This window comes from Neobacillus sp. SAB-20_R2A (assembly GCF_049568635.1).
GTDB lineage: Bacteria > Bacillota > Bacilli > Bacillales > Cytobacillaceae > Neobacillus > Neobacillus citreus.
Genome location: NZ_CP145895.1, coordinates 3,536,373 through 3,651,715, shown reverse-complemented (window position 1 = coordinate 3,651,715; position 115,343 = coordinate 3,536,373). Strand labels below are relative to the sequence as shown.

Below are 115,343 nucleotides of genomic sequence, written 5' to 3'. Positions count from 1 at the left end.
AATTATGTTTTTTCAGCAAGTAATACCCATAACGAACAGAATGTTCGGCAGACCACCGAACAGTCATTGGAAAACTTCAAGTATTTATCGCAATTTGCATCAGATAACGAGATCAACTTTAACGTTACAGTTGCTACCTCATTTGGCTGTCCCTTTGAAGGTCCAGTTCCGCGACAACGCATCATGAATCTGATTGAACAACTTCTCTTACATAACATCAAAAGAATTACACTCGCAGATACAACAGGAATGGCCAATCCGAAGCAGGTCTATCAATTGACGAAGGAAGTCGTGAATGAATGGAACAATGTTGAATTTGGCTGCCACTTCCATAATACAAGGGGTATGGGTCTTTCCAATATCCTTGCCGGTTTAGAGGCAGGAATCACCGTTTTCGACGCATCCTTAGGCGGGATTGGCGGCTGTCCATTTGCTCCTGGTGCAACAGGGAATGTTTGCACCGAGGATGTGGTCCACATGTTGGAAGAAATGGGCGTCCGCACTTCTATCAATCTTGATGGTTTAATCGAAGCTTCCCATCGGCTGGGGGAATTACTGGAACATGACTTGCCAGGACAAGTCGCAAAAGCAGGGAAAAGCTCCCGCTTGTATCCTGTACCAAATAAAACTACAAGTTCTTTATGTTAAGGGGATGAGCATATATGCTAGTCAAAACCTATGAAACTATCAAATTAGAACGGGCGGAGAGCCATCAAGGAATCGCCGTGTTAACCCTGAACCGTCCGGAATCCATGAACGCGATGAATACAAAAATGGCGTTGGAATTAATCGAAGCTTTTGAGGAACTTAAATACGATGAATCGGTCCGCGTTTTGGTGCTTACTGGTTCAGGTACTAAGAGCTTTTGTGTGGGGGCCGACCTAAAAGAGCGGAATGGGATGTCCCAGAAGGACTGGAAGAAACAGCATGACTATTTTGAAAAAGTAACCGAGTGTATCCGCGAATTCCCGTATCCGGTGATTGTTGCCATTAATGGTTATGCACTTGGAGGCGGCCTTGAAATGTCGCTAAGCTGTGACCTCCGAACTGCAGCAGAGGGTGTTGGACTTGGACTGCCGGAGGCGAAACTGGGATTAATTCCTGGCATCGGCGGCTCTCAATTGCTTCCTCGCATTCTACCAATTGGGTTAGCGAAGGAAATGTTGTATACCGGGAAACGGATTACAGCAGAAGAGGGTAAGCAGTGGGGACTAATTAATCATGTCTTTGAGAGCGAATCCCTATTGGCGGAAACTATTAAATTAGCTGAAACCATTGCTATGAACGCACCTCTTTCCTTAAAAGCTTTAAAGAAAGCGGTTAATAAAGGGACTGAAACAGATTTGGCCACGGGTATTGTCATAGAATTAGAAGCTTACTATAGATGTGCGAACTCAGAAGACCGGCTGGAAGGCATTTATGCCTTTAATGAAAAGCGGGCTCCGGAGTGGAAAGGGCGTTAATGGATGGCTCTAGGCTCTGGGTTGGGGTTACTCTCGGATAAGGCGGAAATACTCTCGGATGAGGGTGCGTTACTCTCGGATAAGGCGGAAATACTCTCGGATAAGCGTACCTTACTCTCGATTGGACCCGATACTCTCGGATAAGCCAGAAATACTCTCGGAAAAATCGATATAACTGTCGGCGGGCAGTTTTTGTTAGAAAAAGGAAAATAACTTGGAGGTATATAAAAATGTCAAATACAAAACTAGTAGAAAACACAGAACATGAAATGATTCGGAAAAGCGTTCAAGCTTTATGTGAGCGCTTTCCAGAAGATTACTGGCGGGAAACTGATGAAAAAGATGCCTATCCTACCGCCTTTGTCCAAGCCCTGACTGAAGAGGGATGGTTATCTGTATTAATTCCTGAAGAATACGGCGGTGCTGGACTAGGAATGACGGAAGCTTGCATCATTTTAGAAGAGATCAATCGCTCAGGCGGCAACTCCGGTGCCTGCCACGCCCAAATGTATACCATGGGCGCTCTTCTTCGCCATGGGAATGAGGACCAGAAACGAAGATATCTTCCTAAAATTGCGAGCGGCGAACTTCGCCTGCAAGCATTCGGCATCACTGAACCTACCGCTGGAAGCGATACAACCAGCATCCAAACCTATGCTGAAAGAGTCGGAGACAAATACGTGGTTCATGGTCAAAAAATCTGGACATCAAGAGCGGCACATTCCGACTTAATGTTGTTATTGGCTAGAACGACACCAAAAGACCAAGTAGCGAAAAAGACAGACGGGTTGAGCCTGTTTATTTTAGACATGAAGGAACAAGCGGATAAAATCGATATCCGCCCGATTGATACGATGATCAATCACGCAACGACAGAAGTATTTTTTGAAGGAGCGGAAATCCCGGTTGAGAATCGAATTGGGGAAGAAGGAAAAGGCTTCCGCTATGTGTTAGGCGGAATGAATGCAGAGAGAATTCTCATTGCATCTGAATCCATTGGTGATGGCATGTACTTTGTTGATAAAGCCGTCCAATATGCCAATGAGCGCGAAGTATTTGGCCGTCCAATTGGGAAAAACCAAGGGGTTCAATTCCCAATTTCTAAAGGCTATATGGATATCCAAGCTGCTAAATTGATGAGAGATAAGGCTGCAGAAATGTTTGATGCTGGAATGGATTGCGGGGCTGAGGCGAACATGTCAAAATATCTTGCATCCGAAGCTACATGGCGCGCAGCGAATGCCGCAATGGACACATTTGGCGGCTATGGTTTTGCAAAAGAATATCATATCGAACGAAAATTTAGGGAAGCCCGTCTGTTTATTGTAGCACCGATAACCAACAACCTGGTTGTAAGTTATGTTGGACAGCATGTCCTTGGATTACCACGTTCATTTTAAGACAACATCAGGAGGACCTTTTTTAAAAAAAGGGTCCTCTCTTTGAAAAGGGGGAGCCAAGATGCCAGGACCATTAAGCGGCATTCGAGTAGTGGATGTAACAACAAATGTTTCAGGGCCAAGTTTAACGATGATTCTTGCGGATTTAGGGGCAGAAATTATTAAAATTGAACGGCCTGATATTGGTGACGATTCGAGAGGAATGGGACCATTTTGGGAAGGAGAAGGCGTTTATTTCCTTCACATCAACCGTAATAAACAATCGGTCGTCATTGATTTAAAAAAGGAAAGCGGCCGAGAAATCGTCTATGACCTTGTCAAGACGGCAGACGTTTTTGTTGAAAACTTCCGCTTTCAAAAAGCGGAAAAAATGGGCCTTGGTTATGAGAGACTAAAAGAATTGAATCCTTCGTTGGTATATTGTTCTTTATCAGCCTACGGTCAAGATGGTCCACTTTGTGACCGGCCGGGTTATGATGCGATTGCCCAAGCAGATTCCGGGATTATTGGGATTAACGGTGCAGAAGGAGCGGAAATTGCCCGTGTTCCAGTTTCGGTCCTCGATCAAGGGAGTGCGATGTGGGGAGCCATCGGGGTCATTTCGGCACTTTTTCATAAACAAAAGACGGGAGAAGGACAGTTAGTCACTACATCCCTTTATGAAACGGGAGTATTCTGGGTCGGCTATCACATGCTGTCATGGCTTGCGACGGGAAATGAGCCAAAGAAAAACGGTGCCGGACACACAGCCTTTGCACCGTATGGAGCCTTCCACGCAAGTGATGCTCCTGTGATCATCGGAATCTCCAATAATTCCTTATTCAAACGTTTATGCAAGGTGCTTGGGAAGGAAGAATGGGTCGAGGATCCACGCTACAAAAATAACCCTGAGCGAGTGGAGCATCGTGAAAATTTAAGAGTGGCGATTGAAAACATTCTCCAAGGTAAAACGGCGGATGAGTGGGTACAGCTATTAGTAGATGCAGGAGTACCAAGCTCAAAGGTGAAGAAAATATCAGAAGTAGTCCAGGATCAGCAGACAAAAGCAATCCAGATGTGGACTGATGTTGAACACTCAACTATTAAAGACTTCAAACTGCCAAGACTTCCTTTTGAGCTTAGCAGTTCACCTGTGTCCATTCAAAAGGCTCCACCTAAACTGGGCGGGAATACAGAGGAGATATTAAACAAGCTTGGTTACAACAAAGAACAAATAGAACAGCTTTTAAATGACGGGACCATCCAAATAGAGGCTAAAAAGCTAGAATCGCATAAATAGTTTACAAGGAACCCACTGCCAAATTGTAGGCAGTGGGCGTTCGTTTTCTTGTTGACAACACTAATTGGCAGGAAATACAGTAAATGTAAAAGGGACCAGAGAGGGGAAACCGTAATGAAAGCAATTGTCGTCACCGGCTTTGGCGGTACAGAAAACCTAAAATACAAAGATGTTGAAATGCCAGTTATAGCTGAAAACGAAGTACTAATTAGAGTTGTGAAAACGAGTGTGAATTTTGCCGATATTAAATCAAGATACGGGCAAAAAGGAGCAACACTTCCGTTTATCCCTGGTTTAGATGCCACAGGATTTATTAAAAAAATAGGAAGCAAGGTATCGGGGCTCGTAGAAGGACAAAGAGTCATCGCCTTCCCGAAAAATGGTTCGTATGCAGAATATGTGGTGGCATCGGACCAATTAGTCTTTCCTATTCCAGATGAATTGGATTTTAGGACTGCGGCCGCTTGTCCGATTGTGTCCTTTTTGTCCTATCGGTTATTGAAAAATATCGCTGCCATGGAAAAGGGAGAAACAGTATTAGTTCATTCTGCGGCTGGCGGGGTAGGGACAACTGCCATACAAGTTGCCAAGATATTGGGAGCAGCAACGGTCATTGGGACAGTCGGCAGCAGGGATAAAATGAAGGTGGCTGAAGAAAGTGGAGCTGACTTCGTTATTTGCTATGAGGAGGAAGATTTCACCCCAATTGTAAATGAGATTACCAATGGGCAGGGTGTGGACATTGTCCTCGACTCCCTTTCCGGCGCCGTCACGGAAAATAGCTTCAATTGTTTAGCACCGTATGGCAGGCTGGTCCACTTCGGTAATTCCAGCGGACATGTAGGAACCATTAAAACGGTTGATTTACATGCTAGCTGCAGAAATGTATTAGGGTTTAGTCTAGGGACCACAAGAAAGTTAAGGCCGTATTTATTAAAAGAAACGGCTGAGGAGGTGTTTCCGCTTATCGTGAATAACCAGCTGAAAATTAAGGTGGGGCATGAATACAGTCTGGAAGAGGCTGCAGATGCACATAACTTAATGGAAAATAGGCTGAATAAAGGGAAAATATTATTGAATGTTGATCCAAATTTTTAAATTAAAACTTTGGTTAAAAAATGGAACAAAAAGCCATATTAAATATAGATAAAATATGTTAGGGAGAATCCCCCATGATCTATATTTATAATGACTATGGCGGCACACATACTACTTCCTTGGCTGCCGCCTATCATTTAAAACAATTACCTCAATCGGAAAGAAAATTAACGACCGAAGAAATATTAAAAGTGAAGTATTTTAACAAACTGACAAAAAAGGATTTTGGAAAGCTCATTTTTCATGGTACGGATGAGGATGGGAACAAAGTTTATACGATTGGCAGGAAAAGGAACAAATACGTTGTACCAGCGATGAAGGAGATGATTTTACTACTTCAAGAGAAATTTCAGTTTGATGAAAAAATCGTTTTTTCCAATACCTCACCAACCGTTCCACTTTCTATGTCTTTTGGGGGATTTTTTTCGAGAGGCTTAAAGATAGACTTTATTGGCGTACCGTTACTAGTGAGAGGTGCCAAGCAATGCTGCGATAATATTTATCGGTTAGTGGAAAATACGAAACAAGTCGGGAAAACCCCATTTAATGAAAATGTGATTATTCTTGAAAATGAAATGTATAAGTAACTGTAAAGCCGTCCTTATGGGCGGCTTTGTTGTTTAGCTTAAACCATTTTACATTTAATATTTAGCAAACTGGTAATAGCTGTGACTGAACTGAAAAAAGGATTATAGTAAAATAGGATATAAAAGCTAAAGTAAAAGCTGGTGAAAATATGAAACTAAAAACGAACGATTCTGTTCAACAGGCGATGTTTCTCTTCACCTCTACTGGTGAGGAAATGTTGGAAGTTGTAAATTCTTCAGGAGAAACGGCTGGAGTCTTTACGTTAAATGATTTAAATGAAGCTATCCAAAAAGGAAAAGTGCATGAATCTATTGAAAACCTGATGGGCACAGCTTCCGAAAGCCTCTTTACACCTGAACACAGTAAAGAGAAGGAATCCGAATACGACAAGCTGATTTCAAGCGCGGTTTTTACCGAAATCATCGATTCCTCCTATGATGGTATTTATATTACGGACGGAAACGGGATTACCATTAAAATCAACAAGGCTTATGAGCGGATTACCGGATTCAAGGCGAGCCAAATTATCGGATTACATATGGACGAGCTCGTGAACGCTGGGTATATATCTAGGTCTGTTTCAACACAGATCATCAAAGAAAAGCGTCCCATTACTATGATGCAGACACTTCAAAATAAAAGGAAAGTGATTGTTTCAGGAACGCCTATTTTTGGTGAAAACAAAGAAGTCGTCTATGTCATCAACAATGTCCGCGATATTACGGAATTGATTCAGCTAAAGCTTGAAATCGAAGACCTCCAGGAAATTAGGGAGCTGCGGAAGTCGACCGAGGACATGAACCAGAATGGGCATAACCTAGAATCCATCGTGATCACCGAGGAAACAGCCAAGGTATATAATCTTGCGATGCATGTCGCTAAGGCAGATGTGAAGGTATTGCTCTTGGGGGAAACGGGTGTCGGGAAAACGCTTGTCGCCAAGTATATCCATAAAAACAGCCAGCGCGCAGGCCGCAGCTTTATCGAACTAAATTGTGGTGCCTTCCCGCCAAATTTGATTGAAGCAGAGCTGTTTGGCTATGAAGCAGGTGCTTTTACAGGCGCAAGCACCAAGGGGAAAAAGGGACTCCTGGAAATAGCTGATCAGGGAACTCTTTTCCTAGATGAAATTGGGGACTTGCCGCTTGAGCTGCAAGTAAAGCTGCTTAAGGTGATGGATGAACAAAAATTTATTCCTGTCGGCTCAACGAAAACAAAGGAAGTGGATGTCAGGATTATTGCCGCTACCCATAAAAACTTAAAGAAAATGGTGGAGGACGGGAAATTCCGTGAGGATTTATATTACCGGTTAAGTGTGGTTCCAATAACCATACCACCGCTCAGGGAGCGAAAAAAGGAGCTAATTCCATTAATCGACCATTACTTGCAGGTATTTAACTCCAAATATAAATTGGACAAGGTTCTCACCATAGAGTCCTTGGACCGGCTCTGCGACTATCACTGGCCGGGAAACATCCGGCAGCTGATGAATGTAATGGAAAGAATTGTTGTAACAACCATACACGATGAGATTGGCTTACGTGATTTACCTGAGGAGTTCCATGAAAGGGAAAATCACTCATTTGGCAATCCAAAAGAAGACTTGCCGCTAAGAGCAGCAGTTGAACAGCTGGAAAGAGAGTTAATTAAAAAAGCATTAAAAACACACAAGACTACGAGGAAGGCAGCTGAAGCATTAGAAGTCAGCCAGGCAACCATCGTCCAAAAAATGAAAAAGTGGAATTTATCTGATTAAAAAACTAATCAAATTGCACTTTTTGATTAGTTTTTTAATCATTTGTGACTTATCTGTGACAAACTGAAAAAATAGAAACCGTTTACCTGTCAGTCTTTTTGCTGAATTTTAAATTTTGGCACGCTTCTTGCATCATTATTAGCGAAGAACGAAAGGGGAAGATTGTACGATGAATCTTATTTCAACTTTTAAAATTGCTAATAAACTGATTACCGGTAACGGTGCCACTGAAAAACTGTTAGAAGAAACGACACGGTTAAATATGAAGAACCCGCTGATTGTCACAGATGAAATTTTAGAAAAAATCGGTGTGGTTGATAAAATCATTACGCTTTTGAAAGGGCTTCCGCATGGCGTGTATACAGGAGTTAAGCCAGAACCGGAGATAGCTCTCGTTGAAGAATGTAAAGAGGCCTTTACCTCCGGCGGACATGACGGCTTAATCGCTCTAGGCGGCGGAAGCGCTATTGATATTGCCAAAGCGGTTTCCGGCTTCGCTGGTTTTGACGGTCCGATTGAACAACTTTTCGGAACAGACCTTGTTCCAAAAAAAGGAGCTCCCATTATTGCGATCCCGACAACAGCCGGCACGGGTTCGGAAGTAACCAATATTGCCATCCTGTCGGATACAGAAGCACAATTGAAAAAAGGGATTGTTAGTGATTATCTGCTTCCGGACGTTGCGATTGTTTCACCAGAAATGACCTTGACAATGCCGAAATCAGTTACATCGGCAAGCGGGATTGATGCCCTTGTCCATGCAATTGAAGCGTATATTTCAGTCAATGCTTCTCCGATTACCGATGCACTTGCCATTGGGGCTATGAAGATGATTGCGAAGTACCTTCCGAAAGCGTACGCCAATCCAAACCATATTGAAGCAAGAGAAAATATGGCGACGGCAAGCTTAATGGCCGGCATGGCATTCGGAAATGCCGGGGTTGGTGCTGTCCATGCACTTGCTTACCCGCTTGGCGGACGTTACCATATCGCCCATGGTGTCAGCAACGCGTTGCTGCTTCCTTATGTAATGGAGTGGAATAAAATTGCTTGTGCCGAGCGCTTCCGTGATATTGCCGAAGCCCTTGGACAGAACACCTCAGGGCTTTCAGATAACGAGGCTGCTGACCTTGCAGTGGAAACCATGAGAACGTTAAGTGCGATGGTTAATATTCCAACAGGCTTGCGCAGCTTTGATATTCCTGAAGAAGACCTCCGTTCAATGGCAGAGGATGCTTCACAAATTACAAGACTATTAAAGAATAATCCTAGAGTCCTAAGTACCGACGAAATTGAAAAAATCTATCAGTCTGCTTATTAGAACAGGAGGAAAAATGACGTGTGGAAAAATCGTAAAGATGGCAAGGAGTCGCCTTTTATTCCGGCAGGTCCCTTCAAGCTGAGGCTGCCGTTTATCCATTATAAATTTGAGTGGCCTGATTATGTGCAAGGCTTGCTGATGTGTGCTGTTGACTTATCAGCTATCCCTTTAATGACTGAACTATTGGGGATGCCATTTGAGGTAGCCCTTGCTGTTGTTATGCTGAACGGATTGCTTTATCTAACCCATCATCTTTTGGGCGATCCTGTTGTTCCTGGATGGATAACCCCAGCCATTCCATTAATTATGGCTTATGTTTCTACCTTTGCAGAAGGCCCTGAACGAATACATGCCCTGATAAGTTTCCAATTAACGCTTGGGTTGTTTTCCATTTTATTGGGTGTTACGGGTCTTGCGAAGAAGGTAGTCAATCTTGTTCCACCTGCGCTTAAATCAGGGATCATCATGGGGGCAGGTTTTGCAGCGGTTATCTCTGTGTTTCAGGCGGGCGGACGTTTTGAAACATTCCCTTGGACCATATCGATTGCCATTGGAATTGCCTTCTATTTAATTTTCTCGAAGCACTTCCAGGTATTGAAAACTCGCAATAGCTTTTGGTCATTGATTGGTAAATTGGGTATTTTCCCGATTATCATTTTAGCTGTTATCATTGCTCCGATTTTTGGAGAAGCGTCGTGGCCTAAAATTGAGTGGGGCTTCAGCTCGCCAGACTTTGCAACACTATGGAGTCAATATACGGTCTTTGGACTAGGCTTCCCACCTTTGATGATGTTTGTGACTGGCCTGCCGACTGTACTTGCCACTTACATCGTCCTGTTCGGAGATGTCCTCCAGAGTAAGGCCATCGTGGATGAAGCCTGTGAGGTCAGAACCGATGAAAAAGTGGATTATAATGCTAATCGAGCACATTTAATTTTTGGCGGAAGAAATGCAGTGATGAGTATCCTTGGATCGGATGTGACCATGTGCGGGCCGATGTGGTCTGCCATGCAGGTTGTCATCGCGGAACGGTTTAAAGAAGGCAAACAAGCGATGAATTCGATTTTTGGCGGATCGGGCTCTTTCCGCTGGGGAACAAACACTGGTCTCATTCTGCTGCCAATCGTCAGCCTAGTGCAGCCGATTCTTGGCATTGCCCTTGCCCTAACACTTTTAATTCAGGGTTATGTCAGCGTCAAAATCGGAATTTTGGAATCACGCAGCCAACGTGACCTTGGAATTGCCGGTATCACAGGCGCAGTGCTGGCAACAAAAGGTGCCGCATATGCATTCGCGGTCGGGATCCTTTTATGTTTGTTGATTTATGGCAAAAAGCAATTCTTTACAGGTGAAAACGACGAAACCTTCACCAAGGATCTTGAACGTAAGGATTTAAAGCAGGTTTCATAATATTTTTAAAAGAAAAGGGGGCTCCCCCTTTTTTCATGTCATAAGGAGGCATTACCAATGGAAAAATACTCACTATTTATTAATGGCGAATGGACTGGAAGTGAGCTTGATACATTTGAAGTGACAAACCCTGCCACTTCAGAAGTCATTGCGACTGTGCCAAACGGCGGTTATGCAGAAGCAAAACAGGCTGCTGATGCAGCTTACGAGGCATTTAAGGAATGGTCAGCATTTTCTGCGTATGAACGGGCGGAAATCATTTGGAAGTGGCATAAGCTGATTGACGAAAATAAAGAAGACCTTGCCAAAACGATGACGATGGAGCAAGGCAAGCCTTTTAAAGAAGCGGTGGGCGAAATCGCTTATGCAAATGGCTTTTTATCGTGGTATGCAGAGGAAGGAAAAAGAGTATACGGTGAAACCATCCCTGCCACTGGTAGAAACAAGCGATTATTCGTGCACAAGCAGCCTGTTGGTGTGATTGCGGCGATTACGCCTTGGAATTTCCCGGCGGCGATGATTACCAGGAAAGTGGCGCCTGCATTGGCGGCGGGCTGTACGGCGGTGGTCAAACCTGCGGAACAGACTCCGCTTACGGCTTTCAAGCTAGCTGAGTTAGCTGAAAAAGCCGGGCTTCCTAAAGGGGTGCTCAATATTGTAACAGGTAAAGCTCAAGAAATTGGCCAGGCCTGGCTGGAAGACAACCGTGTCACAAAGTTAACATTCACAGGTTCTACGGAGGTTGGCAAGCTGTTAATGCGGGGGGCAGCCGAAACCGTTAAAAAGGTTTCACTTGAACTCGGCGGTCATGCACCTGTTATTGTTATGGAGGATGCGGACCTTGATAAAGCTGTCGAAGGAGTTCTTGCTTCAAAGTTCAGAAATGCAGGCCAGACTTGTGTCTGCTCAAATAGGGTTTATGTCCATGAAAGCATTGCGGAAGCTTTTACCGGCAAGCTTGTTGAAAAAGTCCAGGAGCTCCGTGTTGGTAACGGGCTTGAAGAAGGTGTTAATATTGGACCATTGATTGATGATGCCGCTATAGAAAAAGTGCAGCGTCATTTTAGTGATGCTGTTGAAAAAGGCGCCAAAGTGGAAACAGGCGGGGAATTAGTCAAGGACCTGTTCTTTGCGCCGACTGTCATTACCAATGTAAGTGATGATATGATCTGCATGACAGAGGAAACCTTTGGTCCGCTCGCACCCGTTACTACCTTTAAAACAGAAGAAGAAGCGATTGCGCGTGCCAATGACTCCATCTTTGGCTTGGCAGCCTATGTATTTACGGAAAATATTTCACGTGCCATCCGAATTTCAGAAGCATTGGAATATGGAATCATTGGCCTGAATGACGGTCTGCCATCCACTCCGCAAGTGCCATTCGGCGGCTTCAAGCAAAGCGGACTCGGACGTGAAGGCGGCCATTACGGTATTGAAGAATTTCTGGAAGTAAAGTATATTTCGCTTGGATTATAAATTTTAGACATTAAAATAGGTCTGCTCGCTGTTACATGTACCAGCGGGCAGGCCATTTTTTTTTAAGCTGGTAGTTAACAGGGAGATGGGATAGATTATTTACTGGAGCCCTTAAGGATTTAACCTAAGTCAACCAACTTAGATGGGGTCGTGTGTAACAATTCTATATGTAGGAGTGTAAGGAATGTCAATAGAACAGGTTGTTCAGAAGCAAATTGAATTTTATAACAAAGGAGATATCGAAGGATTTGCCAGTACATATGCAGATGATATAACGGTACATACTTTTCCCAACAATTCGATAACCTTAAGCGGTAAGCAGGCATTAATTGAAAGGTATTCGGAAACATTTAAAAAGAAAATGTTTGCTGAAATCAGAAATAGGTCAATTGTTGGCAATAAAGTAATCGATTGGGAATTCGCAACGAACGGAATGACTGGAGAAACCGTCAGTTTAATGGCTATTTATGAAATAGAAAATAATTTAATCTCTAAAGTTTGGTTCATTCGCGAGTAACATGGATAAGTGATTCTAAATAGATTTGCAATCTGAAAACATTTGCTAAAAATATTCTTAAAAGTTTTGGTCTACTATTTTTGGTTGACGGCTGTAACGAAGGCTTACAATGCAAAATGCAAGCTTGAATAATAAGCCTTCGTTTCTTTCAGAAAAATGCTACTATTTTAGGTGATCATTAAGTACACTTTCCTCCAAAACAGCGAATTTGTCCCCATAAACCTTCGTAATATGGTTTTCTCCCCAAGCACATAAGGAATCAAGTATCCCTTTCAAACTTAATCCATATTCACTGAGTTCATATTCCACTTTTGGTGGAATTTGATTATGCACAATGCGGTTTATGACCCCGTCATCCTCCAGTTCACGTAATTGCTGGGTTAACATTTTTTGTGTAATGTTTGGCATCAGCCGTTTCAATTCACTTGTGCGTTTTTTGCCGTGTGTAAGATGGCAAAGGATGACACACTTCCATTTTCCTCCTATGACTTCCAATGTGGCTTCAACGGCAATATTATATTTCTTATTATTCATGATACCTCCAGATCCATAGGCACTAAAAAGTACCTATCGCACTATTTGGTGCCTATAGCACTTTAAAGTACGTACTTTTCTATTAGATTGATATGTTTCATAATAACATGTGCCGGTCAAACTTCAACATATTCAATATTTATCTGCTAGCAGATTGAATCATACTACAATACTTTGCTCAGGAGGGGAACCATTTTATGTCCTTTGATAAGAAAAAGAGTACATTGGCGCTCTTGGCATTGGCAGTGAGCGCATTTGCAATTGGAACAACAGAATTTATCAGTGTAGGTTTATTGCCACTTATAGCGAAAGATTTACAAATTTCAGTCACGACAGCTGGATTAACGGTTTCACTGTATGCATTAGGGGTAACCTTTGGGGCGCCTATCCTAACGTCTCTTACATCTAGTATGTCACGGAAGTCCTTATTACTTTGGATCATGATTGTTTTTATTATTGGCAACAGCATTGCAGCCAGTGCTACAAGTATAGGTGTTTTACTAGTTGCCCGTGTCCTTTCCGCATTTTCACATGGCGTGTTCATGTCGATTGGATCTACTATTGCCGCTGATTTGGTACCGGAAAACCGCAGGGCAAGCGCGATTGCCATTATGTTTACAGGGCTCACGGTCGCAACTATTACAGGAGTTCCTTTTGGTACGTTCATGGGGCAAGAATTCGGCTGGAGAACATCCTTTATGGCCATTGTTGCCGTTGGAATCATTGCTTTTATTGCTACAAGCATCCTTATTCCATCTCAGTTGCGTAAAGGTGTTCGAACAGCATTTGGTGATCAACTCAAGCTATTGTCAAATGGCCGTTTAGTACTTTTATTTGCGATTACGGCCTTGGGATACGGCGGTACGTTCGTTGTCTTTACGTATTTAGCTCCACTGCTTCAAGAGATTACAGGCTTTAAAGAAGGAACAGTTGCTGTAATTTTACTTGTATATGGCGTTGCGATTGCGATCGGAAATGTTATTGGCGGGAAGGCAGCAAACAGAAAGCCGATTTCTGCATTATTTTATATGTTTATCGTACAAGCCATCGTTCTATTTGTCTTAACGTTCACCGCTCCATACAAGGCAGCAGGCTTTATTACCATTATCCTGATGGGGCTATTCGCTTTTATGAATGTGCCTGGATTGCAGGTGTATGTCGTGATGTTGGCTGAACGGTTTGTACCGAGTGCTGTGGATGTGGCTTCTGCCATCAACATTGCCGCATTTAACGCTGGAATCGCCATCGGTTCCTACTTAGGGGGAGTTATAACGGATTCAATCGGGCTCATTCATACCCCTTGGATAGGGGCATTGATGGTGGCAGGAGCGGTGCTTTTAACAGGCTGGAGCCGAGCGCTGGAACGAAAAGATGAAAAATCGGCTGACAGGAATTACGGACATATTTCTCAATACAATTAGGGGGTTATTTTTATGACAGTAAAAAATTTAAAAGCTACAACAACATTAAATAACGGCGTACAAATGCCTTGGTTTGGCATCGGAGTGTTTAAAGTGGAAGAAGGTCCGGAACTGGTTGAGGCAGTAAAAACAGCCATTAAACATGGGTATCGCAGCATTGATACAGCAGCCATTTACGGAAATGAAGAAGGAGTCGGACAAGGTATAAGAGAAGGAATGAAGGAGGCAGGCATTTCCAGAGAAGAATTATTTGTAACCTCGAAGGTTTGGAATGCTGATTTAGGGTACGACTCGACAATTGCAGCCTACGAAAAAAGCTTAAATAAACTCGGTTTAGAATACCTGGATTTATTCCTCATTCATTGGCCTGTAGAAGGTAAATATAAAGAGTCTTGGAAAGCTTTAGAGACTCTTTATAAAGAGGGCAGAGTAAAGGCAATTGGAGTAAGTAATTTTCAAATTCATCATCTAGAGAATTTAATAAAAGATGCGGAAGTAATTCCAATGGTGAACCAAGTAGAGTTCCATCCGCGTTTGACTCAAAAAGAGCTTCAAGCGTTTTGCATGGAACATGGCATTCAACTGGAGGCTTGGTCTCCGCTCATGCAAGGCCAGTTACTAGATAACCAAGTGCTGCAAGAAATCGCGGACAAGTATAACAAATCGGTTGCTCAAGTAATTTTACGCTGGGATATACAAAACGGTGTTGTGACGATTCCAAAATCCACAAAAGAACATCGCATTGTTGAAAACGCGTCAATATTCGATTTTGAGTTAACAGAAGAAGACATGAAACGAATTGATGGCTTGAACCAGAATCACCGTGTCGGTCCGGACCCTGACAATTTTGATTTTTAAATATGACGATTTCGGACTCATCATTAAGATGGGTCCTTGTTTAGTTTACAAATAATAAAATATCTTATTTTCGTTATTTTTAATATGGTAATATTAATAGTGATTTAATGATTATGGAAATATGAGGTAATCAAGATAATGGATGAACAGGACTGGGTAATCTTAAAGGCGCTTTACGAGAAGAAGAATATCACGAAAACGGCTGAGAGTTTATATATATCCCAACCATCATTAACAAAGAAAATTCAACAAATAGAAAAAGAATACCAAGTAGAAATTGTCAAACGGGGAACGAAAGGTGTTCACTTTACACCCCAAGGAGAATATTTAGCTCAATGTGCGGATGAAATGCTGGGTCGTCTCCAACAGATTAAAGATACAGTAATGGATATGGGAGAAGAGGTTAGCGGAACCTTACGATTGGGGGTTTCTAATTACATAACCAGGCACAAGCTGCCACAACTTTTAAAGCTTTTTCGTGAACAGTTCCCAAAAGTAAACTATAAAGTGACAACGGGATGGAGCAGGGATGTATTTAATCTTGTATACAATGGGGATGTACACATTAGTATGGTCCGCGGGGACTATCAGTGGCCAGATTCAAAGATACTACTCTTTGAAGAAAATCTCTGTGTGACTTCATTAGAAAAAATTGAACTTCATGACTTGCCTTCATTACCGAGAATTGAATATGAAACAGATGCTTTATTAAAGACGATGATTGATAATTGGTGGAGTGGGGAATTTTCAAGGCCGCCTTTTATAGGCATGGAAGTGGATAAAGCCGATACATGCAAAGAAATGGTTTTGAACGGATTGGGATACGGGATCCTTCCTAGTGTTCTTATTCAGGAGCATCAACACCTTAACCGGATCATTCTAAAAGATAAAAAAGGGAATCCGATTGTAAGAAAAACATGGATGTTGTATCATGAAAAATCACTTGAGACTAAAGTAATTAAAGAGTTTGTAGAATTTGTGAGGAAATTGGATTTTAAATCTTCTATTTAAAAAGCGTGGGCATATGCTCACGCTTTTTTTAACGTGAAATTCCGAATGAAATATGTGGTAGGAAAGTAAAATGATGATTTTGGAAAGTATTTCGTGAAAAAGCGGAAGTAAAATGATCAAAGTGGAAAGTATTAGTTTGAATTTGGAAAGTAACCACGCCAATTCGGAAAGTAAATCCAATTAAATGGAAATTTTCCGAAAAAGTTCATTGAAAAATAACCTGAGCCAGGCTGTGCGCCTGGCTTTTTTCATTGGTGCCAAACACGAATTGGTGTCATTCCTTTTTTGAATGATGGTCGATAATTTATTTGTATTTCAACTATTTGGATTTTGTTTTTAAAATGAAATGGATAAGGGGTGAGCGTAATTGGAGGGAAATGCAGGGGAACTTATAACATTTTTAACTGCACACGAAGGGAAAGATTTCGATGCAGTTCTTACGAATGATATCGAGGATACAGTTGAATTTAGTTTTATGAGCTACATTAAAAACGCAAAAGTTCATATTCAAACCGGGAGAATAACAGTGAGCGAACCTAAAACCGGAAAATATTTTAGCTTGCCAATTAGCGGCATCAAGCAGATTTACGATGAAAGCTGTGGACCGTATGATCTAGCATTAACAATTGAATATAACAAGGGTTATTCCATTTTTATACAAATATTTGAATCTTAATAGTTAACATACAGATACCATTCTTTAAATGGAGAGGATTATTTATGAGCATTTTATTTCACATCACTTTGTATGTTATTTTACCCATATTTGCCCTTATTGGAGCTGGAGCATTTCTTCATAGAAAATTTAAATTCGATATGCATACCTTATCAAAATTAAATTCTTATTTCCTCATGCCTGCTGTGAGTTTTACCAATGTCTATCAGAGTAAAATTAGAGGGGATACACTCCTGCAAATTCTTAGTTTCCTAGTTTTACAAAGTCTTTGTTTAATCATTTTTAGTAGTGTTATATCTAAAATGGCGAAATTTGAGAGTAGTCTTTCATCGACCTTTAAAAACAGTGTTGTATTAGTTAATTCGGGTAATTATGGATTACCAGTCAGCCAGGTTGTTTTTCAGCATAATCCACTTGGTTTATCGATCCAAGTTGTGGTCATGATTTTTCAAAACCTCTTAACTTATACTTATGGATTATTTAATTCTGTTTCTGTTGATAAGGCAAAATTCCAAGCGGTAAAAGCATTTTTGAAAAATCCTGTTTTATACGCTTTTTTGTTTGGAGTCTTTCTCAATGCAGTATCCATAAGAATTCCAGAATTCATCTGGACTCCTATTAAAAATACTTCAAACGCATTTATTGCAATCGCCCTTGTTACACTTGGTGCACAAAGTGCTTTCCTGAAAATAAGAAGCTTCTCGCTGCCTCTAGTTCTAAGCCTAATCGGACGTCTCATTTTTTCGCCGTGTATGGCATTAATCATCATTTTAACATTGAAGCTGGACGGTATTACAGCACAGTCATTGTTTATTGCGAGCTCTTTTCCAACTTCAAGAAATAGTTCGTTGTTTGCATTGGAATATGGAAACCATCCTGAATATGCAGCACAAACCGTTTTGTTGTCTACCATATTCAGTATGTTAACAGTAACGACTGTTATATTTTCTGCTCATTTGTTATAAAGTTAAAAGTGGAGGATTTCCTTCATATTATCAAAGGTCATATATTTAAAACTGTGAAAGGCTGTTCTGCAGCCTTTTTATTATGATTTAAAAAGGGACTGTATAAGTAAGGAATTCTTGTTAAAAATAAACTAAAATCTGATCAAACAAAATATCCCTTGGGTGATTTAAATGAAAAATCAAAAATTGTTTTTGCTATTGTTACTGGTTCTACCTTGGTTAACGGTACCATTAATGGGTAGGAAAGCATTTAAAAGATTTCTTCCGACTGCAATCTTTATGTGTACTTTTACTAAGGCTTTAGATTTGTATGGTGAAAAGAAAAACTGGTGGGAATTTTATAAAGGTATTGGCCCTTTTAATAGCATGAATTTTATGAATTTTGGTCCATACCTAGTCACTAGCTTATGGATTTTAAAAATGACTTATGGTAAATTCCTGATGTTCATCATTTCCAATACTGTTCTTCATACCGTGTTTATCTTCGGCGCAATAAAGCTTGTAAAGGAATTTAAAATATTTTCTTTAGTAAACTTAACAAAAATTAAATATTTAGGAGTGAATTTCTTAAGGGCTTTGATTCTCTATGCTTTTCAATATATAACGGAAACTTCTTTTTCAAGGAAGTGGTTTATTAAATAAAAGACATTGAATGTTAGGTGTGAAAAAATAAAACGGAAAATCTTATAAAGGGATTTTTTATATGAAAACCTTACAAAATTCCCAAAAGATAAAACATATTGGTGACTTTTACAAAAAAATAAAAGAAACACATTTTGAGTATTTTGACTTTTGGCTTCATCATACTTTTTTACACTGGGACTTTTTCTTGTCAACAGTTCTTGCAGTGATCCCTTGGATTGTATGGATTAAATATAGGAAAAAAGAAAGTACTCATCGATTGTTATTTGCAGGTTTCTTTGTTTTAATAATTTCCTCGTGGTTTGATTTTTGGGGAACTATGTATGGATTATGGTATTACACAGGCAAAGTTCTTCCTTCGATGCCATCTTTTATTCCATGGGATTTTTGTATACTCCCAGTAACCATTATGTTTTTGATTCAATATAAACCTAAGACATCTCCATTTTTGAAAGGATTCATATTTTCCTGTGCCACATCTTTCATAGGTGAGCCTGTTTTTCGATGGATTGGGATCTATGTAATGGTGAAGTGGAGTTTCCTTTACTCCGTTCCAATCTATTTTCTGATTTATCTGGCTGCCGATAGGTTAAGTCGAGTAAAAAACTTTGCAGAAATATAATGCGGGAATATCATAATGGCGAATTTTTTTTCTGATGTTTTCCCTTTTTTAAAATGGTTTCATTTATGTCAACAACTTCAGTATAAGGAAATATTAATAAAGAAAAAAAGATAGTAAAACCTTATACTATCTTCTTTCTATTTGTTAATTTCCATCAATATATTTTTATAGTTTCTTTGGACGTTTAAAATATCCATTTAATCGTTTTTGCTGATGCTGCCATCGTCTAATCCTTTTTAAAAGGGTATAGGATACATGAATTTTCTCATTTTCTAAGGCAATGTCAGGAACTAGTCTCACCCACAATGATTTAGGGTATGCGACTAGTTGATCAGGATACACACTTCGATGGCCAATCGTGATATAGGCGGTAATACAGGCGCCCACTACATAAATCCCAGTTGAACTTCCGAATAATTCGAATCCCATAAAAACCGCAGCAATTGGGGTATTGGATGCTGAGGCAACAACGGATACCATACCAACCGCTGCCCCCAAGGCAGGATTGACCCCAAGAAGTTGGGCTAGTACATTCCCTGCAATTGCCCCAATCACAAACTGCGGTGTTACAATCCCACCATAGAAACCAGAACCCAAAGTAATCGAAACAAGTAGAATTTTCCAAAGCCAACCAAGATAAGAAACCTGCTCGCCGCTTAAAGCACTTTCCATAATTGGCAAGCTTAACCCAAGGTAATCGGTTGGGATCATTAAAATAAGCAATGATAAAATGAGTCCGCCTACAAATGGCATCATTGGCGGCCAAATATGGAATTTTTGCTGAATGGAACTGAATAACCAGCGTACTCTCTCAAAGGATTCAATAAATAACCATGAAATAAGACCACAAACCATCCCAATGAGAAGAATTTTTAAAAATAAAACATCAGAAAACTGCTGGGAAAGATGGACAGGATAATAATCATAAGTAATTCCCCATAATTTGCTCACTTCAAAGGAAGTAACACCGGCAATCACGGCTGGAAAAATAAAATCATGCCGGATTCGTCCAATCGTCAACACTTCAATTCCATAAATGGCTCCTGCAATAGGCGTCCCGAATACACTGGCAAAGCCGGCGCTGACTCCGCATGCAACAAGGCGTTTTTGGAGCTCAGGATTTAAGCGGATTAAATGTCCAAACCAGGAAGCTAGAGTTCCCCCAATATGAGAGCAAGGACCTTCCTTACCTGCAGACCCGCCCGAAGCAAGTGTAATGATAGCGGCGATCGGCTTAATAGCGATTGTCTTATAAGGCATCAGACCCGATTGTTCATGAACTGCCGCAATGACAGAATCCTTTTTATCTTTGGATCCATACCGATAACCAAAATACAAAATCAATCCATTCAAAAGCCCTCCAATCGGCAAAAGTATCATACTCAGCCACAAAGGAAGGTGAGAGGTTTTATCTGTAGAAAAGTAAAGCCCTTTTAAAAACAGACTGGTCCCTGTCCCTACAATACCTCCAGTAATAGTAGCCAATAAAAACCAGCGGATGATCGTTGCTATCATCACGAGCGGCTCAACATATCGAATGCGTGACATTAATCAACACCCCCTTTTAAAAAATAGCACTAGATTAAAGGGATGTCTAATGGAAGGGGGGATTGGAAATTTCGGAGTGGGGAACTTTTTTCCTGAATTGTATAATTACCCCATCCAAAAAGAATAACTTGAATGAGGTCTAAATATAATGGATTCGATGGCATGAAAATGGGCCTTTTCAGCACATATTTAAACACAGTTAAGTGATTTTATAATCCCTTAATTGAACGGGAGGGGTGTTCTTGTTTAAAGAGAGTATAGACCCTTATTTGCACGTTCGATATGCCAAGAATCCTGTCTATACCCCTGATGGTCAAAAGCTTAGCTTTATTGCCGATTATACGGGCATACCACAGGTTTGGGAACTCAATCGTGGGGAAGAATGGCCTGCTCAAATTTCTTTTACAAAAGAAAGAATTACCTTTGTTGGACTTGTTAAGAGTACTTCTGACCGGATTATTGGGATGGATGTGGGCGGAAATGAAAATCAGCAGTTGTTCTTACTCAAGGAGGATGGGAAACTGATTGAACTGACAAAGTCACCCGATCATGTTCATCGATATGGTGGCAGCTCCCCGGATGGAAAATGGATAGTCTGGTCAAGCAATCGCCGGAATCCAGCATTTTTTGATATTTATATTCAAAGTCTAGAAACACTGGAATATCATCCTTTGTTAACCGGAGATGGCCTATTTACAGCAGTGGAATGGTCTCCTGACGGGCAATCATTATTAGTCCAAAAGACAAATTCTCCCCTGGATAATGATTTAGGCATACTCGATCTGGCAACAGGGTCTGTTGATTGGATAACAGAGCATAAAGGGGAAGCGAGTTTTCGAGAAGTCCATTTTAACAAGGATGGAGATCATATCTATGTATTAACGAACAAAGATAGTGAATTTTTCGGGCTTGCACTGATCCATATAAAAACCAAGCATTTCGTGTGGCTAGAGCAAGGAAATTGGGATTTTGAAGAACTCGAAATGAATAATGATAAAAATTTGTTAGCCTTTTGCGTGAATGAGGGAGGAGTATCTAAGGGGGTACTTTTAGACATAAATCGAAGTTACCTTTATTCGTGGAAAACACCAACTGGCATCATAAAAGATTTAAAATTTTCCCCTGATAACCAAAAACTGGCTTATGTTTTCAATGGCCCGGCCTATCCATCTGATATTTGGGAGCTTGATTTAGAAAGCATACAGTCGGAAAGACTTACCTATGTTTCTCGTTCCCCTATATTGCAAGATAAATTAGTTGAGCCAGAGCTTATAAGTTATCGCTCTTTTGATCATCTTGAAATTCCAGCATTTTTTTATAAACCAAAGATAACAACTGAAAAATTTCCGTTAGTCATTGTCATTCACGGCGGTCCTGAGAGTCAGTCTCGTGCTGTTTACAACCCTGTTGTGCAATATTTAATCGGTAAAGGGTATGCTGTATGCACACCAAATATCCGCGGGAGTACGGGTTATGGGAAAACGTTCACGAAATTGGATGATGTCAGAAAAAGAATGGACGCCCTGAAGGATATAGTTTTTTTAGTTGAATGGCTAAAGGTGAATGAGAACATCGATTCTAATAGGATAGGAATAATGGGAGGCAGCTATGGAGGATTTATGGTCCTTGCAGCCATCAGCCACTATCCACAGCTTTGGTCTGCCGCGATTGATATTGTGGGTATGTCGAGCCTTAGAACGTTCCTGGAAACCACCCATCCTTGGCGGAAGAAGCTTAGGGAAGCGGAATACGGAACGATTGAAAGAGATGGAGACTTTTTTGATAAAATCGATCCATTGAATCATGTAAATCGCATAACTACTCCGTTATTGGTGATCCATGGGGAAGGTGATCCTCGTGTCCATATTAAAGAATCCGAGCAAATCGTCAATAAATTGAAGGGAAAACAACACCCTGTTGACTTTATCCGCTTCGACGATGAAGGTCATACGATTTCAAAGCTAAAAAACAAAGAAATTGCCTACAAGGCAATCGTAGATTTTCTCGAACGATGTTTTGAAATCGAAGACAAAAGAAGCAGGGGATTTAAAAGGAGTCGGGAATATCCTTTCTTCTTTGATTGAATCTCAGGCAAAAAGGACTAACCAAACTTGGTTAGTCCTTTTTGCCATGCACATATATGGCGCATGACACTTCTGCTACATTAATAGTAAAGAGTAGGACAAACAGCCTGCCGATATTCCGAGGATTGCTCCGACAATCACGTCAGATGGATAGTGGAGACCTAAATAAATTCTTGAGACTCCTACACATACACCCACGAGAATCAGAACCAAAGAAAATGTCGGGATCGTTAAGATATAGGGAGTCAAAACGGCAAATATGGCGGTTGTATGACCCGAAGGGAAGGAATGGTCCTGTAAGGGATTAGCCAGTATATTCGTTTTTTCAATCGTCAAATAAGGTCTTTTTCTCGGGAAAAATTCTTTTGCGAGATGGACCGGTATATGGCTCGCTGCCAAAGCGAGAGCACTAGAAATAGCTAGAAGCCGCGTTTCCCTGGACCATGCAGTTAGAAAAAGAAGAATCGAGCTGATAATCGTAAATCTTGCTCCCCCGAAATGTGTGATCGTTCGAAAAAAGAGATTTAACAAATACAAATGAAAATACCGATTGATTTTTTGGAAGATTCGACAATCGACCCCGTAAAGCACATGGATGATTTTGCTCATGCTCGGCTCCCCTTATAAGTAAAATACTCACTTCAGTCTAAAACCCAAACATAGGGTTTCTTCCATTATAAAGGGAAAACGGCCAGTTTTTATGAAACTGGTGTTAAGAATAAATTAAGAATTGTAAATTATCCTGTTTTGCTGGTGATTTAGGCTTTAATGATGCATGAGAACCGTCCCCATGCCTCAATATGAATGTTAGAATGTCTTCGGCGGCGTTTGCATGGATGAATTTTCTTTGGGAGTTTATTATTTTGTTGAGTTTTTCACCATTATTTTCGAGTAGGTTCGTTACAGTAAGTCTAATTTCCTTTGGGTTTTTGCAAACTACTCCCAAATTGAAAATTTCGGCGAAGGCTGGATTATCCTCTTCTTGACCTGGCAAAGCCCCTGTAATGATTAGCGGCGTATTGGCAGCGATTGCCTCAAACATGACATTGGGGCTTCCCCTGGTAAAAGCGATATCAGATTGCAGCATCAAATCTTGAATATTTTTCGTGAACCCATAAATCTCAACTCGATCACCATATGGGGGCTTAAGTGCTCTCGTCAGTTTTGCTTTAAGTTTTTCATTTCTTCCCGCTGCAATTTTTACCGTACAATTGAAATGATTAAGGAGGCTTTTCGCTATTTTCTCCATGTTTCCTACACCTTCACCGCCGCTCATGATCAAACATTTTAACGGTTTTTCTTTTCTATAGAGTTTAGGTTGTGGATCGCTCTTTCGGAAAAAGCGAGATCGGACTGGAAATCCTATAACCTTTATTTTCTGAAGCGGAATCCCAAGATCAATACACTTAAATTGGGCCTCAAACGTGGGACAAATGATGGTTTCTGCCCGCTTATCCAGCCATAGGGGGGAAATGTTTACAAGGTCAGCGATTAAGGTAATGAAAGGGATTTTTACCTTTTGCTTCTCAAGGATGTTCAAGATGGAACCATTAAAATTGGGATGAACCGATAAAATCATATCGGGCTTTATATCGTGAAGAAGTTGAAGAAAATGATCTTTAATAAGTCCTTCAAAAAAATGGTTGACGATGGAGGGTTTTTCAGCTGATAGTTTCCAAATCATTTTCCATAGTGTTTCGGAATTTCTTGTGAGGGGACCATAAGCTTCACCGATTTTTGACAGTAATAGATTGCCAAGCGAAAACCCATCTACAACATGAATGTTTACCCTATTGAAAGATTTTACTTTTTCACACAGTGCTTCTGTTATGCTTTTATGTCCATGGCCTGTATGTTCGGAAGAAATAATTAATAATGTCTTTTCCATAGTATCAGCCCTTTTTTTAGTTTTTTATAGTTCGTACTATGAGTTCTGACACCTACGTAAAGAAATATGAAAACAAAGAAGATATGAACATAGCAAACAAGACGGCAGCACCGTCTTGTTCCGCTGTTTTCTGCCTGCTTATTGACCAGAATTGCCATCTTCATTTTGTGATCCATCATCTTGGGAACCATCGTCGGTTTGTTCAGTGTTCGTATCATCTGTTTTTGAACTGGTATCTGAGCATGCTGTTGCAACTCCGAGTAACATCAATGCGGACATCAAAGCAAATAACCATTTTTTGAATTTCATCTTACTTCCTCCTTGAATGTTGCATTTTTTATTACAGTCTTATCATACAGGCTTTGAAGGAAAAAAAGAGGCGATTTTCCAATTCTTAACATGAATTAACCATATCTATAAATGGCTTTAATAGTTTCCATTTAAAATTTACTTTTAATTTACGAAACTGGATTTTTGGTTAATTTTCTATTTTTTTACTCCTCACTATAAATGTTTTTCCTCCGTCATAAGATTGTAGTAAAACTCCTATTCCGATATAATGAAAACTATTGATAGCAAGGGCTTCATCGAGTGAGAGTGGGTAATATATGATTGATATTAGTAAAATTGTTCAAGGGAAAAATTTAACCGAAATAGATGTTCAGCTTGTTCAATATATCATTGAAAATATCGACACAGTTTTGCAAATGGGAGTACGGAAAATCGCAAAAGAAAATTTTACTTCTCCGGCAACTGTCATCCGCCTGTCCAAAAAATTAGGCTATACCGGATTTGTCGATATGTATTATCAGCTTCTGCCGCTTGTCAAGAAAGCAGATTTACCGCAAAGCGGCGTGATGGAGGATTTTTTGGAAATTAGTGAGAAGGATTTTCTAGACCATAATTCGCTGGAAGATTTCCAATCCTTTATACAGAATGTACTAAACCTTAAGCAAAGTTATATTTTTATTTACGCCACCGGTTTTTCCGCCATTGCTGCAGAATACTTGTATAAAAAATTATTGGTATTGGGCAGAAAAACCATTTTTGCAAGCGGGACAGATTCGATTGGCGTATTCGAAAATAATTTGGAAGATATCGGTGCCTTAGTTGTCATCTCTAAATCGGGAGAAACACAGCTAATCATCGATAAATTACAGGCAGCCAAAGAGCATCAAATTTTTACGGTGTCATTCACAAAAGAAACAGACAATCGGATCGCTGAGCTTTCCAATTTGAATTTTAAGATCATCGACCATAGTAAACTGGACGACCGAAATATGCTGCCAAACAGCTTTTTTCCAAGTCTTATGCTGATGTTTGAATTTATCATCAAGCAGTATGTTGAAACAATTATGAATAAAAAAGACAGCAACGAGTGAAACGTGTTTCAATGTGTGAAACACGTTTTTTATCTTGTTGAATCTATCGACTCTAAAACGGTTACATTGTATTCTAAACCTGTCGACGAAAACGAATACAAAAAACAATTACAGGAGGGGAAGGCAAAATGAAAGCGAAAGTCATGGATGGCATGCAGCGCTTTTCAAAAGCGATGTTCATTCCGGTACTTATTTTGCCGATTGCGGGTATTTTAATTGCCCTAGGGAACTTACTAACCAATCAAAGACTATTAGAAGTCATCCCATTTTTAAATAATCCGATTACGACCGGATTTGGAACAATTCTAACTGGATCATTGGTTTCAATTCTTGGTAACTTGGGACTTATTTTCTGTGTCGGGATCACGGTCGGTTTAGCGAATAAAGAAAAAGCTGTCGCTGGATTTACCGCATTGTTAGGCTACCTGGTGTTTGTCAATGCGATGAATAAATTCATGCAGCTGAGCGGGGTTCTTTATCAGGGAGATACTCTACAGGGAACTGGCCAAACGCTTGTCTTGGGTGTACAAATCCTTGATATGGGTGTATTCCTTGGACTAATCCTTGGTATCATCACCGCGATGGTCCATAACAAATTTATTGATACAGAATTCAATGGAGCATTTCAAATTTACGGCGGTTCACGATTTGTCTTTATCGTTCTAATTCCAGTTGTTGTGCTATTATCCATCGCTCTTACATTTATTTGGCCATATTTCCAAACAGGTATTAACAAGCTCGGAACACTGATTAACCACAGCGGAAGCTTCGGTATTTTCTTATACGGAGCACTAGAACGTTTGTTAATCCCAACAGGACTGCATCACTTAATCTACACACCATTTTTATATACAGAATTGGGCGGCAGTGCTGAAGTTGGCGGCAAAATATTCGAAGGTGCAAGAAATATTTATTATGCGGAAATTGCCGATCCAAGCGTAAAAGAGCTTTCTCCAAGCGTCGTTTGGGATGCCCGCGGGATTTCAAAGATGTTCGGTTTAATTGGCGCATGTTTGGCAATGTATCATACTGCCAAGCCTGAAAACAAAGCGAAGGTAAAAGCAATCCTGATTCCTGCTGCTGTTACTTCCTTTATTGCAGGTGTCACTGAACCAATCGAATTCTCATTTATGTTCGTTGCACCATTATTGTTCGTAGTTCACGCTGGTTTAAGCGGTTTAGCGATGGTAACGTTCCATCTATTCGATGTACGTGCGATTGGGCCAAACGGAATGATTGACTTCTTACTTTTCAATCTACCGCTTGGAATTCAAAAGACACACTGGCCAATGTACATTTTAATCGGATTAATCTTCTTTGTGATCTATTACGTGGTCTTCCGCTTCTTGATAGTGAAATTCAACTTCAAAACGATTGGAAGAGAAGATGAAGGTAATGAGACGAAATTGTATTCAAAGAACGATTACAAAGCAAAGAAAAGTGCAGGAACTGCTGGTACTCCTGTGCCCCAGGGAAATGACGGAATTGCCCCTGTAATCGTCGATGCTTTGGGTGGAGCAAGCAATATTAATACAGTCACCAATTGTTATACACGACTTCGCTTAACTCTGGAGCATCCTGAAAGGGTAAATGAAGATGTGTTGAAAAAAGAAACAGGTGCTAGCGGAGTTATCATCAAAGATAAAAATGTACAGGTTGTTTATGGCTTACAGGTAACAAACATCCGTAAAGCGGTAGACAGCTACTTAGGATTAAGCACAAACGAATAAACATTAATAGATAGAAACCTATACAACAAAGAGAAGACAGATAATAGAAGGGAATGGAGAACATGAAGAAATTCTCAGTAGTAATTGCAGGCGGAGGAAGCACCTATACACCGGGTATTGTGATGATGCTATTGGATAATCTGGACCGTTTCCCGCTTCGGAAATTAAAATTATATGATAATGACGAACAAAGACAAGCTGTACTAGGGGAAGCACTTGAGATTGTCATGAAAGAGAATGCACCAGATATCGAATACTCTTTCACAACCGATCCGGAAGAAGCGTTCACCGATATTGATTTTTGTTTTGCCCATATTCGTACGGGAAAATATGAAATGCGCGAAAAAGACGAAAAGATTCCATTAAAGCATGGGGTCGTCGGCCAAGAAACCTGCGGACCTGGCGGAATTGCATATGGTATGAGAAGCATCGGTGACATGATCGAGTTGATTGACATTATGGAAAAATATTCACCTGATGCTTGGATGTTAAACTATTCCAATCCTGCAGCCATCGTAGCGGAAGCTTGCCGCGTGCTTCGTCCAAATTCCAAGGTATTGAACATTTGTGATATGCCTGTCGGAACGCTGCGCAGAATGTCGCACATTATCGGCAAAGAGCCAAAGGACTTGGAAGTACGTTATTTCGGATTAAACCACTTTGGCTGGTGGACAAGCATAAAAGACAAAGAAGGACATGAATATCTGCCACAAATTCGTGATTATGTCGCAGAGAATGGCTATCTGACACAAAAAGAAGTGGACACCCAGCATACGGATGCAAGCTGGCAGGAGACACATAAGAAAGCGAAGGATCTGTTAGCGGTAGATCCAAGATTCTTGCCTAACACCTATTTGAAATATTACTTCTACCCTGATTATGTGGTGGAACATTCCAATCCGGAATTCACAAGGGCCAATGAAGTCATTGCCGGCAGAGAAAAGACGGTCTTTTCAACAGCAAGAAACATCATTGAAAGAGGAACAGCAGAAGGCTGTGAATTTGAAATGGGCGCTCATGCAGTCTTTATTGTAGACCTTGCTCGTGCCATTGCCTTCAACACTCACGAAAGAATGTTGTTAATCGTCGAAAACAATGGTGCCATCGCCAACTTTGATGACGATGCCATGGTAGAGGTTCCTTGTATTATCGGCAGCGACGGTCCAGAACCATTAAGCCAAGGTAAGATTCCTGAGTTCCAAAGAGCATTAATGTACCAGCAGGTAACAGTCGAAAAACTAGTTGTCCAAGCCTACATTGAAGGCAGCTACCAAAAACTATGGCAAGCTCTAACACTATCAAAAACAGTACCAAGCGCTAAAGTAGCAAAAGAAATCTTAGATGACTTAATTGAAGCCAATAAAGCATACTGGCCAGAATTGCACTAAAATGAAGCATGGGGACGGTTCTCTTGTCTCAATCACACGTATCAGTAATAATGAAGGAAGAGGCGAATCAAGCGGGAAGCTTTTCGCCTTTTCCTACGGGCATCAAAAGAATAGGAGGAAAAAGGAATGTTTAAGAAGTTATTCGGAAAAAAGGAGACAACAGTAACCCTTGTTTCTCCCATTACAGGAAAAGTAATCAAAATTGAAGATGTTCCTGACCAGGTATTTAGCCAGAAAATGATTGGCGACGGGATTGCGGTTGAGCCTACTGAAGGAGTAGTTGTTGCTCCAATGGACGGAGAGATTGCGCAAATTTTTCCAACCAATCATGCTGTTGGAATTCGCAGTAAAGATGGCTTGGAAATATTAATTCATATCGGAATGGAAACCGTTGCGATGGGCGGAGAAGGCTTTGAAGGCCATGTAAAACAAGGTGACCAAGTTAAAGCGGGAGACAAGCTTGTTACCTTTAACTTGGATTTGGTCAAAGAAAAAGCGGAAAGCATTATTTCGCCAGTTGTGATTACAAACTTTGATGCAGTTGACACTTTAACTAAAACGGAGGAAATTTCAGTAACACGTGGGGAATCTGTTTTGTTGCAGGTGAAAATGAAATAGAAAAATAATTGGTTGTTGTGTTTAAAGGGATCTCTATAAAATATTGCAAAAAGACCAAACGTTTACTCAACGGGTTCACTTTTAAGGTGCAAAAAGTAAAATAACAGATCAATTCACTGACTCATTCGCAAGATTTTTTGCCTCTAATTCCTATGAAAATCCATATATAGGTTTGACAACTGAAATTAATAGAGCATTTTGGGTAGCCAATGGAGGTTGTTGGCTACCCAAAGTGGTTGGACAATAAAGATTCGAAAAATTCGAAAAGGTGAGATTATTACATTTAAAAGGTGTGACCTGCATTATTCAGTTCGATTAATTAATTGATTTCTATCTTCCGTTTGCGGTGGTTCTTCATACCATCCGTTTTTAAACATAATTTCAAGTCCTTCCTGACCATAAAAAAAGACATCTTTGGCTAATGACGCTGTTTTTAAGGATAAATCATTTCTTAATGTAAAAAATGTCCCAAAGCTTTGACCGACAATACTAAATCCATTAAGAAGGTCGATGCAAAACATCATTAGCTTATCTGAAAATGGGGCAACAGTTGAAGTTGTTACCGTACTTCCTATCGTAGCGGAAAACTGAATATCACTTTCTAAAAGAAAATCTTGAAAAGTTTTTATATGCTTTTTGGAGAGTTCTATACCTTTTTCAAAATACTGCCTAACTTCTTTGTTCTTTGCACTTTGGGCAAATCCAGTAATAAGTTGCATTCCAATATTATTCACTTCAATTCCAGAATGAAGTACCCCTAATTCAATAGCATTTAATGGTCTTTTTTCACTAAATGGTTTAAATCCTCTCATATAGCGTTTACTTTCAATAAATTCGGTTCTTTTAGGCATAGTTATTATAGGAGGGCGAGTTAAAATCCCTTTTTTTAGTAAATAAACAGTTGCCAATTTATAACACTTTTGAGTAATCGAAGTCAGACCTTCATAAACTGTCATTACATCTATTCGGTACGCCATATTCATATTAATGGTATACATTCCCATACTGACTTCTTTTAAAATGCGAAGGAACATTATGTCAAATCCATTGTCAAATAGCTTGGGTGCATCTAAATTAACATCTTCTTTTGTAAACCCTTTAGGAACGACCGCACCTTCACTTTCAAAAATCCCTGATATCAACTCCACATAATAATCCAATTCTTGATACATCATACCAATAATATTTTTAGCTTGTTGGTCTTCTGCTTTTTCTAAAAAGTATTCTAAAATTCTTAGTATCATTGTTTTTTCTTGATATGTAATCCATAGGGTACCTAATTCAGATGAGCTTAACGGTTCTTTAGTCTTAAACACTTTAATCCTCCATTAACATTGTTTAACTAGAGTATGTTTCGAAATAATGTAAATTATTACATATTATTACGAATAGAGTAAAACAGATAACATTTCTGCCAAGTTTATTTAAACCTGCATGCATAGGGGATTCTTAAACCTATAATAAAACGTCCCTTGGTGCATTCCGTTCTGTCTGAGAAATCCAGTCCGCAACCTTATTTAACATTTCTTGAACCTGTTCGTGGGTTAAACCTTGGTCGCGGGCCTGCTCCAATTAACAATTATCTTGTTCTTTTAGGCCTCTTCATCTAAAGTAGATGATGAATATATGATGTAGAGGTGTAGAAATGTCACTTTGGCTATTACGGTATTTTATTTTTTTTCTTGGTTTAACTTTCTTTGGGTTAGGAAATGCGATAGCAGTGAATGTTCAATCCTTGGGGCTGCATCCATGGGAGGTATTAAACGTCGCTCTGTTCCAACGGTTCGGGTTCACGATTGGGACTTGGAGTGTCATATGCGGCTTAGTACTGGTGCTGATTACTCTTGTCGTTGATAGGAAGTATATTAGTATTGGGACCTTTCTAAATGCCTTATCGATTGGCCCGATCATGGATTTCTTTTTGCATCTCAACATTCTTCCTCGTGAAAACGAGTATTGGTGGTTGAATCTACTAATCTTGTTAATGGGTATCATCATAACCGGCATTGGCGGAGGAATCTATGTGGCTGCGGGAATCGGGGCCGGTCCACGGGATGGTTTCATGCTTTCCGTTTCGGAAAAAACCGGGTTATCGGTCAGCCGGTCAAGAATCGTTGTCGAGAGTGTCATCTTGATGATCGGCTTAATCCTTGGCGGTCCTGTCTTTATTATGACATTTGCATATACCTTTATTCAAAGCCCCATCTTTCAGTTTTCCATGAAACTAATGCGTTCCTATATCACTAGTCTGGAGCGACAGCAAAAGGGACAATTTAAAATCCCGTTATAAATCTAAGGAGGCTGCCTTTTTTTATGTTCAACCACCTTTCTTCTTGCTTTAGTGACATGTTATTAACTTCAATTTGGGAGTGAAGTCTTTTTCTTATTTAAGTAACGGGAGTTAGTTGAAGTAGATATTGGAAATGGATATAAGAAACGGCTCATTATAGTGACTGAGCCGTTTCTTTATAACTAAAATATACACAAAACACGGGACAATATCGGTTGCATTTTTAAGTTTTGCGATAGGAAACGGAACCCGTGAGGAAAATCCATCTCTCTTCTATGAAACTACTGTATCCAAAGTTTAAATAATCCTTCAGTTACCCCTAGATTGTACATATAAAATATCCCAAATACGATACTAATTACCCCCGTTATTTGAGTAAGTGATTTATTCAGCCCTATTTTTTTGGAGCTAAAAACGAAAGGAATTCCTATAATTGTGGTAAAGAAAAGCATTCCAATTATGGTTCCTACACCGAATATAAGGATATAAATGGCCGCTTCCCAAACACTATGAACGGTACTCATGGTTAAAAGAACCATAGCACCACTTCCAGCAAGACCATGAATTAAGCCAATCACCATGGATTTTAAGTATGAGACATTTTTATGTTTATGTTTATGCCCGTGTTTTCCCATATGAGTATGAGAGTGAACATGTTTATGTTCTTCTCCATGGTGTTCATGCTGATGTATGTGGATACTCTTAAATGAAAGGACGGTTGAAACTCCAAGATAAACAAGCATGATACCAACTAAAAATTCTAATGACATCGCCCATTTTTCAGGTATTTCGCCTTTCATAAGAATAATGATAATCCCGATAATAAATAATGTAGCAGTATGACCAATCCCCCAGAATACTCCTGCTAAAGACGAACGTAATAATTTTTTACTTTGACTAGCAATGGTTGATACAGCAATCACGTGGTCTGGTTCTATTGCGTGCTTGATGCCAAGCGCAAATCCTAAACCAAGAATAGATAGAAAACCTACCTCCATTTAAAAACCTCCTTAAAAAATAGTAAAAAAGCAAACACCTTACATTTGTATGTTGGATTGAATTAACAAAAGAATTTAGAATGGTTTTGAACATTAATCAATAATATCATAGAATGGATTATCTTTATTGAAAAAATTGTTAAAATGATAATCAACAATTTTTATAGATTTGTTGATTAAACAACGAAATGCGTTTTTTTAACCATTGAAAGCATCTTTGTTCTATTTATAATGATAAACAGATGTTGATTAATCTTGCCAAGAGGGAGACTAGTATTTTTGAATAAAACACACTAATTAATTTATGTTGTGTCTTAGACAGAAATTGTCAGGGAATCCCAACCAACAAGATTGTAAAGAATCAATTATATTGGTTTTACAGGAGGTTTTTATATGATTAACGCTAAAGCACGTGCTGTATTCAATCCGGAAGGTCCATTCAAATCGACCACTATAGAGCGCAGGGATTTACAGCCGCAAGATGTCCTTATTGAGATTCAGTACGCTGGTATTTGCCACTCTGACATACATACAGCCCGCGGCGAGTGGGGTCCGGTCAATTATCCACTTGTTCCAGGACACGAGATCGCCGGAATTGTCACCCAGACTGGTTCGGAAGTTACAAAGTTTGCCGTTGGTGACCGAGTAGGAGTAGGCTGCATGGTGGACTCCTGTGGAGAATGCGTAAACTGCCATAAGGGAGAAGAGCAGTACTGCCTCAACGGAAATACGGGCACATATGCATCTGTCGACAGGTACGGGCAATACACACAGGGCGGTTATTCCTCTAACATCGTCGTTACGGAAGATTTCGTAGTTCGAATTCCAGATAGCATCGAGCTTGACGTTGCTGCTCCACTCTTGTGTGCTGGCATCACAACGTACTCGCCGCTGCGCCATTGGGGAGCTGCTCCCGGCAAAAGGATAGCTGTCGTAGGACTTGGCGGACTTGGACACATGGCTGTGAAGCTCGCTCATGCGATGGGGGCAGAGGTCACTGTTCTATCACAAACATTGAAAAAGAAAGAAGACGGTTTGAAGCTTGGTGCGGACCATTATTATGCCACGAGCGATCCGGAGACATTTAAGAAACTGGCTGGTTCGTTTGACCTTATTGTAAATACAGTGAGCGCGAAGATTGATGTTAATGCATACCTTTCACTGCTGGCGCTTGACGGTACGCTGGTCAACGTCGGTGCTCCAGCCGAACCGTTGTCACTTAACGTATTCTCACTTATCGGTCATCGCCGGTCGTATGCTGGCTCGATGATTGGTGGAATTCGCGAAACGCAGGAAATGCTTAACTTTTGTGCTGAACACCAGATTGCTCCGGAGATTGAGGTTATTTCCGCCAATCAGATTGATGAGGCCTGGGAGCGCGTATTATCTTCAGATGTACGGTATCGATTTGTGATCGATATCAGCACGATGGAAAATGAATAACAGGTATAACTAGCAATATATTAGGGGGCACTCCTATTTAGGTGTGCCTCTTTTATTAATGATATGTTAACTTCAGGCATTACCTATATTAGCGAGAATCTTAACTAATAAATTTAAACAAACGGGGACAATAAATTAGGCAGACGTCGGCGCCCTTGTAGAAACGATTAACTAAATAGAAAGCTTTGTCTATAGGAGGAAACCAATGGATATTCATGATTTCTTAGCACACTTAAACCAAGGTAAAGCAGTTGAGGGCGGTTCGGAAATGCACCTGATGATGCACAATCTTTCGCAGGAAGCATTGAAGTTAACCGCCGAGCTGAACGGACATTATCATACTCCGGAAGAAATTCGAGAATTGTTTTCTCAGTTGACAGGTAAACCGGTAGATAAAGCATTTGCAATGTTTCCTCCTTTTTATACAGATTGCGGGAAGAACATCACTGTCGGCAAAAATGTCTTTATAAACTCGGGCTGCCGGTTTCAGGATCAGGGCGGCATCACGATTGGTGATGGTGTTCTCATCGGACATAATGTCGTGTTGGCTACTCTCAATCACGACATTGATCCGAAAAAGCGCAGTACTTTGCATCCTGTACCAATTGTGATTGGTAACAATGTCTGGGTGGGAGCAAATGCCACTGTGGTCCCTGGTGTGACCATTGGTGATGGTGCCATCATCGCCGCAGGTGCAGTTGTGACCAAAGATGTACCTGAAAATGTCATTGTAGGCGGTGTGCCTGCAAAAAAGATCAAAATCATCGAAACCTAATAGAAGCAATTCTGTTTTTTAATAAATTAAAAAAAACATATGAGAATGAGATAAAAGAGGGCGTCTAAAAGCTTTGAAATGCTTTTTGGACACCCTCATTTTTTTTTATTGACCCCTATTCCAGGTTTCTGTCCAACAATGCCCCCGTCTGCTCTGCCATCACACGAGCTGACAAAGGCATTCCATTCTTGAACCACCATTCCACTGCCCCAACGACCGCTGAACCAAAAAATTGAAGAATAACATCTTCACTTAATCCTTGATTTTTCCCTTCGGTTGTCTCCACTTCAGCTCTAAACTCTTGAATAACTAAATCGAGAAAACGACTTCGGAAATAGGGTGCACCTTTACTCGCTAACATCGTTGAAAAAAATAAATAATGACGCTCAAAGTATTCGTACCAGACATAATTTCCTTCTTGAAACGTCATCTCAGCCGCCAATTGGCATAGTTCTCGGAGATTGTCCATATGTTCTTCAATCATCTTATCCAAGAGGTCGTATTTATCGGTGTAATGAAGATAGATGGTTCCTCTATTAACATCTGCTCTGTCAGCAATATCCTGAATGGTAATGTCATCAAAACTTTTTTCAGACATCAGTTCGGTTACAGCATTTTTGATTGCTACTTGGCTTTTGGCTATTCTTCTATCTACTTTAGGCATTTCATTCACCAGTCTTTCTAAGATACTCAACAATTTTAATTGATTTGTTGAGTAATCAACGAATTGCGTTCATTTAACCATTGAAAGTATGAAGGACTTTTTTATAATTATAAACAGTTGTTGATTAATCAATCAATATTAATTTTTTTAAGCAGCATGTTTTACTAGATCTTGGAATATTAAAAGTAAACTTCTTCAAACTGGAGGCTTAGTTATGGACCGCATTGAAAAGAGCAAAGAAAAATATAAACAGCTATTCGGAAATGGAGTACCAGTCGCATACGCTACTGATCCTGATTTTCAGGACATCCTTAGCCGCTTCATTTTCGGGGAAGTGTTCTATCAAGGAAATCTGGATGACAAGCAACGTGAGTTAATCACTTTGGTAGTGCTTGCCACGAACCAGGCGCTGCCTCAGCTCAAGGCACATGTAGTTGCCGCACTTAACGTTGGTCTCACAACTGTCGAAATAAAGGAGGCCGTTTACCAGTGTGCTCCATACATTGGATTTCCAAAAACATTAAACGCCATCAATGAAGTCAATGAGGTTTTCCGAGCAAAGAATATTGCATTACCAATCGAAAGCCAAAAGCAGGTGGATGAAGAAAATCGCTTTGACAAGGGACTATCCGTACAAGTAGAGATTTTTGGTGAGATAATCGCAAAAATGCGAGAGGCTGCCCCCGCAAATCAAAAACATATGCAGGATTATCTTTCGGCTTTCTGCTTTGGAGACTTTTATACCCGTGGTGGACTCGATTTGAAAACGCGGGAATTGCTGACACTGTGCATCGTAAGTAGCCTGGGCGGTGCTGAAGGCCAAGTAAAGTCACATGTGCTTGGTAACAAAAATGTAGGCAATGACAAGGAAACGTTGATCACTGCCATCATTCAATGCCTCCCGTATATGGGCTTTCCGAGAACACTGAATGCATTAGCTTGCATCAATGAAATGATTCCAGAAAGTTAAGAAAGTAGAATAGGGGATTCCACATATTATTTGTAAAACTTTTACCCGGCAGGACTGAAGAGTTTTATTTGATGACAAGGTACTACAAAAAATATAACAATTCAAAGGAGACAAAAGCATGTTTAACGAAACTTACAAATTATCAAGTGGTGTAGAAATTCCAAAATTAGGTCTTGGTACCTGGCTGCTTGACGATGCACAGGCAGCACAGGCAGTGCGTGATGCGGTATCAATCGGATATCGTCATATTGATACTGCTCAGGCTTATATGAATGAAGCTGGTGTTGGCGAAGGAATCCGTTCCTGCGGTGTCGCAAGAGAAGAACTTTTCATCACGACAAAGGTTGCTGCAGAAGCAAAGTCCTATGATGCAGTTACACAGTCCATTGATGAGTCTTTAGCAAAATTGGGGCTGGATTACATTGACCTTTTGATTATTCACAGCCCACAGCCTTGGATGGAGTTCCGAGAGGAGAACCGTTACTTCGAGGAAAACAAAGAAGTATGGAAATCTTTGGAAGATGCTTATAAGGCAGGCAAGGTAAAGGCAATCGGTCTTTCTAACTTTCTTCAGGATGATATTGAGAATATTCTTGAAAGCTGCGAGATCAAACCTATGGTAAATCAGATATTGGCACATGTGAGCAATACACCTTTCGAACTAATTGAATTTTGCCAGAAAAATGACATCCTGGTAGAGGCATATTCACCAATTGCACACGGTGCCGTTCTGGATAATGCAGAAATTAAAGTAATAGCTGATAAGTATGGAGTATCTGTTGCACAGCTTTGCCTACGTTATGATATCCAGCTTGGTCTTGTAGTCATTCCTAAGACGGCAAATCCGGACCACATGAGAAACAATGCGGAGCTTGATTTTGCTATCAGCGATGCAGATATGGAGACTTTGAAGAAAGTGGAGAACATCCAGAATTATGGTGAGCATAGCTTCTTCCCGGTATTTGGCGGGAAATTAAAATAAACAGGTAATGAATAGAGGACGACAGATTCTACTTGTAACAGAAGGTCGTGGCTGCAATCAGGAATGGGAGCTACATTAGGGCTTTATTCAACAAAATGAGTACCTGGAATTTCTAAAGGGGGGAAAGCAAACCTATGAAAAACACTTGGAAAATTTACTTGCTGGCCTTCTTTACTTTCATGGTCAGTACATCGGAGTACGTCATTGCAGGAATTCTGGATAAAATCGCTGCGTCCAATAACGTTTCAGTATCGGCAGCAGGACAGCTGATTACCGTATTTGCGATAGCGAATGCGGTAGGTTCTCCCCTTGTCGTGATGGCGACGACAAAACTGAATCAGCGTAAGTTATTAATGCTTTCTCTAGTTTTAATGGTGCTCGGGAGCGTTATGACTATCACCCTTCCTGGCTTCGGTTTTCTAGTTATCTCTCGCATTATACTAGCTCTAGGAAGCGGGGTTTTTGCCATTGCTGCGAAAACTGCTGCGGCAAAATTAGCACCACCCGAAAAACAAGCAGGGGCGATTGGCACCGTTATCCTTGGGTTTAGTGCTGCCATTATCATCGGTGTTCCAATTGGTCGTCTTGTAGCGCTTGTCTATGATTGGAAGTTAATTTTCGTGGGGATCGGTGTACTAAGTCTATTAGCAATCTTCGTTATTATGCATACGATTCCTGCTACAAATAACGGGGCTGCCGTCCCTCTGGGCAAGCAACTCTCTTACTTAAAAAACCCGAAAATTTTAATGGGTCTTGGTATCACGTTCTTTTGGCAGTTAGGATATGGGGTGATGTATTCGTATATTGCACCATTCCTGCTTACCGTTACAGCAATGAGCGGACGAGAAGTGAGTAGTGCCCTGTTTGCCTTCGGTATTGCTACCTTAATAGGTTCAAAGTTTGGTGGATTCATGACGGATAGAATTGGTAACCCGAAAACTCTTGTCGGCGGTTTGGTTGTCCATTGTTTAGCACTTATCTTACTCTCTACCATCGCTAGGTCAGCTTTTGTTGCCATACCGTTGCTTATGCTTTGGTCCTTTTCAGCTTGGTCGTCAGGTCCAGGTATGCAGTATAACCTGATTTGGCTTGCTCCAGAAGCTTCAGGAATCATGCTTAGCCTATATGGCTCCTTCATTCAGTTAGGCATAGCTGCCGCGGCAGGAATTGGGGGTATTGCCGTAAAAAGCACATCCGTACTAGCGGTAAGTTGGATCGGGGCCGGATCTGTGGCAATCGCTGCAATTATTGCGGTGGTATCATTTAGTCTTAATAGTAAAGTAGTGAGAAAGTCGTTTAATGAGGAGGTACTATGAGCAGTCTAAAAATGACATTTAACAACGAGGAAGTCATAGTGAAAATGCATGATAATCCAACAAGCAAGGATTTTATCATTACTCCCGTTGACTTTAACATTCGAAGATAATGCTTAAAGGGGCAAAACAAATGGAACGACCATATATCATCTGTCACATGCTAACTTCATTGGACGGGAAAATCATTGGAGATTATTTGAAAGAAGAACGGGCAGCTTATTTTAGAGATTTATACGAAGAAATCCATGATCGTTACGGGTGTAAAGCATGGATGTGTGGCAGGGCTACCTTGGAAGAACATTTTACTTTTGGACATCAACTAGATTTAAAACAAGATAACATTACGACGATAACTAGAACGGATTACGTTGCAAATAAAGATGCAAAAGGTTATGCCATTGCAGTAGATCCTTCAGGGAAACTCGGATGGACAAAAGACTACATTACAGATGACTACGGATTAGGAGATCACATTATAGAAGTGCTTACAGAACAAGTATCTGATGCCTATCTAGCTCATCTGCAAAAAACAGGTATATCTTATATTTTCGGCGGAAAAGAAAGATTAAAATTTACTGTCGTAGTGGAAAAACTAAAAAATCTATTTTCAATCGATAAATTAATGGTAGAAGGTGGAGGAGTTTTAAATGGCTCCTTTTTGAATGAAGGATTAATTGACGAATTGAGCCTAATTTTGGTCCCAATTGCAGATGGTTCATCCAACACTACGACACTATTTGAAACGAGTTCTTATCTAAACAAACCGAAACCCGTAAATTTCTTCTTAAAAGAAGTCGAAAAACTGGACGATGGTGGGCTTTGGATGAAGTATATAACAAAACGTGACCAACCATCTGAATAGTATAATTAAATTTTGGAGGTACATGATGGAATACCACACAGTAGGTAAAACAGGAATTCAGGTATCAAATTTATGTTTTGGTGCCATGTCTTTTGGCGGAGACGCAGATGAAGAAACATCTAAAGCCATGTATAAACGTTGTCGGGAAGCTGGTATCAACTTTTTCGATACTGCCGATGTTTATGGGCGTTCCGAGGAAATTTTAGGAGAGTGTATTGCACATGAAAGAGACGAAATTGTTTTAACGTCAAAAGTGTTCTGGAACACGAGTGCTGATGTGAATGCTAGAGGATTGTCCCGAAAACATATGGTGCAAGGTATTGAAAATAGCCTGCATCGGTTAAAGACGGATTATCTTGATTTTTATTTCGTTCATGATTTTGACGAACAAACTCCAATGGAGGAAACGCTTCGGACAATCGATGACTTACAGCGACAAGGAAAGATTCTCTATCCCGCAGTAAGCAATTGGGCAGCATGGCAAATCACAAAAGCATTAGGAATTTCTGCAAAAGAACAACTTGCTCGTTTTGAATTAATCCAACCGATGTATAACCTGGTTAAACGCCAAGCAGAGGTGGAAATTTTACCAATGGCTGCTTCCGAACAAATGGGTGTTATTACTTACAGCCCGCTTGGTGCTGGACTACTATCAGGAAAATATGGAGTGAATAAACGTCCTGAGCAGGGCCGCCTTGTACAAAATGCCCGATACGGTGACCGTTACAGTGCTGATGAAGATTATATTACGGCTGAACAGTTCACCAAATATGCACAAGAACATAATGTGAAACCTGCAACTCTAGCCGTTGCTTGGGTAAAAGCAAATCCTGCTGTAACTGCTCCAATCATTGGTGCACGCAATTTGGATCAATTGGAAGATTCTTTAGCAGCTGCCGATTTTAAAATGACAGAAGACATGTACGCTGAAATCTCCAATTTATCAAGAACGCCTTCACCTGCAACGGATCGAACAGAGGTATTAACAGGTAAATGGAGGTAAGAGTTATAAACTCTTGATGAAGTGGATAAAGAAGGGTGTATAATGTATACACCCTTTTTTTAACGTTAAAGGGCTAGGGGAGGGGATTAGAAAAAGGTTATGGTTTATTTATTACTTATTTTAGTTGTATTACTAATTTTCATCTTATTGTTTATCAACATAAGTCCAGCTTTCGGCAGCAATCCAAGCAAAGAACAAAAAAAGCAATTCAGTCAATTGGGCAATTTTGTTGATGGTAAATTCGTCAATCCAGATCCAACGAAGTTAAATATGGGTGTAACTGATTATTTCTCCATGCTGGAGGAAAATTTTTCGGGTTCTAAAGACCGTAATCCGAAAGGTCAAATTCCTGTTTTCGAGATTGATTGGAACATAGTCAAAAGTGAGGAAGATAGTTTAACTTGGTTTGGTCATTCTGCTTTTTTAGTAAGTATCGATAATAAAAAGATACTTGTAGATCCCATGCTGGGCCCAGTTGCTTCACCTGTTTCGTTCGTAGGAAGCAAACGTTACAGCGAAGATATGCTGTATCTTATTGATGAAATGCCGCCAATTGATGCTGTCCTTATTACTCATGATCATTACGACCACTTAGATTATCCATCTATAAAAAAATTAAAGAACAAGGTCAATCATTTCTACGTTCCTCTTGGTGTAGGTGCACACTTGATCGATTGGGGAGTTAAAAAAGAAAAAATAACAGAATTAAAGTGGTGGGATGAATCAAAGTTTCAAGGCTTAACGGTAGCATTCACTCCTTCCAAACACTTTTCTGGCAGAGGACCGTTAAATAGAAATTCCACCCTTTGGGGCGGTTGGGTCATTCTTGGAGAAAAGACCCGTTTCTATACAAGCGGAGATGGTGGTTATGACACGCATTTTAAAGAAATTGGGAAGAAATACGGACCTTTTGATCTTACTTTAATGGAAGGCGGACAATATGATCGACGGTGGTCTTGGGTCCATATGACACCTGAACAATCTGTGCGGGCTCATTTAGATGTAAATGGTAAGAATATGATGTTAATTCACTGGGGAGCCTTTACCCTTGCTTATCATGGTTGGACAGAACCGATAGAACGAGCAATAAAAGAAGCCAAAAAATCAGGAGTTAATATAATTGCTCCTAAAATTGGCGAAACAGTTCCATTAGATGGGGAGTTCTCCATTCCTAGCTCCTCTTGGTGGACAAAATTAAATAAGTAGGTAAAAAAGATGAAAAGAACAATTAAAAATGGCACAATCCTTTATCATTAAGGAAAAAATAATTGACTATTTCTAAGATGAAAGACGTTACTGGACTCGCATTTTATAGACGAGTCCTATTTTTATTGTGATAAGGATTGTAGACCTATCTTTTTTCGTTATTCATATATTTCTCGACATACATAGATTTTTTCTCAGCCTCTATCTAGTAAAAAGGTTTGTCATAATGGATGAATCTGTAGATTTTTGTAAATCTATTGAAGTTTACTAAACTATTAAATTAAATGATAATTTACTGGAAATCGTTTACAAATCATTAAGGGGGAGTACGATGAAACGGAAAAAAACGATGGCAGCTTTGTTAACGGCGGGATTAGTTTTGAGTGTCAATGGTGCATATGCCAAAGGACCGGAGGCAGGTGTCCCAAACGCCAATGCAGCATCCGCATTTGACAACAAGATTATCAAAAAAATCAGTGCTGACAACATGTATAACCACATTGCCTATTTATCAGAAGTTCCTCGCCAGGCAGGGACTCCTGGAGAACTTAGAGGTGTTCAGTACATAGAGAGCCATTTTAAACAATATGGCTATGAGACAGAGGTGCAGCCTTTCCCAATCTATACTGTTGTTAGAAATAACGTCAGCGGCTTATTGGAAATTGGCGGGGAGAATTTGAAGCCCTATGTGTTTTCTGGTTCGTACAGTGGAGAGGTAACAGCAGAATTGGTGGATGTGGGTAAGGCGCTAGCGGGTAAGGTGCCTGACAGCGTAAAAGGGAAAATCGCCCTGATTGAACGAGGCGACATCACCTTCGTCGAAAAGGTACAAAATGTTTTTGATAAAGGTGCAGTTGGGGTTGTGATGTACAACAATACCGGTTCCTCGAACGCGTTTGGCCAATCTACTTATGGTCAAAATATTCCTGCCGTTGCGATTACTAGAGCCCAAGGTTTGGCACTGGTAGAGAAATTGAAAAACGGCACACTAACAGCCCAAATTAAAGTCACAGGATCCGGAGTGGAAGAAAAAACGTCCTATAATGTGATCGCCAAAATGAAGCCAAATAAAAACAAAGACACCGGACAAGTTGTCCTGATAGGCGCACACCATGATTCTGTTCAGAACGGACCAGGAGCGAACGATGATGCCTCCGGTGTATCAGCTGTCCTGGAGCTTGCAAGGGTCATGGCCAACGCACCGATTGATACAGAGCTTCGCTTTGTGACATTCGGTTCAGAGGAACTAGGTCTGTTAGGTTCCTACCATTATGCAGGGACATTAAGTACAGATGAAGCTGACCGGATTGTTGCCCACTTCCAAATGGATATGATCGGCAGCAAGGATGCCGGCGGCGACAATAAGGCGAATGGTTAATCATGTATACCATAGACGGTAAGAAAAACTTAGTTACCGATCTTGCTTCTGCTGCAGGAGCAAGAACGGCATTGGGTGAAGTGGTCCCGTATGGCCAATTGGGGCGAAGTGACCACCAGCCATTCCATGAACTAGGCATACCTGCAGCTTTATTCATTCACTCGCCGCTCGAGCCATGGTATCACACACCTGCTGATACGTTAGACAAAATTGATAAAAACAAACTGCAAGAAACAGCTGAAATTGTCGGTGCTTCCGTCTATCAAATTGCCCGTCCGGACACCCCGGCCCTACAACATTCAAGAGTAGCACCGCAACCTGTCGACTACGACTTTGAAAACCGCCCGCCGGGTGCATAAATCGAATAGAAGAAGTGGTTCTCTCAATGGTGCCTGACATCGCCCGCAGACAAACCTGGTGCTCATCTCTATTGGAAGTTTCACAGCGAGAACCCCGATTAATGTCGGGGTTTTTTGTGGATTTATTAAAATGCACTAATAATTTATTGAAAAACGATAAAATTTCCATTAAAATGAAATCAAAGTTCAATAAGTGAGGTGCTTTTAAATGAATCAAGAGCTGATGGATATTGTTGACCGAGGAAAAATTCTTATGTTAAAAATAGCTGTTTGTATAGTCGGAATAACTGTCCTTGTTTTATGTATATATTGGTTGCCTTGGCAAGCAAATGTATTTGCTGACATGTACCCTGAGTTTATCCATTTGAAATATCCTCTGTTAATCGGGATCTATATGACAGCTATTCCGTTCTTCTTTGCACTTTTTCAAGTGTTAAAGCTGTTAGGCTATATTGACAAAAACAAAGCCTTCTCAGAATTATCGATAACGTCTATTAAATATATAAAATTTTGCGCCATCACAATCAGTGCATGGTATGTGGCAGGTATTGTCACTCTCATCTCACAAAATGCGGGAAATCCAGGGATTTTACTTATCGGCTTGGTCATTTTTTTTGCTTCCATTGTAATCGCAGTTTTTGCAACGGTTCTTCAAAAGCTTTGTAAAAACGCAGTTGATATTAAATCTGAAAATGATTTAATGATCTGAGCTGGAAAACTTTGTTGAATATTATTAAGATAGATGTATCGAGACCCCATTTTATTGAATCTCATGTGATTAACAATAATTACAAAGAGTTAGCCTAAAAGTTACACTTTAAGGAAAGGAAGATTTGCAATGAAGAACTCTTTAAAAGAAAATGCTGTGTCGTTTTTGCAACTGGTTGCGTCGGGGGAAGTGCGCGAAGCATACAGTAGGTACATTAGTCCGGATTTTCGCCATCATAATCCTTTTTTCCGTGGAGATGCTGACTCTCTAATGCTCGCAATGGAAGAGAATGCTGCACAGAATCCTAACAAAAGCCTTGAAGTAAAACGTGTCATTGAAGATGAGAATATGGTTGTTGTTTACTCCCATATAAAACAAAAACCTGATGACCTTGGGGTGGCAGTGGTCCATATATTCCGCTTCCATAACGAATCCATCGTCGAATTGTGGGATGTGGGTCAGCCCATACCGGAGAATTCTCCCAATGAAAATGGCGTATTTTGAGCTAGGATTCCTTTCCTAACTGTACACATAAAAGAAAGACCATCCAAATGGATGGTCTTTCGGCCGTAGGAAACCTTATCGCACTGTTGCCAAAGTAAAACCTATTCTTATTAAGTTTTACTTCAAGCAACCTAACCTTAATCCATATTAACAAAAACACTTTTCACTTCAGTATAGGCATCAAGCGCATAAGATCCCATTTCACGCCCAATTCCGGACTGCTTGAAACCACCAAATGGCGCGGCTGCATCTACAGCATTATAACTATTGACCCAGACCGTCCCGGCTTGTAGTTTACTAGCTACATAGTGGGCATTGCGAACATTCTCAGTCCAAACGGCTGCAGCAAGGCCATAAGCAGTGTTATTGGCACGTTTTATTACTTCATCTAAATCATCAAACGGCATAGCAACAAGGACCGGGCCAAAAATTTCTTCCCTTGCAATTGTCATATTGTCCTCTACGGCTGAGAATATCGTCGGCTCAACAAAATACCCGCTATCAAATGGATTTCTTCCACCTGTTAACATTTCAGCCCCCTCTTGCTGCCCTTTTTCAATATAACTCATAACGCGATTTTGCTGTTTTTCTGTAACAAGTGGTCCCATTTGCGTATTCGAATCTAGCCCCGGTCCCTGTTTGATACTTTTTGAATAAGAGACAAGGTCAGCTACGACATTATCATACGCTTTCTTTTGGACAAACAGACGAGAGCCTGCAGTGCAAACTTGCCCTTGATTAAACATGATCCCCATCAGTGAGCCAGGGATAGCTTTTGTCAAATCTGCATCTGGAAGAATAATATTCGGTGATTTTCCTCCAAGCTCTAATGTCACTCTTTTGAGAGAATCAGAGGCAAGGCGCATAATCTGTTTTCCCACTACTGTTGATCCAGTAAAGGCGACTTTGTTAACCATTTCATGCCTTACCAGCGGTTCGCCTGCTGTCGTTCCAAATCCCGGAACAATATTGACCACTCCATCAGGGAAACCGGCTTCCTGTATCAACTTAGCTAAATACAAGGCTGACAGCGGCGTTTGCTCAGCTGGCTTCAAAACAATTGTACAACCTGTCGCAAGTGCAGCGCCTAATTTCCAAGCTGCCATTAATAATGGAAAGTTCCATGGAATAATTTGTCCGACTACACCTACAGGTTCATGCCTAGTATAGGTGAAAAAATTACCGTTTACCGGGATGGTTTGCCCCACGATTTTAGTTGACCAGCCAGCATAATATCGGAAGTGTTCAATAGCTGTCGGAACATCAAAAAATTTAGATTCATTAATCGGTTTTCCATTATCCAATGTTTCAAGTTGTGCTAGTTCCTCTAAATTCTCTTCCATTAAGTCGGCTAATTTATAGATAAGACGGCTTCGATCTGAAGCAGTTAATTTAGACCAGGGACCATTATCAAATGCCTCCCGTGCAGCTTTTACTGCCCGATCAATATCTGCTTCTTGGGCTTCATATACGGTGGTAATGACTTCGCCGGTAGCCGGATTTCTGGTTTCAAATGTCTTTCCGCTTACTGATTCAACCCATTGCCCATTGATAAATAGTTTTTTAGTGCCTTTTATAAATTCTACTACCTTTTCACTCAATTCCAATGTCTGTACCATTTACATTCCTCCATATATGCAAAATATTTAATCACACAGAAATATTTTCTCAATTAATAAAATCATGATCTTCCGATTTACACACGACAAATTCGGTTTATTCTAATAATCCTTACTGAATCCACCTCCTTGATTGATAATGATGCAAAAACCATGCCAAAATGATTTATTAGATATTTAACGAAAAATTAATTTTTAAAAAATCACTTTTACTTAAGCTGTTTCCTTTATTTGAAAGTCATTTTGCATACAAAACTGTTAATATCAAGTGATTTTGGAAACATCAATTTCAATCATTTTCTGTTTTAGTTTTAAGACATGTAGTTTTATAAGTGAAACAGAAATTCAGAAAACTATGATAAAAATGGTGCTTTTATATATTGGTAATTACCATTATGAGATTGGCATGATTATTGCATAGTTAATAAATAGAACGTGAGTAGCTAGGTAAAAAGAAAGGGTGATTTAATAGATTTCTATTGAGAATGTGGAAAGAAGCTTTAGAAATGAAAGGGTTTTCTTGTATTGGCGAAACGAGACATTATAAGTGGCTTTTTTAAATCTCTTAAAATGATGGAAACAGAATTTTTTTTTTGAGTTAGAAGGGGGAGACGTGAAAGGTGAAAAGAAAATGGTTAAATATGGGATTTTTGGTATTGTTAAGTATGATTTTAGCTCTTGCAGGATGCTCTTCCAATCAAACAGCAAAGAAGTCCACAGGGACAACCCAAAATAAATCGAGCGGAGAAAAAGTATTAAAAGTTGCACTGACTAGTGACGCGACACGGTTGGATCCTCATTTCAACTCAACAGCATCAGACCTCACAGTAACCCAGCCAATATTCAATGGACTAGTTCGCTTTAAACCAGGTACAGTTTCAGGAGAGGAAATTGAAGGAGATTTAGCGGAGTCATGGGAAATGAATCAGGAGGGAACAATTTGGACTTTTCATCTCCGTAAAGGTGTCCAGTGGCATAACGGATACGGGGAATTTACGTCGTCCGATGTAAAGTGGACTTTTGAAAGATTACTAGATCCTAAAACAGGCTCTCCATTTAATTCAGAGTTATCAGTAATAGAAAAAGTTGAAGCACCAGATCCTTATACTGCAGTCTTTTATTTAAAAAACCCAGATTCTGCATTTCTTCTTCGAATTCTAATGGATGGTTCTGCAGGGGCAATTGTCAAAAAAGAAGCAATAGAAGCTGCTGGAAAAGATTCGATGGTAAAACCGGTAGGTACTGGACCTTTTATGTTAAAAGAATATAAACAAGGTCAAAAAGTAGTCTTAGAGAAAAATCCTAAATACTTTCGCGGGGAACCTAAATTGGATCGAATTGAGTACTTAATCATGAGTGACCGAAATGCTATTGATGTGGCATTAGAAAAAGGCGAAATTCAAATGGCATTAGGTGAGGGTGACCAGCTTTGGCTGCAACAAATGGAAAAAAAAACAAATATGGTTTTAGATTTTCCTGAGCCTAATATTTTTTGGGGACTTTTCTTGAACACAGCAATGAAGCCTTTTGACGACATTCTAGTAAGAAAGGCTATTGCGCATGCGATTGATATTAAGAAATATGTAAAAGAAGTATATGGGTCAAGTTCCGCAGGACAGTTAGCTTCGGGACCAATCCCAAGCAAAATATTCGGGCACGCTGATTTGGGTATTTATAAATATGACCCTGAATTATCGAAAGAATTGCTAGCAAAAGCGGGGTATCCTAATGGACTCACACTTCCTCCACAATTTCTAAGCTCTCGGGACACCTATGTGAAATTGATGACTTTTATTCAAGAAGAACTTAGAAAAGTGGGAATAAATATGGAGTTAAATAAAGTAGACGTTCCAACATATGGAGCTAATATTCGAAAAGATTTAAATGGACTTGTGCTTTATGGTAGATCACCAAAGCCTCATGCGGCTTTCGCGTTGGTAGACCATTATTACGGGCCTTCAACCGTCGGGATGCAAACAGCAAAACTTAATTTTTCACACTTTAATAAATCAGACCAATTAATTGAGGCAGCAGGAAAAGAATTAGATACCAATAAAGCTAAGGAAATGTACAAAGAGATTCAAAAGCAGATCATGGATGAATATGTTGTGGTTCCTTTAGCCCAAACGAAAAGTGTACTTGTACGAAGTAAAAATGTGGTATTGGGATATGACTTTAAAGGTACAATGAGCTATTTTTATCCAATTACCGAGACGACAAGCATAAAGTAACAACTCCCTTACAATTAAAAAGAAGTAGATTTTTTCCTTAACAGAGTTTAAAAATGTAGTAATTTCTTAGAAATAGATAATTGGAGGGAGCCTATATGGTTAAATACCTCATCCGAAGAATTTTAGTTGCCATTCCCACTATGTTTATAACAATTAGTATCATATTTTTCGCTCTCCGGGTTCTACCCGGAGATCCTGCTTTAGCGATTTTGGGAGAAAGTGCCGGTGAAGAAGCACTTCAAAATTTACGTGAACAATTAGGACTAAATGTTCCTATCTGGCAGCAATATGTTGTATTTTTATGGGATACCTTGAAGGGGGATTTGGGTGTATCCATTGCTTCAGGTACACCTGTGATGAATCTAATCTTTGATAATTTTTGGCACACAATGGTATTAAGTGTCGTTAGTATTTTTATAGGATGTGTAATTGGTATACCTAGCGGGATTTTATCTGCACTAAAACCCAACTCTCTAATAGACAATTTAGTAAGAGTAATATCAATGACTTGGGTCTCAATCCCTCCGTTTTTGTTGGGGATTATCCTCATATTTACACTTTCATTAAAGGTAGATTTGTTTCCCTCAATGGGTGAAGGTGAAGGTTTTTGGGGAGTGCTTTCTCATCTGTTTCTTCCTTCCTTAACACTTGGCTTAATCCTTTCGGGTGTATTAATGAGGTTTTCTAGGGCTAGCATGCTTGAGCAAATCAACCAAGACTATATACGGACCGCAAGAGCAAAAGGAATACCGAAAAGAATCGTAATCTTTAAGCATGCAATGAGAAACAGTTTAATTCCCGTCATTACGATCATTGGATTGGACATAACTGCTCTAATAAGCGGGGCTGTCATTACTGAAACGATTTTCAGTCGTCCAGGATTGGGCAGCTTAGCAGTTGGGGCAATATCAACAAGGGATTTTCCAATACTTCAGGGCTGTTTAATATTATTTGCCGTATTGGTCATAGTTGTTAATTTAATTGTTGACATAAGTTATTCCATTGCAAATCCCAAAATTAGACCTAACTAAATTTTAGTAAGAGGAATGAAGAGAGGAGCTGATTACATGCCCCATTCCTTGGAGAATGATCCAAATCTTCTGGAAAACCCATCTCAATATAAAAAAATAAAAGCTACTAAATCAAAATCAATGGAATGGAAAACCTTTAGAAAAAACAAACTTGGGATTGTAAGTTTGATTATTCTAATAACGATGTTATTAATCGCCATTGCTGCTCCAATCATAATGCCATATGATCCCATTGCCCAGAATGTGGTAAACCGTGCGCAAGGTCCTTCGTCTTCCCATTGGCTAGGGACAGACCCCTTTGGAAGGGATATTCTAAGCCGCATCATCTTAGGTTCACAGACTTCCCTTTTCGTTGGCTTTTTATCTGTAGCCATAAGCTCTATTGCTGGCGGTTTCATTGGAATGGTCGCCGCTTATAAAGGTGGATGGATTGATGATATTTTAATGAGAATTTTAGAGTCTATTATGATCATTCCAATGCTTTTATTTGGACTTATGGTGCTAGTAGCGCTGGGGGCCAGTATGACTACATTAATTGTAGTAATTAGTATTGGATTAATCCCTAGTATTGCACGGGTGGCTCGTGGTTCAACAATGGAAGTGAAGGAAAAGGAATATATTAAAGCTGCCATTTCCCTTGGCGGCGGGAACTTAAGAATCATGTTGCTGCACATTTTTCCGAATATCTTAGGGCCGCTTCTTGTTATGACCACTTTGAACATGTCAACCTCTATTCGGATTGAAGCTAGTTTGAGTTTTATCGGGGTCGGTGTTCAACCACCTACACCTGCATGGGGAAATATGATTCAAGAGGGATTTCAATATATTACGTCTACACCTGGATTGGTCATTTTCCCAGGTTTAGCGCTATTAATTGTGTCAATTGCGTTTAACATATTGGGGGATGCGATTCGTGATGCCTTCGATCCCCACATAAAGGTTCAACGCAAATAGGGGGGTTAAGATGAGCAAGTTATTAGATGTACAAGGTTTAAGTGTAGGCAGACATGATAAAGGTACTTTTAGCCCTATTTTAAAGGATGTTAGCTTTTCCATAAACGAAGGAGAATTTACTGCCATTGTAGGTGAAAGCGGTTGTGGAAAGAGTATGACATCATTGGCCATTATGGGGCTTACACCAAAAACACTAAACATAAATTCAGGGAGCATTTATTATAAGGGGAAAGATTTAACAAAAATGTCTGATAAAGAGATGAATAGGGTTCGTGGAAAAGATATTACGATGATTTTCCAAGAACCAATGACATCACTAAATCCCTCCTTTACGATAGGAAATCAAATTGCCGAAGTGTATAAGTATCATACTGATTTGAGCAATAGTGAAATAATGGCAAAATCCATAGATGTTCTAGAACAAGTAAAAATCCCGAATGCTAAAGAGAAATTAAAGCTTTACCCCCATGAGTTGTCCGGCGGAATGCGCCAACGTGTAATGATTGCGATGGCTTTAGCTTGCAATCCCAAAGTGTTAATAGCTGATGAGCCTACTACTGCATTAGATGTTACCATCCAGGCGCAAATTCTAAGTCTATTATCCGACCTTCAGCGAGATTTGAACATGTCCATCATCATGATTACTCATGATTTAGGAGTAGTAGCGGAAACATGCCAAAAAGTGATTGTCATGTATGCGGGGCAGGTTATTGAAGAGGCGAGTGTAGAAGACATTTTTGACAAACCTGTTCACCCCTATACGAGAGATTTAATACAATCTGTTCCTAAAATAGGACAACGCTCTCAAGAGTTTTATACCATAAAGGGCAGTGTTCCTAATATTGACAACATGCCAAAAGGATGCAGATTCCATCCACGCTGTAATGAAGTAATGAAGATTTGTTCCGAAAAAGAACCAGTATTAGAGGGGGTTGGAGAAGGAAGGAGTGTTCGATGTTGGAACAAAATGTAGTAAAAACGGATGTACTTCTAGAAGTAAACGGATTAAAAAAATATTATCTTGTAAAAAAGGGAATGTTTGGTAACTCTGAAAAACAATTAAAAGCAGTAGATGAAGTATCATTCGATGTAAAACGTGGAGAAACCTTTAGCATCGTTGGTGAATCAGGTTGTGGAAAAAGTACAACGGGAATGTGTCTTCTCCGTTTAATAGATCCCACATCTGGAGAAGTGCTATTTAATAATGAAAATATTTTAATGAAAAACAAAACTGCAATGAAAGAATTTCGTAAGGAAATTCAAGTAGTTTTTCAAGATCCCTATAGTTCTTTAAATCCAAAACATACGGTAAAAAAGATACTGAGTGAACCTTTTATTATTAATAAAACTGTTCCAAGATATGAAATTGAAAATGAGGTAATAAATCTCCTTAAGCTAGTGGGCTTAGACGAGTACCATATGGAGCGATACCCCCATGAGTTTTCAGGGGGGCAGCGCCAACGAATTGGAATTGCAAGAGCCTTAGCGCTAAAACCACAGCTTATTGTCTGTGATGAACCCGTTTCAGCATTGGACGTATCGATACAATCCCAAATTTTAAATTTGCTAAAAAAATTACAAGAACAATTTAATTTAACTTATATCTTCATTTCTCACGATTTAAGTGTTGTAGAGCAAATCAGTGATCGTGTTGCCGTAATGTATTTAGGAAAAATAGTAGAAATCGGGACTCGTGATGAGATATTTAACACTCCAAAGCATCCATATACACAGGCTTTATTATCTTCCGTTCCTGTCGCGGACCCTAAAGTTAAAAGGTTGAAACAAAAAATCATTCTGGAGGGAGATCTTCCGAGCCCAGAAAATCCACCTGCTGGATGTTATTTTTACTCAAGATGTCCAGTTAAAACGGAAAAATGTAAAGAAGTATATCCGGATTTGAAGGAAGTCTCTAATCACCACCAAGTTTCGTGCCATTTAATATAGGGCCTTCCGTGTAACAATAATGAAACGGCATGTTTCATTAATAATACATTCCGATATAAAAATTTTCACGATTCCATGGTTAAATTAGCCTTCATTTAATTTTTTAATAACAAAAATATAGGTAATATAGCTAGGTTTTAACTACTATGAGAACATTATCCTAATTAAATAAAGAGGGTTGGCACAATAGTTGCATATTTAAAAGTTACAAAGGAATGACCTTGAAAAAACAAAGGAGGATTAAATTTTGGTTAATCAAGAAACAACAAAAACCAATGAGTTAGTGAATGATCTTGAGGCAGCTTACAAAAAGGACTTGGGATATTGGAACCCAACCTTAAGTTATTTAGCGGAAAAAGACCCGGAATTCTTTGAGATTTATAAAAAATTAGTAGCTACTCCCTACAAAAACAACATTCTCGATGCGAAGTCACGAGAGTTAATTAATGTGGCATTAAGCTCGGCACCTACTAATTTAAGCAAGGATACATTAAGAATTCACATTGAAAACGCCATCAACCAAGGGGTTACGGAACAAGAAATTTTAGAAGTTTTTAAACTTGTCAGTGTACTAGGAATGCATACTTGTGCTGTCGGGGTTCCTATTCTAGTTGAAGAAACAGGCGCATTTGCAAACGTGAAATTGGATGCACATCAGGAGGAGTTAAAAGAAAAGTTTATTCAAAAGATGGGCTACTGGCATTCATTCCGAGACACGCTCTTATTAAATGATGAGCAGTTTTTTGAAGGTTATTATCAATTTCTGACAAACCCTTGGGAAAATGACATTCTAAGTCCGAAATTAAAGGAATTTATTTACATTGCCGTTGATATTGCCACTACACATTTATTTGCTCTTGGAACTAGGGTCCATATTCAAAGTGCCTTAAGACAAGGGGCGACATTTGAAGAAATTATGGAGGTTTTAAAAATAACAAGTGCTCAAGGTGTTGATACTTTTTATGCGGGAATTCCAATTTTAAGATCGGTGCTAGCTGAAAAGGGGAATAAATAAAACTATTTTATAGGGGGAAAGCATATGAAAAAAAGAAATTTGATCATCTCCATTATGTTAATGACAATGCTTGTTTTAGCTGCATGCGGCCAGGCAAAAGAATCGTCAACATCATCCAAGGACTCCACAAAAGCAAGTAAAGATGTAATAGAAATAAACTACAATGACCTTGCTCCACCTACTCACCCTTATACGAAACAAGTTGCAGAACCTTGGGCAAAATTTGTTGAAGAAGAAACAAATGGAAGGGTTAAAGTTCATGTTTTTCCAAGCTCAGCATTAGGAAAACCTGATACTGGTTATGATGATATAAGCGGTGACGTGTTTGATGTGGGGCTATTATATGCAAGTTCTGACAAGAACGATATCTTGTTCCCTTTATCAATTGGAGACTTACCTTTTGCCATTCCTAACTCTGAAGTCGCGGTAAAAGTAATGAATAAGTTCCAAGCAAAATTTATGAAAGATACATTCAAAGATGTTGTCTGGCTCGGTGCTTCTTCTACAGATACAGCACAGCTATATACTTCAGATCCTATCAATACCGTTAAAGATATAAAGAATCGGAAAATAGTCAATAGCCTTTATTCTAGAAATGAATTAATCAAATTGTGGGGAGCTGCCCCTGTATCTATTGATAATTCACAGTTATATGAATCAGTTGAAAAAGGTATGGCGGATGATATTATCTACAATACAACGGGAGCGATTGGGTTTAATTTAAATGAAGTTGCCCCATACATGACAAGGATCGATTTAGGGGTTTCTTCCAATGGATTATTCCTAAATGCAAACGTATTCAATAAGATGCCAAAAGATCTTCAAAAACTATTTGTGGAAAAATTAGGGCCAAAACATCAAGAATTGATGTCAGAACTTTATATGAGCTCAATGCAAAATTCTATTAAAGAATTTGAAAAACGAGTACAAGATAAGGGAGGAAAAGTGATTACTCCAAGTTCTGACGAATTAAATAAATTTAAAGCCCCAGCTAAAAAGTTGTGGGATAACTGGGTAGCTGAAGCAAATAAAAAGGGCTATCCTGGTGATGAAATGATGAAGTATTTTAAACAGCAGCTTAAAGATGAGGGAGTAGAAATACCTTTTTAATAAAATAGAATAGAAGCTACTATGTAAAAAAGTATTATCACTCAAGACTAGGAATGTTTTCTTCCTAGTCTCCTCTTTTATTTATTATCTAACCAATTTTTATATTAATACTTAAAAAATGATTTTTATAGATAGAAAGGATGTTTAACCATGTCAATAAAAAGATTAGAAAATAAGATTGCTATGATTACTGGAGCCGGTAATGGAATTGGTAGAGGAACAGCCATTTTATTCGCTCAACACGGGGCAAGGGTTGTGATAACGGATATTGATGAGGCAGGGCTTCACGAAACATTGCAGATCATCCATGAGAATGGAGGAGAGGCAATCTCTTTAAAACTTGATGTTTCCGAAGAAGAGGAGTGGAAGGAAGTTATTTCGATAGTAGAGGAACAATTGGGCGGATTAGATATTCTGATGAATAATGCCGGTATCGGGGGAAGGGTTGGCTTAGCGGAAACCTCTTTGGAAAGATTTGAAAAGGTCCAATCGATAAACTCAACTGGTGTTTTCTTGGGAATGAAATATGGATCAAATTTGATGAAAAAGACTGGCGGCGGTTCCATTATTAATACATCATCCATGTACGGAATAGTTGGCAGCCCTAGTAGTATAGCCTATCATGCTTCAAAAGGGGCTGTAAGACTCATGACCAAATCCGCAGCACTTGAGCTGGCAAAAGACTTGATCCGAGTGAATTCGATTCATCCTGGCGTAATTGAAACAAACATGTCCGGAGCGAAAAACGGTGAACATTTCTTAAAAGATAAAACACCTTGGCCTCATTTAGGAGAACCAATCGATATCGCCTATGGTGCCCTTTATTTAGCATCCGATGAATCCCGATTTGTAACAGGTACAGAGCTAGTGATAGATGGCGGTTTTACAGCCCAATAATGTATCGAATGGCTGTTTAAGAGATGCACTGTTAATATTCATTATTGATTTTCGTAAGGTAAGAGAATTCATAGGCGGAGAATTTCCGGCTAATGTATAAAGAGGAAGCTTAACAAGCAAATATAAGCGAAGAAATTCCGATTAACTGCTCTAAATAAGACAAAATCCAAAGATTTGAATCAAATAAACGGAAAAACCTCCTTTATTTTCAAGGAAAGAAGGGCATTTCCCAATTTAAACGGAATTTTTCCTTTTATTTTTCAAACACAGTAAAATCAACATTCAGTTATAACAGAGCCTAGAAAATAGTTCATTAATAGTTAAGATGGGTAGGGGATAAGTGCGATGACCGCAAAAAGATTAGAAGATAAAGTCGCTATTATTACCGGAGCTGCGAATGGTATTGGCAGAGAGGAAGCCATATTATTTGCTAAAAACGGTGCAAAAGTAGTTGTAACCGATATTAACGAACAAGCACTTCAAGAGACTGTCCAAGCCATCAGAACGCAGGGTGGAGAGGCAATTGGCATCAGGCATGATGTCTCAGTTGAAGAGGATTGGCAAGAAGTCATCTTGAAAACGGAAGCAGAATTTGGCCAATTGGATATTCTTATAAACAATGCAGCGATTTTGAGCAGAAATGGATTGGCAGAAACGACAGTGGATGAATTTTTAAAGATACAATCCATTAACTCGATAGGCACTTTTTTAGGAATGAAATATGGAGCGCAGTTAATCAAGAATACGGCAGGTAAGGGTTCAATCATTAATACTTCATCTGGGTCCGGTTTGGTTGGAACACCAGGGAGTACGGCCTACCATGCTTCAAAGGGTGCCGTTAGGTTAATGACCAAATCTGCCGCATTGGAACTAGCAAAGGACTTTATTCGGGTGAATTCCATTCATCCAGGAGTCATTGAAACAGCTATGTCGGGCGGCAAAAACGGCAATCACTTTTTGAGTGAAAAAATCCCTATGAAGTGTTTAGGGAAACCGATTGATATTGCCTATGGTGCTCTTTATTTAGCTTCTGATGAGTCCCGATTTGTAACTGGATCTGAGTTAATCATCGATGGCGGGTATACTGCCCAATAAAGATAGTTGATAAGGCACTTGTGCTTGTACCCTAGTTTCTACTTAATTAACATGAGGATGTGGCGATTTCTGCTACCTTAATTCAATAAGGTTCTTTAAGAGGCAACGGACAATATCAAATGATAATACAAAAGTAAAGGGATACAACTACAATATGAATGGTAGCTGTATCCCTTTGCATGTTTAAAATGTACCTAATAGGGGGATAAATTGTAGTTTGATTTATCCCCCTATTTATATTTATTGAAGGTCATGCTGCAATGCCAGCTCAAGCTGAAACGATTATTGCTGAAGGATTAGAAAAAGTAAAAGAAGTTGGAAAGAAATTATCACCAGTTGCAAATTTCTTAAAATCTCAGCAAATAGGAGTTATTATAGTAGGAGGGTGGCCTTAATGGCAAGCCAATTTGATTAAAAAGTTTAAAGACACAAAGTAAAATTTGAAAAAAAGGTGTGATAGATGATGATTAAAGGGATTAATCACAAAGCATTTCATGTAGTAAATATGGAACGTTCATTGGATTTTTATTGCAATAAGCTGGGTTTTAAGAAAGCGTTTGAATTGAATCAACCAAATGGTGAACCGTGGATTGTATATGTAAAGGTGGCAGAGGGATGTTTCATTGAATTGTTTTATGGGGGTGTCGAGGGTGTTAGAGACAGAGCGGAACATATATGTTTTGAGGTGGATGACATTAACAAAACGGCAGACCAATTGAAGAAAAAGGGAGTACATTTAGCAGAAGAAATTTCACAAGGAAGAGCTTTGAACTACCAATTCTGGGTAATAGATCCCGATGGAAACTGGCTTGAGTTTATGGAAATGCATCCAGAATCACTACATATGAGATCCTAACAAAGGAAAGAATTTACTTATTCTTATTTATTCCCAGGCGTCATCCTTTTAAGTGAATGCCGCCTGATTTTTAATTACATATAACCGTTATAAATGAAGAATTTTCACCAAAGTAACGAGATGTAAGAGGACGCTTATTCCCCAGTAATCCCACACCCCGTTTTAATACGAAATGTTCGTTTTCCCCTTCTCGCAACGATGTCATTCTCATTGTTTTATATTAAAGTGTTGGTTAATTGTTTGACATGTACTGAGGAGGGCGGCCGCCAATTTCTCTTCATTGCCATAAAAACGAATAGATGGGAGAGGGATCGAGATAGAGCATAAATTTCCCATGCGGTCAAAAATAGTTGCGCCCACTGCACAAATGCCACGAATGTGTTCTTCTCTGGCAAAAGCAACACCCTCTTGACGGATAACTTTTAACTCCTTTAACAGTTCATCCCGGCTCGTAATTGTATGATCATTGTACTTTTGCAAGTGCTCCGGTAACATTTTTTCAACCTCAGCAATAGGCAAGGAGGCCAGTATTGCCTTTCCGTTCGCCGTACAATGTAATGGAAAAGATACACCGGGTTGTGAAGTGGCTTGCAATGGATGCGGAGCGACAATTTGATCTACAAAAAACACCTTCCCATTATTTAATACTGATAGATCTACCGTTTCATTGATTTGAGATGATAGTTGTATTAAAAATGGCCTGATTTCTTCTTTTAAATCATTATGGACCGCGGAAGCAAGCATCGCGATCTCGGGTCCAAGACAGAAACCGCCGTGAAGAGAGGCGGCTGCAACATATCTTTCCTCCTCAAGGGCGGTTACGATTCTTTGAACCGTTGACCTGGCAAGGCCCACTTCTTTGGCAATTTGGGAAAGGCTTAACCCTTTTGGATGATCTTTAAGAGCCCTCAGTATTTTAGCCGCGCGAGAGATGACTTGTACACTAGATGGTTTCGTTTGCTCCTGTTTATCGTTGTTCAAAAGTATAAACTCCTTTCAGAATCAATCCATTCTATTATAACGAAAATTCGTAATCCATCAGTAAAAAAGGTAAAAAGTAGTCTAAGATAAAGTCATTCCTTGGATTCGATACTTTTTATTGACATGTGCTTTAAAAATTCCCTATACTAGACATATCCACTTAATGGTACAAGTGTATCACAATGCGGTCATATTTTAAAGATTTATTAAAAAAATGTAATCAAGGATCGTTTCCGTTTGCAACAGTGAAACCTGTAAAAAATTAAAATTTATAACAAATGAAGGAGAAAACTGCCATGAAATTTGGAAAAGTTCGTTGGGGAATTATTGGATGCGGTGATGTGACGGAAGTGAAGAGTGGACCGGCATTTCAGAAAATAAAAAATTCAGAGTTGGTGGCCGTTATGCGGAGAACGGGAGAACTAGCGAAAGATTATGCGGAAAGACACAATGTGCCAAAATGGTACGATGATGCCGAAGCACTTATTAATGATCCAGATGTCGATGCCGTCTATATTGCTACACCACCGAGTTCACATAAAGAATATACCATTAAAGTGGCAAAGGCAGGTAAACCTGTTTATGTAGAAAAGCCAATGGCGCTTAATTTTTCTGAATGCAATGAAATGATTGCTGCTTGCAAGGAGGCTGGTGTTCCTTTATATGTATCATACTACCGCAGGGCGCTGCCTCGCTTTGTTAAAATAAAAGAGTTATTGCAAAATAAGGCGATTGGTGACGTTCGTTTCGTATCAATAACACAGTATCAAAAAGCTTCGGAAGACATGTTGGATTCACAAAATTCCCCATGGAGAGTTCAACCTGAAATTTCCGGAGGGGGGCTGTTTTTTGATTTAGCCAGTCATACCCTTGATCTATTAGATTTTCTACTTGGGCCTATAAAGGATGTGCAGGGTTTTGCTTCAAATCAAGCAGGCAATTATCGTGCAGAAGATATTTATACAGGTACCTATCGATTTGAATCTGGAATTCACGGCATAGGAATTTGGTGTTTTTCTGCTTTTGAAGATGCGGATGTGAATGAAATCGTCGGCAGTAAAGGAAAAATTACCTTTTCCACTTTTGGAAATGAGCCGATTGTTTTAACAACGGCTAGTGGGACAGAGCAATGGAGTTTTGAAATGCCGCAGCATGTTCATCAACCTCTAATAGAAACGATTGTGGCTGAATTAACAGAAGATAGCGGCCAGTGTCTAAGTACTGGAGTGACCGGTGCTAGAACAAACTGGGTCATGGGTGAACTAAGATAGCTGAGAACAAATACATCTTATTTTTTACTAAGAGACCGATCCTGAGGAATAGCGTTTTTTATTTCTGCACACGGTTAAACAATGCTGAAAAAGGACTAAATTGTAACTATTTTTTTATAATACAACAATTAACTATAATTGATAAATGTGTACCGCATTGTGGTTGATTATTACGATTATATAAATGTTAATAAATATGATTACAGAAAGTAATTGGTTAGTTAGTCTGAAGGAGAGCGGTTGAAATGAAACAGGAATTCGGGTTTGCAATAGTCGGAACAGGGCTAATTAGTGCCACGCATTATGAGCAAATTTCAGCGATTGAAGGAGCAAAAGTGGTTGCTGTATACTCCCGTAAGGAGGATAAGGCAAAATCTCTTGCGGAAAAGGCCGGTGCAGATTGGTATACAGATTATCAAGAAATGCTTAAGAGAAAAGATATTGATATTGTATCGATTATTACACCAAGCGGCACTCATGCTGACATGGCGATAGAGGCTGCACGGGCAGGAAAGCATGTAATCGTTGAAAAACCAATGGATATTTCCCTTGAGAAGGCACAGCAAATGATCGATGTATGTCGTGAGCATCGTGTGAAATTAAGTGTTATCTCTCAACATCGCTTTGATTCATCAACTGTCAGGATAAAAAAAGATATTGATTCAGGACGATTCGGAAAAATGGTGCTAGGGCAAGCGGCTGTGAATTGGTATCGTCCTCAAAGCTACTATGATACTAGTAAGTGGCGGGGAACATGGGAAATGAATGGAGGCGGCGTATTAATCAATCAGGCCATTCATATGATAGATTTATTTCAGTACTTTATGGGAGAGGTGGAAAGTGTATATGCACATACAGCTATATTAGCTCATGAAGGAATTGAAGTGGAGGATGTGGCCGTTGCCACGGTAAAATTTAAACATGGCGGGTTAGGAACCATTGTGGGAACTACAGCTGCATATCCTGGTCTGTCAGCCCGCTTGGAGATAATCGGAACAAATGGTACAGCCGTGATTGAGAATGATCAATTACTTAAGCATTATCTGCGTAATCCAAATAATGAAGCGGAAGTCCTCAACTTAGCTGCCGTCGAAAATCATAATGGAAGAGATCGAAATTATGCTTCTGTAGACCCTGCAGCCCTTGATGGTGCTTCCCATCGTTTACAGTTTATGGATATGATAAATGCCATTCAAGAAGATAGAGAACCGCTTGTGAATGGTGAAGAAGGAATAAAACCACTAAAAATTATTTTAGCTATTTATCAATCCGCACGGACAGGTCAACCTGTAGATGTTAAATATTAATAACTAATATAGGTAAAAAGAAAGGAGCTTGGATTAGCTCCTTTCTCTATAGCCAATTTTACCGTTATTTCTTCAAATTGTTTTGCAATATTACAATCCCCTTCGTATATTAGACAAGTAAAAATATGAAGTAACTAGTGCCTGATTTCTCCTTTTAACACGGAGGAATTAGGCTTTTTTATTGTTTTCCATAACCTTAAAAATCTAAATTAATTCCAATGGCCATAATCAGTGTTAGTTTTGGAACTCTTATGTTTCAAAGATGAAACATCAAATGAATAGTCTTAAAAAAATCTTACCATTTAGTGGGGAATATGCAGAATTTACTGGGTTTTATTAAGAAATTTAAGGTTGGCACGATTTTTGCAAGTATATAAGCAAAGACCTTAATTTTAAATAGAGAGGAGTAATGAAATGGCTTCACTAAACAGTTTAGAGGCTCTTTTTAAACCCAAGAGTATCGCGATTATCGGGGCAAGTCCTGACAGCAAGAAATTGGGCGGGAGACCTTTAAATTATTTACAAAGAAATGGCTATAGAGGCCAAATTTTTCCGATAAATCCAAATTACAACGAAATATCTGGTTTGAAGTGCTATTCCAGCCTTCTAGATATAGGAGAAGAAATCGATTTAGCGATCATTTCACTGCCTAGCAAATTGGTAGTCAACGTATTAAAACAATGTGCAGAAAAAGGGGTTAAGGCAGCAGTCATCTTTAGCTCCGGCTTTTCCGAAATAGGTGAAGCGGGAAGAAAACTGCAAGAAGAAATGACGGCGATTTCCAAGAAGAGCGGTATGAGGATACTAGGACCCAATACACTTGGAATGTTTAACCTTAAGTCTGGGGTATTCGCTACCTTTTCAACCATCTTGGAAAAGCAAACGCCCCTTAAAGGCAATATCGGTTTTGTCAGCCAAAGCGGGGCATTTGGTTCCCACGTTTTTACGCTGGCACGGCAAAATTTTATCGGTCTTAGCCATTTTGTGGCAACTGGAAATGAAAGCGATATCGATGTGGCGGATTGTATTGAATTCCTTGCGGAAGATCCAGATACAGATGTAATAGCTTGCTATATGGAAGGCATTAAAGATGGTAAAAAGCTAATAAATGCATTCAAGCTTGCTGCTAAAAAGAAAAAGCCAGTTATTGCTTTCAAAGTTGGAAAAACAAATGCAGGACAAAGAGCAGCCCTTTCGCATACAGGGTCGTTAGCCGGATCGGATCAAGTGTTTAATGCCATTGCCAAACAATATGGAGTCTATCGTGCCGAAACGATTGAAGAATTTATCGATGCAGCCTATGCCTGCTCCATGCTTCCGCTCCCAAAAGGAGATAAAACGGCTGTTTTTACAGTCTCGGGCGGAGTCGGCATTCTGCTAGCAGACCAATTGACGGAAGCATCGTTAACTGTACCGGAGCCTTCCATTGAAGTGCAGCAGCAGCTTAGTGATCTTCTTCCGATTGCCGGTGTGAAAAATCCGATTGATACAACCGCACAATTAAATACTAGGCAATACTTATTGCAAGATTTTATGGAAATTGTTCTTTCCAGCGGAGAGTACGACTCTGCGATCGTTTTCCTAGCCTTTAGCGGACTGTATCCGGAACATGCACAAAACCACATCCGATCCGTTTCTAACATTGCCAAAAAGTATAAAGAAACTCCGATTATCACTGTTTCGCTTAATTCGGAGGATTCGAAAAAATCATTTATGGAAAACCGGTTAGCCGTCATCGAGGATCCTTCCCGGGCGGTAAATGCCATGAAGGCTCTTAAATATTTCAGCCAATTCTATAAGGAAGAATCCGAGACTGCTAGAATTGACGGAATGAATGGACTGTCATTTGACAATCTTCCTACCGTGCTGACAGAGCATAAAAGTAAAGAAATACTTAAACAAATCGGAATTCCAATCACGAGAGAACAACTTGCTGCAACTCTCGCGGAAGCAAAAATAATGGCAAGAGAAATAGGGTATCCTGTTGCCCTTAAAGGGATGTCCCCGCAAATCTTGCATAAGAGTGACAAAGGGCTTGTCCAATTAAACATAACGAACGAAGAAGAACTCGAAGAGAAATTTACATTTATAAAGCAGCAGATAAGCCAAGTTGAAAATGCAGTTTTCGAAGGTATTTTAGTCCAGGAAATGCTGTCAAAGGATTCTGTGGAAATGTTCATCGGAGCGAATCAGGACCCTGTTTTCGGGCAGATGATTCTCGTCGGTTTAGGCGGAATTCATATCGAGGTGTACAAAGATGCAGTTATGCGAAAGGCTCCTATTTCTGAGGAAACCGCCGAAGAAATGCTGGATGAACTTCGAAGCAAGGCCTTATTAAAAGGTTTTCGCGGGTCAGCGCCTCGGGATCTGAAAGCCTTAAGCAGGGTAGTGGCAAAGTTCAGCCAATTCATCTCCACCCATGATGAGATTGAGGAAATCGATCTAAATCCAATCATGGTACATGCAGAAGGGGAGGGCGTAACCGTTGCGGATGCCCTTATCACTTTAAAGAAGAAAGCACTTTCAAATATTCAATAATAATAGATTAAAAATTTAGGAGTGAAAGAACATGGATTTTACAATTCCAGAGGAAACACAAGAAATTATTAAAGGGTTAAAACAATTTATTGAAAAGGTAGTATTACCGCTTGAAAAGGAAAATCATGAGCTGTTATACAATGAACGGAACTACTACACGGAAGATGGACGCCACCACCCTAAAGTGGAGGAATTGCGGAAGATTGTTCGGATGGAGTCGGCAAAGGCAGGCTACTATACGATGTTTGGTGCAGAAGAGCTTGGCGGAGAACAACTCGGGCCAATGACGGCATTGCTCGTCCAAGAGGCTATTAATATATCATATCCATTCAATAAGCTGGTTGATCCAATCGTCATCCCGTCACCATTTACCAACGGTTTATCACCAATTTTAACCGGCTTAAAAGAGGAATTGAAAGAGAGATATTTAGATGGAATCCGTTCAGGGGAAAAAACTCTTTGCTTTGGTTTAACGGAACCGGATGCAGGATCAGATGTATGGAGCATTAAAACGAATGCCGTAAAAGAAGGAAATGAATGGGTCATAAACGGCAGCAAACAATGGATTACAAATGCTGCCCACGCTGATTATTGCATGCTGTTTGCCGTGACAAATCCGGACTTGAAAGCGCAAAGAAAAGGCGGCATTACCTGCTTCTTCGTTGAAACAGGATCAGAAGGGTTCTCAGTAGATTCAGTAATTCCGGTCATGGGCGAGCTGGGAGGAGAGGCATGTATTATTAGCATCGATAATCTCCGAGTGCCAGATGAAAACGTCATTGGGGAAGTGGACTTTGGTTTCTCAATCGCCATAAATGGAATTAACACTGGAAGACTTGGTATGAGTGGAAAATGTATCGGTTCAGCACAATGGGCTTTAAAGAAGGCAGTTGAGTATGCAGAAATTCGCAAAACCTTTGGAAAGCCAATTAAAGAACATCAAATGATTCAAGCCATGCTTGCAGAATCTGCTATGGATATTTATGCAGCCAGAAATATGGCCCTTAACTGTGCCTGGAAGATTGAAAATAGTAAAAAACAACCTCGTAAGGAAATTTCAATGGTAAAGGCTTTTTGTACGGAAATGATGGGACGCGTTTATGATCGGGCCATGCAAATCCATGGCGGGGTAGGGATTTCCAATGAACTTGGATTGGAGCAGGGATACCGCCTGGCAAGGATTGTAAGAATTCCGGATGGCACCTCAGAAATCCACCGCCGAACTATTGCAAAAAGTTTACTAAGCGGAGATTTAACATTCTAATCGTTTTTTGGACAGATTGGGATATTCACCGATAAAAAAATCATTTTTAGGGAGCTTGCTATGAAAAATGAATTGGTTCTTCGTGAAGAGGAATGGATGAAAAATAACCGGTTTCGGGATTTAATCGGCCTTCAAATTGAGGATATTGGTGAAGGAACCGCTACTTTATCCTTGGCTGTACAGGACCAATTGCTGCAAGGGGCAGGAATGGTTCATGGCGGTGTGATAACTACATTAATAGATTCGGTCATTGGTTCGGCAGTAAGGAGCGTAATGGCTGATCACATGATTAGTTTAACCGCGGAGCTAAACATCAACTTTTTTCGGCCGGCCACACAAGGAAGAATTTTTGCGGAAGGCAGAGTCATTAACAGAGGCAAGCAGCTGGCAGTAGGGGTCGGAGATATCAAGGACGAAAATGGAAAATTGCTGGCTACTGGCAGGGCGACGTATGTTTTAAAAGAAATCACAAAGAAATGAATGGTCAACTATTAAAAAGAAAGATTGGTGAATCTATATGGAAGAACAATTAGTCCTCATTGAGAAAAAAGGAAGAATTGCCTACGTAATTTTAAATCGACCGGAAAAATTAAATGCACTAAGCAGGGAGCTGTTCCAAGCCTTCGACAAGGCCCTTGACGAGCTTGAAAAAGACCAGGATATCAGTGTGTTAATCATCAAAGGAAATGGCAGGGCATTCAGCGTAGGCTACGACGTTGGCAAATACAGGGAGCCAAGCGTCACGGAGGACCGAGATTACTTGGAAGAATGCACAAGGCGCTGGATTAGACTTTGGGAATATCCGAAGCCGGTCATTGCGCAGGTTCAAGGATTTGCTTTAGCGGGCGGAACCCAAATGCTGGCTTGCTGCGATATTGTCATCACTGATAAGAAGGCCCAATTTGGTTTCCCATCCCTGCCTCTTGGTGGTGGATTTGTCGGCATCTATTGGGGCTGGCATGTTGGACCGCAGCGCGCAAAAATGTTAGACCTGACTGCAGGAAGCCGGATAAGTGGAGAAAAAGCTGTGCAATACGGGTTTGCAGCAGAGTGCTTTGATGCGGATTGTCTTGAGGAAGAAACATTAAAAATCGCAAGAGGCATTGCTAAAACTCCAGCGGATGTATTGAAGCTGAAAAAGATGGCCCATAATCGGATTATGGATTTACAAGGGTTCCGTACCGGTTTGATGTATGGACCCGAACAAGATGCGATTATCCATACTGCTGAAGGTATCAAGCTAATGTACCGTAAAATCAATGAATTAGGCTTAAAAGGTACAATTGAGTGGTTTAACAGCCAGGAAGTATAGCAAATCATTTTTTCTAAAAAAATAGCAGTCTATTAAACATTGGGAGACTAGTGCAGCAAGCATTTTTCTCCCCAAAAAATTCAATAAAACAGGGAGGGATATTTATGATGGAAACGCGGCTAACAATTGATAAACTACTGTACAGGGCAGAAAAATACTTCCCGAAGAAAGAAGTTATTTCTAGAACTGAAAAAGGCATTGTCCGCTTAACCTATGAGGAATTTGCTAAAAGAACCCGTTCTTTAGCAAGTGTCTTGCAAATGCTAGGAGTAAAAAAAGGTGATCGGGTCGGGACATTTGCCTGGAATGATCACCGGCATTTGGAAGCATATTTTGCCATTCCCAGCATGGGTGCGGTTTTGCACACCATCAATATCAGGCTTTCTTCCGAACATCTGGCTTATATTATAAACAATGCCGAAGACAAGATCCTGCTTGTCGATAAAGGACTATATCCTTTAATTGAGAGCATAATAGATAAAATTCCGACCGTAAAGGCAATTATCATCATGTCGGAAGACAGTGAGCTTTCCCAATCTTCGGAAAAACCTCTCTATAACTATGAATCAATCATTGCAACCGGTGATAATAGTTTCTCTTTTCCAGATGATATAGACGAAAATGAAGCTGCTGGACTCTGTTACACCTCGGCAACGACCGGAAATCCAAAGGGTGTATTATCTACTCATCGAAGTATCGTATTGCATAGCTTAATGCTCGGTCTTACAGATACGATGGGACTGTCTGAGGAAGATCGGGCGATGCATGTAGTGCCAATGTTTCACGTAAACGCTTGGGGATTTCCTTTTGCATCCGTATGGTTTGGCACTACCCAAGTATTGCCAGGTCCAAACTTTACTTCGCAAACACTCTTGCAATTAATAGAGTCTGAACGTGTAACGATAACAGCAGGGGTACCGACTGTCTGGATCGGGGTTCTAAATGAATTAAACAGAAAGAGTTATGATTTATCCAGCCTGAGTTATATTCTATGCGGCGGGTCGGCTCCACCGAAAGGGATTATTACCACATTTATGGAAAAATACAATGTGCCGGTCATGCATGCTTACGGGATGACTGAAACAGGTCCAGTTGCTACAGTCAGCAAACTAAAAAGCTATCATCAAAATCAATCAACAGAAGAAAAAATCAACCAGCTGACTAAGCAGGGAATACCAGTGCCTATGATAGATATTAATGTCATAAATGAGTCAGGCGAAGTAAAAATGGACGGAGAAGAGATGGGAGAGGTCCTCTTTAGGGGGCCATGGATTACCGATCATTACTATAGAAAGCCGGAGCAAACGGCAGAGGCGGTAAAGGAGGGCTGGCTTTATTCCGGGGATATTGCAACGGTTGATGAGGCAGGGTATATCAAAATAGTAGACAGGACGAAAGATTTGATCAAAAGCGGTGGCGAGTGGATTTCGTCTGTCCAGCTAGAAAATGCGCTTATGACTCATGAAGCTGTGTTTGAAGCAGCGGTCATTGCGATTCCCCATCCGAAATGGCAGGAACGGCCTGTTGCCTTTGTCGTTTTACACGACAATTTTAAAGAAAAGGTGACAAAGGATGATTTGCTTGCATATCTAGCACCGCAGTTTGCTAAATGGTGGCTGCCGGACGATGTACTATTTATCCAGGAGGTACCGAAAACAGGTGTTGGCAAGTTCCTAAAAAGGAAGCTTCGCGAGGAATATGAGAACTTTTTTGTAAAAGAATAACTTTTGAGTTTCAAATGTTTTAAGCTGTTTCAAGGGTTTCAACATGTTTCAATATGTTTCAATTTTGAAACGTTTTATTTTACTACGTGGCACATAACAATTATTTGGATGGATAGAAGGTTTGTTTTAACAGGGACTTTTTCCTGAAATGTATAGAAATCGCAGCGGTTCATGCAGGGTTTAACAGATTAATAGCCATTATTAATAAAATTGGCACAATATTTGCATTATTAAAAGCAAAGAGAACTTTCCCGCTTTATTAAAGAAGACCCATGCAATTTAACGTTGCTTTTAAAGGGATTTTGTCTGAATATGTCAAATTGATATGTTTAGGAATTTTCCTGTTGAAAGGGTTTTCAGATGAGCTATCCATTCAGGTGAAAAATGATTAGTTCGAAAGTGGAGGTTTAAATTCTTTATCAATACTAAACAACTAATAAATTTTTGAAAGGAATGTTAATATGACAAATCACAAAAATGAAATGAGCTTTGGTCTATTTTTCCTGAATTCAAAATCACCCTTTAAATCGGAAGACGAAGAATTAAGAAACGGTTTGGAGCAAATCAAAGTGGCAGATGAACTTGGCTTCCACAGTGCTTGGATGGCTGAACACAATGCCAGAGACTACGGAGTTGTCACTTCATCAACCGTTTACTTAGCTGCTGCGGCTGCCCAGACAAAAAGAATTAAACTAGGATCTGCCGTAGCCAGATTACCTTTGCACCATCCAATGCAGCTGGCTGAAGAAATGACTTTAGTTGACGTCATCAGTAACGGCCGGCTCTATGTGGGAGTTGGGAAAGGGTATGACAAATTAGAATTTGATGCTTACAATGTGGATTTCGATGAGAGACATGCTAGGTTCGAAGAATCTCTAGAAATTTTAAAAGCAGCATTAACAAATCCGAGAATTTCTTATTCAGGCAAATTTTATAACTTCAATGATATTCCAATTAATCCAAGGCCAATTCAACAGCCTGGCCCGCCCCTCTTCGTGATGGTTTCTGGAAATGACGCCTCCATTATCAATGCTGCAAAAGATGGCTACTCGTTTGTTTTAGGCGGCATCAAAAACGATGATACTCTTCATAAAATCAATTTGTACCAAGAAACGGCCCTTGCTGCTGGATACTCCGAGGAATACGTAAATGAAGCTATGGCCCGATCAGGCAAGCTCCTTTTCGTTTATGTTGCCGAAACGGATGAACAGGCGTATGAAGAATTTGAAGAAGGATTAATGTGGTATATGTCTGAACGGGATAATCGTCCAGTGTTCGGTGTGGTTCAGCGGGATAAAGTCCTTGATTATAATGAATTCCTCAAATCCGAAAACGCGATTGTCGGTTCGCCTGAAAAGGTTCGGAAAGATATTGAGAAATTCCGCGAAGAAACAGGGCTGAATAACATTATTTGTTGGATGAATATCGGCGGTCAGCCTAATGATCGGGTGATTAAATCGATGAATTTGTTCTCCAAAGAGGTAATGCCTTATTTCTGCAATGTAGAAGCCTACCAAAAAATTTAAAGTCGTTGCTGGAATAATTCGCAAAATAGAAGGATGCAGCATGATAGGGGCTGCCGGAAAATTCTTGGTGAAATGATTGGAACCGGCTGGCCCCTTTTTTGAAGCATACAATCTTTCCCTTATTAATGAAGAATGAATAGAAAGGGGATTTGATACTTTGATTGAAAAAATCATTAAATATATCACGGATATTAATAAATGGATTGCTTATGTCGGCCTCTTGCTGATGGTGGCACTTGTCTTTTGTTTTTCTGTATCAAGGACGATCGGCGTTCCCATTATCGGTGATATCGAAATTGTTCAATTTCTTATGGCTGTCATCATCTTTGCCTCACTGGCCTTTACGGAATCGGAAAACTCCCACATATCAATCGGGATTTTGACGGAGAAATTGCCTTTATTCCTCCAAAATATATTGGGAATAATCGGGAAATTGATTACATTAGTTTTCAGCCTCCTTGTAATCTGGGTTTTCATTGAAAAAATGGAATATTCAACAACCTCCTTGCTCTTAAAAATTCCTTTATATCCTTTTAAATATTTATTGATTATCGGATTTGCAGCCTGGTGTTTAGAAATCATCAAGAAATTTGCAAATAAAAAATTCATCGATTAAGAAAATTTTCAATGAAGGATAGATTAAGGAGTGATATATGTTGTCCATTTCTGCTGTAAGTATTATTGTCATAATCGCGGTTTTTGTCCTGATGTTTCTCCGGGTTCCTATTGCAGTCTCGATGGCCGTTCCGGCATGTTTAGGGATTGCGTATTTAAGAGGATGGGAAACCCTGTTTTCTGTTGTTAATACCAATGTTTGGGAACAAAGCTTTTCTTATACGTTAAGTACAATCCCCCTATTTGTCCTGATGGGACAGTTATTATATTATTCAGACCTGACAACGGAACTGTTTACGGCCTTTCGGAACTGGCTTAACCAATTAAAAGGCGGATTAGGTATTGCCACAGTCGGGGCTTCCGCCATGTTTGCTGCCGCATCCGGTTCCAGCTTGGCCACAACTGGAACGATGGGAGTCATGGCTGCAAAAGAAATGTTAAATGCCGGATATAGCAAAAGCTTAACAGGCGGGTCCATAGCAGCCGGAGGAACACTCGGAATTTTGATTCCACCAAGTACAATGTTTATCGTCTATGGGATGATGACTGAACAATCGATTGGGAAACTGCTAATTGCAGGGATTATTCCCGGGATTTTGTTAACAATTTTATTTATGTTGGCGATTTCTATCGCAATATTTATCAATCCAAACCATCATGTAAAGACAAAAGAAGAGGAAAAGATCAGCTGGAAAGAGAAGTTTAGCTCTTTAAAACCCACTGTTTGGATCGTCGTTTTGTTTATAATTGTTATTGGCGGTATGTACGTCGGATTTTTCAGCGCGACAGAATCTGCCGGAGTTGGTGCTCTTGGTGCATTTGCGATTGGCTTTGCCCGCAAGAAATTAACGAAAGAGAAGATTACGGCTACTGTCTATGAAACGATTAAAACGACAGGATTTATTTTTGCCATCGTCATGGGGGCATTTATCTTAAACTATTTTTTGATGATAACTAGAGTTCCGCAGATGATTTCAGACTTCCTTTTCTCGAGAGATTTATCCGCAGCGGTGATCTTTATCCTTATTATTCTCATGTACATGGTGCTTGGCTGTGTCATGGACTCCCTCTCAATGGTTGTTGTTACGATTCCAATTATACTCCCATTAGTTGAAGCACTTGGGTTTGACTTGATTTGGTTTGGCGTCATTATTGTTTTAGTAGTAGAAATGGCCCTAATCACTCCTCCGGTGGGAATGAACTGTTATGTGTTGAATGGAGTCGTAAAAGAACTGGATTTAGTCAGTATATTTAAAGGTGCCATCATCTTTGTCATTCCGATTATAGTGTTAATAGCATTACTGTATATTTTCCCTGAAATAGCCTTGTTCTTGCCGACCTCAGTTAAATAGTTTCTTTTTATTCAGAATGTTTAGATTACTAGTTGTATAATAAATGTTGTAGTCAAATATTAGATGAAATTTGGCAAAGTTAAGGGGAATCTTGGGAGGATAGATAATGGCAAGACTTATTATATCAGGCTCAGCGCCATTGGATGACTTAATTAAAAGGGCAATAGAAAAGAAAAATAAGTCAATAAAAGGGCTCGTCATAGAATCAATGGAAGGCCAGCGTATTCTTGATAACAAGAATATCATCACGAATGAAGATGTTGTTATTTGTGGAGCAGCAATTTACAAAGTTTTTAAAGACCAAAATGATCGAGGGCAATTCGTTCCGATCAGGCTGCAAGTCAACGATTTCCTAGATGCTATTCAAAAAGGATGCCAATACAGCAATGAAGTCAATCTAATCAATTTTAATGATTATATAATTGATAGAAAAATAGACCAATTTGAATCGCTATTTCAAGTCAAGATTCATCAATATACGTACGAAACATGGGAAGAAGCCGAGGCAATCATCGCACAGCTTAAGGAAAATCGCCAGTCTGTCGTCATTGGTGCCGGGTTGATTACCGGACTTGCTAAAGAAAATGGAATGCATGGAATTGTCTGGTTCGGTGAAGAAAGCATTAATCTGGCGGTTGATATTGCTTTAGGTATTTTAAATGCCCGTTTCGAAGAAAAAAGAAATTCTCAAAGAGAAAATTATATCATGGAGAATTTTAATGAAGGTGTAATTATCTCCAGCGATACGGGACATATCGTCAATGTCAACCGCAAAGCTACTACTCTCCTTGGAATTGAGGAAAAGGACCTGAATGGATTACATGTAAAAGAAATTCTTGTTGACACAAAAGGTATTGGTAATACTGAATGGAAAAAGGGGATAAAGGAACAAATTGTCTCCTATAAAGACAAGAATTTCTTGCTAAGTACATTTCCGATTGTTGTAGACCAACATTTTGATGGGATGGTTGGTATTTTTTCTGATATTCATGCCGTTCAGGAAAGCGGAAACAGAATAAGAAGAAAAATGTATAGCAAACCCAATATGGCCGAATACCAGTTTGAAGACATTGTTGGTGCAAGCCAAGGAATAGTAACGACAATCAAAAAGGCAATCAAATTTTCCAGGACTGATTCGAATGTTTTAATTCTTGGGGAAAGCGGTACAGGGAAGGAATTGTTTGCCCAAAGCATCCATAATAAAAGCTACAGGAAGGACCAACCTTTTATTGCCATCAACTGTGCTGCAGTACCTGATAACCTGCTTGAATCTGAATTCTTCGGATATATCGAAGGGGCGTTTACGGGAGCAAAAAAAGGGGGAAAACCAGGACTCTTCGAAAAAGCCCATAATGGGACTGTGTTCTTAGATGAGATTGGAGAAATCCCTTTAAGCATGCAGGCGAAGCTTCTTAGGGTTCTCCAAGAGAAAGTGGTCATGCGTGTTGGCAGCACGACCCCCATTCCTGTTAATGTCAGGGTTATTTCGGCAACAAATGTAAATTTGATCGACAAGGTAAAAAATAATGAATTTCGTACGGATTTATATTATCGAATTGCTGTCCTAAATTTGTATCTTCCGCCATTAAGGAACAGGTTATCTGACCTTGAACCTTTGGTGAAGTTCTTTACAACGAAACACTATCCGCAATTTGCTCAATTAATCAATGAAAATAGTAAAGAGATCGCTTATATATTGGCTCAGCATAAGTGGCAGGGGAATATAAGAGAATTGGAAAATACATTGGAGAGAATGTTTGCTTACTTAGAGCATCCTTTTATGGTAACAAGGAAAGAATTGCTGCGAAATCTCCGTGAAGCAATAGAGGAAAATAGTATTGTTCTTCAAGAAGAAATGGGAGAACAAGATACATTTCAAGATGTAATCAAACAAGTGGAAAAAAAGCAAATCTATGAAGCTCTAAATGCAGCTAATGGAAGCAAGATTGAGGCAGCAAAATTATTAGGCATCAGCCGCAGTACTTTATGGAGGAAACTGAATCAGCCAGATTGATATGTGTTAAAATTTCGAAAAATTGTGTCTACTTACAATAATCTAGTGAAGTGAGGTTTAAAGGGTGAACGAAACGACGGACTTTGTAACCGGATTAACCTTTAGTGAGGGCCCTAGATTCTATAATGGTTACTTCTGGTTTTCTGATTTTTTTAGCAAACGGGTGTTGAAAGCTGATATAGACTCCGGAGAAGTAGAAACGGTTTGCCAATTGGATGATCAGCCTTCAGGACTGGGATGGCTTCCAGACGGAAGGATGCTTGTCGTTTCCATGCTGAATCGAAAAGTTTACTGCCTGGAAAATAACGGGGAGCTAACAGAACACGCAGATTTGAATCCAATTGCCACTTACCATTGCAATGACATGCTTGTAGATAAAGCAGGAAGAGCCTATGTTGGAAATTTCGGCGGTAATCTTTCCGCTTTAGCGAAAAAGTACTGCAGAGAAACGTTAAAAAATATGGAACTGCCGACTGCTGTCATTGCTTGTATCGAGCCGGATGGAAATGTAAAGGTTGCTGCCGAAAACATGGTTTTTCCAAATGGGACTGTTTTGACCGATAATGGAAAAACAATAGTGATCGCAGAGACGTATGGTAATCGTTTGACCGCATTTGATGTTGAGGACGACGGAACCCTCGTTAATCGGCGGGTATGGGCTCACTTTGAAAATATTTATCCAGACGGCATTTGCATTGACTCAGAAGGAGCGATTTGGGTATCTAATCCAATCGAATCTATGGTCTATCGGGTGATAGAAGGGGGAGAGATAACAGATAAAGTTCAAACAAGCCAAAACTGTTATGCTGTTGCCCTAGGTGGAAAAGAAGGAAGGACCCTTTACTGTTGTACCGCACAAACCTCCGACCCTGTTGATTCGTTTCAGTTGAAATCCGGAAAAATAGAAATAGTAGAAGTGGAGGTTCCTGCTAAACTTGTTTGAAGGATTACTATTTTATAGGATGGGAGGTCCTGGTTGTGTTAACACCTAATGTAAATGTTCCAGACTATACCTTTCAAAAAAGTATTGAAATGAACTACGGAATCAATCGCGGTATTTATAACAGGATTGATGAATGGTTTTTCGAACAGGGGATACAAGAGGTTATCGAAAGAAGACAGATTATAGTTGAGTTTTCCAATTTTGTGGTTGAGCCAAAGATGAAAATTGCAACACCGGTAAAAACGAGATTCGGAAACGGCGGCCTTGTGAAGAGTCTGAATAATTTTTGGAATGTCAGGCCATCGGTAAAGCAGGAGATATTAGATGAAGTTTATCTATAATTCAAAAAATTTGGCTGTGAGAGGAGAAAATACAGATGACAAAAACAATGGAGAAAGCAAATATTTTCAAGAAAATTATGGGGCAATATCCAACTGGAGTGACGATCGTAACCACAATGGATGAAAATGAAAACCCGGTTGGGCTGACCGTCAATTCGTTTGCTTCTGTTTCAATCGACCCGTTAATGGTGCTTTGGTGCATCGATAAAAGATCATCGGCCTTAGATGCATTCTTACAAGGGGGAAAATACGCTGTGCATACCCTTACTACAGATCAGGCAGAGGCATGCTGGGCGTTTGCTGGTAAGGAAAAAGACCGTTTTTCAAAAGTGCAATGGGAAACTTCTTCAAATGGACTACCGATTATCCAAGACTCACTAGGGGTTTTCGAGTGCAAAATCATTAATAAAATCGATGCTGGAGACCACTTTATCCTTTTAGGTGAAGTAATCGATCTTTCATTTGCTGAAAAGGCTCCTCTTTTATATTATAACCGGAATGTTGGCCGGATCCCTGAAGATTGGCCGAATCAATAGATCTTTTTTTCGATTGAAATATTAGGAGGAAGAGAAATGAAAATTTTAGGGGTTTCAGGCACTATTGTCGGTAGTAAGACTGCGATTGTGATCGGTAAAGTTTTAGACAAGATAAAAATCCATAATCCTGAACTAGAAATTGAGTTTTTGGATCTAAGGGATTATCAAATTGAGTTTTGTGACGGCCGTCCAATCTCTAATTACAATGGTGATACCAAAAAGGTAATTGACCAAATAATGGGGGCTGACGGATTTGTATTCGGAACGCCTATTTTCCAAGGTTCATTTAGCGGTGCATTCAAAAATTTAATTGATTTAATTCCACCGGCAGCGTTTAAACATAAGGTGATGGGTTTTGTCACGACTGGAGGAAACAATCAACATTTTCTCGTTGCAGAAAATCAGTTAAAACCACTGGCAGGTTATTTAAATGGGTACGTCATACCGACAACTATTTTTGCTCACAACAGCCAGTTTAATGAGAAAAATGAAGTTGTGGATATACAGTTATTAGAAACTATAAATGACTTCGCTAAGCAGTTTTGTTATATGTGTGAGAGATTAATGGGAGTACAAATAAAAAATTAATTTGAGCAAATTTATACTCGAGGGTCCTGTTATGGGACCAATATGATGGGCAGCCAATTAAACTAATTTGGCTGCCTTTTGCCTTTCTAAAAAACCGCTAGAAAAATGTTTTCACCATCTCAGTGGTTTCATCACATTTCATGCACCGGTATTCCAATTCAAGTGCATCTTCATAAACATGGTGAACTGTTTCTTTCCTACAGTTTTCACAAAACCTCATCTGTTCTGCCTCAACAGCCACAAGGATTCCTCCGTTTCCGTGAAAATTTGGTTCATAAATATTTCTAACCTTCCCGTTTTTCTAAAAAATATTATGTATGACGTCTCGGAATAAATATTTGATTTTTTTTAAAAAGGTTGGGGAACTTAGAAAAAAGTACATATTTTACTTATCCGATAAACTTAATTGAAGTGGAGGTATGCACAAGAAGGGATCGAGATTAAGATAAAAAACGGCTGGTTCGAGGAACCCCCACAAATGGAGGACCGTCCCCGGATTATCAATAATGGGAATTGAATAAAGGGATGGGTTGATAGCGCAAAATATAGCTAGTGTCGGTTTGCCGATACTAATAACGGTGTGGGGGGAGTTAGTTTGAATATACTTCGTTTGGTTAACTTGTTTATTACATTCGTGATCAAGGTTAGATTCTTTATAAAAATGGTAAAGAACATGAGGCTAGAACATTTATTAAGAACGCCCATCCTAACATAACTAAGTATGTGAAAAACTATCGATTTCCACATTGTCTAAAAGGTAAGCACATTCCTGTGTTTGCCTTTTTTTCTTAGCAGTCTTTATAGTGGGCAGGGCAGCTTATAACCTTGCGGACAATTTAAAAAAATAGAAGTGCCATGGACTATTTAAAGAAATAAATATCGCGACATGGCACTTCAGGCTTGAATGATGCATTAGTACCGTCCCCATGCATCATAGCCTAAACGGACGATTCTATAGGTGCTTTTATGTAGAAAAAGTAAATAATCAAAGTAATCATTTATAGGGTTAAAACGTTTGGGTTGGGATAGTAATCTGTTATATTCATTTAAAAGGTCATCTAGCTCTTGACTGCAATAAATGGTTTCTTCACTATCGAGTCCCTTTGACATCCCTATTTGAATCATCTCGGCTCTTTTATTACGTATAGCTTCTGCTAATTGTGCTTGTCTCATTGCAAAAACACACCCCGAAAATGTTTGTTTAATAATTGAATTAACACAAAACGTATTATAACATTTTCAGACTTCCATAGAACGTTTTCGATAAAACAAGGTATAAAAAGCTAAAAAGCGACGAAATTCTTCGGTTTTCGACGCTCTGATGCATGGGGACGGTTCTTGTGCATCAACTTACTAGTTCTAAGAGGTGTGTTCATGTGTGAATCACCAAAACGAAACAAAAGAACCGTCCCTATTTACCTAAGGACGGTTCTTTTGCCTTAACTTATTAGTTTATAGACGTGTATTCTTGTGTGATCCAAAATGAAACAAGAGAACCGTCCCCATGAACCATGTTACCCTCTTTTCTTTAAGCGTCCTACAAGAGGGACTACAATGATGCCTGCTATTACGACCTGCATGATGTTTCCAGGGATGGAGCCGAATGGCTGGATCCAGTTCCCGTAGAGGATGACTTCGGTGAAATAGTAGCCTACAACTTTTATGACTAGTGCAGCTAGAACGGCCAGAGTATAAACAAGAACTCGTTTGCCGGGTACCTTTTCAGCAATGAGACCGACTACAAAGCCCATTGTACCGACGATGACAAAGGTAAACGGTGACCATAATGCCCATCCTGAGACAATATCAAACAAACCCATACCAAACGCCCCCGCAATGGCTCCGGTTCTTTTGCCGTAAACCAAGGCTGCGATAAAGAGAGGAACGTTACCCAAATGGATTAGACCACCGTTTCCCATGATTGGGAGCCTTAAGTTGATGAACATCGTGGCTACGAAGGTTAAGGCAATGAAAAGTGCACTGATGACAATGGCTTTTGTTTTTGTTGATTCTGTTGTTGAAAATGTCGTATTCATATCTAACCTCTTCTTTTCTAAAAAGTAATATTATATATCAAATATTAAATATATACTTAAATCTTTTAGAAGAAAAGTAAATTTTTGTACTTTATAAACTTGAGTTGAAGATAAGGGCTAGGGGGTGTTCGACATTTTTTATTGCACTAAGCGTTCAGTAAGTTTAATAAGCCAAATTTATGAACAAAAGTAAGACCCCTTCAAATACAATTGAAGGGGGTTTATAAAGACTATTTTTTCTCAATCATAACGAACAAAACACCAGTAAGAATTAGGATGGATCCTATCCAAAAGGTTACACCTATATTTTCACCCAGAATTAGCCACCCAAGTAATGTTCCAACCACGGGTTGAAAGAAGAAAAATATCCCCCCACTTGAGGCGTTAAGCATTTGTAAACCGCGATTCCAAAGTAGGAATCCACCTGCTGTTGAAACAATACCCAAATATAAGAGTCCTCCCCAAATGGTCGGGTGAGTTAATTCAGAAATATTAATTGCGTGTAACCGTGGCAAAACAAAAGGAGTCAACACGATTAGGGCAACCGAGATGGAATAGGTGGTGACTACAATTTGTGAATAGTCACTCGGCAAACGCTTTACAAGTACAGACATAAGTGCCCACGTTAAAGCTGCAATAAGCAGTGCAATACCACCAAGTTTACTAGATAAATCCACATCTCCGATTCCGACAATGAGAAAAACCCCAATCGTCGCTAGACAAACGGAAAGCCACTTTTTTAACGTTAATTGTTCTTTAAGAAGTAATCTAGCAAAAATAACCATAAACGCGGGTGTTGACGACGTTATAATGGCTCCCATTTGTGCTGTGGACAGCATTGTCCCCGTTTCTTGGGTAACAATTGAAATGGCGTTACCAATAACTCCGATAGCGATAATTAATAAGAAATAACGTTTCTCGATTCGCCATTTTTGTCGGGTTATAAAGCCGATGATAAGTAGTGCGACAATAGCCACTAAATAGCGCATCCACACAAGTTCTAGTGGAGGTATTACCGCTACTACAACTTTGACAACAACGTACATTCCACCCCAAATACTGGCGGCTAAAGTTAAATATATAGAACCTAATAAGGTGTTTTTCATTTTTTATACCCTCCGTCTTTTTTAGGTCAAAGATGCCCAAACGGAGAGAAGTAGGCACGTTCTCTCCATTAAGAGCAGAAGTGTGCTACTGGTACATCATTTTCAAATAACGGAGTCCAATACATTTTGATTCACCTCTTAGATTACCGTGTAATAGTAAGTCATCAAGCAGCCATTTTCTTTTCCATGCGATCATTTGGTAAAAAGACCGCGATCAACGAGCCGGCAAGCGGGAGCAGCGAGAGAATCGTGAAAACGGTCGCGATCCCAAAGATGTCTGAAATGCCGCCCATAAACACCGATCCAATCCCGCCAGCCCCTACACCGAAACCAATCGAAAGACCGGACGCCAGACCAATGTTCTTCGGAAGCATACGCTGCATGTAAACCACACTGACTGAGAAAGATGAAAGAACACTGAAACCAAACAAGAGCAGTACAAGCACCGACAACACCCCATGTACATAGGGGAAAATTAGAGCAAAAGGTGTAGCAATCAGCATCGAGCTGACGAGTAAACGTTTCATGCCAAGTTTGTCTGCCAGAACCCCGCCAACAAAAGTACCAAGTGCTCCTGCTCCGACAAAGACAAAGCTAAGAATCTCTGACTGTTGGATGGTGAGGTTGTGCAGGTAAAAAGGCAAAAAGACGACAACGCCAATTTGGCACCAGGAACGAAGGATGATTACACAAGAGAGCAGAGTAGCTCCCAGTAAATTGTTGTCTCCATTTATTTGTTTCTTAGATTGGAGTTTAGTAGTCTCTAATTTTTCACGCAGCCAAGGTAGAATTTGGCCAGTTAATAGAAGCGATAGGAACGCTACTGGAATGAGCCATAGGAGTCCCTGAATCCCTGAGTGACTTACGTAGAGGGATACTAATAATGGTCCAAAGGCTTGCCCGGCATTTCCGCCGACTTGGAAAATAGCTTGGGCGAGTGCTTTTTTAGATCCAGAAGCAAGGTGGGTAGCTCGGGAGGCTTCTGGATGGAACGCGCCCGATCCGAGACCGGAAATCGAAATAAACAAAAGCAGCCAAGGCAGTGATGGTGCGAGTCCTGTTAAAGCCAGCCCCATAATCGAACAGAATACTCCTGCCGGATACAGCCAGACACGAGGCTTACGGTCCGCGAACATGCCGAACAGAGGCTGGGAGATAGATGATGTTAGGTATGACATTAAAACTACTAAAGTAGACTGGGTATAGTTTAGGTCAAATGCTTGTTTATAAAGCACAACCATTGCCGGAACCATACCTGTGGTCACTAAATCATTTAAAAAATGTGATCCGCTGAAGGTAAAAACACCCCGGCGAAAAATGGGTTCTTTTCCTTTCATTATGGGTTGTGATGCTGTTTCCAATGGTGTGCTCCTCCAATCAATTGCAAAGCGATATTTTGTAGTACAAATTTTTTCCTTTTTTAATAATATCTCAGCTTCATATAATTGTCACTTCTTCAAACCTTAATTTGTAAAAGCATTTTTTGGAAGGGCAATTGGTGATGAATGAAAAAAAGATGGGTATTCCCCGTAAAAAACAAGGGGAAACCCATCATTTTTTCTAGATTGGCAGATGATTCACTTCATTGGCAACACGAATGCCTGATTCAATGGATCCCTGCATCCAACCGTGAATAAGAGTGGTATGTTCACCGGCAAAGTGAACTCTTCCTTCAGGCATCGTTATATATGGAAACAATTCATTTTCCTGGCCGGGCTCAAAAGCGACAACCGCTCCAGTGGCGTGGGGATTATCCACCCAGCTATAAGAAATACCAGAAACATATTCGGAATAGACCTGGCTGCCGAAAATTTGAGCTAGGTTCTTTAAGGCATATTGAATACGTTCTCCGTCGGAAAGACCATTCCATGTCATCGCTTCATCCGCCCATGTATAGCTTGCGACAACAACAGCCGGTTCAGATGTCCCGATCCCCTGACTCGGAAAATAAGTAAACCGAATGGGCAGATCTGTGATTAATTTCCCGCCATATTGACCGTATCTTTCCCAAAAGCGGCTCTTAAACTGAATTCCGATTTTTGTTGCGGCCATATAGTTGATTTCACGAATAGCTCTGTGCTTGTAATAAGAAAAAGAATGGTAGGGTTCAATGGTTACAAATCGCATAACAGTAAAGGGGATGGTAATGATGGCAAGGTCACTAGTGGTAGTCGAATTTTTAAATGTACGAGGATCAGTCGAATGAATGGTGACACCTTGGTGATGTTGGACAATTTTAGTGATTCGTTGGTTGAACCTAATCTCCTCTTTCAATTGCGGCAAAAATGCCTTCGGAAGCAGATCCATTCCACCCGTTATCTCATAGAAGCGATTGGTTCTAAAACCCGACGTTTCACGGATCACTTCTAGAAAGGACATCCCCATAAAAGCTTCATAGTCGAGAAGGACATCAATCATATCAATGGCGCCATCTGAGAAAGTCGTTCCAAATTTATAATGGTAAGAATTTAAGAACGTTCCGAGAGATTGGTTTTTAAATTCTTTTTCGACAAGTGGCCAATGTCTTTCAGGGTCCCTATCAATAAAATTAACAATTGGATCGATGGCTAATTTCCATAGTTGTTCTGCACTTTTACCTTTTTCATTCGGCTGGACAGGAAAGTTTAGAATACTAGGATCTTGTTCAAACATGCTGAGACGGGTTTTGACCCCATTTACAAACAGAATGTCTGCGGGAGTCCGGTTGATAAAAGGGTTTACGGGCAACCCAAATTTTTTAATATATTCTAGAGTCAATAAATGGGTATCAGGAATACGCATAGGGCCAGCGTTTAAATAAAGTCCATTACTGAAAGGGCTGCGAATCGTATAAATACGGCCACCCACCATGCTGTTAGCTTCTAATAAAGTAACCTTGTGTCCAGCCTCCTTCAATAATGAGGCTGCTACAAGCCCTGCAATGCCCGCACCGACTACGGTAATCTGCTTAGGAGTTTGTGTTTTATCAAGCCCATTCCTAATCATGTTAATCATTTGTTGGGGCGTTAATGATATCGGTCCATTCATATTTGGCATCTCACTACCTCGGTTACTAAGTATTATTACATTTTATTCACTGATTGAGATGTCTATGATGCTTTGGGACGGTTCTGATGCATCATCCGTAAATATAACAGGGGGATTCGCAAATATTTTGTTTGAAATCGAAAATTAGGTTCAAAAAAAAATGAGGAACATCACTCAGATGTTTCTCATTTTTTTGAAGTTTTATTGGCGCGGTGCAAACAAGATCACCGCAGCTCCAATTAAGCAGATTCCAGCGCCGATCCAGTCATATAAGTCAGGTGTTTTTCGATCCATTCCCCATCCCCATAAGATAGACAGAACGATAAATACTCCACCATAGGCAGCATATACTCTGCCGAAGGATGGGAACGATTGAAATGTTGCTATGACACCATACAATGCCAGGATAAGTCCGCCGAAAATTCCCCAATACATTGGTTTACCTTCTCTTAACCATAGCCAAACTAGATAACCGCCGCCAATTTCGGCAAGTCCTGCAAGTATAAATAGTACAATTGATTTAATCAAATGACCTACACCCTTCAAAAGCCTGTCTAATTAGGAATTATATTTTTCAATTAAGTTCAGGTCAAATCATAAACTGGTGTACTTCGGCAAAAGCAGCTTCGAAATCAGTCGGGTGAGTTGCTTTTATCTTCATTTTGACTATCACTGTTCCCGTCCAAAAAACGTTCAAGAGCTTCTTTATTTTTCACGAAATCCACTTCCAATACATCCCCAAGCTCATCATCCCGTTTATTTTGAAAACTGCCATCCTCAGGAATGCGTAAAGTTTCAATCTCGCTGTTCTTTCTCGTAAGTATGTCTTTTCCAATTTCAATAAGGGTAGAACTGTTCATATTTGTCTCTAAATATTTATTCAAAAGACCGATTAGCTCGGGGAGTTTTAACACACTTTTAGGACCTAACGCTTCTTCCTTTAATTTTGAAATCACTTCCTGCTGCCTTTGAATCCGTCCGAAATCACTTAAACGATCATGTCGAAACCTAACATAGCCTAACAGTTCTTTACCATGGAGCCGCTGCTTGCCTTCTTCTAACGTCATGCCAATTCCATAAGACATCTCATACGGCACGTCCACTTCGATTCCTTTTGGAACAAGCAGGTCGACCGCTTTTTCGAAACCTTTAAAATCGATGATCGCATAATAGTGAATATCGAGTCCGAAATTTTCTTTGATCGTTTTACTTAGCAATTCAGTACCGCCAAAAGCGTAGGCGGCATTTAGTTTTTGCTGTCCATGATTGGGTACAGAAACAAGCATATCGCGCATTAAGGAAATCAGTTTAAATTGATGTGTTTTTGGATCGTAATGGGCGATCATAATGGTATCTGTTCGGGATTGTTTTTCTCCCCGTGAGTCACTTCCTAATAACAGCACATTGACCTCATCGATGTTACTCTTTGCATCTTGAATTGTATGTTTTCCCTCCACTTTTTTAAGCGGCGGGTTAATCGTTTTAATTTTTCCTTCTATGTATTGAAAAATGGTAAAGAGACCAACTGTGATAATACCAATTACAAGAAGGGCGCCAAAAACCCTGCTCCATCTTATTTTAATTCTTTTCTTTTTCTTTCGTGTCAAAACTTGCACCACCTAGGCTGAAATAATACGATCATCAATGGTTTATTTTATACTATTAAGCTCCCATATAGGAATAATTTAGAAACCTCTGAAGTAATGATTATCGCATAAATAATTTTCAACTATTTAACTATTAGGTTACATTTATTTTGCATTTCTAATTAATATAGTACAAAAACAGGTATGACTAATTAGTAGTCATACCTTCCAAACTCTCCCTGTATCGTTAAAAGATTTCTTTAATGAAAGTAAAATTCTTAAGAAGTTCACTTTCATTGATGGATATCCGATTCGCCAAATCTTTCGTTCTCAAGACAAATTCTTTAACTCCTATAAATTCTGATTCACTAATCAAGTAAAAGTGAGTTCCTTTTTTATATCCATTAAACTGGCTTTTTAATCTATATACCTTCATTCAATAACCTCTAGTTTATTTATTAATCAGTAATGAATTTACGCTAATTATAGTTCTTTAGATGTCAGCGGCAAGAACAGTTTAATCCCTCGTTTGTTAAATGGCAAGATTTTTAAATCAGCGATTAGGTGACTGATGTAACCAGCTAAACAGGTATAAAAAACACCGTGAATTCCAAGTGAAGACTCTAAATGGAAAGCAATGACCCCGAAGAAAACAACGCCTAAGATGGAATGAGTATAACTCCGATGAGAAGTCAAGGAAGCAATGATAAAGTAAATTCCTAATAGGATGATCCAAAGCTCCCCTAAAGATAATCCTCCAAGCAGAACAGCAATTCCCGTAATGGTTAACATATGTCTTTGCTTAATGAGGGATGCAACCAGCACAATCAAAAGCCCGATCCCGACCCCCAACCATCGTTCTGCCGCCATTTTCTCCAAGATACTATAGAAAATCATCAGCAATCCAATGATCATCGCGGCTAGCCGAACCATCTTATGCGACAGTGTAATTTTCCCACGAAGCTTCCCGTCAATATCCAAGTCTGGCATCAATCCCGACACGGCTCCTAATCCGACAAACAAGAGTGTTGCAGAAGGAGAGGTTTGATATGTATTAGCCACAATATATCCTGTTGCTGATCCAATTACTGCATGTGCTGTACCATTCAATTGCATACCACCTCTAAAATTATTAATCTGGTCAAAAAAAACAGACATAACTATTCTACTACAAAACATCTGTTCTGTTTACAGATAAATAATTAATAAATAGGTTAGGAAACAAAGTTATAGCTGTCAACGTTCATTTGAAAATTTGATTCAAAATGTTGGACAAATTAACGTGTCCCTCGACTGATTAAATGAATAAGCTATTATAGTTTGATAGGAAAGGATGTGATATTGAAATCAATGAGCAACAACACTAAAAAGTTTACAGCCGTATTAAGACAGGAATTTTCCTTTTATGCGACCGACGAAGTACTTGATTCGGTTTTAGATGATATTGCAGCCCAAGGAGTAACGGTAGTTGCATTTACCATTACAAAGTTGGACATGGGCAGGGTGAACTTTGTGCGAATGGTTGTCGGTCCTGATACTTCAAATAGTTCCCGTGCCAACCAGATCGCGCGGGACGCTCTTCGCCGAGCAGGTGTACGGTTCCATCAAGAAGAAGTTATCCAGATCATTGTTTCACCTGCGCCGGGAATCTTAAGAAACGTGTTACGAGCTTTGCGCCCTCAGGTAGTAGTGTTCGCTGCATATAGTGCAATAAATTCCATCATCCTGAACGTCTCCGATATCCCAACTGCATTACAATTGTTAAGGCAAAATAACATTATCGCTTAAGGTTTTTACCTTTTTAATGCCTAATTGTGAAAGCAATTAGGCATTTTGATGTAAGTTTTAGTATAAGGTGATAAAGACCAAACGATTAGAAGTACCGTTCATGAAGTACATTGGTTATATAAATCTGTTACAATTCTGTTAGATTCGATTGATTATATACGAGGAGATAATACCATGCAAACCATAAACAAAATAGGCAATTCATTTTGGTATATGACACCTGTTTCGGAGACAGACAGACCGATTTTAGGGATGGTTGTTGGAAAAGAAAAAAGATTAATGATTGATGCTGGGAATTCGGAAGCACATGCCCAATTATTTTTAAAAATGCTGGAGGAACAAAATGTTGGCCGTCCTGATATGGTTGTGTTAACACATTGGCATTGGGACCATATTTTTGGACTGTCCACATTAAAGGATCGTGTATCGATTTCTTCAAAAGCAACAAAAGTAGAAATAGAAAAACTAATACCTTTAGCATGGACGGATGAGGCTTTAGATGAGCGGGTAAAGGAAGGCACAGAAATTGAATTTTGTGCCAGCTGCATTAAAAATGAGTTTGCGGAACATAGGAATATACATATCACATTGCCACAAGTCGTTTTTGACCATGAACTCGAAATCGATCTTGGCGGGGTAACTTGTGTATTGAAGCATGTCGGAGGGGACCATGCTTCTGATTCTGTTGTCATCTATATGAAAGAAGAGAAGATATTGTTTTTAGGTGATAGCATTTATCCTGATATATTTTCCCATAAACGGAACTATACTACCAAACGAACAAAGGACCTTGCTGCAATCCTGGAACAGTTTGATGCAGAGACCTATATCCTTTCCCACTGGAAACCAATATCGCGGACTGAGTTTAACAACGAAATGCAACTGTTAAAGACAGTGGCCGATTACACAGAAAAATATAATGGTAATGCAGAACAAATGAAATCGGAATATGCACGAGAGTTAAACCGAGATTTAAACGAAGACGAATCGGAAACCATCGATTATTTTGTGAATGGATATGAACTAAAACGATAACTTTCACTCAATCCCGTGGACTCGATTGCTTAAGATTCTCGTAATGATCATTAAACACTTTAAAAAGCCTTTCATCCCCGCCGCGGTCGGGGTGGAGGGCTTTTAGCAGTTTCTTAAATTCTTTTTTCATTTGATGGCTGCTAGAGTCTTGATTTAATCCCAATAACTCACCGTAGTGAAAAGCACTGGGTTCGGTGACTTCAATCTGTGTGTTGAGCATTTTTTTTAAGGTGCGTACCTTTGACTGTTCAATATGTATACGGGTTTTTAATATCTCTATTTGTTCTTTTAGGCTGCGATTTTCTTGAAGTGACTCTTCTAATTGTGCAGTAATTTGAGCGGCATGCGTTTGGATGATAAATTCAATCAGATCCTTAACATTGATTTTGTAGGTAGTTGTTCTTCTTTTGTTTATTTCGGCCTTCATTTTGCCTTCCTTAATCCACGCCATTACGTCATCGTCACTGGCTGCTATGCCAGACGAGGTTAATTGCTCAACCGCTTCTTTAATATTCAGCATCATTTTTCACTCGCTTTTTTTAAAATCTAGCATTCTATAATACAGATAGACCCATCATATCACTGAATTTTTTCAGAAAAAGAACAGGAGTGTGACATTAAATTAAAGTCTCTTTACATTGAGACATTTTTAATAAAAAGGATGCTCAAAAGGTACGAACATCCTAAATTTTACGAACAGATGCGTTATTTATGAATAAAAACCTGCGTGCCAATTGGGACTAAAGATGACAATTCTAGAACATCGTGATTAAACATTCTAATACAACCATGGGAGACGTTCTTACCGATAGAAGATGGATTATTTGTTCCATGTATACCGTAATGAGGTCTTGACAATCCCATCCAAAGGACTCCGAATGGTCCGCCAGGATGAGGATCCTTGTTAATAATCGTGTATGTTCCGGTAGGAGTTGGTGTCAATATTTTTCCAACTGCAATGGGGTAAGTTTTTAAAAGCTTATGACGATCAAAGAGTTTTAATTGGTGTTTTGATGTGGAGACATCAATCCATTTCGCCAAGTGGGATCAACTCCAGTTTTTTCAATAGTGTATTAAATAAAACATGTAAATGTTCATTAACAAGAATTGGCGGACAGTTATTTTTACTTGCGAAACCAACAATCTAGTAATTCTAGACGTATTTTGGAAACATTCTTTAAACCATCAGCATAAAATAGGCACTTGATTTAGTGACAGCGACCTAAAAGAAATCATATTTTGTTGAAGAGAGTACACAGCGAATCTGATTTCTGGATATACACAAATATAATCATTCAACTCTCTATATAGGTTTCATCTGATTAAATACAAAGGGGAGGAAAAAATGCAAAATTTTCATAATGAGCTTCAAGGGTTGGCAATCGATCCTTATCAAGCTGGTCAGTTAGTTCCATTCGGTCAACAGATGGAGGATTCACGATTGTGGGGTCGCTGTGGCGGTTTTCGTTGTGGTTTTGGTTGCGGCTTTCGTTGCGGTTTTCGTTGCGGCGGTTTTGGCTGCGGTTTCGGTTGCGGCTTCGGTTGTGGCTTCGGTTGCGGCTTCGGCTTCGGTGGATTTGGCTGTTTTGGCTGTGTTGGTATCGGTTTCGGTTTTATTTAATTGGTGTGGCTTTTGGCAATTACCCAAAAAAATTATTTATGAAACAAAGTGCCCCTGCACGGACTTGTGCCCCAGGGGCACTTTTTACTGTGTTTATCATATTGGACAAAAAATCGTACATAAACTGATAGTGCGCAAGTAGTAACGATTGGAATAAGGAGGAGCGCCAGTGACAGAACTTACCTCGTCCTCACGTCTAAAAGTTAAAAGGGATACCTTTTTTCTCCCAGATCAAAAGGGGGGTGTCTATTTTAGAAATAACACAAGTTCATTCCGAATGGAAGGCAAAACCATCTACCAGTGGATTGAAAAATTGTTTCCGATGTTCAATGGCGAGAAAACTTTGGAAACTTTGACTCACGGACTGACGCCGCCGTACCGTGACAGGGTATTCGAGATTGGAGAAACGTTGTACAAGAATGGGTTTGTTCGTGATGTCAGCAAAGATATTCCCCATGAGTTAAATCGTCAAGTTCTTGAAAAATATGTTTCACAAATTGAATTCATCGAGAATTTTGTCGATTCAGCTGCTTACAAATTTCAAGAATACCGCCAAGCTAAGGTTTTGGCTGTAGGTTCAGGAACCTTCATGGTTTCTTTGGTTTCTGCTTTACTCGAATCAGGACTGCCCAAATTAAATGTCATGATAACAGATGGGGTTCCAACCAATCGGCTCCGTGTTCACGAGTTGGTGGAGAATGCGAGAAAAATAGATTCTGATGTGGAATTGGCAGAAGTCCCTTACCGTCATGGGGCAGGGATCCATTTTTGGAAAGAAGCCGTTCAGGACTATGATTGGATTCTATATGTCTCTCAGGAGGGAAATTTAAATGAATTAAGGAGTCTAAATCAAGTTTGCAAAGAAGAAAAGAAGGCATTCCTGCCAGCCATCTGTTTAGAAAAAGTGGGGCTCTCCGGTCCGTTGACTCATCCGGAATCAGAGGAATGCTTCGAGTCAGCATGGCGAAGAATTCATCAATCTTACCTGCAATCTGGAAAGCAGCCTGAAGAGTATTTTTCCACATCAGGAGCCCTTTTAGCCAATGTCTCTGTTTTTGAATTTTTCAAGAAGGCTACAGGAGTTGCAGGTTCAAATCAAAGTAATCAAATTTACCTGCTTAATCTTGAAACGATGGAAGGAGACTGGCTTTCTTTCATCACCCATCCATTTGTAACGTCTAAACGCAATGCCCCCGAACTGATTGAAAATCTTGAAGATAGACTGAAACTCGAATCGGACAGGGAAGAGCAGGAGGGTATGCTGTTAGAATATTTCAGTCGATTAACGTCAAAGGAAATAGGTATTTTCCATACCTGGGAGGAACGGGATTTGCCGCAGCTTCCTCTTTCCCAGTGTTATGTTCAGGCTGTTGACCCATTGTCAGAGGGACCTGCGGAGCTGCTTCAGGAAGTGTTATGTTCGGGCCTGACACATGAAGAAGCAAGAAGAAAAGCTGGGTTGAAGGGTATAGAAATGTATGTTTCAAAAATGATAGATTCCGATATATATAGGGTCAGGAATCAGGCAGAGGGAGCACCAGTCGGTTTTATGGGCATCGGTTCAGGGGCAACAATTGCAGAGGCTGTTTGTCGGGGGCTGCAAGCCTATCTGGATGAAGCGTTGGAAAAAAGAAAGAGTGAAGGGCACAACACGGTTTACCGTGTGCCGATTGGAGCCATAGAAGATAAAACATGCAGATTTTATATAAATGCCCTGACTACCTTGAAGGGTTCACCGGCCATTGGAGTAAAAGAGGATGTAGCAGGCTTCCCTGTTGTATGGGTAAAGTCAAACGGCCGTTGGTACACAGGAGCAGGCTTAAATACAACATTGGCATTGCGCAATACACTCGAGCACGCACTTTTCGATGCTCAAAACGGGATTAGTTCCGCTGAGAGGCAAGGGAATGATTCGATAATTTATCTGGAAAGAATAGGTTCTAAATTCGAAATTTCCTCATGTGAAGACATGACACAATTGGATCTATTACAATCTGCTATTCAGGTGTTACACAGAAACAATAAACAGCTATTAGTCTATGACCTGTCGATAGAGCCTTTTTTACAACAAGAGCTAGCAGGAGTGTATGGTGTGCAGGTACGAGAGGGGGATTCCAAATGACTGCACAGGTCCTCATTGACGGAGCTGGTTTATTAGCGGAATACGTCTATGATCTTCTGTCTACCAGCTATCTAGTAAGGCGTCAAAGTATTTTGGAAGAGATTCCTAAAGAAACAGAATTAGTCCTGTTGCTAGACGATGCCTGGCATCCAGCCGTTCATCAACAGGCGGAACAGCGATGCAGGACCGCTGGGATTCCTTGGCTGCGAGGTTTCGTTTCCTTTGGTGAGGGGATCATTGGCCCAATGATACGGAGAGAAAAACCGGGATGCTCACTCTGTGCTGACAAACGGCGCTTGATAGCCGGACCCGACCGCCTTGAAATGTGGGGAATTCAGGCGAGATTGACTTCAGGTGAAAGTGTGCTGCGTGATGCCTGGGCTTCCCGAACGGGGCTATCGCAAATGGCCATCTTGATCAGAAAAGAGGTTGACAAAGTACTTCAAGGAGAACCCTCCTCCTTGGAAGAAAGAATGTTCATTACCAATCTGAGATCATTAACGACCTCTAGTCACTTTTTCCTGCCTGAACCATTATGCCCGATTTGCAGTCCAATCCTTGAAGACACACCGGAATTAGCGCAAATCAGGTTGGAATCCAGTCCTAAATTAAATGGTGAAGGCTATCGCACTCGTTCAATGGATGAATTGAAAACGGTGTTGGCCGCAGACTATTTGGATGAACGTACTGGAATCATGAATGGAAAAATGGCGGATTTCAGGCTCCCGTTTGCCGATGTTTTGGTTAACATGCCGTTATTTGGTGCGGACGAGGGAGTAGCGGGCCGTACTAATTCCTATGATATGAGTGAACTGACGGCTATATTGGAGGGTTTGGAGCGATATTGTGGAATCGAGCCTCAAGGCAAAAGGAAGAAAGTTCGGGATAGTTATAACAATGTAAAGCATATCGCATTAGATCCTGCATCAGTAGGTCTGCATGACCAGGAACAATATGCAAAGCCTAATTTTCCGTTTAAACCGTTTCATCCTGATGCCCCAATGAATTGGGTTTGGGGTTATTCCTTGTTACAAGAACGTCCGATTCTGGTTCCAGAGCTACTTGCCTATTACAGTTTGGGCAATGGGGATGGCTATATTTATGAAACCTCTAATGGGTGTGCGTTGGGTGGGAGCTTGGAGGAAGCCATTTTCCATGGGATTATGGAAGTCGTCGAGCGGGATTCCTTCTTGTTAACCTGGTATGCCAAGCTGGCCCTTCCTCGGGTTGACCCTCGTTCGGCTGACGATAAAGAAGTAGAGTTGATGGTGGACCGCTTACGTGATGTCGCGGGATATGACGTTTATCTTTACAATTCAACGATGGAACATGAAATCCCCAGTGTTTTTGCGATTGCAAAAAACAGACAATCAAAGGGGGTAAACATCATTTGTGCTGCAGGAGCGAATCCTGATCCTGTCAGAGCTGTAAAAAGTTCGCTTTTTGAGCTCGCTGGAATGATGGTTCGGCATGACAAAATATTAGAGGAAAACCGACAGAAATATGAACAAATGCTGAAGGATCCATATGCAGTCCGTTTGATGCCGGACCATGGCTTGCTCTACGGTCTGAAGGAAGCAGAAAACCGGCTGGACTTTTTATTGGATGCCAATCGTCCATTACGAACGTTTGCTGAGGAATTTAAACAGCCTCCATCGAATACCGATTTGAAGGATGACCTGCAGGATATTCTTCAGCGGTTCCAAGAATTGGACCTCGAGGTTATTGTGGTGGACCAAACAACACCGATCATCAAACGGAATGGATTATACTGTGTAAAGGTATTGATTCCTGGCATGCTGCCGATGACATTCGGACATCACCTAACCCGTGTCAAAGGGCTGGAAAGAGTCCTCCAAGTGCCGGTGAAACTTGGATACGCCAAACAGCCGTTGTCGTATGAACAGCTAAATTCAGATCCGCATCCATTCCCATAATGGTAAGGAAGGAGGTTTACTCTTGAAACTGGAGACATTTCTGCACTACCTTCACTTTGATCCGGAAAAAATCACTCCGCCAGATTGGCAAGTTGATTGGGGCGATGCGCCGCTTCCCTATAAACTATACCGCGGACTACCCAAGATTCCATTAACCGGTGAAGTACCGTTAACGCTTGAGCAGGGAGAAGCCCATGCAGAGCACGGACTAGAGGAACTCGGGTCTTTCTTATGGTATGTATACGGTCTAACGCATTACGCACAATCCGCTTTCCTTGAAGATCCCGAGGATATAACTACTGTTAGCTATCTTCAGTTATTACGAAAATTTGTTCCTTCTGGCGGGGCGTTGTATCCCAATGAATTATATGTGTATGTAAAGATTAAGGACGTCCCAACGGGAATTTACCATTACGATGTAGCCCATCACAGCCTTCGCTTGCTCCGAGAAGGAAATTACGATTCCTACTTGTCCAGGAGCCTTGGAAATGGTGATGTTTCTAATTGTTTCTGCACGGTTTTTGTCTCGACGGTTTTTTGGAAGAATTTCTACAAATATCATAATTTTTCCTACCGCCTACAAGGTTTAGATACCGGTGTGGTCATTGGGCAAGCATTAGAAGTGGCAGATCGAATGGGATTCTCTTCACGGGTATGCTACCAATTTCTTGATCGCTCTATCAATCATTTGCTCGGGCTCTCGGAACAGGACGAAAGTGTCTACGCAGTAATTCCCTTATCTAATTATCCATCAATCCAATGGGATGACAACTTTAATATAGAAGAGGGTGTCTCTGCCGCAGAATTGTGCCAGGAAGTGCCATTGCTTAAAACGGAAACGTATAACCGTTCGAAGAGAGTACTTGATTACCCGATGCTGAGAGAGATGAATGAAGCATCGATGTTTGACTCAACACAGTCATTTGTAAAAATAAAAAGAGATGATCGTGTTCGACAGTCCATTGGTACGGAATTAATCATGCTCCCATATACAGAGTCCTTTTCGTACGACCTTGCATCTGTTTGTAGAGAGAGGCATTCTCCTGATGTTGATTTTATGATGGGGAAAGTCAGTCAAACCCAACTAGCCACCTTGTTGAAAGAGGTTTTTTCCAGACCTTACCAGAATGATCTTGACGGCATAGATAGAAAAACGGGGACTCGTGTTTCGTTGTACGGCTTTTTTTATAACGTGGAGGGTGTTTCAGATGGTGCTTACGCCTATGAGAAAGGCGCACATGCACTGAGTAGAATAGCAAACGGAGATTTCCGTGAGATATTGCAAAATGGTTTAACCATGCCCAACGTCAATCTGTTTCAGGTGCCGCTCTGCTTACATTTGGTTGGAGACAAGGAGCATCTAAAAGAGGAACTGGGATATAGAGGATACAGAATTCAACAGATGGAAGCAGGGATACTCTTGCAACGGCTGCTGTTAATCTCATGTGCCTTGGGCATGGGGGGGCACCCTTTATTAGGTTTTGATGCGAAACAATGTGATGAACTTTATCGAGCTGAAGTGAAACAAATAACGAGCCTCATCCAAATACCTGTGGGGCCGTATCGTCCCCGTGCCTGGTTAAAGGGAAGTTTGAAGAGCTAGATTAAGTTTAATAGCAAAAATAAGGAAGGCCCCGGTCCAAGATTAGTATAATGGACTAGGGCTATTTATATTTATTAACGTAAACTAATAGGTGTAAGAATGCCTGATGAGTTTCATGAAATCAAAATGTAAATATTCTGTCACTATAATATCGTTGAGGTTATGAATTGATAAGTTTACACTTTAATTACTATTTGAGGAGTGATTAAAGTGAAAACAGTTTCAGTAAATGAGTTAAAGTTTAAGAAAAATTTAACGATGATTGAGCAATTTTCAATCCAAGATTTCCTATTTAAATATATTAGACAAACCACAGAAGAAATTGCTGATATCCTAAAACTTGAGTACTCAGAGAATGTCTTTGCCAAGATGGAGGCAAAGCTGGAGCCAGCAATAATTATTAATGGGGTTGAACAATTCAGATATGTGACAATAACTGAAGATAATCAAATTGTAATTGGTGTTTTAGATTCCAATAAAGAGTTAAAGCATAGAATCATTTTTCTAGATGAAGTTTAATTGCTAGCATATATGTGGAAGTATAAACAACTGTTCTACCTACATAACAAATCTTTTAATATAGTAATCTATTTTTAGACTTTTTTGAGAACATCTCATAAAACTTCAACGAAAAATAGGCTCATTATTTAGTGACAGCAACCTATAAGGAATCATAAATTGTTGAAGAGAGTGCAAGACGTGTTGAATGTTGTATCTTACACATTTATCTCTCTATTCAGGTTTAACCTGATGAAATACAAAGGGGAGGAAAAAATGCATAATCTTCAATTTGATCTGCAAGGGTTGGGAATCGATCCTTATCAAACTGGTGAGTTAGTTGTGATGGATCCACAGAGCCTGGATCCGCGCCTGCATGGCGGCATGCGTTGTGGTGGCGGCATGCGTTGTGGCGGCGGCATGCGTTGTGGTGGCGGCATGCATTGTGGCGGTGGCATGCGATGCGGGGGCTTTCGATGCGGCGGTTTCCGTTGCGGCGGTTTCCGTTGTGGTGGGTTTGGATGTGTTGGTTTTAGTTGTGTCGGCATTGGTTTAGCGGTTGGCGGATGTGGAGGTTGTGGCAGCTGCTATGGCGGCTATTATGATGGATACTATAATGGCTACTATTAACATAACTGTGTCAGAGTTATTGTTATATTAACTATTCAAGTAACCAGCAGGGTAGGTAAATAAGCATATAAATAATAAAGGGACAGTACTGTTTTTCGTAAGCTAATAAGAAAGTATAAACTTTCTGTCGAAAGCTTTATACTTTCTTAACGCATAAATTCAACTACGCCTCTGTCTTCGTCCTATCGGACTCGCCAATCGGCGAGTTTACATTTATGTCCCTTCCCATTGAATTTGTATAAATTTTACTGTGCGAAGCTTAATTTGCTTCGCTTTTTTGTTTTTCCAATGAGAGGTAGCTATTAGAATTTCATTATATTTGTTTAGACTCCAGTTGATTTATTGAAAAAAGGGTACAAGTCTAAAGCCTGTCTTATTCGTTTTTCATAGGATAAAGTACAACAACACAAGAGGGACAGATGGTAGGGGGGGACATCAGCGGAACGATTGTAGAGGAAGGTATGTGGTATCAGGATACTTCCTGAGAAATCACAAAATGAAGGGAGAAAAAATATGGTCCATTTAACCGTTTGGATCACCATTGTGACTTTTTTGGTTACCCTAGGACTTATTCTTTGGCGGCCAAAAGGCATCAATGAAGCGATACCTGCCGCAATAGGTGCGGTTATTGTTGTCCTTAGTGGAAGTGTTTCATTATCCGATCTGGGGATCATTTCAGAAACCATAAGCGGTGCTGCCATTACAATCATGGCAACGATTGTCATGGCGATTGTATTAGAAAGTTTCGGGTTCTTTAGCTGGATGGCTGAAAAGCTTGCAGAAAGAGCAAAGGGGTCAGGGATACGTTTATTCTGGTATGTCAATCTTCTATGCTTCCTTATGACACTTTTCTTCAATAACGATGGAAGTATTTTAATCACAACCCCAATCCTAGTCATGCTGTTAAACAATATGGGCTTAAAAAACAAGCAAAAAATTCCATACTTGCTATCTGGTGCTTTAATTGCGACGGCTTCGAGTGCCCCAATTGGAGTAAGTAACATTGTAAATTTAATTGCGCTTAAAATCGTTCATATGGATTTGTGGCTGCATACAGCGATGATGTTTGTACCTGCAACACTTGGGTTGCTGCTACTGACTTGGTTCTTGTTCCTTCGCTTTAAGAAAATCTTACCGAAAACCGTTCCTACGAATGTTTCGGGGCTGACAAGTTCCTCTTATCATCCCCTCAAACCAGTGAAAGGAATTGAACATCCTTCAGAAAAAGCCCGTTCAAGATTTATGCGAAATGTTCTTCTGTTCGTGTTTGCTGTCCGTTGCAGCCTATTTGTTGCTTCGTTTTTGGGTATTCCCGTTTCCCTCATGGCTGTAATCGGCTCGCTTATTCTTTTAGCATGGAGATGGGCATACTTAAAAATCTCCCCAGCCGATATGCTTAAGAAAACGCCGTGGTATATTATCGTTTTCGCCTTTTGTATGTATACCATCATTTACGGTCTCAATAACATCGGATTGACAGACTGGTTGATTGGTTTCATGGAACCGATCGTTTCTGGAAGCTTGCTCCACGCGAGTGTCATGATGGGCGTGCTCCTATCCGTTCTCTCCAATATTTTTAATAATCACCCAGCCCTCATGGTTGGAACACTTACCTTAACCCATATGGATCTTAGTTTGCTCGAATTGAAAATTGCCTACTTGGCGAACGTAATTGGCAGCGATATGGGCTCGTTACTGCTTCCAATGGGAACCCTTGCTACATTGATGTGGATGCATATCGTAAGGAAAGGAAAAGTAATGATCAGTTGGTGGGAGTATATCAAAATCACGGTCGTCGTCATACCACCCGCAACTCTGTTTACCCTAGTTGTTTTATATTATTGGGTTTCTTGGCTGTTTGGCGGTGCTCTTTCGCATTAAGATATTTTAGTGAAAAAGGAGAATGAAGATGCCGATCGATTTTGTTGATTTAATAGGAAAGAAAATTGACGTTGAACTTTCAGGAGGAAATTTTCACAAAGGAATTCTGTTAGATAGCGGATTAGACATCATCGTCTTGTACGATAGCAAGAACCATCGTTTCATTTATATTCCATTCATTCATGTACAAAGATTAAAAGAAACTGAATTAGAAGAAGAAGATCTTACTAATACTCCACCGGCAGAAAAACCAATTGAAACGGATGCCATATCTTTTCGAAAGGCATTAACTGTTGCTAAAGGATTGTTCTTGAATGTTTATGTCACAGGAAATAAATCCATTCATGGCTACCTAACTAGCATTATGAACGACTATTTCGTATTTCACTCACCTGTATATAAAACAATGTGTATCTCAATGCATCATGTGAAATGGCTCATTCCCTATCCACCAAATACAACGCCATATTCCTTAACGAGTGAAAATCTGCCCCTTATGCCTAAATACACTCCCTTAGCGAGGTCGTTTGATGAGCAGTTGAAAAAATTTGAAAATCAACTTGTGATTATTGATGGTGGAGACCATCCTGAAAAAATCGGCGTACTCCAAAAGATTCAAAATAACAAAATCGCTTTAATCACAGCCGAAGGGGAACGGATTTATCGGAATGTGGAGCATATTAAAACAGTACAACTACCTTAACATCGATGTGAAAACTTGAGAGATTGATATAACAACATGAAAGAAAGGCAGAGTGATGTCATGTTTAGTCAAAATATACAAAATAAATAATCCATCCTGTTGGCAGGCGAGGATGGATTATTGAATCACCGTTAACACTATATTTGACCGTGTCGTTTTTGTCACGGTCTTTTTTTTCTGGTGTCCTTACCTATGGTTATGATATGTTATTGACTTTAATTTTGTTCAGGCTAAAAAATTTTTTGTCAGTTCATCTTTCTTAAAATAAATTTCTTGGAATGGTACTTAAAAATGGATTTTAATGATCATTAGATATTTTTCCTATTAAGGGGAAATCTAATTTTTAGTGGTAAATAACAGGAGGTATAAAAGTGGATAAAGTCACTCATCATGTTGATCTAACGTCAGCAGAATTAGCTAATCTCTGGACCCAATACATAAATGATTCTTTGTCAATTTGTATACTTCAACATTCTATTGAGAAGGCGAAAGATCAAGATATTAGAGACATTCTTGAATTTGCCCGCAGCCTAGCGGAATCCCATCTCGTTAAAATTACAGGTTTTCTTAATCAAGAAAATTTTCCGATTCCCAAGGGATTTTCACTAGAACAAGATGTCAATCTTAATGCCCCGCCATTATTTACGGATACCTTCATGTTAGTTTATATGCATGTTATGACATTACTCGGATTAACTGGCTATGCTGGTGCAGTCGCTACCTCGCAACGAGATGACCAAATAGACTACTTTATTCAATGTAATACGGAAACCATGCAATTATATAAGCGAATAGCAAATCTATTGTTAAGTAAAGGGATTTATAGTAAACCCCCTCGGATAAATATTCCAAATGAAATTGATTTTGTAAATAATCAAAGTTATCTAACGGGATGGTTTGGGAAAAAACGACCTTTAAATGCTGTGGAAATTAGTGCTCTATGCTTTAATATGATAAAGGTTAGTATGAAAGTTGTAATAGAAATGGGCTTTGGGCAAGTATGCCAATCAAAAGAAGTTCAACAATATTTCCAAAAAGGTAAAAATATTTGTGAAAAACAATTTAGTGCTCTTAGTTCGATCCTAACGAAATCTAATTTGTCGTCACCTAATTCATGGGTTTCTGAAGTAACAAATTCAACTGTTTCACCATTTTCAGATAAATTGATGTTAAATCATGTTGTTATATTGGTTTCCTCAGCAGTTGGTTATTTTGGCGCAGGACTTTCTGTTTCGCAAAGAAGAGATCTAGGTGTTGAATACGCTAAAATGATAGCAGAAATGGGGCTATATGCTGAAGATGGGGCACAACTATTAATTAAGAACGGTTGGTTAGAACAACCGCCAATGGCTGATGACCGTGAGAAATTAGCAAAGGAATAGAACAAGTAACGAATAGGAAAGAAGCCTTGTGTTGAAGTATAGCACTCCCAGGAATTTAGCGGCCAATTCTTTTATCCAAATAAAAGGCACCCGAATCACTTATTCGGGTGCCTTTTGTTCGCAATTCTCCTAGGCCATTTTAATGGTGCTGCATAGGGACAGCTTTCACCTGTTTGGCTGATTTTAGCTTTAGCATTGGGAGTAAAGCTAATGCGCCGATAAGGAATAGAGAGGATGCCATTAGATACATAACAATAAGCGGATATTCTGCTTTTAATAGCCCGACCAAGCTCATGTTTAACACCATTCCCCCCATAAATAGAGGGTTTAAGATTCCGTTGACTCGACCTACAAAAGATTCTTCGGCATTTGTTAAAATCAATGTATTACATGCAATATGGATAGGTGGACCCATAATTCCGAATACGAATTGAGCGAGTAAGGCTGCCCAAACCAGATTAACAGACCCCAATACCGCAACAGATACGGCACTCGAAATAAATCCAATCAAAAGCATCTTTTGCGGTGTGATCTTTTTGGAGAGCGCCATTGCTCCAACCCCGCCAAGGATCATTCCTGCACCATTTAAATCGGTAAACCATTGCAGGTTTTGTGCAGATAATCCTAGATTCTCAGTGACCAAGAATATTCCCAGTGGGTTGACAAGGCCTAGCCCCATACCGGCGGCAAGGAAAAATCCCCCCATATAAAGGAAAAGCTTATTTGAAAATACATAACGCAAACCCATCTTCATCTCCGCTGAAACATTTGTTGTCAAAACCGTTTCTACCTTTTGATCACCAGGCAAGAACGCAAGAACAAGAGCGGATAATAGAAAACAAATGCCCATGATGGCGATCGATACATAGATACCGAATTGGAAGTAGATCAGCGTACCAATAATGGGTCCCAATACCGTAAAGATAGACTGCATCGTTTGGTTCATGGACATCCCTAGCTGCATTAAGGATTCAGGAACATGAAGCTTAAACAATTTCATACCAGATGGCTGTGAAAACTGTGATAAAACAGATGAAACGAGGGTGGCGAAGAAGATTGCCTTCCAGCCGCCAAAAACGAGTGCCAGTAATACTGCGAATATGGACAGTGCACTTAGCAGATCACATAAAACCATGGTGCGTTTGGGTCTCCACCGGTCGGCAAAGGTCCCGCCGATAAAAGAGAATAAGAAGATTGGCCCGAATTCAGCTACGGAGATCATCGAAATTGCGAATGGATCCTTATTGGTTTGTTCGGTTACAAACATTAAGATGGCAAAGTTTCGGACCCAGATTCCTAACTGTAAAAACAGTCCTGATAATAATATCGATTGAACAAAGCGATTGGCAAACAACGATTTCATCGTTGGTGCCTGGATTTGTGGTTGACTTGACATAATTACAACACCCTTTCAATTTTTTTTGGAAAGCGAAAATTCAGCTTGGGATTCTTAAGGCAACTGCTTAAGAATCGGCTTCGTCTGCTTTGAAACTATCTTACGCCAGTTTGAAGTAGCTAAAACCGCAAACATACAGCATGAATACCGCAAAATTAGGCGGAAGTAACCGCAAATAAACGGAGGAGATTCGCAAATAAAAGGAGGAGATTCGCAATTAAACAGTGAGTTTTCGCAAATAACTTAATGAGGCAGCTCCTTCTTGTTTAGAACCGCAAAAATATTGGGGGGATTCGCAAATAAAAGGAGGAGATTCGCAAATAAACAGTGAGTTTTCGCAAATAACTTGTAGAGGCAAGTCCTTTTTTTTTAGATCCGCAAATATATCGGGGGGATTCGCAAATAAAAGGAGTAGAATCGCAAATAAACAGTGAGTTTTCGCAAATAACTTGATAAGGCAGTTTCTTCTTGTTTAGAACCGCAAATATATTGGGGGGAATCGCAAATAAAAGGAGTAGACTCGCAAATAAACAGTGAGTTTTGGCAAATAACTTGTAGGGGCAGCTCCTTCTTGTTTAGACCCGCGAATAAATCTGGGAGAATCGCAAATAAACGGAGGAGATTCGAAATTAAACAGACAGTTTTCGCAAATAACTTGATGAGGCAGCTTCTTCTTGTTTAGAACCGCAAATATATCGGGGGGAATCGCAAATAAAAGGAGGAGATTCGCAAATAAACAGTGAGTTTTTGCAAATAACTTGTAGGGGCAAGTCCTTCTTTTTAGATCCGCAAATAAATCGGGGGGAATCGCAAATAAAAGGAGGAGATTCGCAAATAAACAGTGAGTTTTCGCAAATAACTTGATGAGGCAGCTCCTTCTTGTTTAGAACCGCAAATATATCGGGGGGATTCGCAAATAAAAGTCGTAGATTCGCAAATAAACAGTGAGTTTTCGCAAATAACTTAATGAGGCAGCTCCTTCTTGTTTAGAACCGCAAATATATCGGGGGGATTCGCAAATAGAAGGAGGAGAATCGCAATTATTTTGGGAAATTCCACAAATATATTTCAAAACTTAAATTAGTAGGTTTTAGATTAACTTCAAATAAGGATCTTCCAAGAAAAAAAGACACAATTATTTAACAATATTCGATAAATTTCAGCAGGATTTTCAATATTGGAGAAGAATTTATTTTTCGAAAATAGAAAGGAGGAGTTATTTTGATACTGAAAGTAAGAGTAGTTCCGCTTATTATTCTCATCTTGGAGGCTATTTTGAGGCGGCTCCCGAAAAGTCACCCTAGATATCCAATGATTGAGGACGAACATCGAAGGAGAGTGATTGGCTACAAAGGCGAAGAGTCGCTCGATTTCTACTATCGATCCCTTCCAGAACAGAAATACTTTATACTCCACGATTTAAACCTACCTGATGGCCCGTACAACTGCCAAATTGATACACTCCTAATTAGTTCAGATTCCATTATTGCTGTAGGTTCGAAAAATATAGGCGGAAACCTAACTTTTGACACTGAAAACAAACAGTTTATTCAAGAGTGGCATGGAGAAATGAAAGGATATCCTAGTCCAATAGCCCAAGAAGAACGGCATCAGGAGTACTTACAACAACTGCTGGCAGCGCACAACTTCCCTCCGGTTCCCGTTGATTATGTGATCGTCCTAAGTAATCCGTATGCAACATATGTTGTTACTGGCCCAGAATCGGGAAGGGTGAAGAAGCGGGTTTGCAAGGCCGATGCATTCCTTAATAGAATTAAAATGTTTGAAGGTTATTATAAAACTCCTGTACTTGAAGCAAAGGAAATGCGAAGATTATCCCGGCTCCTCATTAAAATGAATACCCCTCCGACAAACTTCATGTTAGAAAAGTTCGGAATTGAGAAATCAGACTTAATGCCTGGGGTTCTGTGTCCTACCTCTCATCATCCTCTTATTCGCAAAAAGCATAAATGGTATTGTCCCGCCTGCCAAACTTATTCCAAGGATGCTCATATTCATATGTTAATGGACTATTTTTTGCTGTATGATCTGAAAATCACAAACAAGCAGTTCCGAGAATTTGCTCGTTTGGATTGCATACATATCGCCGGAAGAATCCTGCGTTCATTAAATCTTATTTCTTCCGGTTCGAAAAAGACACGGACGTATTCACCTGCTAGTTTTCCTTGGGATCCTAAAAAGGAAATTAAAAATATGAGCAAAAAAGAGAGAAGCGGAAATTAATATCAGATGGCTCTCTCAATAAAAATTTTAGGAGCTCATTTTCTGATTTGGGTTCGCAAATAAATAGTGGGATATCGCAAATATATTTCCTGGTTTCGCAAATAAACCTCTAATTTTCGCAAAATAGTGTTGGTCCCCCGCAAAAGTGAAACTAGTTGATTTATTTAGAAGTTTAGATTTACATAAAAGGGAGAGTTAGTTAAAATTTGGGTTTCGAAGGCCCTACAAATTTTTGCGGGAGTGGGGCTCATTTTTGCGCGTTGTAACTTCTTCTTCTGCCGTAAGATGATTTCATACCAAACGGAATGGGAATTTATATAAATACAAGGGGGATTGTTTATGATTTACGATGTGATTGTGGTGGGTGGCGGGCAGGCTGGTTTATCAATGGGGTATTACTTGAAGCAATCGGGGTTTTCGTTTTTGATCCTTGATAATCAAAGCAGGGCAGGCGATGTTTGGCGAAAGAGATATGATTCTCTCATTTTGTTTACACCAAGATTATTTAGTTCGTTACCTGGTTTGCCTTTACCAGGTGATCCCAAGGGGTTTCCAACAAAAGATGAAATTGCGGATTATCTCGATCAATACGTTCAAGCATTTGACTTGCCAATAAAGTTCAATACTCAGGTACAAAAGGTACAAAAAGAAAAGGATATTTTTGTCATATCCACCAACGATTTAAAGATAAAAACAAAGAGAATCGTCATCGCCACAGGTCCATTCCACATACCAAGTATTCCATCCTTTGCGAAAGAACTCTCAAGAGAAATAACTCAGCTTCATTCTTCAGAATATAAAAACCCAACTCAGCTGCAAGATGGTCCTGTATTAGTGGTAGGAGGCGGTAATTCGGGTGCCCAAATCGCAGTTGAGTTATCGGAAAGTCACGAAACATACTTATCTGTTAGCCAAAAAATTCGTTTCATGCCTTTAAATGTTGCTTCAAAAAGCATTTTCTGGTGGTTTGATAAATTGGGGTTATTAAAGGCAGATCGTCACTCTTTCATCGGTAAAAAAATCCAAAGCCAAGGTGACCCCATTTTCGGTTACGAGCTGAGGGAGAAGATAAAGAATCATAGTGTCATAGTAAAGAGGAGAACTAAATCTATTCAAAAAAATGAGATTCAATTTGAGGACCTTACTTCCATCTCAGTAAAAAATATTATTTGGGCTACTGGCTTTGCTCCGAACTATTCATGGATCGAAACCCCCAATCTTCTGGATTCTAACGGAAACATAAAGCATGAAAGAGGGGTAACAGAAATTGACGGACTCTATTTTCTTGGTTTGCCCTGGCAGCACCGCAGGGGCTCGGCCCTGCTATTAGGGGTTGGGGACGATGCGGAGTATCTTTATAAATGCATGACAAAGAAAAACTTATAATTCGCCATCTGGCGTTTTTTTGCCTAGGCAATATTTGCGGGAAATGAAAAAAAGTACGTACTGGAACGAACATTAATGTATTCAATTCTTAGTTCATCATGTAAAATGGAATTTATAGGAAAAATTATCCATAGGCGGTGAAAGTTTGGAAAATAAGACCTATAGGAACTGGGAATTTGAAACGATTGCAAAGCATACACTCGATATCCTTTTGATTGTTGACCAACATCAAATCGTACAATTTGCTACACCTTCTGTCGAAACAATTTTAGGTTATGGTCCAGACGAATTCGTGGGGAGAAATGCATTTGATCCTCTCTCTCCGGAAGATCGGGATCGATTAATGGCATCACATAAAGAAGTGATCGCGACAGGTGAACCAAGGGTGGACGAATATCGCGTGTTTCATAAAAACGGCGAATTAAAATATTTTGAATCGCGGGTCATGCCGGTTCAAAACCATCCCGACAATCTTATCGTTGTGTCCATTCGGGATGTTACATTGAGAAAAAGAATGGAATCAGAGCTTGAGCGAAGAAAGAACCGATATCAGGAACTGCAAAATTGTTTAAAAAACTACTCACAGGACCTATCTGGAGTTATGAAGGTGTCGGAGCTTAAAAGCAGACTAATACACGAGCTTAACACAATAATACCGGATTCTGAACCGCAAATGGTGATCTATGATCGGGAATCGAAAGCGATGGAAGGGGAGTACCCAGTAAGTCTGGCGGCTGTTTTGACAAATTTAACGGTTGGAAAACTTAAGGTTGAAAACGAGCAGATTTATATTTTAATAGGTGACCGTAAGGAAATTGCTTATATTCTCACCATTAAATCCTCTTCCATCAAAGAGTCAATGGATTTAATTTGGCTGGAGACATTGGTTCATTACACCGTAATGGTTTTTGAAAGTTTGAATGTAATTGAGAGTCTGATGAGTCAATTGGAAACAGCCCTTCAAAAAAGTGAAAAACCACAGTGGATTTTAAGATTATTGTTTAACTTATCGGAAAAACAAAGAATGGAATTATCAAGCGATTTACATGATACCGTCCTGCAGGATCAAATGGCTTTATATCGAAACATGGAATCCATTTTAAAGGAATACCAATTTGATAGTGAAGTAGACCGGCAGCTAAAGGGAATTGTGCAAGGCCTGTTGGACACGATTCATCAAATTCGAATGACTTGTAATGAGCTGCGGCCGCCGCTTCTAAGGGAAGCGGGCCTTATTAGCGCTTTAGAAAATTTATTTGATTATACTCAAGTATCTTCAACCTTTAAAATCAAGTTTACAGTCGAGAATACGGATAGCCTTGTAATAAATGAAGAAGAAACCATCGGCATTTACCGTATTGTTCAAGAGCTGCTTAACAATGCCGCTAAACATTCGCAAGCCAGTAATCTTCATTTTCATTTAATCAGAACGGATGAGTGTATTCATCTTCACTATTTGGATGATGGCGTCGGCTTTGCTGCTGAAAAATTGACTCCGTCCTTTAAAAGTATGGGACTTTCCGGTATGCGGGAACGAATTCAAAGCCTCACCGGAACTATAGATTTTGCCTCGCAGCCTGGCAAGGGCCTAAGTGTTAAGATGCAAATACCACTAAGTGTTTAATGTATGGACACTTTGAGGATTAACTTTTATAGTATTTTCCTTCATAAATTTATAGAAAAAGCGGATGAGCCTAATTAGGGAGAGGTTCATCCGCTTTTTTTCTTTAGCCGGATTGTTAAAACAAGGTTGGGGAATACTGGAATTAAATTATTTTGTTAGGTGAGTATTAAATGACACCATTGATTAGCAAGGAAGAAATAAAAAATTCTGATCAGTTTTTTCAAAGAATTCCTCAAGTCCAAGTGGATTATGTAAACTATTAGATTGAACATACATTATGGCAATGGGAATTTTGGCTTTCAGCAGCCTTATCCATCATTCCTTGGCTTGTCTGGATCAAACTGCGAAAGCGTGGAAGTGAAGCAAGATTACTTCTAGCCGGAAGTTTTGGCTTAAGTGTAGCTTCTTGGTTAGATTTTTTGGGACTTGTTTTTGGATCCTGGCATTATTCTGGAAGAGTATTGCCTACGATTCCAACGTTTTTACCTTGGGATTTTACCTTAATTCCTGTAACGCTTATGCTTTGGCTGCAATTTAATCCAAGTCTAAACCCCTTTATTAAAGCTGTTATCTATTCCGCATTGACCTCTTTTATAGGTGAACCTTTTTTTGAATGGCTTGGATTTTATACGACTATAAAATGGAGTGTTTTTTATTTCTTTCCCATTTACATTATCATCTATTTAATTGCTTATCGAATTAGTATAACTAAAAAATTTGATCCTTTATAATACATAGTTTCCATAGGCCATTTGTTATTTCATTTTCAAAAGGGCATAATACCACTGATAGGTGGTGAATCCATTTTTTATGTGGTTCTTAATCATTTCCTCTGTAATATTTAGTGTCTATTCTATTTTTATGCCAAAGAAGTTAACCCGCATTGAAATCTTTTCCACTATCTTCTTTGCGATGACTTTACAAGATAATGTAGATATTTATCTTGATGGTAAATATGACTTGTATGGATATTTTACTAAGGGGATTCAATGGAAAACATTAATAGCAATTATTGGAATATACCCAGCCGTAACCACCATTTTTCTAAATTATTATCCATTTAAAAAACAATGGCCAAACAAATTAGTATACATTATCGTTTGTAGTGGATTTGCTGTACTTTACGAGTACATGGCGGTCAAATCTGGTTACTTTTACCATAATGGTTGGACTTATACGTACTCTGCTTTATCATATCCGATTCTGTTCTTTATCCTAGTTATTGTTTTAAAAATTGTTCGAAAGCTAGTTAGAGAATCAATCTAATTTTAAAGAATGCAAAAAAACAGCCTGTATCCAAATCAATGATACAGGCTTAATCTATTGTCCATAAATCTATAGAACTTTAAGGTCCATCTTCTTTAAATTTTAAATTCCATCCCGTTTTCTATATAGATTGTGTTTTGTAATCCGGTGTGGTTTATCAGATATTCAAATATGTTTTTTGCAGTGCTTCTGATTATCACACTCAAACCTATGGTGTCGAACACGCGTGCATAGCAGCGGATTATCAACGTATTATTTTCTGTTAACAGATGAAAATAGACAGTTTCCTTCAGTTTTTTCGAAAAACAGTGAATAAATAAATACTCCTCTGTTGGTTCTATCCCTTTTATTAAAAGGTCTTTTTGAACGATTCGTTTTATTTCCTCCATTTGCTTCTCTGAAAAATATATTCTCATTCCTGGTTCACCATCTTATTTTTGATCGGATTCCATCCCTTTTCATTATACGAAAGTACGAGTTCAACTGTCACCATGAGCAATCTTTCCTAAGTAGTTGCTCTGCTTATTTTCCGAAAAATTCCTTGCAGGGATTCATCAAAATCCTGCGGGGTGACCCAGAAACATTGCGGTTTTACCAAGCGGCAACTCCTATACAATGATAATGTCAAATGATTTATTCCAAAAGGAGAGATGGAAAATGGATCGGATTACATTAGCAGTAAAAGGGATGTCCTGCCAGCATTGCGTAAAGTCAATTGAGGGAAGCGTCGGTAACATGGAGGGTGTCAATAAAGTAAAAGTTAATTTAAAGGAAGCCAATGTGGCGGTCGTGTTCGATTTGGCTCAAGTAAGCCCAGAACAAATTAAGGAATGCATTGAAAGTCGCGGATACGAAGTCTGCCGTTAGGATAAGTCCTACTACTTTATGAGGTCTCTGTTAAACGGGGTGAAAAAATGTAGGAAAGGGACGAAACTATGAGCATGAAAGAAGCGAACTTGCAGATAATCGGGATGACTTGTGCGGCCTGCGCGGCAAGGATAGAAAAAGGTTTAAATAAGATAGATGGGGTATCCAAGGCAGTAGTGAATCTGGCAATGGAAACAGCCACAGTGGAATATCATCCTTCTATGGTTCAAGGCCATGACCTTATTCAAAAGGTTGAAACGCTGGGCTATGGAGCTGAAATGAAACAAGAGGCGGGAGCAGGCAAGGTTGATCCAAGAGAGCTGGAGCTGCAGCAACAAAAAGGCAAGTTCCTGTTCGCCATGCTGCTGTCGTTTCCAATGGCCCTGGTCATGTTCGCCAATATGGCGAAAGTTCCGGATACATTAGGCATTCAGGCTTTCTTTATGAATCCATGGGTGCAGCTGATTTTGGCTGCACCTGTACAATTACTGATTGGCCTTCAGTTTTATCGGGGTGCATATAAAGCATTGCGGAGCGGCGGTGCTAATATGGATGTTTTGGTGGCGCTGGGGACATCGGCGGCTTTCTTCTATAGTTTATATGTTTTGATACAATCTTATGGAACGGGCGCCTCGATGCTGGAAGTCTATTTTGAGACGAGTGCAATTTTAATTACCCTGATTATTTTAGGAAAGATTTTTGAATCAAGCGCAAAAGGTCGTACCTCTGAAGCCATCCAAAAGCTGATGCAATTACAGGCGAAGCTGGCGGTTGTGGAAAGAAACGGCCAAGAGCTGGGGGTTCCGCTAGAAGAGGTTGTGGTAGGGGACATTTTATTAATTAAGCCTGGAGAGAAGGTTTCGGTGGATGGAGAGATTATTGAAGGCAGAACCGCTTTGGATGAATCGATGTTGACTGGTGAAAGTGTTCCGGTAGATAAAACGATCGGGGACACGGTGATCGGCGCTACCCTCAATAAAAACGGCTTCATCAAAGTTCGTGCCACTAAAGTGGGAAAAGACACGGCTCTTGCTCAGATTATCAAAATTGTTGAAAGTGCACAGGGCTCCAAGGCTCCAATCCAGCGCTTGGCTGATCAAATTTCTGGAATTTTCGTTCCGATTGTAATCGGGATTGCTATCCTAACTTTTCTAATTTGGTATTTCTGGGTGACACCAGGTGACTTTTCCGGTTCCCTTGAAAAATTAATTGCCGTTCTTGTGATCGCCTGCCCATGTTCATTGGGGTTGGCTACACCTACATCGATTATGGCCGGTTCGGGCCGTGCGGCTGAGTTTGGAATCCTCTTTAAAGGAGGCGAACATCTGGAGAGGGCTAGCCGACTAACCACGATTGTTTTAGATAAAACGGGAACGATAACCAATGGTAATCCTGTTCTAACCGATATTATAGTGGATGGAAAAGTTAGCGAAGAGGAATTTTTATCGGTGGTCGCGGCTGCCGAGAAACAGTCGGAACATCCGTTGGCACAAGCGATTGTTCATGGGATTCAAGAAAAAGGAATTTTAATAGAGGATTGCATTGATTTTGAAGCTATACCGGGGTATGGTGTTAAAGCAAATATTGAAGGAAGAGAAGTTTTAATTGGAACCCGCCGTTTTTTAGCAGAGCATCACGTTTCTTTTGAGAAAGCTTTAGCAAAAATGAAGAACTTGGAACGTCAGGGTAAGACTGCGATGCTGGCTGCGTTTGATGGAGAATATGTTGGAATTGTTGCAGTCGCAGATACAATTAAGACAACATCGAAAAAAGCAGTGAAACGCCTGATAGACCTAGGATTAGAAGTGATCATGATTACGGGGGACAATAAAGAGTCAGCACATGCGATTGCTAAACAGGCAGGAATTCACCGCGTTCTCGCTGAGGTACTACCTGAAGGAAAGGCTGAACAAGTGAAGAAGCTTCAGGACCAAGGGAAAATCGTGGCCATGGTTGGGGACGGAATCAATGATGCACCCGCTTTGGCAGTTGCCGATATTGGCATGGCGATCGGAACTGGTACGGATGTGGCGATGGAGGCGGCGGATATTACCCTGATGCGTGGGGATTTAAATAGTATTGCAGATGCCATTCATATGAGCAAAAAGACGATGCAAAACATTAAGCAAAACTTATTCTGGGCGTTTGCCTACAATACGGTCGGCATTCCTGTCGCTGCACTCGGTTTTCTCGCCCCATGGCTGGCGGGTGCGGCTATGGCATTTAGCTCTGTATCCGTGGTATTAAATGCCCTCAGGTTACAAAACGAACAGTTGAATACCGAGGAGGCTGCATTTTCTCCAAAAAGATGGCTGATACCGGCTTTGCTGTTACTAGTGGTACTGTTTGGTGGTTATTTTATCTATAACAATTTATTAGAGGATGCAGGAATACAGAAGTTAGTGGATGTGATATTGCGGTGAAATTTCTTCAATTACTATTTGGAGCTTGCGAATGGTCCCGGAAAAAAGGATCCGCAAGCTTATTTTTTTCTGACAGTTGCTATTTTTCTAGCGGAAGCTAACAAAAACTTTGCGGGGTGATTCGATTGATTTGCGGTTTGAAGTTATCCATTTAGCAGTATGCTAAGAACATACCAATTGGAAGAATTTATCCATTCAACATTATAAGGAGTGAAAGAAATGAGAAAATGGGCAATCGCAGGCATGCTTTATGTAACCATTGTCATTGTTGGTTTTCAGGCATATGACAAATGGTTCGCAGATGAAAAGAGTACAACTGCGCAGGCAGGAATGCAGGATATGGGAAAAATGAAAAACAAAGATAAGAAGGATAACATGGAAACCATGGAGGATATGGGGAGTTCAGATCATGGTAGCGAGGCAGCGGAAACGGGTGCTCATGGGGAGGAAGGAAGCCATGGCCATGACGGGGGTTCTTCACATAGTGATGGCAGCCAAGTAAATGCGTTTGTTTACAATGATAAAGACAATATTAAAATTTATTTAAAAGATAAGGCAGGAAATCCGATCGATGATTTAGAAGTCAATCATGAAAAAATTCTTCATTTGATTATTGTCGACGAACAGCTTCAGAAGTATTACCATTTACATCCCGAGCGAACAGGTAAAGGTGAGTTCACGATTGGAAAATTACTTCCTGAAGGGTATTATAAGGCATTTATCGACATTAAGCCTAAATCTCATGCTTATGCAGTAGAACCAGTTCCATTTGTGGTTGGTTCACCAGTTGTAAATACGGCTGCACATGGTCATTCATTAGTTCCAGATACTGGTTTCACCAAGATTGTCGATGGGGAAAAGGTTACAATGACCGTCAGTTCTTTTAAAGCAGGGGAGAACGTTAAACTTTCCTTCGACCTTGACAGAACCAATTTGACTCCATATTTAGGAGCAATGGGCCATGTGGTGATACTCGATGAATACGGCAAGAAATTTCTCCATGTGCACCCGTCCAATGATACGGAACCGATTTTTGAAACTACATTTAGTAAGCCTGGCATCTATAAAATATGGGCTGAATTCCAACAGAATGGTAAAGTACGAGCATTTCCGTTTGTGATTGAAGTGACGGAATAATAAATAGAATGTGAACCATGTGGAGGGGGAGGGCAGGCTGGACTCTCCCTTTCGTTAGTGCTGTGAAGAAAAAAACAAAAAATCTAGGAAGTGCACGAAAAGAGTCCAAACACGCAAGAATTTTGCGGTTCGAATAAAGAAGTTTCAGTTAAACTAAGAATAAGAGGAGAAATTAGGTGGTGCTTTTATGGATAACAACCAGCAATTTTTTCAAACGATCCTCAATCATACAAGTGACGTACTCATGATTGTGGATCGAAATCGTCACATTATATTTATTACACCAAATGTTTATGAGTCTCTGGGTTATAGACCTGAAGAGCTGCACAATCGAGACGGATTTGACATTCTTCATCCTGAGGATAAGGAAAATATGCTGCAAAGGCACCATAACCTGCTGACCTCTAAACAAAGTAATACCTCGGAATATCGAATGATTAGGAAGAATGGGGAAGTGCGTTATGGCGAATGTAAAACCACGCCTCTACCAGATACAGAGAATTATCTTCAAGTGGTTTCGATTAGAGATATTACGGAACGAAAGCGGATGGAACTAGAGCTCGAGTACCACAAGAATCGCCATGAAGTTTTACAAAATAGCCTGAAGAACTTTTCGAATGATCTTTCTTTCGTGATGAAACATGCTGACTTAGAAGAGAGACTAATCAAGGAACTCATAACCATTTTACCAAACTCGAATCCTACCATAATGAAAATTTTTCCAAAAAATATAAATTTGTCATTAGGGAAAATGGAGACGGTCTCTGACAAGGTACTGATTAAAATTGGCGAACGACAGCAGAGCCCATACATCCTGTCTATCAAATCAAGTGCCATTCGGGAACAGATGGAATCCATTTGGCTGGAAACGTTGGCCTATTATTCGATGATGGTTTTTGAAAATTTAAATATGATAGAGAATCTGATCCAGCAGCTGGAAACAGCCACACGTAGTAAGGAAACGCCGCAATGGGTGCTGCGGTTAATGTTTAATCTGCAGGAACAGCAGCGATTGACGTTATCGAGTGATTTGCATGATACGGTTTTGCAGGATCAAATTGACTTATACCGCAGGCTGGAATCTCTTTTGAATCGTTATGAAATAGACAAGGAAGTCAAAACCAAACTTGTTGGGATCGAACAGGGTTTATTGGATATCATTCATGATATTCGGGCGACCTGCAATAACTTACGCCCACCGCTGCTAAGAGAGTTAGGATTAAAAAGATCATTGGAAAATTTGTTCGAGCATGTTCAGATTAGCTCCACCTATAAAATTACTTTTACGTCAGAAGATCTCTCCATGCTTCCGCTAAGCGAGGAGCAGACGATCGGGATTTACCGGATCGTGCAGGAACTCCTTAATCATGCAGAGGAACACTCTCGGGCGAATGAAATAAAATTTGATCTCTACTATGAGGATCATCAATTGAAGCTGGTGTACAGTGATGACGGAGTTGGGCAGAGTTCTTCCTCGGATCATTTGAGGTTAACAAATGTAGAACAAAGAGCGCAAAGTCTTGGAGGCAAGATGGATATCAGTTTGGAGCCGAGATGTGGGTTACTTGCTGCTTTACAGCTTCCGATTAACTTAGAAAGGAGTTTAGTATAATGGTAAATATTTTAATAGTAGATGACCATTTATCCATTATTGAAGGTACCAAAATGCTGTTGGAACAAGAACCGGATTTCAACATTACGGTTGAAAACAGTTCATTGAATGCGATGAATTTAATCAAGCTGCATCATTATGATGTATTGTTGTTCGATTTATACATGCCACACCTAAATGGGCTTGAGTTAGCAAAGCAAGCATTGGCATATAATCCGGATTTGACTGTATTAATTTATACAGGCTTTGATATCAAGCCTCATTTTAATTTGCTGGTTGAAGCAGGTGTTTCTGGTTTTCTTTCAAAAACTTCATCGCGGGATGAGTTAGTTGCAGGAATTAGGAGCGCCTTAAGGCAGCAGGTAGTTCTGCCGCTTTCATTGGTCAGAGAATTAAGAAGACCGGGGATCATATCGGATCAGTCCACTGCCAATGAAAAAGTGGTCCTAACCAGCAATGAAGAACAAATCCTGACAGAACTAGCTAAAGGGAAAAGTACAAGGGAAATCGCCTCGAATTTAGCGATGAGCCAGCGGTCATTAGAGTATAACTTGACCGCCCTTTACCAAAAGTTTGGCGTTCGAACAAGAGTCGATACCATTGCCAAGGCCAAGAAGCTGGGGTTGATTCCTGAGGAAGAATTGAAATAATAACATTCTTATTTGGCGTAACTATTGGAAAAAATAAATAAAAAGCAGTGGATTTCACAATTAAAATCGCACTGATTTTAGCGTGTAATGGGGTTCCTTCGGGAGCCTCTTTTTTGTGTATGAACGTAGCAAAAACAGAAAATACAAAAAGGTAAACAAAAAAGACATAAAATATTTTTTATGCGAATATTTAACATTGAATAGACAAAGGAACTATTAAAGGGGGGAAACAGAATTGAATAATTTTTTAAGAGCAATACCATTGTCGTTACAACATTTGTTTGCGATGTTTGGTGCAACAGTCTTGGTGCCAGCTCTAACCGGCCTTGACCCAGGAAGTGCTCTTATAGCCAGTGGTGTAGGAACCTTGATTTTTCATCTTATTACAGGTGGAAAAGTTCCTACGTACCTAGGTTCGTCCTTTGCGTTTATTGCTCCACTTGCGTTGTATGTGGGAAAGCTTCACTCGCCGGGTCAAGCCGTTGCAGGTCTGATCAGCGTATCTGTTGTTTATGCACTCGTCTCACTAATCATTGCCACAGTTGGCTTTGATAAAGTGCGAAAAGCCATTCCTCCAGTCGTCGTCGGTCCGGTTGTCAGCATTATCGGGCTTTCCTTGGCGACAACAGCTGTCACCAATATGGCCGCGACACATTGGGACGCTGCCATTGTTAGCCTTCTTGCTGCTATCATCGCGACGCTTGCTGGCACGAAGGTGATCCGCCTTTTACCAATTATCATCGGTCTTATCGTCGGTTATGTTTATTCCGCTGTACGCGGGTATGTTGATTTTCAAAACATTGCAGATGCCCCTATTTTCGCGCTCCCTCATTTTGTGATGCCTGAATTCACATGGGTTGTCATCCTTGGTATGGCACCGATTGCACTTGTTACCATTATTGAAGACTTAGGTCATATGTTTGTATTAAACGAGATTACCGGAAAAGAAGTCACAAAAGATCCTGGCTTCGGGCGTATTCTATTGGGTAACGGTCTTGCAACACTTATCTCCGGATTCGTCGGCGGACCCGCGCAAACAACTTATGCTGAAAACCTAGGTGTTCTAGCCATCACCCGCCAGTTTTCCAGCAGGATTATACAAGGCGCTGCCGTCATTGCGATTCTCCTTGGCCTGTTCGGAAAAGTTGGCGCTCTCATCCAATCCATTCCAGTTGCAGTAATGGGCGGCATTTGTATCCTGTTATTTGGTATGATCGCCGCAATGGGGATCCGTCACCTCATTGAGGAAAAAGTAAGCCTGGCAAATATGAAAAATTTGGTCATCGTCGCTATCATCTTCATTATCGGAGTAGGATATGCTCATAACGGTATCGCCTACGCCACCATCGCCGGATTACTCATCCATTGGCTCGTACCCGATTTTAAGACAAAGAAAGAAAGTTAAAAAGAAACATGGGGACGGTTCTTGTGCATCAGTTTACTTGGTCCTAAATCCTATAGCGGTATACATTCTTTGAACCATAATGAAACAAGAGAACCGTCCCCATGAACCATTTAAAGCAGCGGCAGAACCGCTGCTTTTTTAATTCTACCTGTAAAGTTAATCGCGCATGGCTCCCGC

Annotated in this window: 109 protein-coding genes (2 of these 109 cut by a window edge); 84 read left to right on the top strand and 25 right to left on the bottom strand. The window is 40.0% G+C overall.

All coding sequences use genetic code 11. The features are described from left to right. The 11 genes from V5M37_RS17625 to V5M37_RS17575 all read left to right on the top strand — a co-directional run. On the top strand, positions 1–648 hold the 3' portion of the coding sequence (locus tag V5M37_RS17625) for a hydroxymethylglutaryl-CoA lyase (protein ID WP_423798472.1). 294 nt of this gene lie to the left of the window's left edge; the window shows 648 of its 942 coding nt (coding positions 295–942); its start codon lies beyond the left edge, outside the window; its stop codon occupies positions 646–648. Positions 649–662: 14 nt separating this feature from the next. Then, the gene (locus V5M37_RS17620) at positions 663–1,463 is read left to right on the top strand and encodes an enoyl-CoA hydratase/isomerase family protein (RefSeq protein WP_423798471.1); all 801 of its coding nucleotides are present in this window, start codon (positions 663–665) and stop codon (positions 1,461–1,463) included. Between the two features lie 230 nt (positions 1,464–1,693). After that, positions 1,694–2,863 (top strand): acyl-CoA dehydrogenase family protein, encoded by a 1,170-nt coding sequence (locus tag V5M37_RS17615; RefSeq protein ID WP_423798470.1) that lies wholly within the window; start codon positions 1,694–1,696, stop codon positions 2,861–2,863. 61 nt (positions 2,864–2,924) lie between these two features. Beyond that, positions 2,925–4,142, top strand: a complete 1,218-nt coding sequence (locus V5M37_RS17610) for a CaiB/BaiF CoA transferase family protein (RefSeq protein WP_423798469.1) — start codon at positions 2,925–2,927, stop codon at positions 4,140–4,142. A gap of 114 nt (positions 4,143–4,256) precedes the next feature. After that, a complete protein-coding gene (locus tag V5M37_RS17605) occupies positions 4,257–5,240 on the top strand; it encodes a quinone oxidoreductase family protein (protein WP_423798468.1) in 984 nt (327 codons plus the stop codon). 74 nt (positions 5,241–5,314) lie between these two features. Further along, positions 5,315–5,827, top strand: coding sequence for a DUF3189 family protein (locus V5M37_RS17600; RefSeq protein ID WP_423798467.1), 513 nt, complete (start codon positions 5,315–5,317; stop codon positions 5,825–5,827). A gap of 149 nt (positions 5,828–5,976) precedes the next feature. Next, positions 5,977–7,584: a sigma-54 interaction domain-containing protein gene (locus tag V5M37_RS17595; RefSeq protein ID WP_423798466.1), complete on the top strand. Its 1,608-nt coding sequence runs from the start codon at positions 5,977–5,979 to the stop codon at positions 7,582–7,584. Positions 7,585–7,753: 169 nt separating this feature from the next. Further along, the gene (locus tag V5M37_RS17590) at positions 7,754–8,905 is read left to right on the top strand and encodes an iron-containing alcohol dehydrogenase (protein ID WP_423798465.1); all 1,152 of its coding nucleotides are present in this window, start codon (positions 7,754–7,756) and stop codon (positions 8,903–8,905) included. 18 nt (positions 8,906–8,923) lie between these two features. After that, on the top strand, positions 8,924–10,315 hold the full coding sequence (locus V5M37_RS17585; RefSeq protein ID WP_423798464.1) for a hypothetical protein: 1,392 nt from the start codon (positions 8,924–8,926) through the stop codon (positions 10,313–10,315). Between the two features lie 57 nt (positions 10,316–10,372). Further along, a complete protein-coding gene (locus V5M37_RS17580) occupies positions 10,373–11,791 on the top strand; it encodes an NAD-dependent succinate-semialdehyde dehydrogenase (protein ID WP_423798463.1) in 1,419 nt (472 codons plus the stop codon). A gap of 184 nt (positions 11,792–11,975) precedes the next feature. After that, entirely contained in the window at positions 11,976–12,308 is a 333-nt protein-coding gene (locus V5M37_RS17575; protein WP_423798462.1) for a nuclear transport factor 2 family protein, read from the top strand. A gap of 162 nt (positions 12,309–12,470) precedes the next feature. On the opposite strand, the gene V5M37_RS17570 is transcribed toward V5M37_RS17575, so the two are convergent. Beyond that, a complete protein-coding gene (locus V5M37_RS17570) occupies positions 12,471–12,842 on the bottom strand; it encodes a winged helix-turn-helix transcriptional regulator (protein WP_423798461.1) in 372 nt (123 codons plus the stop codon). 197 nt (positions 12,843–13,039) lie between these two features. Between V5M37_RS17570 and V5M37_RS17565 the strand changes: the two genes are divergently transcribed. From V5M37_RS17565 to V5M37_RS17535, 7 genes are all read left to right on the top strand, one after another. Then, on the top strand, positions 13,040–14,263 hold the full coding sequence (locus V5M37_RS17565; protein ID WP_423798460.1) for an MFS transporter: 1,224 nt from the start codon (positions 13,040–13,042) through the stop codon (positions 14,261–14,263). 12 nt (positions 14,264–14,275) lie between these two features. Continuing rightward, on the top strand, positions 14,276–15,121 hold the full coding sequence (locus V5M37_RS17560) for an aldo/keto reductase (protein WP_423798459.1): 846 nt from the start codon (positions 14,276–14,278) through the stop codon (positions 15,119–15,121). A 138-nt stretch (positions 15,122–15,259) separates the two neighbouring features. Further along, on the top strand, positions 15,260–16,132 hold the full coding sequence (locus V5M37_RS17555; protein ID WP_423798458.1) for a LysR family transcriptional regulator: 873 nt from the start codon (positions 15,260–15,262) through the stop codon (positions 16,130–16,132). A gap of 367 nt (positions 16,133–16,499) precedes the next feature. Next, positions 16,500–16,808, top strand: a complete 309-nt coding sequence (locus V5M37_RS17550; protein WP_423798457.1) for a hypothetical protein — start codon at positions 16,500–16,502, stop codon at positions 16,806–16,808. A gap of 44 nt (positions 16,809–16,852) precedes the next feature. Continuing rightward, positions 16,853–17,773 (top strand): AEC family transporter, encoded by a 921-nt coding sequence (locus tag V5M37_RS17545; protein ID WP_423798456.1) that lies wholly within the window; start codon positions 16,853–16,855, stop codon positions 17,771–17,773. Between the two features lie 171 nt (positions 17,774–17,944). Beyond that, positions 17,945–18,415 carry a hypothetical protein gene (locus V5M37_RS17540; RefSeq protein WP_423798455.1) on the top strand — a complete coding sequence of 157 codons (471 nt, stop codon included), beginning with the start codon at positions 17,945–17,947 and terminating at the stop codon, positions 18,413–18,415. 61 nt (positions 18,416–18,476) lie between these two features. Continuing rightward, positions 18,477–19,037 (top strand): CBO0543 family protein, encoded by a 561-nt coding sequence (locus V5M37_RS17535; protein ID WP_423798454.1) that lies wholly within the window; start codon positions 18,477–18,479, stop codon positions 19,035–19,037. A 165-nt stretch (positions 19,038–19,202) separates the two neighbouring features. Here V5M37_RS17535 and V5M37_RS17530 read toward each other — a convergent pair whose 3' ends face one another. Beyond that, positions 19,203–20,585 carry a chloride channel protein gene (locus V5M37_RS17530; RefSeq protein ID WP_423798453.1) on the bottom strand — a complete coding sequence of 461 codons (1,383 nt, stop codon included), beginning with the start codon at positions 20,583–20,585 and terminating at the stop codon, positions 19,203–19,205. Between the two features lie 242 nt (positions 20,586–20,827). Between V5M37_RS17530 and V5M37_RS17525 the strand changes: the two genes are divergently transcribed. Further along, on the top strand, positions 20,828–22,669 hold the full coding sequence (locus V5M37_RS17525; RefSeq protein ID WP_423798452.1) for a S9 family peptidase: 1,842 nt from the start codon (positions 20,828–20,830) through the stop codon (positions 22,667–22,669). Positions 22,670–22,744: 75 nt separating this feature from the next. Here the strand turns inward: V5M37_RS17525 and V5M37_RS17520 are convergent, their stop codons facing one another. The 3 genes from V5M37_RS17520 to V5M37_RS17510 form a co-directional block, all read right to left on the bottom strand. Beyond that, on the bottom strand, positions 22,745–23,278 hold the full coding sequence (locus V5M37_RS17520) for a phosphatase PAP2 family protein (protein WP_423798451.1): 534 nt from the start codon (positions 23,276–23,278) through the stop codon (positions 22,745–22,747). 103 nt (positions 23,279–23,381) lie between these two features. Next, positions 23,382–24,557, bottom strand: coding sequence for an MGDG synthase family glycosyltransferase (locus tag V5M37_RS17515; protein WP_423798450.1), 1,176 nt, complete (start codon positions 24,555–24,557; stop codon positions 23,382–23,384). A gap of 138 nt (positions 24,558–24,695) precedes the next feature. Further along, on the bottom strand, positions 24,696–24,866 hold the full coding sequence (locus V5M37_RS17510; RefSeq protein ID WP_213145550.1) for a hypothetical protein: 171 nt from the start codon (positions 24,864–24,866) through the stop codon (positions 24,696–24,698). Positions 24,867–25,165: 299 nt separating this feature from the next. Between V5M37_RS17510 and V5M37_RS17505 the strand changes: the two genes are divergently transcribed. From V5M37_RS17505 to V5M37_RS17490, 4 genes are all read left to right on the top strand, one after another. Beyond that, entirely contained in the window at positions 25,166–25,939 is a 774-nt protein-coding gene (locus tag V5M37_RS17505; RefSeq protein WP_423798449.1) for a MurR/RpiR family transcriptional regulator, read from the top strand. A gap of 128 nt (positions 25,940–26,067) precedes the next feature. Further along, positions 26,068–27,669, top strand: a complete 1,602-nt coding sequence (locus V5M37_RS17500; protein ID WP_423798448.1) for a PTS transporter subunit EIIC — start codon at positions 26,068–26,070, stop codon at positions 27,667–27,669. 62 nt (positions 27,670–27,731) lie between these two features. Next, positions 27,732–29,057 carry a 6-phospho-alpha-glucosidase gene (locus tag V5M37_RS17495; RefSeq protein WP_423798447.1) on the top strand — a complete coding sequence of 442 codons (1,326 nt, stop codon included), beginning with the start codon at positions 27,732–27,734 and terminating at the stop codon, positions 29,055–29,057. A gap of 126 nt (positions 29,058–29,183) precedes the next feature. Continuing rightward, positions 29,184–29,675, top strand: a complete 492-nt coding sequence (locus tag V5M37_RS17490; RefSeq protein ID WP_423798446.1) for a PTS sugar transporter subunit IIA — start codon at positions 29,184–29,186, stop codon at positions 29,673–29,675. A 302-nt stretch (positions 29,676–29,977) separates the two neighbouring features. On the opposite strand, the gene V5M37_RS17485 is transcribed toward V5M37_RS17490, so the two are convergent. Continuing rightward, complete coding sequence (locus tag V5M37_RS17485; protein ID WP_423798445.1) at positions 29,978–30,991, bottom strand: DUF3231 family protein; 1,014 nt, start codon at positions 30,989–30,991, stop codon at positions 29,978–29,980. 329 nt (positions 30,992–31,320) lie between these two features. On the opposite strand from V5M37_RS17485, the gene V5M37_RS17480 reads away from it, so the two are divergent. After that, positions 31,321–31,965 (top strand): YczE/YyaS/YitT family protein, encoded by a 645-nt coding sequence (locus V5M37_RS17480; protein WP_423798444.1) that lies wholly within the window; start codon positions 31,321–31,323, stop codon positions 31,963–31,965. A gap of 281 nt (positions 31,966–32,246) precedes the next feature. On the opposite strand, the gene V5M37_RS17475 is transcribed toward V5M37_RS17480, so the two are convergent. Then, positions 32,247–32,963, bottom strand: a complete 717-nt coding sequence (locus V5M37_RS17475; protein ID WP_423798443.1) for a sulfite exporter TauE/SafE family protein — start codon at positions 32,961–32,963, stop codon at positions 32,247–32,249. Positions 32,964–33,356: 393 nt separating this feature from the next. Here V5M37_RS17475 and V5M37_RS17470 point away from each other — a divergent pair, with 393 nt between their 5' ends. Together V5M37_RS17470 and V5M37_RS17465 are read left to right on the top strand one after the other, a co-directional pair. Next, the gene (locus V5M37_RS17470) at positions 33,357–34,406 is read left to right on the top strand and encodes an NAD(P)-dependent alcohol dehydrogenase (RefSeq protein WP_423798442.1); all 1,050 of its coding nucleotides are present in this window, start codon (positions 33,357–33,359) and stop codon (positions 34,404–34,406) included. A gap of 205 nt (positions 34,407–34,611) precedes the next feature. Continuing rightward, positions 34,612–35,181 carry a sugar O-acetyltransferase gene (locus V5M37_RS17465; protein WP_423798441.1) on the top strand — a complete coding sequence of 190 codons (570 nt, stop codon included), beginning with the start codon at positions 34,612–34,614 and terminating at the stop codon, positions 35,179–35,181. A gap of 115 nt (positions 35,182–35,296) precedes the next feature. On the opposite strand, the gene V5M37_RS17460 is transcribed toward V5M37_RS17465, so the two are convergent. After that, positions 35,297–35,845, bottom strand: a complete 549-nt coding sequence (locus V5M37_RS17460) for a TetR/AcrR family transcriptional regulator (protein ID WP_378584934.1) — start codon at positions 35,843–35,845, stop codon at positions 35,297–35,299. A 214-nt stretch (positions 35,846–36,059) separates the two neighbouring features. On the opposite strand from V5M37_RS17460, the gene V5M37_RS17455 reads away from it, so the two are divergent. The 10 genes from V5M37_RS17455 (at position 36,060) to V5M37_RS17410 (ending at position 45,134) form a co-directional block, all read left to right on the top strand. Next, the gene (locus tag V5M37_RS17455) at positions 36,060–36,815 is read left to right on the top strand and encodes a carboxymuconolactone decarboxylase family protein (protein ID WP_423798440.1); all 756 of its coding nucleotides are present in this window, start codon (positions 36,060–36,062) and stop codon (positions 36,813–36,815) included. A gap of 118 nt (positions 36,816–36,933) precedes the next feature. After that, complete coding sequence (locus V5M37_RS17450) at positions 36,934–37,797, top strand: aldo/keto reductase (protein WP_423798439.1); 864 nt, start codon at positions 36,934–36,936, stop codon at positions 37,795–37,797. Positions 37,798–37,931: 134 nt separating this feature from the next. After that, positions 37,932–39,113, top strand: a complete 1,182-nt coding sequence (locus V5M37_RS17445) for an MFS transporter (protein ID WP_423798438.1) — start codon at positions 37,932–37,934, stop codon at positions 39,111–39,113. Positions 39,114–39,243: 130 nt separating this feature from the next. Continuing rightward, on the top strand, positions 39,244–39,975 hold the full coding sequence (locus V5M37_RS17440) for a dihydrofolate reductase family protein (protein ID WP_423798437.1): 732 nt from the start codon (positions 39,244–39,246) through the stop codon (positions 39,973–39,975). Positions 39,976–40,000: 25 nt separating this feature from the next. Next, complete coding sequence (locus tag V5M37_RS17435; protein ID WP_423798436.1) at positions 40,001–40,978, top strand: aldo/keto reductase; 978 nt, start codon at positions 40,001–40,003, stop codon at positions 40,976–40,978. A gap of 99 nt (positions 40,979–41,077) precedes the next feature. Next, positions 41,078–42,184 (top strand): MBL fold metallo-hydrolase, encoded by a 1,107-nt coding sequence (locus tag V5M37_RS17430; RefSeq protein WP_423798435.1) that lies wholly within the window; start codon positions 41,078–41,080, stop codon positions 42,182–42,184. Positions 42,185–42,515: 331 nt separating this feature from the next. Then, positions 42,516–43,562 carry a M28 family peptidase gene (locus V5M37_RS17425; protein ID WP_423798434.1) on the top strand — a complete coding sequence of 349 codons (1,047 nt, stop codon included), beginning with the start codon at positions 42,516–42,518 and terminating at the stop codon, positions 43,560–43,562. 2 nt (positions 43,563–43,564) lie between these two features. Next, entirely contained in the window at positions 43,565–43,921 is a 357-nt protein-coding gene (locus V5M37_RS17420; protein WP_423798433.1) for a M28 family peptidase, read from the top strand. A 208-nt stretch (positions 43,922–44,129) separates the two neighbouring features. Beyond that, positions 44,130–44,630, top strand: coding sequence for a DUF2975 domain-containing protein (locus V5M37_RS17415; protein WP_423798432.1), 501 nt, complete (start codon positions 44,130–44,132; stop codon positions 44,628–44,630). Positions 44,631–44,759: 129 nt separating this feature from the next. Next, a complete protein-coding gene (locus V5M37_RS17410; RefSeq protein WP_423798431.1) occupies positions 44,760–45,134 on the top strand; it encodes a nuclear transport factor 2 family protein in 375 nt (124 codons plus the stop codon). 137 nt (positions 45,135–45,271) lie between these two features. Here V5M37_RS17410 and V5M37_RS17405 read toward each other — a convergent pair whose 3' ends face one another. After that, entirely contained in the window at positions 45,272–46,753 is a 1,482-nt protein-coding gene (locus V5M37_RS17405; protein ID WP_423798430.1) for an aldehyde dehydrogenase family protein, read from the bottom strand. A 620-nt stretch (positions 46,754–47,373) separates the two neighbouring features. Here V5M37_RS17405 and V5M37_RS17400 point away from each other — a divergent pair. From V5M37_RS17400 to V5M37_RS17350, 11 genes are all read left to right on the top strand, one after another. Continuing rightward, positions 47,374–48,984 (top strand): ABC transporter substrate-binding protein, encoded by a 1,611-nt coding sequence (locus V5M37_RS17400; protein ID WP_423798429.1) that lies wholly within the window; start codon positions 47,374–47,376, stop codon positions 48,982–48,984. 95 nt (positions 48,985–49,079) lie between these two features. After that, complete coding sequence (locus V5M37_RS17395) at positions 49,080–50,015, top strand: ABC transporter permease (RefSeq protein WP_423798428.1); 936 nt, start codon at positions 49,080–49,082, stop codon at positions 50,013–50,015. Positions 50,016–50,051: 36 nt separating this feature from the next. After that, positions 50,052–50,969 (top strand): ABC transporter permease, encoded by a 918-nt coding sequence (locus tag V5M37_RS17390; RefSeq protein WP_423798427.1) that lies wholly within the window; start codon positions 50,052–50,054, stop codon positions 50,967–50,969. Between the two features lie 10 nt (positions 50,970–50,979). Continuing rightward, positions 50,980–51,942, top strand: a complete 963-nt coding sequence (locus tag V5M37_RS17385; RefSeq protein ID WP_423798426.1) for an ABC transporter ATP-binding protein — start codon at positions 50,980–50,982, stop codon at positions 51,940–51,942. Continuing rightward, positions 51,927–52,916: an ABC transporter ATP-binding protein gene (locus tag V5M37_RS17380; RefSeq protein WP_423798425.1), complete on the top strand. Its 990-nt coding sequence runs from the start codon at positions 51,927–51,929 to the stop codon at positions 52,914–52,916. Before V5M37_RS17385 ends, V5M37_RS17380 begins: the two co-directional genes overlap by 16 nt. A gap of 247 nt (positions 52,917–53,163) precedes the next feature. Then, entirely contained in the window at positions 53,164–53,931 is a 768-nt protein-coding gene (locus tag V5M37_RS17375; protein WP_423798424.1) for a carboxymuconolactone decarboxylase family protein, read from the top strand. 24 nt (positions 53,932–53,955) lie between these two features. Further along, positions 53,956–55,041, top strand: a complete 1,086-nt coding sequence (dctP, locus tag V5M37_RS17370) for a TRAP transporter substrate-binding protein DctP (RefSeq protein ID WP_423798423.1) — start codon at positions 53,956–53,958, stop codon at positions 55,039–55,041. 150 nt (positions 55,042–55,191) lie between these two features. Beyond that, positions 55,192–55,938 carry an SDR family NAD(P)-dependent oxidoreductase gene (locus tag V5M37_RS17365; protein WP_423798422.1) on the top strand — a complete coding sequence of 249 codons (747 nt, stop codon included), beginning with the start codon at positions 55,192–55,194 and terminating at the stop codon, positions 55,936–55,938. Positions 55,939–56,283: 345 nt separating this feature from the next. Next, positions 56,284–57,033 carry an SDR family NAD(P)-dependent oxidoreductase gene (locus V5M37_RS17360; protein WP_423798421.1) on the top strand — a complete coding sequence of 250 codons (750 nt, stop codon included), beginning with the start codon at positions 56,284–56,286 and terminating at the stop codon, positions 57,031–57,033. A gap of 260 nt (positions 57,034–57,293) precedes the next feature. Beyond that, positions 57,294–57,428 carry a hypothetical protein gene (locus V5M37_RS17355; protein ID WP_423798420.1) on the top strand — a complete coding sequence of 45 codons (135 nt, stop codon included), beginning with the start codon at positions 57,294–57,296 and terminating at the stop codon, positions 57,426–57,428. A 68-nt stretch (positions 57,429–57,496) separates the two neighbouring features. Beyond that, the gene (locus V5M37_RS17350; protein WP_423798419.1) at positions 57,497–57,889 is read left to right on the top strand and encodes a VOC family protein; all 393 of its coding nucleotides are present in this window, start codon (positions 57,497–57,499) and stop codon (positions 57,887–57,889) included. 207 nt (positions 57,890–58,096) lie between these two features. On the opposite strand, the gene V5M37_RS17345 is transcribed toward V5M37_RS17350, so the two are convergent. Beyond that, positions 58,097–58,870, bottom strand: a complete 774-nt coding sequence (locus V5M37_RS17345; RefSeq protein WP_423798418.1) for an IclR family transcriptional regulator — start codon at positions 58,868–58,870, stop codon at positions 58,097–58,099. 296 nt (positions 58,871–59,166) lie between these two features. On the opposite strand from V5M37_RS17345, the gene V5M37_RS17340 reads away from it, so the two are divergent. From V5M37_RS17340 to V5M37_RS17270, 15 genes are all read left to right on the top strand, one after another. Next, positions 59,167–60,141, top strand: a complete 975-nt coding sequence (locus V5M37_RS17340; RefSeq protein WP_423798417.1) for a Gfo/Idh/MocA family protein — start codon at positions 59,167–59,169, stop codon at positions 60,139–60,141. Between the two features lie 245 nt (positions 60,142–60,386). After that, entirely contained in the window at positions 60,387–61,448 is a 1,062-nt protein-coding gene (locus tag V5M37_RS17335) for a Gfo/Idh/MocA family protein (protein WP_423798416.1), read from the top strand. Between the two features lie 414 nt (positions 61,449–61,862). Continuing rightward, on the top strand, positions 61,863–63,986 hold the full coding sequence (locus V5M37_RS17330; protein WP_423798415.1) for an acetate--CoA ligase family protein: 2,124 nt from the start codon (positions 61,863–61,865) through the stop codon (positions 63,984–63,986). 31 nt (positions 63,987–64,017) lie between these two features. Then, on the top strand, positions 64,018–65,250 hold the full coding sequence (locus tag V5M37_RS17325; protein WP_423798414.1) for an acyl-CoA dehydrogenase family protein: 1,233 nt from the start codon (positions 64,018–64,020) through the stop codon (positions 65,248–65,250). 60 nt (positions 65,251–65,310) lie between these two features. After that, positions 65,311–65,730, top strand: a complete 420-nt coding sequence (locus tag V5M37_RS17320; RefSeq protein ID WP_423798413.1) for a PaaI family thioesterase — start codon at positions 65,311–65,313, stop codon at positions 65,728–65,730. A 37-nt stretch (positions 65,731–65,767) separates the two neighbouring features. Continuing rightward, the gene (locus tag V5M37_RS17315; protein WP_213145583.1) at positions 65,768–66,562 is read left to right on the top strand and encodes an enoyl-CoA hydratase/isomerase family protein; all 795 of its coding nucleotides are present in this window, start codon (positions 65,768–65,770) and stop codon (positions 66,560–66,562) included. Between the two features lie 104 nt (positions 66,563–66,666). Beyond that, positions 66,667–68,286, top strand: coding sequence for a long-chain fatty acid--CoA ligase (locus V5M37_RS17310; protein ID WP_423798412.1), 1,620 nt, complete (start codon positions 66,667–66,669; stop codon positions 68,284–68,286). A 461-nt stretch (positions 68,287–68,747) separates the two neighbouring features. After that, positions 68,748–69,812, top strand: a complete 1,065-nt coding sequence (locus V5M37_RS17305; RefSeq protein WP_423798411.1) for an LLM class flavin-dependent oxidoreductase — start codon at positions 68,748–68,750, stop codon at positions 69,810–69,812. Between the two features lie 157 nt (positions 69,813–69,969). Beyond that, positions 69,970–70,428, top strand: coding sequence for a TRAP transporter small permease (locus V5M37_RS17300; RefSeq protein ID WP_423798410.1), 459 nt, complete (start codon positions 69,970–69,972; stop codon positions 70,426–70,428). Between the two features lie 37 nt (positions 70,429–70,465). Next, positions 70,466–71,779 (top strand): TRAP transporter large permease, encoded by a 1,314-nt coding sequence (locus V5M37_RS17295; protein WP_423798409.1) that lies wholly within the window; start codon positions 70,466–70,468, stop codon positions 71,777–71,779. A 106-nt stretch (positions 71,780–71,885) separates the two neighbouring features. After that, positions 71,886–73,793 (top strand): sigma 54-interacting transcriptional regulator, encoded by a 1,908-nt coding sequence (locus tag V5M37_RS17290; RefSeq protein WP_423798408.1) that lies wholly within the window; start codon positions 71,886–71,888, stop codon positions 73,791–73,793. Positions 73,794–73,857: 64 nt separating this feature from the next. After that, positions 73,858–74,736 carry an SMP-30/gluconolactonase/LRE family protein gene (locus tag V5M37_RS17285; RefSeq protein ID WP_423798407.1) on the top strand — a complete coding sequence of 293 codons (879 nt, stop codon included), beginning with the start codon at positions 73,858–73,860 and terminating at the stop codon, positions 74,734–74,736. Between the two features lie 35 nt (positions 74,737–74,771). Continuing rightward, positions 74,772–75,077, top strand: a complete 306-nt coding sequence (locus tag V5M37_RS17280) for a hypothetical protein (RefSeq protein WP_423798406.1) — start codon at positions 74,772–74,774, stop codon at positions 75,075–75,077. Positions 75,078–75,112: 35 nt separating this feature from the next. After that, positions 75,113–75,613, top strand: coding sequence for a flavin reductase family protein (locus tag V5M37_RS17275; protein ID WP_423798405.1), 501 nt, complete (start codon positions 75,113–75,115; stop codon positions 75,611–75,613). Positions 75,614–75,649: 36 nt separating this feature from the next. Next, positions 75,650–76,201 (top strand): NADPH-dependent FMN reductase, encoded by a 552-nt coding sequence (locus V5M37_RS17270; protein ID WP_423798404.1) that lies wholly within the window; start codon positions 75,650–75,652, stop codon positions 76,199–76,201. A 97-nt stretch (positions 76,202–76,298) separates the two neighbouring features. On the opposite strand, the gene V5M37_RS17265 is transcribed toward V5M37_RS17270, so the two are convergent. From V5M37_RS17265 to V5M37_RS17220, 10 genes are all read right to left on the bottom strand, one after another. After that, complete coding sequence (locus V5M37_RS17265) at positions 76,299–76,442, bottom strand: hypothetical protein (protein WP_423798403.1); 144 nt, start codon at positions 76,440–76,442, stop codon at positions 76,299–76,301. A gap of 671 nt (positions 76,443–77,113) precedes the next feature. Continuing rightward, on the bottom strand, positions 77,114–77,374 hold the full coding sequence (locus tag V5M37_RS17260) for a Spo0E family sporulation regulatory protein-aspartic acid phosphatase (protein WP_423798402.1): 261 nt from the start codon (positions 77,372–77,374) through the stop codon (positions 77,114–77,116). A gap of 341 nt (positions 77,375–77,715) precedes the next feature. Next, positions 77,716–78,237 (bottom strand): ECF transporter S component, encoded by a 522-nt coding sequence (locus V5M37_RS17255; protein ID WP_423798401.1) that lies wholly within the window; start codon positions 78,235–78,237, stop codon positions 77,716–77,718. Positions 78,238–78,467: 230 nt separating this feature from the next. Beyond that, positions 78,468–79,343: a DMT family transporter gene (locus V5M37_RS17250; protein ID WP_423798400.1), complete on the bottom strand. Its 876-nt coding sequence runs from the start codon at positions 79,341–79,343 to the stop codon at positions 78,468–78,470. A 164-nt stretch (positions 79,344–79,507) separates the two neighbouring features. After that, on the bottom strand, positions 79,508–80,680 hold the full coding sequence (locus V5M37_RS17245) for an MFS transporter (protein WP_423802643.1): 1,173 nt from the start codon (positions 80,678–80,680) through the stop codon (positions 79,508–79,510). Between the two features lie 223 nt (positions 80,681–80,903). Further along, the gene (locus V5M37_RS17240) at positions 80,904–82,379 is read right to left on the bottom strand and encodes a flavin monoamine oxidase family protein (protein WP_423798399.1); all 1,476 of its coding nucleotides are present in this window, start codon (positions 82,377–82,379) and stop codon (positions 80,904–80,906) included. A gap of 192 nt (positions 82,380–82,571) precedes the next feature. Further along, positions 82,572–82,895, bottom strand: coding sequence for a YnfA family protein (locus tag V5M37_RS17235; protein ID WP_423802642.1), 324 nt, complete (start codon positions 82,893–82,895; stop codon positions 82,572–82,574). 107 nt (positions 82,896–83,002) lie between these two features. Beyond that, positions 83,003–83,977 (bottom strand): LCP family protein, encoded by a 975-nt coding sequence (locus V5M37_RS17230; protein ID WP_423798398.1) that lies wholly within the window; start codon positions 83,975–83,977, stop codon positions 83,003–83,005. Between the two features lie 226 nt (positions 83,978–84,203). After that, positions 84,204–84,392 (bottom strand): hypothetical protein, encoded by a 189-nt coding sequence (locus V5M37_RS17225; protein ID WP_423798397.1) that lies wholly within the window; start codon positions 84,390–84,392, stop codon positions 84,204–84,206. Positions 84,393–84,439: 47 nt separating this feature from the next. Beyond that, positions 84,440–85,066, bottom strand: coding sequence for a metal-dependent hydrolase (locus V5M37_RS17220; protein WP_423798396.1), 627 nt, complete (start codon positions 85,064–85,066; stop codon positions 84,440–84,442). A 240-nt stretch (positions 85,067–85,306) separates the two neighbouring features. Here V5M37_RS17220 and V5M37_RS17215 point away from each other — a divergent pair, with 240 nt between their 5' ends. Both V5M37_RS17215 and V5M37_RS17210 read left to right on the top strand, forming a co-directional pair. Further along, positions 85,307–85,744: a hypothetical protein gene (locus V5M37_RS17215; protein WP_423798395.1), complete on the top strand. Its 438-nt coding sequence runs from the start codon at positions 85,307–85,309 to the stop codon at positions 85,742–85,744. A 174-nt stretch (positions 85,745–85,918) separates the two neighbouring features. Next, positions 85,919–86,779, top strand: a complete 861-nt coding sequence (locus V5M37_RS17210) for an MBL fold metallo-hydrolase (protein ID WP_423798394.1) — start codon at positions 85,919–85,921, stop codon at positions 86,777–86,779. A gap of 7 nt (positions 86,780–86,786) precedes the next feature. On the opposite strand, the gene V5M37_RS17205 is transcribed toward V5M37_RS17210, so the two are convergent. Both V5M37_RS17205 and V5M37_RS17200 read right to left on the bottom strand, forming a co-directional pair. Further along, a complete protein-coding gene (locus tag V5M37_RS17205; RefSeq protein WP_423798393.1) occupies positions 86,787–87,299 on the bottom strand; it encodes a DnaJ domain-containing protein in 513 nt (170 codons plus the stop codon). 185 nt (positions 87,300–87,484) lie between these two features. Continuing rightward, the gene (locus V5M37_RS17200) at positions 87,485–87,820 is read right to left on the bottom strand and encodes a L,D-transpeptidase (RefSeq protein ID WP_213119178.1); all 336 of its coding nucleotides are present in this window, start codon (positions 87,818–87,820) and stop codon (positions 87,485–87,487) included. A 304-nt stretch (positions 87,821–88,124) separates the two neighbouring features. Between V5M37_RS17200 and V5M37_RS17195 the strand changes: the two genes are divergently transcribed. From V5M37_RS17195 to V5M37_RS17155, 9 genes are all read left to right on the top strand, one after another. After that, positions 88,125–88,400, top strand: a complete 276-nt coding sequence (locus tag V5M37_RS17195; protein ID WP_423798392.1) for a heterocycloanthracin/sonorensin family bacteriocin — start codon at positions 88,125–88,127, stop codon at positions 88,398–88,400. 169 nt (positions 88,401–88,569) lie between these two features. Then, positions 88,570–90,522 carry a putative thiazole-containing bacteriocin maturation protein gene (locus tag V5M37_RS17190; RefSeq protein WP_423798391.1) on the top strand — a complete coding sequence of 651 codons (1,953 nt, stop codon included), beginning with the start codon at positions 88,570–88,572 and terminating at the stop codon, positions 90,520–90,522. Beyond that, positions 90,519–92,459 carry a TOMM precursor leader peptide-binding protein gene (locus V5M37_RS17185; protein ID WP_423798390.1) on the top strand — a complete coding sequence of 647 codons (1,941 nt, stop codon included), beginning with the start codon at positions 90,519–90,521 and terminating at the stop codon, positions 92,457–92,459. Before V5M37_RS17190 ends, V5M37_RS17185 begins: the two co-directional genes overlap by 4 nt. A gap of 22 nt (positions 92,460–92,481) precedes the next feature. After that, positions 92,482–94,062, top strand: coding sequence for a SagB family peptide dehydrogenase (locus tag V5M37_RS17180; RefSeq protein ID WP_423798389.1), 1,581 nt, complete (start codon positions 92,482–92,484; stop codon positions 94,060–94,062). A 210-nt stretch (positions 94,063–94,272) separates the two neighbouring features. Further along, positions 94,273–94,581 carry a hypothetical protein gene (locus V5M37_RS17175; protein WP_213145612.1) on the top strand — a complete coding sequence of 103 codons (309 nt, stop codon included), beginning with the start codon at positions 94,273–94,275 and terminating at the stop codon, positions 94,579–94,581. Positions 94,582–94,761: 180 nt separating this feature from the next. Continuing rightward, complete coding sequence (locus V5M37_RS17170) at positions 94,762–95,190, top strand: heterocycloanthracin/sonorensin family bacteriocin (protein ID WP_423798388.1); 429 nt, start codon at positions 94,762–94,764, stop codon at positions 95,188–95,190. A gap of 513 nt (positions 95,191–95,703) precedes the next feature. Further along, a complete protein-coding gene (locus tag V5M37_RS17165; protein WP_423798387.1) occupies positions 95,704–97,071 on the top strand; it encodes an arsenic transporter in 1,368 nt (455 codons plus the stop codon). A gap of 28 nt (positions 97,072–97,099) precedes the next feature. Next, on the top strand, positions 97,100–97,774 hold the full coding sequence (locus tag V5M37_RS17160) for a DUF2642 domain-containing protein (protein WP_423798386.1): 675 nt from the start codon (positions 97,100–97,102) through the stop codon (positions 97,772–97,774). Between the two features lie 371 nt (positions 97,775–98,145). Further along, positions 98,146–99,156, top strand: a complete 1,011-nt coding sequence (locus V5M37_RS17155) for a DUF3231 family protein (protein ID WP_423798385.1) — start codon at positions 98,146–98,148, stop codon at positions 99,154–99,156. 139 nt (positions 99,157–99,295) lie between these two features. Here the strand turns inward: V5M37_RS17155 and V5M37_RS17150 are convergent, their stop codons facing one another. After that, entirely contained in the window at positions 99,296–100,552 is a 1,257-nt protein-coding gene (locus V5M37_RS17150) for an MFS transporter (RefSeq protein ID WP_423798384.1), read from the bottom strand. Between the two features lie 1,221 nt (positions 100,553–101,773). Here V5M37_RS17150 and V5M37_RS17145 point away from each other — a divergent pair. The 5 genes from V5M37_RS17145 to V5M37_RS17125 all read left to right on the top strand — a co-directional run bounded on the left by V5M37_RS17145 (position 101,774) and on the right by V5M37_RS17125 (position 107,072). Further along, the gene (locus V5M37_RS17145) at positions 101,774–102,796 is read left to right on the top strand and encodes a nuclease-related domain-containing protein (RefSeq protein ID WP_423798383.1); all 1,023 of its coding nucleotides are present in this window, start codon (positions 101,774–101,776) and stop codon (positions 102,794–102,796) included. A gap of 339 nt (positions 102,797–103,135) precedes the next feature. Beyond that, positions 103,136–104,182, top strand: coding sequence for a flavin-containing monooxygenase (locus V5M37_RS17140; RefSeq protein WP_423798382.1), 1,047 nt, complete (start codon positions 103,136–103,138; stop codon positions 104,180–104,182). 145 nt (positions 104,183–104,327) lie between these two features. Continuing rightward, positions 104,328–105,806, top strand: coding sequence for a PAS domain-containing sensor histidine kinase (locus V5M37_RS17135; protein WP_423798381.1), 1,479 nt, complete (start codon positions 104,328–104,330; stop codon positions 105,804–105,806). Positions 105,807–106,069: 263 nt separating this feature from the next. Beyond that, entirely contained in the window at positions 106,070–106,537 is a 468-nt protein-coding gene (locus V5M37_RS17130) for a CBO0543 family protein (RefSeq protein ID WP_423802641.1), read from the top strand. 79 nt (positions 106,538–106,616) lie between these two features. Further along, positions 106,617–107,072, top strand: coding sequence for a CBO0543 family protein (locus V5M37_RS17125; protein ID WP_423798380.1), 456 nt, complete (start codon positions 106,617–106,619; stop codon positions 107,070–107,072). Between the two features lie 95 nt (positions 107,073–107,167). Here the strand turns inward: V5M37_RS17125 and V5M37_RS17120 are convergent, their stop codons facing one another. Further along, positions 107,168–107,488, bottom strand: coding sequence for a hypothetical protein (locus V5M37_RS17120; protein WP_423798379.1), 321 nt, complete (start codon positions 107,486–107,488; stop codon positions 107,168–107,170). Between the two features lie 241 nt (positions 107,489–107,729). Between V5M37_RS17120 and copZ the strand changes: the two genes are divergently transcribed. The 6 genes from copZ (at position 107,730) to V5M37_RS17090 (ending at position 115,166) form a co-directional block, all read left to right on the top strand. Then, positions 107,730–107,939 (top strand): copper chaperone CopZ, encoded by a 210-nt coding sequence (gene copZ / locus V5M37_RS17115; protein ID WP_423798378.1) that lies wholly within the window; start codon positions 107,730–107,732, stop codon positions 107,937–107,939. A 68-nt stretch (positions 107,940–108,007) separates the two neighbouring features. After that, the gene (locus V5M37_RS17110) at positions 108,008–110,362 is read left to right on the top strand and encodes a heavy metal translocating P-type ATPase (protein WP_423798377.1); all 2,355 of its coding nucleotides are present in this window, start codon (positions 108,008–108,010) and stop codon (positions 110,360–110,362) included. 219 nt (positions 110,363–110,581) lie between these two features. Next, positions 110,582–111,499, top strand: coding sequence for a hypothetical protein (locus V5M37_RS17105; RefSeq protein WP_423798376.1), 918 nt, complete (start codon positions 110,582–110,584; stop codon positions 111,497–111,499). 187 nt (positions 111,500–111,686) lie between these two features. Then, positions 111,687–113,111, top strand: coding sequence for a PAS domain-containing sensor histidine kinase (locus V5M37_RS17100; protein WP_423798375.1), 1,425 nt, complete (start codon positions 111,687–111,689; stop codon positions 113,109–113,111). Beyond that, positions 113,111–113,761: a response regulator transcription factor gene (locus V5M37_RS17095; RefSeq protein WP_213119199.1), complete on the top strand. Its 651-nt coding sequence runs from the start codon at positions 113,111–113,113 to the stop codon at positions 113,759–113,761. Before V5M37_RS17100 ends, V5M37_RS17095 begins: the two co-directional genes overlap by 1 nt. A gap of 235 nt (positions 113,762–113,996) precedes the next feature. Continuing rightward, positions 113,997–115,166, top strand: a complete 1,170-nt coding sequence (locus V5M37_RS17090; RefSeq protein WP_423798374.1) for a uracil-xanthine permease family protein — start codon at positions 113,997–113,999, stop codon at positions 115,164–115,166. A 156-nt stretch (positions 115,167–115,322) separates the two neighbouring features. Here V5M37_RS17090 and V5M37_RS17085 read toward each other — a convergent pair whose 3' ends face one another. Beyond that, positions 115,323–115,343: the final stretch of a hypothetical protein gene (locus V5M37_RS17085; RefSeq protein ID WP_423798373.1), read on the bottom strand. Its footprint extends 141 nt past the window's final position; only the last 21 of its 162 coding nucleotides appear in the window; the start codon falls outside the window, past its right edge; it ends in the stop codon at positions 115,323–115,325.

Coding starts and splice junctions, on each gene's coding strand:
- V5M37_RS17095 (WP_213119199.1), top strand. CDS start 113,111: ATGGTAAATATTTTAATAGTAGATGACCATTTATCCATTATTGAAGGT.
- V5M37_RS17515 (WP_423798450.1), bottom strand. CDS start 24,557: ATGGAAAAGACATTATTAATTATTTCTTCCGAACATACAGGCCATGGA.
- V5M37_RS17390 (WP_423798427.1), top strand. CDS start 50,052: ATGCCCCATTCCTTGGAGAATGATCCAAATCTTCTGGAAAACCCATCT.
- V5M37_RS17530 (WP_423798453.1), bottom strand. CDS start 20,585: ATGTCACGCATTCGATATGTTGAGCCGCTCGTGATGATAGCAACGATC.
- V5M37_RS17255 (WP_423798401.1), bottom strand. CDS start 78,237: ATGAATACGACATTTTCAACAACAGAATCAACAAAAACAAAAGCCATT.
- V5M37_RS17495 (WP_423798447.1), top strand. CDS start 27,732: ATGAAGAAATTCTCAGTAGTAATTGCAGGCGGAGGAAGCACCTATACA.
- V5M37_RS17445 (WP_423798438.1), top strand. CDS start 37,932: ATGAAAAACACTTGGAAAATTTACTTGCTGGCCTTCTTTACTTTCATG.
- V5M37_RS17225 (WP_423798397.1), bottom strand. CDS start 84,392: ATGAAGGTATATAGATTAAAAAGCCAGTTTAATGGATATAAAAAAGGA.
- V5M37_RS17465 (WP_423798441.1), top strand. CDS start 34,612: ATGGATATTCATGATTTCTTAGCACACTTAAACCAAGGTAAAGCAGTT.
- V5M37_RS17405 (WP_423798430.1), bottom strand. CDS start 46,753: ATGGTACAGACATTGGAATTGAGTGAAAAGGTAGTAGAATTTATAAAA.
- V5M37_RS17335 (WP_423798416.1), top strand. CDS start 60,387: ATGAAACAGGAATTCGGGTTTGCAATAGTCGGAACAGGGCTAATTAGT.
- V5M37_RS17290 (WP_423798408.1), top strand. CDS start 71,886: ATGGCAAGACTTATTATATCAGGCTCAGCGCCATTGGATGACTTAATT.
- V5M37_RS17210 (WP_423798394.1), top strand. CDS start 85,919: ATGCAAACCATAAACAAAATAGGCAATTCATTTTGGTATATGACACCT.
- V5M37_RS17245 (WP_423802643.1), bottom strand. CDS start 80,680: ATGAAAGGAAAAGAACCCATTTTTCGCCGGGGTGTTTTTACCTTCAGC.
- V5M37_RS17545 (WP_423798456.1), top strand. CDS start 16,853: ATGAGCATTTTATTTCACATCACTTTGTATGTTATTTTACCCATATTT.
- V5M37_RS17160 (WP_423798386.1), top strand. CDS start 97,100: ATGCCGATCGATTTTGTTGATTTAATAGGAAAGAAAATTGACGTTGAA.
- V5M37_RS17540 (WP_423798455.1), top strand. CDS start 17,945: ATGAAAAATCAAAAATTGTTTTTGCTATTGTTACTGGTTCTACCTTGG.
- V5M37_RS17575 (WP_423798462.1), top strand. CDS start 11,976: ATGTCAATAGAACAGGTTGTTCAGAAGCAAATTGAATTTTATAACAAA.
- V5M37_RS17310 (WP_423798412.1), top strand. CDS start 66,667: ATGATGGAAACGCGGCTAACAATTGATAAACTACTGTACAGGGCAGAA.
- V5M37_RS17605 (WP_423798468.1), top strand. CDS start 4,257: ATGAAAGCAATTGTCGTCACCGGCTTTGGCGGTACAGAAAACCTAAAA.
- V5M37_RS17240 (WP_423798399.1), bottom strand. CDS start 82,379: ATGCCAAATATGAATGGACCGATATCATTAACGCCCCAACAAATGATT.
- V5M37_RS17270 (WP_423798404.1), top strand. CDS start 75,650: ATGAAAATTTTAGGGGTTTCAGGCACTATTGTCGGTAGTAAGACTGCG.
- V5M37_RS17365 (WP_423798422.1), top strand. CDS start 55,192: ATGTCAATAAAAAGATTAGAAAATAAGATTGCTATGATTACTGGAGCC.
- V5M37_RS17185 (WP_423798390.1), top strand. CDS start 90,519: ATGACTGCACAGGTCCTCATTGACGGAGCTGGTTTATTAGCGGAATAC.
- V5M37_RS17480 (WP_423798444.1), top strand. CDS start 31,321: ATGTCACTTTGGCTATTACGGTATTTTATTTTTTTTCTTGGTTTAACT.
- V5M37_RS17455 (WP_423798440.1), top strand. CDS start 36,060: ATGGACCGCATTGAAAAGAGCAAAGAAAAATATAAACAGCTATTCGGA.
- V5M37_RS17275 (WP_423798405.1), top strand. CDS start 75,113: ATGACAAAAACAATGGAGAAAGCAAATATTTTCAAGAAAATTATGGGG.
- V5M37_RS17565 (WP_423798460.1), top strand. CDS start 13,040: ATGTCCTTTGATAAGAAAAAGAGTACATTGGCGCTCTTGGCATTGGCA.
- V5M37_RS17535 (WP_423798454.1), top strand. CDS start 18,477: ATGAAAACCTTACAAAATTCCCAAAAGATAAAACATATTGGTGACTTT.
- V5M37_RS17205 (WP_423798393.1), bottom strand. CDS start 87,299: ATGCTGAATATTAAAGAAGCGGTTGAGCAATTAACCTCGTCTGGCATA.
- V5M37_RS17610 (WP_423798469.1), top strand. CDS start 2,925: ATGCCAGGACCATTAAGCGGCATTCGAGTAGTGGATGTAACAACAAAT.
- V5M37_RS17295 (WP_423798409.1), top strand. CDS start 70,466: ATGTTGTCCATTTCTGCTGTAAGTATTATTGTCATAATCGCGGTTTTT.
- V5M37_RS17330 (WP_423798415.1), top strand. CDS start 61,863: ATGGCTTCACTAAACAGTTTAGAGGCTCTTTTTAAACCCAAGAGTATC.
- V5M37_RS17350 (WP_423798419.1), top strand. CDS start 57,497: ATGATTAAAGGGATTAATCACAAAGCATTTCATGTAGTAAATATGGAA.
- V5M37_RS17250 (WP_423798400.1), bottom strand. CDS start 79,343: ATGAAAAACACCTTATTAGGTTCTATATATTTAACTTTAGCCGCCAGT.
- V5M37_RS17315 (WP_213145583.1), top strand. CDS start 65,768: ATGGAAGAACAATTAGTCCTCATTGAGAAAAAAGGAAGAATTGCCTAC.
- V5M37_RS17590 (WP_423798465.1), top strand. CDS start 7,754: ATGAATCTTATTTCAACTTTTAAAATTGCTAATAAACTGATTACCGGT.
- V5M37_RS17110 (WP_423798377.1), top strand. CDS start 108,008: ATGAGCATGAAAGAAGCGAACTTGCAGATAATCGGGATGACTTGTGCG.
- V5M37_RS17150 (WP_423798384.1), bottom strand. CDS start 100,552: ATGTCAAGTCAACCACAAATCCAGGCACCAACGATGAAATCGTTGTTT.
- V5M37_RS17440 (WP_423798437.1), top strand. CDS start 39,244: ATGGAACGACCATATATCATCTGTCACATGCTAACTTCATTGGACGGG.
- V5M37_RS17425 (WP_423798434.1), top strand. CDS start 42,516: ATGAAACGGAAAAAAACGATGGCAGCTTTGTTAACGGCGGGATTAGTT.
- V5M37_RS17125 (WP_423798380.1), top strand. CDS start 106,617: ATGTGGTTCTTAATCATTTCCTCTGTAATATTTAGTGTCTATTCTATT.
- V5M37_RS17420 (WP_423798433.1), top strand. CDS start 43,565: ATGTATACCATAGACGGTAAGAAAAACTTAGTTACCGATCTTGCTTCT.
- V5M37_RS17450 (WP_423798439.1), top strand. CDS start 36,934: ATGTTTAACGAAACTTACAAATTATCAAGTGGTGTAGAAATTCCAAAA.
- V5M37_RS17475 (WP_423798443.1), bottom strand. CDS start 32,963: ATGGAGGTAGGTTTTCTATCTATTCTTGGTTTAGGATTTGCGCTTGGC.
- V5M37_RS17510 (WP_213145550.1), bottom strand. CDS start 24,866: ATGAAATTCAAAAAATGGTTATTTGCTTTGATGTCCGCATTGATGTTA.
- V5M37_RS17105 (WP_423798376.1), top strand. CDS start 110,582: ATGAGAAAATGGGCAATCGCAGGCATGCTTTATGTAACCATTGTCATT.
- V5M37_RS17555 (WP_423798458.1), top strand. CDS start 15,260: ATGGATGAACAGGACTGGGTAATCTTAAAGGCGCTTTACGAGAAGAAG.
- V5M37_RS17430 (WP_423798435.1), top strand. CDS start 41,078: ATGGTTTATTTATTACTTATTTTAGTTGTATTACTAATTTTCATCTTA.
- V5M37_RS17325 (WP_423798414.1), top strand. CDS start 64,018: ATGGATTTTACAATTCCAGAGGAAACACAAGAAATTATTAAAGGGTTA.
- V5M37_RS17340 (WP_423798417.1), top strand. CDS start 59,167: ATGAAATTTGGAAAAGTTCGTTGGGGAATTATTGGATGCGGTGATGTG.
- V5M37_RS17570 (WP_423798461.1), bottom strand. CDS start 12,842: ATGAATAATAAGAAATATAATATTGCCGTTGAAGCCACATTGGAAGTC.
- V5M37_RS17615 (WP_423798470.1), top strand. CDS start 1,694: ATGTCAAATACAAAACTAGTAGAAAACACAGAACATGAAATGATTCGG.
- V5M37_RS17415 (WP_423798432.1), top strand. CDS start 44,130: ATGAATCAAGAGCTGATGGATATTGTTGACCGAGGAAAAATTCTTATG.
- V5M37_RS17460 (WP_378584934.1), bottom strand. CDS start 35,845: ATGCCTAAAGTAGATAGAAGAATAGCCAAAAGCCAAGTAGCAATCAAA.
- V5M37_RS17490 (WP_423798446.1), top strand. CDS start 29,184: ATGTTTAAGAAGTTATTCGGAAAAAAGGAGACAACAGTAACCCTTGTT.
- V5M37_RS17395 (WP_423798428.1), top strand. CDS start 49,080: ATGGTTAAATACCTCATCCGAAGAATTTTAGTTGCCATTCCCACTATG.
- V5M37_RS17500 (WP_423798448.1), top strand. CDS start 26,068: ATGAAAGCGAAAGTCATGGATGGCATGCAGCGCTTTTCAAAAGCGATG.
- V5M37_RS17120 (WP_423798379.1), bottom strand. CDS start 107,488: ATGAGAATATATTTTTCAGAGAAGCAAATGGAGGAAATAAAACGAATC.
- V5M37_RS17435 (WP_423798436.1), top strand. CDS start 40,001: ATGGAATACCACACAGTAGGTAAAACAGGAATTCAGGTATCAAATTTA.
- V5M37_RS17195 (WP_423798392.1), top strand. CDS start 88,125: ATGCAAAATTTTCATAATGAGCTTCAAGGGTTGGCAATCGATCCTTAT.
- V5M37_RS17520 (WP_423798451.1), bottom strand. CDS start 23,278: ATGAGCAAAATCATCCATGTGCTTTACGGGGTCGATTGTCGAATCTTC.
- V5M37_RS17305 (WP_423798411.1), top strand. CDS start 68,748: ATGACAAATCACAAAAATGAAATGAGCTTTGGTCTATTTTTCCTGAAT.
- V5M37_RS17100 (WP_423798375.1), top strand. CDS start 111,687: ATGGATAACAACCAGCAATTTTTTCAAACGATCCTCAATCATACAAGT.
- V5M37_RS17385 (WP_423798426.1), top strand. CDS start 50,980: ATGAGCAAGTTATTAGATGTACAAGGTTTAAGTGTAGGCAGACATGAT.
- V5M37_RS17560 (WP_423798459.1), top strand. CDS start 14,276: ATGACAGTAAAAAATTTAAAAGCTACAACAACATTAAATAACGGCGTA.
- V5M37_RS17595 (WP_423798466.1), top strand. CDS start 5,977: ATGAAACTAAAAACGAACGATTCTGTTCAACAGGCGATGTTTCTCTTC.
- V5M37_RS17165 (WP_423798387.1), top strand. CDS start 95,704: ATGGTCCATTTAACCGTTTGGATCACCATTGTGACTTTTTTGGTTACC.
- V5M37_RS17360 (WP_423798421.1), top strand. CDS start 56,284: ATGACCGCAAAAAGATTAGAAGATAAAGTCGCTATTATTACCGGAGCT.
- V5M37_RS17600 (WP_423798467.1), top strand. CDS start 5,315: ATGATCTATATTTATAATGACTATGGCGGCACACATACTACTTCCTTG.
- V5M37_RS17260 (WP_423798402.1), bottom strand. CDS start 77,374: ATGAGACAAGCACAATTAGCAGAAGCTATACGTAATAAAAGAGCCGAG.
- V5M37_RS17505 (WP_423798449.1), top strand. CDS start 25,166: ATGATTGATATTAGTAAAATTGTTCAAGGGAAAAATTTAACCGAAATA.
- V5M37_RS17320 (WP_423798413.1), top strand. CDS start 65,311: ATGAAAAATGAATTGGTTCTTCGTGAAGAGGAATGGATGAAAAATAAC.
- V5M37_RS17410 (WP_423798431.1), top strand. CDS start 44,760: ATGAAGAACTCTTTAAAAGAAAATGCTGTGTCGTTTTTGCAACTGGTT.
- copZ (WP_423798378.1), top strand. CDS start 107,730: ATGGATCGGATTACATTAGCAGTAAAAGGGATGTCCTGCCAGCATTGC.
- V5M37_RS17355 (WP_423798420.1), top strand. CDS start 57,294: ATGCCAGCTCAAGCTGAAACGATTATTGCTGAAGGATTAGAAAAAGTA.
- V5M37_RS17470 (WP_423798442.1), top strand. CDS start 33,357: ATGATTAACGCTAAAGCACGTGCTGTATTCAATCCGGAAGGTCCATTC.
- V5M37_RS17215 (WP_423798395.1), top strand. CDS start 85,307: ATGAGCAACAACACTAAAAAGTTTACAGCCGTATTAAGACAGGAATTT.
- V5M37_RS17620 (WP_423798471.1), top strand. CDS start 663: ATGCTAGTCAAAACCTATGAAACTATCAAATTAGAACGGGCGGAGAGC.
- V5M37_RS17580 (WP_423798463.1), top strand. CDS start 10,373: ATGGAAAAATACTCACTATTTATTAATGGCGAATGGACTGGAAGTGAG.
- V5M37_RS17140 (WP_423798382.1), top strand. CDS start 103,136: ATGATTTACGATGTGATTGTGGTGGGTGGCGGGCAGGCTGGTTTATCA.
- dctP (WP_423798423.1), top strand. CDS start 53,956: ATGAAAAAAAGAAATTTGATCATCTCCATTATGTTAATGACAATGCTT.